The organism is Rhizobium sp. Leaf306 (assembly GCF_001423425.1).
Lineage (GTDB): Bacteria > Pseudomonadota > Alphaproteobacteria > Rhizobiales > Rhizobiaceae > Neorhizobium > Neorhizobium soli.
The window spans coordinates 285817-397189 of the sequence record NZ_LMNX01000001.1; the positions used below are offsets into that span (position 1 = coordinate 285817).

112 protein-coding genes, 1 tRNA gene and 1 pseudogene (1 of these 114 cut by a window edge) are annotated in these 111373 nt (G+C 62.1%); 42 read left to right on the plus strand and 72 right to left on the minus strand.

Translation table 11 applies throughout. The annotated features are described in order from the left end of the window. Positions 1 to 494: the beginning of a bifunctional (p)ppGpp synthetase/guanosine-3',5'-bis(diphosphate) 3'-pyrophosphohydrolase gene (locus ASG19_RS01335; RefSeq protein WP_062453392.1), read on the minus strand. Its footprint begins 1768 nt before the window's first position; 494 of the gene's 2262 nt are visible here — the first part of the coding sequence; the start codon lies at positions 492 to 494; the stop codon falls past the left edge of the window. A gap of 136 nt (positions 495 to 630) precedes the next feature. Next, positions 631 to 1038, minus strand: a complete 408-nt coding sequence (rpoZ, locus tag ASG19_RS01340; RefSeq protein ID WP_062454756.1) for a DNA-directed RNA polymerase subunit omega — start codon at positions 1036 to 1038, stop codon at positions 631 to 633. A 279-nt stretch (positions 1039 to 1317) separates the two neighbouring features. Between rpoZ and ASG19_RS01345 the strand changes: the two genes are divergently transcribed. Continuing rightward, the gene (locus ASG19_RS01345) at positions 1318 to 1896 is read left to right on the plus strand and encodes an NYN domain-containing protein (protein WP_062453393.1); all 579 of its coding nucleotides are present in this window, start codon (positions 1318 to 1320) and stop codon (positions 1894 to 1896) included. Between the two features lie 60 nt (positions 1897 to 1956). Here ASG19_RS01345 and ASG19_RS01350 read toward each other — a convergent pair whose 3' ends face one another. From ASG19_RS01350 to dapA, 3 genes are all read right to left on the minus strand, one after another. Further along, positions 1957 to 2925, minus strand: coding sequence for a YbhN family protein (locus tag ASG19_RS01350; RefSeq protein ID WP_062453394.1), 969 nt, complete (start codon positions 2923 to 2925; stop codon positions 1957 to 1959). 115 nt (positions 2926 to 3040) lie between these two features. After that, a complete protein-coding gene (smpB, locus tag ASG19_RS01355) occupies positions 3041 to 3517 on the minus strand; it encodes an SsrA-binding protein SmpB (protein WP_062453395.1) in 477 nt (158 codons plus the stop codon). Positions 3518 to 3626: 109 nt separating this feature from the next. Then, a complete protein-coding gene (gene dapA, locus ASG19_RS01360) occupies positions 3627 to 4511 on the minus strand; it encodes a 4-hydroxy-tetrahydrodipicolinate synthase (protein WP_062453396.1) in 885 nt (294 codons plus the stop codon). Positions 4512 to 4744: 233 nt separating this feature from the next. Here dapA and ASG19_RS01365 point away from each other — a divergent pair, with 233 nt between their 5' ends. Continuing rightward, a complete protein-coding gene (locus tag ASG19_RS01365; protein ID WP_082476142.1) occupies positions 4745 to 6904 on the plus strand; it encodes a lytic transglycosylase domain-containing protein in 2160 nt (719 codons plus the stop codon). A gap of 90 nt (positions 6905 to 6994) precedes the next feature. Here ASG19_RS01365 and ASG19_RS01370 read toward each other — a convergent pair whose 3' ends face one another. The 6 genes from ASG19_RS01370 to ASG19_RS01395 form a co-directional block, all read right to left on the minus strand. Then, on the minus strand, positions 6995 to 8053 hold the full coding sequence (locus ASG19_RS01370; protein ID WP_062453397.1) for a porin: 1059 nt from the start codon (positions 8051 to 8053) through the stop codon (positions 6995 to 6997). Between the two features lie 339 nt (positions 8054 to 8392). Continuing rightward, positions 8393 to 9445, minus strand: coding sequence for a porin (locus tag ASG19_RS01375; RefSeq protein ID WP_062453398.1), 1053 nt, complete (start codon positions 9443 to 9445; stop codon positions 8393 to 8395). A 418-nt stretch (positions 9446 to 9863) separates the two neighbouring features. Then, positions 9864 to 10931, minus strand: a complete 1068-nt coding sequence (locus ASG19_RS01380) for a porin (RefSeq protein ID WP_062453399.1) — start codon at positions 10929 to 10931, stop codon at positions 9864 to 9866. Positions 10932 to 11290: 359 nt separating this feature from the next. Next, positions 11291 to 11381 (minus strand) — tRNA-Ser (locus ASG19_RS01385). 85 nt (positions 11382 to 11466) lie between these two features. Continuing rightward, positions 11467 to 12264 carry an HpcH/HpaI aldolase/citrate lyase family protein gene (locus ASG19_RS01390; RefSeq protein ID WP_062453400.1) on the minus strand — a complete coding sequence of 266 codons (798 nt, stop codon included), beginning with the start codon at positions 12262 to 12264 and terminating at the stop codon, positions 11467 to 11469. A gap of 29 nt (positions 12265 to 12293) precedes the next feature. Continuing rightward, entirely contained in the window at positions 12294 to 13514 is a 1221-nt protein-coding gene (locus ASG19_RS01395; RefSeq protein ID WP_062453401.1) for an FAD-dependent oxidoreductase, read from the minus strand. A gap of 235 nt (positions 13515 to 13749) precedes the next feature. On the opposite strand from ASG19_RS01395, the gene ASG19_RS01400 reads away from it, so the two are divergent. Both ASG19_RS01400 and ASG19_RS01405 read left to right on the plus strand, forming a co-directional pair. Beyond that, positions 13750 to 14094 (plus strand): hypothetical protein, encoded by a 345-nt coding sequence (locus ASG19_RS01400; RefSeq protein WP_244474013.1) that lies wholly within the window; start codon positions 13750 to 13752, stop codon positions 14092 to 14094. A gap of 121 nt (positions 14095 to 14215) precedes the next feature. Beyond that, complete coding sequence (locus tag ASG19_RS01405; RefSeq protein WP_062453403.1) at positions 14216 to 15325, plus strand: pyridoxal phosphate-dependent aminotransferase; 1110 nt, start codon at positions 14216 to 14218, stop codon at positions 15323 to 15325. A 191-nt stretch (positions 15326 to 15516) separates the two neighbouring features. On the opposite strand, the gene ASG19_RS01410 is transcribed toward ASG19_RS01405, so the two are convergent. After that, on the minus strand, positions 15517 to 15783 hold the full coding sequence (locus ASG19_RS01410) for a sel1 repeat family protein (RefSeq protein WP_062453404.1): 267 nt from the start codon (positions 15781 to 15783) through the stop codon (positions 15517 to 15519). Between the two features lie 521 nt (positions 15784 to 16304). Here ASG19_RS01410 and ASG19_RS01420 point away from each other — a divergent pair. The 4 genes from ASG19_RS01420 (at position 16305) to ASG19_RS01435 (ending at position 19084) form a co-directional block, all read left to right on the plus strand. Then, positions 16305 to 16655: a DUF2147 domain-containing protein gene (locus ASG19_RS01420; protein ID WP_062453406.1), complete on the plus strand. Its 351-nt coding sequence runs from the start codon at positions 16305 to 16307 to the stop codon at positions 16653 to 16655. A gap of 176 nt (positions 16656 to 16831) precedes the next feature. Beyond that, positions 16832 to 18334 (plus strand): AMP nucleosidase, encoded by a 1503-nt coding sequence (amn, locus tag ASG19_RS01425; protein ID WP_062453407.1) that lies wholly within the window; start codon positions 16832 to 16834, stop codon positions 18332 to 18334. A 46-nt stretch (positions 18335 to 18380) separates the two neighbouring features. Next, positions 18381 to 18659, plus strand: coding sequence for a hypothetical protein (locus ASG19_RS01430; RefSeq protein WP_062453408.1), 279 nt, complete (start codon positions 18381 to 18383; stop codon positions 18657 to 18659). An 8-nt stretch (positions 18660 to 18667) separates the two neighbouring features. Then, positions 18668 to 19084, plus strand: coding sequence for a type II toxin-antitoxin system VapC family toxin (locus tag ASG19_RS01435; RefSeq protein ID WP_162237976.1), 417 nt, complete (start codon positions 18668 to 18670; stop codon positions 19082 to 19084). On the opposite strand, the gene ASG19_RS01440 is transcribed toward ASG19_RS01435, so the two are convergent. Beyond that, positions 19085 to 20059 carry a lysylphosphatidylglycerol synthase domain-containing protein gene (locus ASG19_RS01440; RefSeq protein WP_062453410.1) on the minus strand — a complete coding sequence of 325 codons (975 nt, stop codon included), beginning with the start codon at positions 20057 to 20059 and terminating at the stop codon, positions 19085 to 19087. Positions 20060 to 20214: 155 nt separating this feature from the next. Between ASG19_RS01440 and ASG19_RS01445 the strand changes: the two genes are divergently transcribed. Continuing rightward, positions 20215 to 21228, plus strand: a complete 1014-nt coding sequence (locus ASG19_RS01445) for a glycosyltransferase family 2 protein (RefSeq protein ID WP_156466438.1) — start codon at positions 20215 to 20217, stop codon at positions 21226 to 21228. Positions 21229 to 21378: 150 nt separating this feature from the next. Continuing rightward, positions 21379 to 22932, plus strand: a complete 1554-nt coding sequence (locus ASG19_RS01450) for a glycosyltransferase family 39 protein (RefSeq protein ID WP_062453412.1) — start codon at positions 21379 to 21381, stop codon at positions 22930 to 22932. Between the two features lie 2 nt (positions 22933 to 22934). Here the strand turns inward: ASG19_RS01450 and ASG19_RS01455 are convergent, their stop codons facing one another. After that, positions 22935 to 24302, minus strand: coding sequence for an aspartate aminotransferase family protein (locus ASG19_RS01455; protein ID WP_062453413.1), 1368 nt, complete (start codon positions 24300 to 24302; stop codon positions 22935 to 22937). 93 nt (positions 24303 to 24395) lie between these two features. Between ASG19_RS01455 and ASG19_RS01460 the strand changes: the two genes are divergently transcribed. Then, entirely contained in the window at positions 24396 to 25730 is a 1335-nt protein-coding gene (locus ASG19_RS01460) for a glutamine synthetase family protein (protein WP_062453414.1), read from the plus strand. A 150-nt stretch (positions 25731 to 25880) separates the two neighbouring features. After that, positions 25881 to 28127 (plus strand): mechanosensitive ion channel family protein, encoded by a 2247-nt coding sequence (locus tag ASG19_RS01465; RefSeq protein WP_162238114.1) that lies wholly within the window; start codon positions 25881 to 25883, stop codon positions 28125 to 28127. A gap of 29 nt (positions 28128 to 28156) precedes the next feature. Here ASG19_RS01465 and ASG19_RS01470 read toward each other — a convergent pair whose 3' ends face one another. Further along, positions 28157 to 29116, minus strand: a complete 960-nt coding sequence (locus ASG19_RS01470) for a diacylglycerol kinase family protein (protein ID WP_062453416.1) — start codon at positions 29114 to 29116, stop codon at positions 28157 to 28159. Between the two features lie 251 nt (positions 29117 to 29367). Here ASG19_RS01470 and ASG19_RS01475 point away from each other — a divergent pair, with 251 nt between their 5' ends. The 3 genes from ASG19_RS01475 to ASG19_RS01485 all read left to right on the plus strand — a co-directional run bounded on the left by ASG19_RS01475 (position 29368) and on the right by ASG19_RS01485 (position 32271). After that, positions 29368 to 30615 carry an MFS transporter gene (locus ASG19_RS01475; RefSeq protein ID WP_062453417.1) on the plus strand — a complete coding sequence of 416 codons (1248 nt, stop codon included), beginning with the start codon at positions 29368 to 29370 and terminating at the stop codon, positions 30613 to 30615. Between the two features lie 115 nt (positions 30616 to 30730). Beyond that, positions 30731 to 31747 carry a zinc-binding alcohol dehydrogenase family protein gene (locus ASG19_RS01480; protein ID WP_062453418.1) on the plus strand — a complete coding sequence of 339 codons (1017 nt, stop codon included), beginning with the start codon at positions 30731 to 30733 and terminating at the stop codon, positions 31745 to 31747. 107 nt (positions 31748 to 31854) lie between these two features. Next, entirely contained in the window at positions 31855 to 32271 is a 417-nt protein-coding gene (locus ASG19_RS01485; protein ID WP_062453419.1) for a DoxX family protein, read from the plus strand. Positions 32272 to 32364: 93 nt separating this feature from the next. Here the strand turns inward: ASG19_RS01485 and ASG19_RS01490 are convergent, their stop codons facing one another. Further along, positions 32365 to 32982 carry a L,D-transpeptidase gene (locus tag ASG19_RS01490; protein WP_062453420.1) on the minus strand — a complete coding sequence of 206 codons (618 nt, stop codon included), beginning with the start codon at positions 32980 to 32982 and terminating at the stop codon, positions 32365 to 32367. 193 nt (positions 32983 to 33175) lie between these two features. Between ASG19_RS01490 and ASG19_RS01495 the strand changes: the two genes are divergently transcribed. Together ASG19_RS01495 and ASG19_RS01500 are read left to right on the plus strand one after the other, a co-directional pair. Beyond that, complete coding sequence (locus ASG19_RS01495) at positions 33176 to 33373, plus strand: type II toxin-antitoxin system VapB family antitoxin (RefSeq protein ID WP_062453421.1); 198 nt, start codon at positions 33176 to 33178, stop codon at positions 33371 to 33373. Further along, positions 33370 to 33738, plus strand: a complete 369-nt coding sequence (locus ASG19_RS01500; protein WP_062453422.1) for a type II toxin-antitoxin system VapC family toxin — start codon at positions 33370 to 33372, stop codon at positions 33736 to 33738. The genes ASG19_RS01495 and ASG19_RS01500 overlap by 4 nt, the downstream gene beginning before the upstream one ends. A 123-nt stretch (positions 33739 to 33861) precedes the next feature. Here the strand turns inward: ASG19_RS01500 and ASG19_RS01505 are convergent, their stop codons facing one another. Beyond that, entirely contained in the window at positions 33862 to 35538 is a 1677-nt protein-coding gene (locus ASG19_RS01505) for an electron transfer flavoprotein-ubiquinone oxidoreductase (RefSeq protein ID WP_062453423.1), read from the minus strand. A gap of 324 nt (positions 35539 to 35862) precedes the next feature. On the opposite strand from ASG19_RS01505, the gene ASG19_RS01510 reads away from it, so the two are divergent. Continuing rightward, the gene (locus tag ASG19_RS01510) at positions 35863 to 36651 is read left to right on the plus strand and encodes an SDR family oxidoreductase (RefSeq protein ID WP_062453424.1); all 789 of its coding nucleotides are present in this window, start codon (positions 35863 to 35865) and stop codon (positions 36649 to 36651) included. 182 nt (positions 36652 to 36833) lie between these two features. After that, entirely contained in the window at positions 36834 to 37547 is a 714-nt protein-coding gene (locus tag ASG19_RS01515) for a DNA helicase (protein ID WP_062453425.1), read from the plus strand. A 7-nt stretch (positions 37548 to 37554) separates the two neighbouring features. On the opposite strand, the gene blaOXA is transcribed toward ASG19_RS01515, so the two are convergent. Continuing rightward, a complete protein-coding gene (gene blaOXA, locus ASG19_RS01520; RefSeq protein WP_062453426.1) occupies positions 37555 to 38358 on the minus strand; it encodes a class D beta-lactamase in 804 nt (267 codons plus the stop codon). Between the two features lie 153 nt (positions 38359 to 38511). Here blaOXA and ASG19_RS01525 point away from each other — a divergent pair, with 153 nt between their 5' ends. The 5 genes from ASG19_RS01525 to ASG19_RS24575 all read left to right on the plus strand — a co-directional run bounded on the left by ASG19_RS01525 (position 38512) and on the right by ASG19_RS24575 (position 42323). Continuing rightward, positions 38512 to 39381 carry a hypothetical protein gene (locus ASG19_RS01525; RefSeq protein ID WP_156466384.1) on the plus strand — a complete coding sequence of 290 codons (870 nt, stop codon included), beginning with the start codon at positions 38512 to 38514 and terminating at the stop codon, positions 39379 to 39381. A gap of 165 nt (positions 39382 to 39546) precedes the next feature. Next, entirely contained in the window at positions 39547 to 40839 is a 1293-nt protein-coding gene (locus ASG19_RS01530; protein ID WP_062453428.1) for an Hsp70 family protein, read from the plus strand. 76 nt (positions 40840 to 40915) lie between these two features. After that, a complete protein-coding gene (locus tag ASG19_RS01535) occupies positions 40916 to 41812 on the plus strand; it encodes a uracil-DNA glycosylase (RefSeq protein ID WP_062453429.1) in 897 nt (298 codons plus the stop codon). Between the two features lie 171 nt (positions 41813 to 41983). Beyond that, positions 41984 to 42175 (plus strand): hypothetical protein, encoded by a 192-nt coding sequence (locus ASG19_RS01540; protein WP_062453430.1) that lies wholly within the window; start codon positions 41984 to 41986, stop codon positions 42173 to 42175. A gap of 13 nt (positions 42176 to 42188) precedes the next feature. Next, positions 42189 to 42323: a hypothetical protein gene (locus ASG19_RS24575; RefSeq protein WP_256413693.1), complete on the plus strand. Its 135-nt coding sequence runs from the start codon at positions 42189 to 42191 to the stop codon at positions 42321 to 42323. Between the two features lie 84 nt (positions 42324 to 42407). Here the strand turns inward: ASG19_RS24575 and ASG19_RS01545 are convergent, their stop codons facing one another. After that, positions 42408 to 43346, minus strand: a complete 939-nt coding sequence (locus ASG19_RS01545; protein ID WP_062454759.1) for a DMT family transporter — start codon at positions 43344 to 43346, stop codon at positions 42408 to 42410. A gap of 326 nt (positions 43347 to 43672) precedes the next feature. Between ASG19_RS01545 and pepN the strand changes: the two genes are divergently transcribed. From pepN to ASG19_RS24580, 3 genes are all read left to right on the plus strand, one after another. After that, positions 43673 to 46321 carry an aminopeptidase N gene (gene pepN / locus ASG19_RS01550; protein WP_062453431.1) on the plus strand — a complete coding sequence of 883 codons (2649 nt, stop codon included), beginning with the start codon at positions 43673 to 43675 and terminating at the stop codon, positions 46319 to 46321. A 283-nt stretch (positions 46322 to 46604) separates the two neighbouring features. After that, positions 46605 to 48959: a PAS domain-containing sensor histidine kinase gene (locus tag ASG19_RS01555; RefSeq protein ID WP_244476055.1), complete on the plus strand. Its 2355-nt coding sequence runs from the start codon at positions 46605 to 46607 to the stop codon at positions 48957 to 48959. A 156-nt stretch (positions 48960 to 49115) separates the two neighbouring features. Next, positions 49116 to 49241: a hypothetical protein gene (locus tag ASG19_RS24580; RefSeq protein WP_280136949.1), complete on the plus strand. Its 126-nt coding sequence runs from the start codon at positions 49116 to 49118 to the stop codon at positions 49239 to 49241. A 29-nt stretch (positions 49242 to 49270) separates the two neighbouring features. Here ASG19_RS24580 and ASG19_RS01560 read toward each other — a convergent pair whose 3' ends face one another. From ASG19_RS01560 to ASG19_RS01660, 21 genes are all read right to left on the minus strand, one after another. Then, positions 49271 to 52231 (minus strand): bifunctional [glutamine synthetase] adenylyltransferase/[glutamine synthetase]-adenylyl-L-tyrosine phosphorylase, encoded by a 2961-nt coding sequence (locus ASG19_RS01560; RefSeq protein WP_062453432.1) that lies wholly within the window; start codon positions 52229 to 52231, stop codon positions 49271 to 49273. A gap of 25 nt (positions 52232 to 52256) precedes the next feature. Further along, the gene (locus ASG19_RS01565; protein ID WP_062454764.1) at positions 52257 to 53648 is read right to left on the minus strand and encodes an ATP-binding protein; all 1392 of its coding nucleotides are present in this window, start codon (positions 53646 to 53648) and stop codon (positions 52257 to 52259) included. A gap of 39 nt (positions 53649 to 53687) precedes the next feature. Beyond that, positions 53688 to 54446: a response regulator transcription factor gene (locus tag ASG19_RS01570; protein WP_274604797.1), complete on the minus strand. Its 759-nt coding sequence runs from the start codon at positions 54444 to 54446 to the stop codon at positions 53688 to 53690. 100 nt (positions 54447 to 54546) lie between these two features. Next, positions 54547 to 56142, minus strand: a complete 1596-nt coding sequence (locus ASG19_RS01575; protein ID WP_062454766.1) for a Do family serine endopeptidase — start codon at positions 56140 to 56142, stop codon at positions 54547 to 54549. A gap of 158 nt (positions 56143 to 56300) precedes the next feature. Further along, positions 56301 to 56762, minus strand: a complete 462-nt coding sequence (locus ASG19_RS01580) for a cytochrome c-type biogenesis protein (RefSeq protein ID WP_244476056.1) — start codon at positions 56760 to 56762, stop codon at positions 56301 to 56303. 161 nt (positions 56763 to 56923) lie between these two features. Further along, positions 56924 to 58918 carry a heme lyase CcmF/NrfE family subunit gene (locus ASG19_RS01585; protein WP_062453434.1) on the minus strand — a complete coding sequence of 665 codons (1995 nt, stop codon included), beginning with the start codon at positions 58916 to 58918 and terminating at the stop codon, positions 56924 to 56926. Beyond that, positions 58915 to 59466: a cytochrome c maturation protein CcmE gene (gene ccmE / locus ASG19_RS01590; protein WP_062453435.1), complete on the minus strand. Its 552-nt coding sequence runs from the start codon at positions 59464 to 59466 to the stop codon at positions 58915 to 58917. The genes ASG19_RS01585 and ccmE overlap by 4 nt, the downstream gene beginning before the upstream one ends. Further along, positions 59463 to 60659 (minus strand): c-type cytochrome biogenesis protein CcmI, encoded by a 1197-nt coding sequence (gene ccmI / locus ASG19_RS01595; protein WP_062453436.1) that lies wholly within the window; start codon positions 60657 to 60659, stop codon positions 59463 to 59465. The genes ccmE and ccmI overlap by 4 nt, the downstream gene beginning before the upstream one ends. Positions 60660 to 60838: 179 nt before the next feature. Further along, positions 60839 to 61270, minus strand: a complete 432-nt coding sequence (locus ASG19_RS01600) for a hypothetical protein (protein ID WP_062454768.1) — start codon at positions 61268 to 61270, stop codon at positions 60839 to 60841. A gap of 281 nt (positions 61271 to 61551) precedes the next feature. Beyond that, positions 61552 to 62976: a HAMP domain-containing sensor histidine kinase gene (locus tag ASG19_RS01605; protein WP_062453437.1), complete on the minus strand. Its 1425-nt coding sequence runs from the start codon at positions 62974 to 62976 to the stop codon at positions 61552 to 61554. Then, positions 62966 to 63637: a response regulator transcription factor gene (locus tag ASG19_RS01610; protein ID WP_062453438.1), complete on the minus strand. Its 672-nt coding sequence runs from the start codon at positions 63635 to 63637 to the stop codon at positions 62966 to 62968. The genes ASG19_RS01605 and ASG19_RS01610 overlap by 11 nt, the downstream gene beginning before the upstream one ends. 72 nt (positions 63638 to 63709) lie before the next feature. Continuing rightward, positions 63710 to 63973, minus strand: coding sequence for a hypothetical protein (locus tag ASG19_RS01615; RefSeq protein ID WP_062453439.1), 264 nt, complete (start codon positions 63971 to 63973; stop codon positions 63710 to 63712). A gap of 160 nt (positions 63974 to 64133) precedes the next feature. After that, positions 64134 to 64355 (minus strand): hypothetical protein, encoded by a 222-nt coding sequence (locus tag ASG19_RS01620; RefSeq protein ID WP_062453440.1) that lies wholly within the window; start codon positions 64353 to 64355, stop codon positions 64134 to 64136. Between the two features lie 64 nt (positions 64356 to 64419). Next, complete coding sequence (locus tag ASG19_RS01625) at positions 64420 to 68217, minus strand: glycoside hydrolase/phage tail family protein (protein ID WP_062453441.1); 3798 nt, start codon at positions 68215 to 68217, stop codon at positions 64420 to 64422. An 87-nt stretch (positions 68218 to 68304) separates the two neighbouring features. Continuing rightward, positions 68305 to 68769, minus strand: a complete 465-nt coding sequence (locus ASG19_RS01630) for an NlpC/P60 family protein (RefSeq protein WP_062453442.1) — start codon at positions 68767 to 68769, stop codon at positions 68305 to 68307. Then, complete coding sequence (locus ASG19_RS01635; RefSeq protein WP_062453443.1) at positions 68766 to 69641, minus strand: DUF2163 domain-containing protein; 876 nt, start codon at positions 69639 to 69641, stop codon at positions 68766 to 68768. The genes ASG19_RS01630 and ASG19_RS01635 overlap by 4 nt, the downstream gene beginning before the upstream one ends. After that, complete coding sequence (locus tag ASG19_RS01640) at positions 69638 to 70276, minus strand: DUF2460 domain-containing protein (protein ID WP_062453444.1); 639 nt, start codon at positions 70274 to 70276, stop codon at positions 69638 to 69640. Before ASG19_RS01640 ends, ASG19_RS01635 begins: the two co-directional genes overlap by 4 nt. A gap of 9 nt (positions 70277 to 70285) precedes the next feature. Then, on the minus strand, positions 70286 to 70822 hold the full coding sequence (locus tag ASG19_RS01645; protein ID WP_062453445.1) for a phage tail tape measure protein: 537 nt from the start codon (positions 70820 to 70822) through the stop codon (positions 70286 to 70288). A gap of 47 nt (positions 70823 to 70869) precedes the next feature. Then, a complete protein-coding gene (locus ASG19_RS01650; protein WP_348271488.1) occupies positions 70870 to 71091 on the minus strand; it encodes a rcc01693 family protein in 222 nt (73 codons plus the stop codon). After that, positions 71088 to 71432: a gene transfer agent family protein gene (locus ASG19_RS01655; RefSeq protein ID WP_082476236.1), complete on the minus strand. Its 345-nt coding sequence runs from the start codon at positions 71430 to 71432 to the stop codon at positions 71088 to 71090. The genes ASG19_RS01650 and ASG19_RS01655 overlap by 4 nt, the downstream gene beginning before the upstream one ends. A gap of 26 nt (positions 71433 to 71458) precedes the next feature. Then, positions 71459 to 71866: a phage major tail protein, TP901-1 family gene (locus tag ASG19_RS01660; protein WP_062453448.1), complete on the minus strand. Its 408-nt coding sequence runs from the start codon at positions 71864 to 71866 to the stop codon at positions 71459 to 71461. Between the two features lie 110 nt (positions 71867 to 71976). Between ASG19_RS01660 and ASG19_RS01665 the strand changes: the two genes are divergently transcribed. Further along, a complete protein-coding gene (locus ASG19_RS01665; protein WP_062453449.1) occupies positions 71977 to 73203 on the plus strand; it encodes an MFS transporter in 1227 nt (408 codons plus the stop codon). Here ASG19_RS01665 and ASG19_RS01670 read toward each other — a convergent pair. From ASG19_RS01670 to ASG19_RS01715, 10 genes are all read right to left on the minus strand, one after another. Then, positions 73182 to 73583, minus strand: coding sequence for a DUF3168 domain-containing protein (locus tag ASG19_RS01670; protein ID WP_062453450.1), 402 nt, complete (start codon positions 73581 to 73583; stop codon positions 73182 to 73184). The genes ASG19_RS01665 and ASG19_RS01670 overlap by 22 nt on opposite strands. Next, a complete protein-coding gene (locus ASG19_RS01675) occupies positions 73580 to 73915 on the minus strand; it encodes a phage head closure protein (protein WP_062453451.1) in 336 nt (111 codons plus the stop codon). The genes ASG19_RS01670 and ASG19_RS01675 overlap by 4 nt, the downstream gene beginning before the upstream one ends. Next, complete coding sequence (locus ASG19_RS01680; protein ID WP_062453452.1) at positions 73912 to 74481, minus strand: head-tail connector protein; 570 nt, start codon at positions 74479 to 74481, stop codon at positions 73912 to 73914. Before ASG19_RS01680 ends, ASG19_RS01675 begins: the two co-directional genes overlap by 4 nt. Positions 74482 to 74600: 119 nt before the next feature. Continuing rightward, positions 74601 to 75887 carry a phage major capsid protein gene (locus ASG19_RS01685; protein WP_062454770.1) on the minus strand — a complete coding sequence of 429 codons (1287 nt, stop codon included), beginning with the start codon at positions 75885 to 75887 and terminating at the stop codon, positions 74601 to 74603. Positions 75888 to 75906: 19 nt separating this feature from the next. Continuing rightward, entirely contained in the window at positions 75907 to 76500 is a 594-nt protein-coding gene (locus ASG19_RS01690) for an HK97 family phage prohead protease (RefSeq protein ID WP_062453453.1), read from the minus strand. 77 nt (positions 76501 to 76577) lie between these two features. Further along, positions 76578 to 76904, minus strand: a complete 327-nt coding sequence (locus ASG19_RS01695) for a DUF6107 family protein (RefSeq protein WP_062453454.1) — start codon at positions 76902 to 76904, stop codon at positions 76578 to 76580. A 181-nt stretch (positions 76905 to 77085) separates the two neighbouring features. After that, positions 77086 to 77394 carry a type II toxin-antitoxin system RelE/ParE family toxin gene (locus ASG19_RS01700; RefSeq protein ID WP_062453455.1) on the minus strand — a complete coding sequence of 103 codons (309 nt, stop codon included), beginning with the start codon at positions 77392 to 77394 and terminating at the stop codon, positions 77086 to 77088. Beyond that, positions 77394 to 77669, minus strand: a complete 276-nt coding sequence (locus ASG19_RS01705; RefSeq protein WP_062453456.1) for a ribbon-helix-helix protein, CopG family — start codon at positions 77667 to 77669, stop codon at positions 77394 to 77396. Before ASG19_RS01705 ends, ASG19_RS01700 begins: the two co-directional genes overlap by 1 nt. Before the next feature lie 60 nt (positions 77670 to 77729). After that, the gene (locus tag ASG19_RS01710; protein WP_062453457.1) at positions 77730 to 78899 is read right to left on the minus strand and encodes a phage portal protein; all 1170 of its coding nucleotides are present in this window, start codon (positions 78897 to 78899) and stop codon (positions 77730 to 77732) included. Positions 78900 to 78945: 46 nt separating this feature from the next. After that, positions 78946 to 79581, minus strand: coding sequence for a hypothetical protein (locus ASG19_RS01715; protein ID WP_062453458.1), 636 nt, complete (start codon positions 79579 to 79581; stop codon positions 78946 to 78948). A 91-nt stretch (positions 79582 to 79672) separates the two neighbouring features. On the opposite strand from ASG19_RS01715, the gene ASG19_RS01720 reads away from it, so the two are divergent. After that, positions 79673 to 79873, plus strand: a complete 201-nt coding sequence (locus ASG19_RS01720; protein WP_062453459.1) for a hypothetical protein — start codon at positions 79673 to 79675, stop codon at positions 79871 to 79873. 109 nt (positions 79874 to 79982) lie between these two features. Here the strand turns inward: ASG19_RS01720 and ASG19_RS01725 are convergent, their stop codons facing one another. The 4 genes from ASG19_RS01725 to ASG19_RS01740 all read right to left on the minus strand — a co-directional run bounded on the left by ASG19_RS01725 (position 79983) and on the right by ASG19_RS01740 (position 85261). Next, entirely contained in the window at positions 79983 to 81320 is a 1338-nt protein-coding gene (locus ASG19_RS01725) for a terminase family protein (RefSeq protein WP_244476058.1), read from the minus strand. An 88-nt stretch (positions 81321 to 81408) separates the two neighbouring features. Then, on the minus strand, positions 81409 to 82047 hold the full coding sequence (locus tag ASG19_RS01730) for a hypothetical protein (RefSeq protein WP_062453460.1): 639 nt from the start codon (positions 82045 to 82047) through the stop codon (positions 81409 to 81411). A gap of 248 nt (positions 82048 to 82295) precedes the next feature. Then, the gene (locus tag ASG19_RS01735; protein ID WP_062453461.1) at positions 82296 to 83756 is read right to left on the minus strand and encodes a protein adenylyltransferase SelO; all 1461 of its coding nucleotides are present in this window, start codon (positions 83754 to 83756) and stop codon (positions 82296 to 82298) included. Between the two features lie 107 nt (positions 83757 to 83863). Then, positions 83864 to 85261: an MFS transporter gene (locus ASG19_RS01740; RefSeq protein ID WP_156466385.1), complete on the minus strand. Its 1398-nt coding sequence runs from the start codon at positions 85259 to 85261 to the stop codon at positions 83864 to 83866. Between the two features lie 181 nt (positions 85262 to 85442). Between ASG19_RS01740 and ASG19_RS01745 the strand changes: the two genes are divergently transcribed. Together ASG19_RS01745 and ASG19_RS01750 are read left to right on the plus strand one after the other, a co-directional pair. After that, the gene (locus ASG19_RS01745) at positions 85443 to 86072 is read left to right on the plus strand and encodes an outer membrane protein (RefSeq protein WP_062453463.1); all 630 of its coding nucleotides are present in this window, start codon (positions 85443 to 85445) and stop codon (positions 86070 to 86072) included. Positions 86073 to 86340: 268 nt separating this feature from the next. Next, a complete protein-coding gene (locus ASG19_RS01750; RefSeq protein WP_082476146.1) occupies positions 86341 to 88260 on the plus strand; it encodes a diguanylate cyclase in 1920 nt (639 codons plus the stop codon). Positions 88261 to 88284: 24 nt separating this feature from the next. Here ASG19_RS01750 and ASG19_RS01755 read toward each other — a convergent pair whose 3' ends face one another. From ASG19_RS01755 to ASG19_RS01795, 9 genes are all read right to left on the minus strand, one after another. Beyond that, a complete protein-coding gene (locus ASG19_RS01755; protein WP_062453465.1) occupies positions 88285 to 89511 on the minus strand; it encodes a nickel/cobalt efflux transporter in 1227 nt (408 codons plus the stop codon). A 26-nt stretch (positions 89512 to 89537) separates the two neighbouring features. Continuing rightward, on the minus strand, positions 89538 to 89819 hold the full coding sequence (locus ASG19_RS01760) for a metal-sensing transcriptional repressor (protein ID WP_062453466.1): 282 nt from the start codon (positions 89817 to 89819) through the stop codon (positions 89538 to 89540). Positions 89820 to 89932: 113 nt separating this feature from the next. Further along, entirely contained in the window at positions 89933 to 90133 is a 201-nt protein-coding gene (locus ASG19_RS01765; RefSeq protein ID WP_062453467.1) for a hypothetical protein, read from the minus strand. Between the two features lie 402 nt (positions 90134 to 90535). Continuing rightward, positions 90536 to 90871, minus strand: coding sequence for a hypothetical protein (locus tag ASG19_RS01770; RefSeq protein ID WP_062453468.1), 336 nt, complete (start codon positions 90869 to 90871; stop codon positions 90536 to 90538). 88 nt (positions 90872 to 90959) lie between these two features. Beyond that, the gene (locus ASG19_RS01775; RefSeq protein ID WP_062453469.1) at positions 90960 to 91157 is read right to left on the minus strand and encodes a hypothetical protein; all 198 of its coding nucleotides are present in this window, start codon (positions 91155 to 91157) and stop codon (positions 90960 to 90962) included. An 84-nt stretch (positions 91158 to 91241) separates the two neighbouring features. Then, on the minus strand, positions 91242 to 92207 hold the full coding sequence (locus tag ASG19_RS01780; RefSeq protein WP_062453470.1) for a magnesium and cobalt transport protein CorA: 966 nt from the start codon (positions 92205 to 92207) through the stop codon (positions 91242 to 91244). A 44-nt stretch (positions 92208 to 92251) separates the two neighbouring features. Beyond that, entirely contained in the window at positions 92252 to 92452 is a 201-nt protein-coding gene (locus ASG19_RS01785) for a heavy-metal-associated domain-containing protein (RefSeq protein WP_062453471.1), read from the minus strand. Positions 92453 to 92467: 15 nt separating this feature from the next. Then, a complete protein-coding gene (gene cueR, locus ASG19_RS01790; protein ID WP_062453472.1) occupies positions 92468 to 92878 on the minus strand; it encodes a Cu(I)-responsive transcriptional regulator in 411 nt (136 codons plus the stop codon). Further along, positions 92875 to 95349, minus strand: coding sequence for a heavy metal translocating P-type ATPase (locus ASG19_RS01795; RefSeq protein ID WP_062453473.1), 2475 nt, complete (start codon positions 95347 to 95349; stop codon positions 92875 to 92877). The genes cueR and ASG19_RS01795 overlap by 4 nt, the downstream gene beginning before the upstream one ends. Before the next feature lie 135 nt (positions 95350 to 95484). Here ASG19_RS01795 and ASG19_RS01800 point away from each other — a divergent pair, with 135 nt between their 5' ends. From ASG19_RS01800 to ASG19_RS24365, 3 genes are read left to right on the plus strand one after another with little or no spacing between them, the layout of a single operon-like run. Beyond that, positions 95485 to 95820: a hypothetical protein gene (locus tag ASG19_RS01800; RefSeq protein ID WP_062453474.1), complete on the plus strand. Its 336-nt coding sequence runs from the start codon at positions 95485 to 95487 to the stop codon at positions 95818 to 95820. After that, positions 95801 to 96091 (plus strand): hypothetical protein, encoded by a 291-nt coding sequence (locus ASG19_RS24360; protein WP_244476059.1) that lies wholly within the window; start codon positions 95801 to 95803, stop codon positions 96089 to 96091. Before ASG19_RS01800 ends, ASG19_RS24360 begins: the two co-directional genes overlap by 20 nt. Before the next feature lie 53 nt (positions 96092 to 96144). Beyond that, positions 96145 to 96615, plus strand: a complete 471-nt coding sequence (locus tag ASG19_RS24365) for a hypothetical protein (protein WP_244476060.1) — start codon at positions 96145 to 96147, stop codon at positions 96613 to 96615. 82 nt (positions 96616 to 96697) lie between these two features. Here the strand turns inward: ASG19_RS24365 and ASG19_RS01810 are convergent, their stop codons facing one another. After that, on the minus strand, positions 96698 to 97165 hold the full coding sequence (locus ASG19_RS01810) for a YcgN family cysteine cluster protein (RefSeq protein WP_062454773.1): 468 nt from the start codon (positions 97163 to 97165) through the stop codon (positions 96698 to 96700). A 171-nt stretch (positions 97166 to 97336) separates the two neighbouring features. Between ASG19_RS01810 and ASG19_RS01815 the strand changes: the two are divergent. Further along, positions 97337 to 99505: pseudogene (locus tag ASG19_RS01815) on the plus strand (transglycosylase domain-containing protein); the annotation flags it as partial. Between the two features lie 227 nt (positions 99506 to 99732). Here the strand turns inward: ASG19_RS01815 and ASG19_RS01820 are convergent. Further along, positions 99733 to 100053: a HigA family addiction module antitoxin gene (locus tag ASG19_RS01820; protein WP_062453475.1), complete on the minus strand. Its 321-nt coding sequence runs from the start codon at positions 100051 to 100053 to the stop codon at positions 99733 to 99735. Between the two features lie 196 nt (positions 100054 to 100249). On the opposite strand from ASG19_RS01820, the gene ASG19_RS01825 reads away from it, so the two are divergent. Both ASG19_RS01825 and ASG19_RS01830 read left to right on the plus strand, forming a co-directional pair. Then, a complete protein-coding gene (locus ASG19_RS01825) occupies positions 100250 to 100834 on the plus strand; it encodes a DUF1214 domain-containing protein (RefSeq protein ID WP_062453476.1) in 585 nt (194 codons plus the stop codon). Then, complete coding sequence (locus tag ASG19_RS01830; RefSeq protein WP_062454775.1) at positions 100831 to 101412, plus strand: DUF1254 domain-containing protein; 582 nt, start codon at positions 100831 to 100833, stop codon at positions 101410 to 101412. Before ASG19_RS01825 ends, ASG19_RS01830 begins: the two co-directional genes overlap by 4 nt. 17 nt (positions 101413 to 101429) lie before the next feature. On the opposite strand, the gene ASG19_RS23765 is transcribed toward ASG19_RS01830, so the two are convergent. After that, positions 101430 to 101603 carry a hypothetical protein gene (locus ASG19_RS23765; RefSeq protein ID WP_156461810.1) on the minus strand — a complete coding sequence of 58 codons (174 nt, stop codon included), beginning with the start codon at positions 101601 to 101603 and terminating at the stop codon, positions 101430 to 101432. 655 nt (positions 101604 to 102258) lie between these two features. Between ASG19_RS23765 and ASG19_RS01835 the strand changes: the two genes are divergently transcribed. After that, positions 102259 to 103350, plus strand: a complete 1092-nt coding sequence (locus ASG19_RS01835) for a DUF2336 domain-containing protein (RefSeq protein ID WP_082476150.1) — start codon at positions 102259 to 102261, stop codon at positions 103348 to 103350. A 3-nt stretch (positions 103351 to 103353) separates the two neighbouring features. On the opposite strand, the gene ASG19_RS01840 is transcribed toward ASG19_RS01835, so the two are convergent. After that, entirely contained in the window at positions 103354 to 103704 is a 351-nt protein-coding gene (locus ASG19_RS01840; protein ID WP_062453477.1) for a DUF1491 family protein, read from the minus strand. A 146-nt stretch (positions 103705 to 103850) separates the two neighbouring features. Here ASG19_RS01840 and ASG19_RS24165 point away from each other — a divergent pair, with 146 nt between their 5' ends. Continuing rightward, positions 103851 to 104012: a Thivi_2564 family membrane protein gene (locus ASG19_RS24165; protein ID WP_092662461.1), complete on the plus strand. Its 162-nt coding sequence runs from the start codon at positions 103851 to 103853 to the stop codon at positions 104010 to 104012. 31 nt (positions 104013 to 104043) lie between these two features. Here ASG19_RS24165 and ASG19_RS01845 read toward each other — a convergent pair whose 3' ends face one another. Both ASG19_RS01845 and ASG19_RS01850 read right to left on the minus strand, forming a co-directional pair. Next, complete coding sequence (locus ASG19_RS01845; protein WP_062453478.1) at positions 104044 to 105225, minus strand: peptidoglycan-binding protein; 1182 nt, start codon at positions 105223 to 105225, stop codon at positions 104044 to 104046. Next, complete coding sequence (locus ASG19_RS01850; protein WP_244476061.1) at positions 105197 to 106783, minus strand: HAMP domain-containing sensor histidine kinase; 1587 nt, start codon at positions 106781 to 106783, stop codon at positions 105197 to 105199. The genes ASG19_RS01845 and ASG19_RS01850 overlap by 29 nt, the downstream gene beginning before the upstream one ends. A 477-nt stretch (positions 106784 to 107260) precedes the next feature. On the opposite strand from ASG19_RS01850, the gene ASG19_RS01855 reads away from it, so the two are divergent. The 3 genes from ASG19_RS01855 (at position 107261) to ASG19_RS01865 (ending at position 109454) form a co-directional block, all read left to right on the plus strand. After that, positions 107261 to 107698 (plus strand): DUF5330 domain-containing protein, encoded by a 438-nt coding sequence (locus tag ASG19_RS01855; protein ID WP_062453479.1) that lies wholly within the window; start codon positions 107261 to 107263, stop codon positions 107696 to 107698. 182 nt (positions 107699 to 107880) lie between these two features. After that, complete coding sequence (locus ASG19_RS01860) at positions 107881 to 108303, plus strand: SufE family protein (RefSeq protein ID WP_062453480.1); 423 nt, start codon at positions 107881 to 107883, stop codon at positions 108301 to 108303. 134 nt (positions 108304 to 108437) lie between these two features. Beyond that, entirely contained in the window at positions 108438 to 109454 is a 1017-nt protein-coding gene (locus tag ASG19_RS01865) for an acyltransferase (protein WP_062453481.1), read from the plus strand. A 5-nt stretch (positions 109455 to 109459) separates the two neighbouring features. Here ASG19_RS01865 and ASG19_RS01870 read toward each other — a convergent pair whose 3' ends face one another. The 3 genes from ASG19_RS01870 to ASG19_RS01880 form a co-directional block, all read right to left on the minus strand. Beyond that, complete coding sequence (locus ASG19_RS01870) at positions 109460 to 110227, minus strand: DUF6456 domain-containing protein (protein ID WP_062453482.1); 768 nt, start codon at positions 110225 to 110227, stop codon at positions 109460 to 109462. 22 nt (positions 110228 to 110249) lie between these two features. Continuing rightward, positions 110250 to 110690 (minus strand): helix-turn-helix domain-containing protein, encoded by a 441-nt coding sequence (locus ASG19_RS24370; RefSeq protein ID WP_082476152.1) that lies wholly within the window; start codon positions 110688 to 110690, stop codon positions 110250 to 110252. A 223-nt stretch (positions 110691 to 110913) separates the two neighbouring features. Beyond that, positions 110914 to 111345 carry a MucR family transcriptional regulator gene (locus ASG19_RS01880; RefSeq protein WP_062453483.1) on the minus strand — a complete coding sequence of 144 codons (432 nt, stop codon included), beginning with the start codon at positions 111343 to 111345 and terminating at the stop codon, positions 110914 to 110916. Between the last annotated feature and the right edge of the window lie 28 nt (positions 111346 to 111373).

A 111373-nucleotide genomic window follows, 5' to 3' on the forward strand; every position in this document is an offset into this window, starting at 1 on the left:
ATATCCATCGTCTCTTCGGAAATGCGGGCCTTCTGCTCGGCCTTCATATGGTCGAGCGTGCGCATGTTGTGCAGCCGGTCGGCAAGCTTGACCAGCAGCACGCGCACGTCGTCTGAGATCGCCAGCAGCAGCTTGCGCAGGTTTTCGGCCTGCTTGGCCTTTTTCGATACGAGATCGAGACGCTTGAGCTTGGTCAGGCCTTCGACGAGACGACCGATATCCTCGCCGAACAGCTCGTCGATCTCGGCGCGGGTCGCTGTCGTATCCTCAATCGTATCGTGCAGCAACGCGACGGCGATCGTCGACTCGTCGAGATGCATGTCGGTGAGGATGGCAGCCACTTCGAGCGGATGCGAGATATAGGGATCGCCAGAGGCGCGTTTTTGCTGGCCATGCTTTTGCATGGCGTAGACATAGGCCTTGTTGAGAAGAGCTTCGTTGGCCTCGGGCTTGTACTTCTGTACCCGCTCAACAAGCTCGTACTGCCTCATCATCCCGTGAAATGCCCTCGATACCGGGTCCAACAAAATAAAAATGGCGCGCCAACCATCAGATCAGCGCGGCCATCATAGATATCAAGACAGATTAGGGCGAGAGAATGAACGGTCCCTTGCCCAAACAATGCATCAATCAGTAATCGTCGCTCTTTTCCGGCGGCACGAGGCCTTCGATACCAGCGAGAAGGTCTTCTTCCGACATCTGGTCGAAATTGACGGTTTCCGCGGCGCCGTCTTCCTCGTCGTTGCCAGAGGCTGTCGACGTGCTGCCGGCAGCAATCAGGGTTGCCGGATCGGGCTCGGGCTCGTCGATCTCGACATGCTTCTGCAGCGAATGGATCAGGTCTTCCTTCAGGTCGTCGGGAGACAGCGTTTCGTCGGCGATTTCGCGCAGTGCGACGACCGGGTTCTTGTCATTGTCGCGATCGATGGTGATCGCTGCGCCCTGCGAGATCTGGCGGGCACGGTGGCTGGCGAGAAGCACCAGCTCAAAACGATTATCGACTTTGTCAATGCAATCTTCTACTGTGACACGGGCCATTGCCTGTCCTTTGCGGTCGTTATTTTCGGAATTGCTACGCCCGATACAGCCATTGCCGGCGAAATTCAAGTTTATTCATGCCGACTGCCGCATGCCGCCGACCGTGGTGGCGATGACTCTGGCCAGATTCAACGAAAGGTTGCTTGGATAAAAGCGAATCCTACCATAAATGACATTTATATGATTAGCTGGTAATTTAACCGATAAATACCTAAGCGATCGGCTCAACTTTTCATTTGACGGGTCCTTGGTCAAGCAGCTTGAAGGGGATGGAGACATATGTTTGACCCAAGAGAGAAGATAGCTCTCTTTATCGACGGTGCTAATCTTTACGCGGCCTCGAAAAGCCTTGGTTTCGATATTGATTACCGTAAGCTTCTGAAGGCTTTTCAGAAGCGCGGCTATCTGTTGCGTGCCTATTACTATACGGCGCTGATCGAGGATCAGGAATATTCGTCGATCAGGCCGCTGATCGACTGGCTGGATTACAACGGCTACAAGGTTGTGACAAAGCCCGCCAAGGAATTCACGGATTCGCTTGGCCGCCGCAAAATCAAGGGCAACATGGATATCGAGCTCGCGATCGATGCGATGGAACAGGCCGAGACCGTTGATCATCTCGTGCTATTTTCGGGCGATGGCGACTTCACCAATCTTGTCGAAGCGCTGCAGCGCCGCGGTCGCAAGGTCTCGGTCGTTTCGACGATGCAGACGCAGCCGCCGATGATCGCCGACGACCTGCGCCGGCAGGCCGATCATTTCATCGATCTGATGACACTGAAAGCCGAAGTGGGCCGCGATCCATCGGAACGCGCACCACGGCCGACGGAGCCTGCTCCCGAACCGGCCGAAGGCTGAGATCATCCCTGGAATGAGAAAGGCGCCGTTCGACGGCGCCTTTTTTGTTGGGGAAAACGACTAGGCCGAATGCGGCTCCGGCGTCACCGAAGATGACGCCCCCTGCCCGGCGCTGCGCTTTCGTGCACGAAACACGCCCTCGACGATCAGGGCCAGGGGAAGCCCGATAAAGAACGGAATGAAGAAGTAGATGACTCGGAACGCGACAAGCGAACCAATCGACGCCTGGTCGCCCATTACATGACGAACCGTTGCCTCGAGGACTCCGAGGCCACCGGGCGCATGGGTAATGAGGATTGCAAGATTGGCGAGCACGAACGCGGTCGCGGCCTTCAGGTAGCTGACATCGGCGCTCGCTGCCATGACTTCGCGCAGACAGGCGGATACGAGCGCGAAATTGACCGTGCCGATCACCACCTGTGCGATGGCGATCCTGAGCGTCGGCATCTCAAAGCTCCAGGAGCGGATCTTCAAAGGCGAGCGCACCGTTGCCGCGAGGATGAGATATACACCCGTCACGGCGAGGCAGGCAAAACCGATCCCCATGACCATCGCCTCCGACAGCCGCAGGACTGTTGCGGCATCCTTCGGATTGATGATCATCACGATACCCGACAGAACGGCCATGCCGATGCCGACAGTGACACCGGAAAACAGAACGATCTTGGCAACGTCCTCGGTGCTCATGCCCCAGTGATGATAGTAGCGATAGCGCAGCGCGCCGCTGCTGAGACCCGACAGGCCGACACTCTGGCCGATCGACAGGGCGATGAAGGAGGCAAGGCCGATCTTGGGATAGGAGAGGTCGTTCTTCACATAGCGCACGCCGGCCCAATCGAAGCCGGACAGGCAGACATAGGATCCGGCGGCAAACAGACCCGCCATGACGAGATTATAGGTCGGGATATCCCGGACGGACTGGACAATGTCGCTGAGCGAGTATTCGCGGAACGTATGGTACAGAAGGTAGCCGGCGGCGCCGAAGCCGATGACAATCGTGATGTAGGTAAAGATCTGCTTCTTCGTCATCGCCCACTTGCCCCAAAATAACGAGCTGAAACGGGCGATGTGTGGTTTTGTTCCGCAGTGAGGGTTCTCCAGCTCGCTCGAGCACGCGCTTAACGCGACGCCCGACCGGTCAGCCTCAGCCGGCCTTGAAAAGCCGCGACTTCTCGCGGTTCCAGTCGCGTTCCTTCTCGGTCTCGCGCTTGTCGTGCAGCTTCTTGCCCTTGGCGAGCGCCAGTTCGAGTTTCGCGCGACCCTTTTCATTGAAGTAGATCTTCAACGGCACCAGCGTCATGCCTTCGCGGTTGATTCCGACACGCAGGCGGGAGATCTCGCGCTTCGACAAAAGCAGCTTCCGGCGACGGCGCGGCTCGTGGTTGAAGCGGTTGGCCTGCAGATATTCCGGAAGATGGCTGTTGATCAGCCAGATTTCATTGCCTTCGTCTGAGGCGTAGGACTCGGCGATATTTGCCTTGCCGTCACGCAGCGACTTAACCTCGGTGCCGGTCAGCATGATGCCGGCTTCGTAGGTATCGAGGATCTCGTAATTGAAACGGGCCTTGCGGTTTTCCGCGACAATCTTGTTCACCGTGCGCTGGCTGCCTTTGGGGGCCATTGAAATCTTCCGTCGCCCTTCATCTGAAACACAATCCCCGCCCATGGGCGATGAGCGGGGTTCGATTTCTATGTAATGCGCCAGGCAGCAAAAGTGAAGCGCTGCGGATTCAGTTCAGGATACCCGCATGACGCAGTGCTGCATCAATGGCAGCTTCCGTCGCCGGTTCCAGCGTCGACATCAGTGGAGAGCGGACGGCGCGGTTCAGACCGCGGACCTTGTAAAGCCCGTATTTCGAACCGCAGACGCCGGGCTCCATGAAGATCGCCTTGTGGAGCGGCATCAGGCGATCCTGATACTCGAGTGCCTTGGCATAATCGCCGGCAAGCGTGGCGGCCTGGAACTCGGCACAAAGCCGCGGCGCGACATTGGCCGTCACCGAAATGCAGCCAACGCCACCATGGGCGTTGAAGCCAAGTGCCGTCGCATCCTCGCCGGACAGCTGCACAAATTCCGACCCGCAGGTGATGCGCTGTTCGGAGACGCGCTCGATCTTGCCGGTCGCATCCTTGACGCCGACGATGTTCTTGTAGGCCTTGGTAAGGAAACCCATCGTTTCCGGGGTCATGTCGATGACCGACCGGCCGGGAATGTTGTAGATGATGATCGGCAGATCCGTGGCTTCGGCGACCGCGGAAAAATGCGCGATCAGGCCCTTCTGGGTTGGCTTGTTGTAATAGGGTGTGACCACCAGAAGCGCATCGGCGCCCGCGGTCTGCGCATGCTGGGCAAGCTCGATCGCTTCGCGGGTGTTGTTGGACCCGGCGCCGGCGATGACAGGGACGCGGCCGCGGGCGGCTTCGACGCACAGTTCAACGACCCGCTTGTGTTCGTCGTGCGAGAGCGTCGGAGATTCGCCGGTCGTGCCGACCGGGACCAGACCGGAACTGCCTTCCGAGATCGTCCACTCCACATGCGCGGCGAAAGCATCCTCGTCCACCGCGCCGTCGGTGGTGAAGGGGGTGACGAGAGCGGGGATCGATCCCTTGAACATGCAAAACTCCCAAAGGCCGAAGGGCATGGTACAATCCATGCTTCGGCCGTAATCCGCGACTATAAGGCTGGGCACCATAAATCGGCGACCGGGCGGCGACAAGCGGAAGTACATGGGTTTTCAGCGTAAATCCCACTTAAGAATTCGCGCGATCGTGACCGCTGTGGTAAGGTTTTGTTAAGCTTGTCAGCAGCTAATAAGGGGTCTGAAACATCGTTGTCGCGAGTTGCCGGATGAGCAAACCCGTTGTAATCCTCAAGACGCTCTGGGCAGCGCTGTCAATCAGCGTCGCGGTCCTGCCGGCTTACGCTGCACCTCCAGGTTCCAATGCAGGCGTCGCACCGCTCCCATTCGTGAGGCCGGACGCTCCCGCTGCAATCCAGGGCTTCACCACCGTTCCGACGCCCGTCCCTGCGCCACCGACAACACCACCGGCCACTCCGGCGTTGGTTCCCGTGCCTGACATTACCGGCGCAATCCCCAGGATGAACCGGCCGCTTGCGACGCCCGCTCCCGCCCCTGCTCTCAAGGCCGGTCTCGATGCACTCTCCGACAACGATGCCTCACAGGCGATCGCCATGCGCGACAGCCTGCCGGAAGGCTCGCTCGACGAAAAGATCCTGACCTGGGCGATTGCCACCTCGGGCGCCCGCGGTATTCCTTCGAGCGAAATTGCCGCTGCGCAGCGCAGGCTCGTCGGATGGCCGGGGCTTTCCACCCTGCGGGCGCAGTCCGAACGCGCGCTCTACCGCGAAAACCCGACGCCGGCCCAGGTGCTTGCCGCTTTCGGCACGACGAAACCGGAAACGCCGGAAGGTGCCGTCATTCTATCGAGGGCGTTGGTGGCAAGCGGCAAACATGCCGATGCCGGGCGCATCCTGAAAAACATCTGGGCATCCGAGCCGCTGGACAAGCCGATGGAAGACCGGATCCTTGCCGAGTTTTCTGCGCTTCTTTCGCCTGCGGATCACCGGGCGCGGATGGATTACCTGATGTACCGCAGCCGCGGCGCGCAGGCGAAGCGCTTTGCCGAGCTCGGCGGTTCGCAATCGCTCTACAAGGCGTGGAACGCCGTCATCGTCAACGCAAAGACGGCAGGACCGGCGATCGAGGCAATTGACCGTTCGCTGGCAAGCGATCCGGCTACCCTTTTCGTGCGGATCGAATATCTGCGCCGCCAGGACAAGTACCAGGAGGCCGCAGCGCTTCTCGCAAAGGCTCCGCGCGAAGCGGGCCGCCTGATCAACACCAGCGAATGGTGGAACGAGCAGCGAATCGTTGCCCGCGGGCTCGCCGATCTCGGCGATCTCAGGCTGGCCTACCGGACGGTGTCCAACCCGATGGCAGCGCTCTCCACCGACAAGGTGGATGCGGAGTTTCATGCGGGCTGGTACGCGCTGCGGGCGCTGAACGATCCGGCCACAGCCGAAAAGCATTTCTCGAGGATTCTCGCTGCCTCGAGCCGTCCGCTCTCCGCATCGCGCGCGCTCTACTGGCTCGGACGCGCCGCGGAGGCTGGCGGACCGGGTTCCTCATCGGAATTCTACAGCCACGCTGCCAGGTTCCCCGGCACATTCTATGGCCAGCTCGCCGCCGCAAGGCTGGGCACGCGGACGCTCGATGTCAGTTATCCGACACCATCGGCAGCCGACCGGCAGATGTTCGAAAACCGCGAGGCCGTTCGGGCTATCGCAAGACTGGACGCCGCCGGCCACGATCGCCGGTCGGCAGCGCTTTACAAGGCCCTCGGCGAAGAGCTGACGAGCCCTGGTGAACTCGCGCTGCTTTCGTCACGCGCCGAAGCGCAGGGTGACCATGCGCTGTCGCTCTCGATCGGCAAGAGTGCCTTTTCACGCGGCATCGACGTTGCAGCGCTTGCCTATCCACTGGGCGTCATTCCAACGGCTGCCAATATCGAGGGGTCCGGCAAGGCGCTTGCCTACGCGATCGCCCGGCAGGAAAGCGCGTTCAATCCGACAGCCGTGTCACCGGCCAACGCCCGCGGGCTGCTGCAAATCCTGCCGACGACCGCCCAGGGCGTGGCGAGGCGCCACGGGCTGGCGTTCAAGGCCGACCGATTGACCAGCGATGCCGGCTATAACGCGACGCTCGGTGCCCATTATCTGGGAGAGCAGATCGAGACGTTCGGCGGCTCCTACATCATGACATTCATCGCCTACAATGCGGGGCCGAAACGGGTGAACGAGTGGATTGCCCGCTATGGCGATCCTCGCGGCAAGCCGATCGATGAAGTCGTCGACTGGATCGAGCGCATCCCCTTCCCCGAAACGCGCAACTATGTGCAGCGGGTAATGGAGAACTACCAGGTCTACAAGGTCAGGCTCGGACAGACGTCGGATATCGTGACAGACCTGCGGTTGGGGCGCCGATAATCTTATCTTGCAGCGCCTGGTTCATCTGATCACACCTCAGAATGCAAAAAGGCCCGGCAATGCCGGGCCTTTCGGGTTTGATCGCAGAAATTAGAATGTGCGCTGGAAGCGCAAGAGACCCGACCATGCTTCGTCGTCGAGCGTGGCGTTGTTCCACTTGGTGTAGGCAATTTCCGGCTGGATCAGGAAGCCCTGGATCGGCGTCCACTGCAGGTTGGCGACAGCCGAAAGGACGTCGCTATCAGAGTAGGAAACCTGCATGTTGGCAGCAAGGTCTTCGTTGAACTCGTAACCGGCACCACCCCAGACGGCCCAATCACCCCAGCCGAAGCCATCAATGATTTCAGGTGCATAGGAGTTGAAGCTATCGCCGTCGCTGTTCCAGCCACCCATCAGGAAGGCGGTGAAAGCGCCGAACTTGCCGCCGACACGTGCCTTGACGGCACCTTCTTCAGCCGATTCGTCGTAACCACCGGTTACGCCGACCATGAAATTGCCTGTGTCGTATTTCAGACCAGCGGCAACATTCGGCCAGTCGCTGGCGCCACCGGCGGTGTCGTTGTCGTTCTGGCCGTCGTCTTCGAGAGCGGCGAATGCCGAGAAGCCGTTGCCACCCTTGTAGGTGTAGGCAACCATGTTGACTTCGCTCGGGCCGTAATTGATGACGTCGTCGCTGTCGACGTTACCGGCGTAATCGATGAAGGATTCATAGAGCGAATCCTGCAGGCCGACCGCAAAGCCGCCGAGTTCGATCGTCGCAACCATCAGGCGCGTACGGGTATTTTCTTCGTAGCCGTAAGACGGGTTATGCGGATCGTAGTCGAAGCGCGCCGTGAGGTTGGTCTTCAGCGTGCCCATTTCGGTGTCCGAAGCGGTGCTGAGATAGAGCTCTGCGCGGCTGTTGGTGTAGAGACCATCGGCATCCGGGCTGTAAGCGCTGCCATAAGCGGCATCAAAACGGACGCGACCGCCGACCTTGAGGCAGGTTTCGGTGCCTGGAATGTAGAAGTAGCCGGTGCCGAACGCGTCGCAGACGCGGACGTATTCCATGGGTTCCGGTTCGGCGGCGACGATGGCGTCGGCGGCCTGAGCGCCGGAGACTGCTGCGAGGGCAGCAGCGGAGCCAAGAAGAAGGCTCTTAATGTTCATTTTGTAATCTCCAAACAAACGCAGATGAAACAATGCATGTCGTAAAACAAGGTCGTCCATGGAAGCAGGAATCACCCCGAGTCGCGTGGTCGGCTGCCGAGACGCTAGTCGTCGATCAACTTTGCGGCAACGAAATCGGCACTGTTGTGTCCATTAGCGCCTCAATCGAACCGGTCGGTGTTGCAAGCATTCATCAGTTTGTTCGTGTGTTCTAAATCGCTGAAGAGCGGACGATGCTGCGTTGCAGCGAATCATCAAGCGACCGCCCGAATCAAACGCCGAAACGCAAAAGGCCCGGCAGAAGCTGGGCCTTTCGTAAAACCAAATCCTTTTAAAGGATCAGAACGTGCGCTGAAGGCGAACCATACCAGCGAACTGGTCTTCGTCGATTGCATCCCAGCTCGTGTAGGAGATTTCTGGCTGGATCAGGAGGCCGGAAACCGGGGTCCACTGAACGTTACCAGTTGCTGCGAAGGTTTCGTTGTCCGTGTAGGAAAGCTGTACGTTTGCAGCAACCTTGTCGGTGAACTTGTAGCCTGCGCCACCCCAAACAGCCCAGTCACCCCAGCTCGTGCCGACGCTGTCGCCAGGCGCGTACTTGTTGGTGGTGTCGCCGTCTGTGTTCCAGCCACCGAGAAGGAAGGCCGAGAATGCGCCGAAGGTGCCGGAGATGCGCGCCTTGATTGCGCCTTCTTCCTGCGACTCGTCGTAACCACCGACGAGCGAAGCAGCGAACGTGCCGCTGTCGTACTTGATACCGGCAACTGCATCCGGCCAATCGCTTGCGCCGCCTGGGATGTCGTTGTCGTTGGTGCCGTCGTCTTCGAGCGAGACTACAGCCTTGAAGCCGTTGCCACCGTCAAAGGTGTAGGTAACCTGGTTCAGTTCGAACGGGCCGTAGGAGATCACGTCATCGTTGATGACGTCGCCAGCGTAGCCGGAGAACGACGAATACTGCGAGTCAGCAAGACCAACCAGGAAGCCACCCCAAGTGATGTTGGCTTCGATCAGACGCGTGCGCGTGTTTTCTTCGAAACCAGCGGCCGAGTTGTGCGGGTTGTAGTCGAAACGAGCGACGATACGGGTCTTCAGTGCACCCCATTCGGTGTCGGAAGCTGTGTCGAGCGAGATGTGCGCGCGGCTGTTGGTGTACAGGCCATCGCTGTTTGGCGTGTAGGCATCAGCATAGCCTGCGTCGAAACGAACGTAACCACCGATCTTGAGGCAGGTTTCCGTGCCTGGGATGTAGAAGTAACCCGTGCCGAAAGCGTCGCAAACGCGAACGTATTCCATTGGCTCCGGCTCAGCAGCGACGATAGCGTCAGCGGCCTGGGCACCGGTAACTGCTGCGAGAGCTGCAGCGGAGCCGAGAAGAAGGCTCTTGATGTTCATATTTGACCTCCAGTCAAAGTTTCAAAAGGGGTGAGTAGCTTGCTGGAGCCAGCACATCTGCCCCTCCCCGCGACTCAAGAAACGGCGACGAACCGACGCGCTTCATGTCCCGAAGCTACGAGACCTTCCCAATTGTGACAAGTAAATCACAAGCTTCGATGCGCGTTTTTGGTGTTTATTTGCAAAAGTGTTGCAACGTTTCATCGCATTGGTTTCGAGCGTTAACCAACACTTAATAAACGGGCCGGGAATCGGCGATCCGCGACGCGTCGAGGAACTGGTGACCACCTCAGTCGCGGGAGAGAATCACCAGACGGCCGCGACCGATCGCGACAGAAACAGCCGGCAGTTTCATTGCCCAAACGACAAAAGGCCCGGCGTGAGCCGGGCCTTCCGTGAAACAATCCTTGGGTAAGGATTAGAACGTGCGCTGAAGGCGAACCATACCGGTCCACTGATCGTCGTCCATCTGCGCGTTGTCGACGCTCGTGTACGAAACTTCTGGCTGGATCAGGAGGCCCGAAACTGGGGTCCACTTGACGTTTGCCGTAGCAGCAAGAACTTCGGAGTCGGTGTAACCAACCTGTACGTTAGCAGCAACCTTGTCGGTGAACTTGTAGCCAGCGCCACCCCAAACAGCCCAGTCACCCCAACCAACGACTGCGTCGCCGTAGTTCGTGCCTGGTGCGTACTTGTTGGTGCCGTCGCCGTCCGAGTTCCAGCCGCCCATGAGGAAGGCCGAGAATGCGCCGAACTTGCCGGAGATACGGCCCTTTACAGCGCCTTCTTCCTGCGATTCGTCGTAACCGCCGACGAGCGAAGCAGCGAACGTGCCGTTGTCGTACTTAGCGCCGAGAACTGCATCCGGCCAGTCGCTTGCGCCGCCTGGGATGTCGTTGTCGTTGGTGCCGTCGTCTTCAAGCGAAGCAACAACCTTGAAGCCGTTGCCAGCGTCGAAGGTGTAGGAAACCTGGTTGAGTTCGAAAGGACCGTAGGAGATCACGTCATCGTTGATGACGTCGCCAGCGTAACCCGAGAACTGCGAGTACTGCGAGTCAGCGAGACCGACCAGGAAGCCGCCCCAGGTGATGTAAGCCTGGTTCAGACGTGTACGAGTGTTTTCTTCGTAGCCGAACTGCGGATGATGTGGGTTGTAGTCGAAACGAGCTACGATCTTGGTCTTCAGAGCGCCCCATTCGGTGTCCGAAGCGGTGTCGAGCGAGATGTGAGCGCGAGTGTTGGTGTACGAACCTTCGCGGTCGAGGCGGTATGCGTCGTTGTACTTAGCGTCGAAACGAACGTAACCACCAACCTTGAGGCAGGTTTCCGTGCCCGGGATGTAGAAGTAACCTGTGCCGAAAGCGTCGCAAACGCGAACGTATTCCATTGGCTCCGGCTCAGCAGCGACGATCGCGTCAGCAGCCTGGGCGCCGGAAACTGCTGCGAGAGCTGCAGCGGAGCCGAGAAGAAGGCTCTTGATGTTCATATTTGACCTCCAGTCAAAGTTTCATATGGGGATGGGTCTTTTGCTAAAGGCCAGCGTTCCCTGCCCGTCCCCGGGACTTTGAAAACGGACGAACCACCGCCGCGCTTCCGTGGTTCAAATTACAAATGCAGGCCGCGCATGCAATCGCGAACTGGCCATCCGCACCTTCTACCCACCTGCTTCACAAACCCGTGTTGCCGAAAGAGCACAAAAGCACCTCGGGCGACCGTTAAAAGTTTACACATCGTTAAGAAACACATTGGAAAGCAGCCACTTAGGCTTCGCGCAAGGTTCAGCGAACTACGCGCGCAACAGCGATTCTAGGATCGCAAATCGATTGGGATTTTGAAGTTTGGGAATGGCGGAGAGGATGGGATTCGAACCCACGATACGGTTTTGCCGTATACTCCCTTAGCAGGGGAGCGCCTTCGACCACTCGGCCACCTCTCCGGTCCGGCCTGATTATTTCGGAACGTTGCCGATTGCAAGGTCTTTCGCAGGCCGATCCCGATTCGAGACCGGAATAGGCGTGGAATCAGTAGCTGGCAGGCCCTGCTCCGCCCGAACCGCGTCCATAGCGACCGGCGAGCGTCTTCAGCGCATTGGAATAGAGAGCGACATCGGCACCGACGGCCACGAACGTAGCGCCGAGATCGAGATAGCGGCGGTTGAGTTCTTCGTCGAAGGTCAAGATGCCGGCCGGTTTGCCGGCGGCGACGATTCGGCGAATCGCGTTCTCGATCACGTCCTGCACTTGCTGTGCACCGATCTGGCCGCGAAAACCCATGTCGGCGGAGAGATCGGCCGGGCCGATGAAGATTCCGTCGACGCCTTCGACCTCCGCGATTCGCTCGATATCATCGATCGCCGCCATGGTTTCGACCTGCACCAGAAGGCAGATCTCGTCTGCAGCCGTGTCTGTATAGTCTGCGATCGCGTTGAAGGCGGACGCGCGGGCAACGGCTGCACCCACGCCGCGCTTCCCCTCCGGCGGATAGCGGACGGCATCAACCAGTGCTTTCGCCTGTTCGGCCGAATCGACCATCGGCACCAGAAGCGTGCGGGCGCCGATGTCGAGCAGTTGCTTGATCATCCAGGTCTCGCCCATCGGCGGGCGAACGACGGCTTCCGATGAGGAGGAAGACAGGGCCTGCAGCTGCGCCATGATGCTGCGAAGATCGTTGGGCCCGTGTTCGCCGTCGATGACCAGCCAGTCGAAACCCGCATGGCCGGCAATTTCCGCCGGCAGCGGCTCGGCCATGTTGAGCCAGAGGCCGATCTGCGGCAGGCCGGCTTGCAAACGAGCCTTGAAGGCGTTTTTCGGTGCCGGCATGGTATCTCCTTCTAAAAATGCTGTCTTTGTTACGCGAGCAACTGCTTGAGGTCGGTCGCCGGATCGGCGATCAGCGCCTTGTCTGCCGTCAGGCCGTTGTCCAGCAGCTTCTTGCCGGTCACATAGGCCTTGGCGTCGTTGATCGCATCCACGGCGATCAGGCGGCCCTCGCGGAAATACCAGATCGAGACGCTGCCTTCCCGGCTGCCCGGCCGCATCACTGTCTCGTCGTAGCCGAGGTTGAACCCGGCGATCTGCAGCTTCACGTCATACTGGTCGGACCAGAACCACGGCTTTGCCTCGTAGGGCTCGGCTGACCCGGTCAGGATCGCGGCAACCGATTCGGCCTGGTCGACTGCGTTCTGCACCGACTCGAGACGGATGTTGTTGCCCTTCCAGGGCAGCATGGCGCAATCGCCCATGGCAAAGATTGCCGGATCGGACGTGCGAGCATAGTCGTCGACGAGGATGCCATTGCCAACGTCGAGGCCGCATTGCTGGGCCAGCCGGTCGTTCGGCGTGACGCCGATACCGACGATGACGAAATCGATATCGATGACCGTGCCATCGGACAACTCGGCCCCGCGAACCCGGCCGTCCTCGCCGATCAAGCGGGTAAGGCCTGTCTTTTCCCGGATGACGACACCGTGCTCGGCATGAATGGCCCGCATCACGTCGGCGGTTTCCTTCGACGCGACTCGCTGGAGAATGCGGTCAGCCATCTCGATGAGCGTCACTTCAAGCCCGAGATGGCGGGCGACGGCTGCGGCTTCGAGGCCGATATAGCCACCGCCGATGATCAGAAGCCGGCGACCTGCCTTCATCTCTTCGGCGAGGAGATCGGCGTTGCGCTTGTCACGGACGGTAAAGACACCCGTGAGATCACCGCCGATGCTGGCTGGAAGGGTGCGCGGCGTCGAGCCGGTGGTCAGCGCCAGATGTTCATATTCGAGGACAGACCCGTCCTGCATTCGGATCGTCTTTGCATCCCGGTCGATTTCTTCGACAAAGGTCGAGAGCCGGAGCTCGACATCGTGTTCCGCAAACCAGGTTTCCGGGCGAAACGTCAGACGGTCGAAACTCATCTCGCCCATCAGGTACTTCTTGGACAGTGGCGGCCGCTGATAGGGAATGACATCTTCGGAGCCAATCATCGTGATCGGCCGCTCATCCTTCAGCGCTCTCAGCTTGGCGGCGAGCGCGAACCCGGCCTGCCCTGCCCCGACGATCACCAATCTACCTGCTGCCACGCCCTGCTCCCATCGCGAAAAACTCGCGGCTGAAGGGGTAGCGCCGCCCCGGCGACCCGTCAACAGCCCGATTTCGGCACACTAACGGTGCAACTTGCGCAACGCGTGATCATGACGCGACGAAAACGCGCAGATCAGCGGCATTTTACCCATCTGTTTCAGAATGATTCATAAAAAGAGGAATAAAGTCATAGTCGAGGACGAGAACGAGGGAGGCGATCTGCCGGGTACGATGATGAAGGATACCGCACACGACCATGCTCACACGGGCGATCGGGCATTTGAAAAGTTCACGATAGACCGGCCTGGCCGGATCATCTTTGTCGGACACCATCTCTCGACCAATACCGCCTTCCGCTGCCTGATCCGGACCATCTCTCTCTATGGCGCCGAATTGGACGTCAGTCCCAGCCTGCCGGTACCGGCCAACTTCTTCCTGGAAATCCTCGGCATTCACGACGAAATCGGCTGCACCGTGATGCGCCGCGAAGAGGAGAAGGTCACGGTCGCCTTCAACATGCTGATCGATGCGGAATTCCTGCATCACGTCATCCGGCTTTCGTTCGAAACGAGCCACTAAGCCGGGTCGTCGTCAGGGGCATAGTTTTGCTTCATGCGCGCCATCAGCGGCCTTGTCCGCCCTTGCACGCCGTTCAAAGCCCCCTATTGTGTGCGGACTTTTTGAACCGGATCCTGATATCATGTCTTCATTCTCGCGCTTCACGCCGCTCATTGGCGCTCTTCCCGCGACCGTTCCCTTTGTCGGCCCCGAGGCCATTGAGCGCGCCAGAGGGCTTGCCGTGCAAGCCCGAATTGGCGCCAACGAGAACGGGTTCGGCCCTGCCCCGTCAGTCATCGAAGCCATGAAGTCCGCCGCCGCAGACAGCTGGAAATATTCGGACCCGGAGAATTACCAGCTGAAGCAGGCGCTTGCCGCGCATCTTGGCTGCAGCGCCGAAAACATTGCGATCGGCGAAGGCGTGGACGGTCTGCTCGGCCAGATCGTGCGAATGGTGATCGAGCCCGGAATGCCTGTCGTCTCCTCCTACGGCGCCTATCCAACCTTCAACTTCCACGTCGCCGGCCATGGCGGCACGCTGGTAACGGCGCCCTATCGCGACGATCGCGAAGATCTCGACGCCCTGATGGATACGGTCATCCGCGAAAACGCGCCGCTGGTCTATTTCGCCAATCCCGACAATCCGATGGGCAGCTGGAACGATGCCGAAAAGATCGTGTCCTTCGCGCGGGGCCTGCCGGAAAGCTGCCTGATGGTGCTGGACGAGGCCTATTGCGAAACGGCGCCCGATGGCGCAACGCCGAAGCTTTCGGCATTGATCGACCTGCCGAACATCATCCGCACCCGGACCTTCTCCAAGGCCTACGGTCTGGCGGGCGCGCGGGTCGGCTACACCATCTCGACGCCCGACAACGCCACCGCGTTCGACAAGATCCGCAACCATTTCGGCATGAACCGGGTCGGCGTGGCAGCAGCACTGGCGGCACTGAAAGACCAGGAGTATCTGGCCGAGGTGATCGACAAGATCAAAGCGTCTCGCGACCGGATCTCGGCGATCGCCCGGGCCAACGGGCTCGAGCCGCTGCCATCGGCGACCAATTTCGTGGCGATCGACTGCGGCCGCGATGGTACCCATGCGCGGGCGATCGTCGACGGTCTGATGGAGCACGGCGTCTTCATTCGTATGCCGGGCGTGGCACCTCTCAACCGCTGCATCCGCATCAGCGCAGGACCGGAGCAGGATATGGCATTGCTGGAAGAGGCGTTGCCGAAAGTTCTGAAGGGTCTCTAGAACAGAAAAAGACCGCGCCGGCCTTGTTTCTGCCGGTCGCGGTCTTTTGATCTTCAGCGGCTGCGGTTTGTTGCCGGGAACAGCTCCGGTTCGCGCCGCGTCTCCATCCGTTTTCTCTCTGGTAGGCCCGTGTTCTTGATCGCCGGCCTTCTTGTGGGCCGGTCGCATGATTGCGTGGGCGCTTCACGTCGTTAGTGGATGGTCATCCATTCGCGGGCTGCGCGCAGGGCTTCTGCCAGCTGCATCTTGCTCATCGTCGCGGCGAGATCGGCGCGCAATTCGGCGGCGCGGTCGCAGCCCTTGATCGCGGCGATGTTGAGCCACTTGTGGGCAGAGACCAGATCGACCGGGCAACCCCGGCCGGTCGCATACATCAGACCCATGTCGCAGAGAACGTCTGCGCGAGCCTCGCCACCCATGGTGGCCATTTCGGAAGCATTCATTTCAAAGCGTGCCATCGGTTCGTATCCCTGTTTCGAGAACGTTGTTCTTGTCGTCTGCCCTGTTTTCCGTCGGGACCGTCGCTGTCTTGTGCAGCTTGTTATCGGCCCTTCCGGGTGGCGGTTTGTGCCGCTCTTTGATGATTTGAGTATCGGCCAAAGCTTGCAAAAAGCGCCTAAAAAGCATGATTAATTTGCTGAAAACAAAGTACAAACGCTTGGTAAACTTGGTTTTTTGTTAAACATCAGGGGCCTTGGCTATTAAGGGTTTTGCGGACATTTTTACGAAAAATTCAGATCTGGATTTCAACCCTTTCTTCACCACGAATTCGGGTCGCGTTTTCATCGCGTCGAAATAAACGCGCGTCGCTCGGCAAAAACGGCGGCAGATATCGGCTGATATTCCGCCCCATGCGCAGGCTCAGGATATTTACCTTTACGTGTGCGTAAGCTAGATTTTCCGCTGTTCGCGCGAGGAGGTGCGAACGCTCAGACATATGACCGGTGCGGAAGCGCCGGCTCCGGGAGGGAAAACCATCATGAAACGCATATCGATACTTGCAGCCGCCGTTTCGCTTGCCGTATTCGGCATTGCTGGCACCAGCCATGCGGCGGAAGCGATCGAGGGGAACTGGAAGACCGCGAGCGGCGAGACGGCCGAGATCGGCAAATGCGGCGGCGCCTTCTGCGTGACGCTGAAGACCGGCAAGCATGCGGGACGGCAGATCGGCAAGCTTTCGCCCAAGGGCAGCGACTATACCGGCGAGATCACCGATCCCGAGGCGGACAAGACCTATAGCGGCTCCGGCTCGGTCAGCGGCAATTCGCTCAAGATGAAGGGCTGCGTGATGAAGATCCTGTGCAAGTCGCAGACCTGGACTCGTCTCTGACGCTATCGTCGCGAAAGCAGCAGCAGCGTCTGCCCCAGCGATCCCGTCATTCACCTCGATATCGGTGGGCCGGGATCGCAGTCTTAACTTCGCAGTCGCATCGCGCCGGCGCGTTTCAGGCTGTTATCCTCGGCAGGTGTCGTTTGATTGTCGAAAACTTCCCATTATAATAGCGCATGAACACACGAATCTCTTCACTCCCCGCCCTTGCTTTCATCAGCCCGAGCCCTGTCGCGGCGCAGGCTTTCGACAATGCGGAAGCAGCCGTCGACGCGCTGACAGCGCTTTACGAGCGCAACACGTCCTTCCTGATCGATGCCTTCGGCGCACTTGCGAAGGGTGCGGCCGTGACTGGTCGATACCGCGCCTGCTATCCGCAGGTGATGATCGAGACCACGTCGTTCGGCCATGCGGATTCGCGTCTCTCCTATGGCCACGTGACGTCCCCCGGCGTCTACACGACAACGGTGACCCGGCCGAAACTGTTTCGCCATTACCTGATCGAGCAGCTGGATCTGCTCATTCGCAACCACGGCGTTCCCGTGATCGTGTCGGAATCGACGACACCGATCCCGCTGCATTTTGCATTCGGCGAAGGCGCGCATATCGAGTCGTCCGTCAGCAACGCGATGGCCGACATCCCGATGCGCGACCTGTTCGACACGCCGGATCTCAACAATACCGACGACCTCATCGCCAATGGCGAATACGAGGCCCCGTTCGGCGAGCCTGCGCCGCTTGCGCCGTTTACTGCGCAGCGCATCGATTATTCGCTGGCAAGGCTCAGCCATTATACCGCGACCGGGGCAGAGCATTTCCAGAATTACGTGCTGTTCACGAACTACCAGTTCTACATCGACGAGTTCGCCGCTTGGGCGCGTAAGCTGATGGCGGAAGGTGGCGACGGGTATACGGAGTTCGTGGAGCCGGGCAACATCCTCACCACCGCCGGCAACGACCGGCCGGAGAACCCGGGCACGATCCGGATGCCGCAGATGCCGGCCTATCACCTCAAGAAGGGCGATCATTCCGGCATTACTCTCGTGAATATCGGCGTCGGGCCTTCCAACGCCAAGACGATCACCGACCATGTCGCCGTGCTGCGTCCGCATGCGTGGCTGATGGTGGGACACTGCGCGGGCCTTCGGAACAGCCAGCGCCTTGGTGATTACGTGCTTGCCCACGCCTATGTCCGCGAAGACCATGTGCTCGATGACGACCTGCCCGTCTGGATCCCGATCCCGGCGCTTGCCGAAGTGCAGCAGGCGCTGGAAAGCGCCGTCGAGGAAGTGACCGGTTACGAGGGTTTCGAGCTGAAGCGGATCATGCGCACCGGCACAGTGGCGACGATCGACAACCGCAACTGGGAACTGCGCGACCAGCGCGGGCCGGTAAAGCGGCTTTCGCAGTCGAGAGCGATCGCGCTCGACATGGAATCGGCAACGATTGCCGCAAACGGCTTCCGGTTCCGTGTGCCCTATGGAACGCTGCTCTGCGTCTCCGACCGGCCGCTGCATGGCGAACTGAAGCTGCCCGGCATGGCGACGGCGTTCTACCGGACCCAGGTCAGCCAGCATCTGCAGATCGGCATCCGTGCCGTGCAGAAACTGGCGGCGATGCCCACTGAGACGCTGCATTCGCGCAAGCTTCGAAGCTTTTACGAGACGGCTTTCCAGTGACAGAGGGTCAAATCGCGTATACACTTTTGCGTGCATGGAGGCTGCAATGCGCGCGACATCGACAGTCAACGATGACCTACTGATTGAGGCGAAGGAAATCATCGGCCTGCCCGAAACGGCAACCGTCGAGGACGTGCTTCGCCACTTCGTGGAAGGTGAGCGGAGGCAGCGTGCCCTGAACGCGCTGGAGGGCACGGGATGGGACGGGCCCCGCCACAGCCGTCCAACATTTGAGACGCTGGCGGAAGAATTCCGCAGGCTGACGGCAGACCGTGACCACACACTATCGGAAGTGCTGCAGCGCGAGGGGCGCAACGAGCGATGACCCTTTACGTGGTCGATGCGAGCGTTGTCGTCAAATGGGTCGTCGAAGAACCCGGCACTCCGCAGGCGATGACCCTTTTGAACCGACACGAGTTGGCGGCGCCCGATCTCATCCTGGCGGAGTGCGCCAACATTTTCTGGAAAAAGGTGCGGCGCCGGGAGTTGTCACTGCCGGAGGCAAGGTTTGCCGCTCTGATGATCGAGGGATCGGATCTCCAGCTTCGGGAGATGCTGCCGATCTGGCTGGCGGCCATAGAGCTTGCCGCGCGGATAGACCATCCCGCCTACGATTGCCTGTATCTGGCCCTTGCCCAACGTGAAGGGCTGCAATTCGTGACGGCCGATGAAAGCCTTGTGCGCAAGCTGGGTCAGAGTACCGATCGGGCGGTAAGGAAGCTAGCTGTTCCTCTTTCGTCTTTCGCCTGATCAATCCCCCCTCTTCGGCCGTGCCGCCAAAAGCGACAATGCGGTGCCGACGAGTGACGAGACGATGACGAGGATGTGGGTGTTGACCGCAGCCTTGCCGAGTTCCTCCAATGCCATCCCACCCGCATCCGCTCCGAAGGCTAGCGCGCCGGCGGTAATGCCGGCGGGATAGGTGCCGACGCCGGCGGGTGCGTGGACGGGCAGTACCGAGGACAATTCACCACCGAGCGCGCCGCCGAAACCCGGGCCGACCGAGAGCCCGCCGAGCAGGCCGAGGACCCAGGCGAGAACCGCGATCTTTGTGAACCAATTGACCAGTGTTGCGCCCCAGGCCCGAGCAAAGGCGTTTGCATCGAGCGGCAGACCGGCCTTGATCTCGTCAAGCAGCGTCTTCCCCTTCGCCGGCAGCAGCTTTTCCGCGAGCTTGAAGGCATGTCCGCGCAAGGCGAAGGCGAGTGCCGGCAGGATGAGAAACGATGCCCACAGCGCCCAGCCCCAGAGTGCACCCGTCGCGCCACCTGTCTGCAGCACGAGCCCGATGCCGGCGGCGGCCAGCAGGGCGTGCAGATCGAACAGCCGCATGACGAGAAGTGCTGCCGTTGCGCGGGTGAGAGAAACGCCGAACTCGCGCCGCATCAGAAGCGGGAAGCTTGCTTCGCCCGAGCGGAAGGGCAGCATGATGTTGAGAAGGTTGTGGACCTGCACGAGCCGCAGCAACGTGCCGAAGCGGCCGCCGGTTTCGTGCGGGAAATAATCGTAGATCCGCCAGGTGCGCAGCACATAGGTCGCAAGCAATAACGCGAGCGCTAAAGCAGCCGTTTCCCACCCGGCGGCGCTCCATAATGAAACGACCCTGCCCCAGCCCCAGACATAGTGGATGAAGGCGGCGTAGAGGGCCACGATCGCAACTGTGCCAAGCGTCATGGCGTGGCGAATTATCCACGGTCTGCGGCTGGAAACCGGAGAATTCTTCATATATCAGGGGGCCCAATACGAGGTTTCGGGTCAAGCATTAAGACCAAGGCGCAGAGACTGCGGCCGCCATGACGGCGGATCGTCACGCCCGAGGTTTCCCGAGTTTCTAGGAGAAACACAAGGTGCGTACAACAGCAAGTTCGGCGGCCGGCACGATCGATGGCACGATCGGCACCGTTTCACCGGTCGAACTCTCCCTCGTCGTGCCGCTCTTCAACGAAGAGGAAAGCGTCGGTCCGCTGATCGAGCGGATCTGCGCCGCCATGGCCACCTATCCCTCGGCATGGGAACTGATCCTGGTCGACGACGGAAGCACCGACGCGACGATCGCCAATGCGAAGCTTTCGCTGTCGCGTTCGGGTCTCATCCTGCGGATCATCGAGCTGCAGCGCAATTTCGGCCAGACGGCGGCCATGCAGGCCGGTATTACCGAAGCGCGCGGCCGGCTGATCGCGACGCTCGACGGCGACCTGCAGAACGACCCCAAAGACATTCCTTCGATGGTCGCCGAACTCGAGCGACGCGAACTCGACCTCCTGGTCGGCTGGCGCAAGAACCGCCAGGACGGGCTGTTCCTGCGCAAGGTGCCTTCCTTTATCGCCAACCGGCTGATCGGCCGCATCACCGGCGTCCGCCTGCATGACTACGGCTGCTCGCTGAAGATCTATCGCTCGGCGGTCATCAAGCAGGTCCAGTTGATGGGCGAGATGCACCGCTTTATCCCGGCCTGGGTTGCGGGCGTCGTGCCGAGCTCGCGGATCGGCGAAATGCCTGTCACCCATCACGCCCGCCAGCACGGCGTTTCGAAATACGGGATCTCGCGCACCTTCCGCGTCATTCTCGATCTTCTGTCGGTGATGTTCTTCATGCGCTTCAAGGCGCGGCCGGGGCATTTCTTTGGATCGCTCGGCCTTGGCCTCGGTGCGCTTTCGGCTCTGATCCTGTTTTACCTGTTCATCGACAAGTTCATTCTGGGCAACGATATCGGGACACGTCCGCTCTTCATGATCGGGGTGATGCTGTTCCTGTCCTCGGTGCAGATGATCACCACCGGCATCCTCGCCGAAATGATCGCCCGCATCTATTACCGTGACGGCGCGTCGCTCTCCTATATCGTCAGGGCAGTCCACGAGGGTGTCGACTCGAGTGACGCTACGCCGCAGCCGTGACACACTCAGCGATATTCTGAAAAAACACGTCAAAAGGGCCGCCGGCACGCTGGCTTGCCGCTTGATCTGCGGGCACGGCATGATACGCCAGACAGACATTCGCGCCTGAATTGTTCAGTCTTCGTCACCGGCGGACGTGGAGAAAACCTTTTGCATAGCCTTGAGGGTTCACATTTCTCCACTGTCAGGGTCTCCGCGGACCGGCTTTCCCGCGGCCGCACGTTTTTCACGGTCCTGGCGGTCTATTTTCTGGTCAATATGGGGGTGCGTGTGGTTCTTCCGCATGCGCTGGAGCTTGACGAAGGCGAACAGGCCTATCTGTCGCAATGGCTGCTGGCCGGATACGGCACCCAGCCGCCGATCTACAACTGGCTGCAATACCTCGCGGTTCATCTCTTTGGCATGTCGATGCCGACTTTGTCGGGACTGAAGAACATGCTTCTGTTCGGTGCCTACGGCTTCTATTTCCTCGCTGCCCGACAGGTCTTGAAGGACAAGCGCCTCGCGGTGGTGGCGGTGCTCGGTCTTTTGACCATCCCGCAGGTCTCGTTCGAGGCGCAACGGGACCTCAGCCATACCGTGGCGGCGATCTTCGGCAGTTCGCTCTTCCTGTTTGCGCTGTTCAGGCTCTTATCCGTTCCGACGCTTGCCTCGTTCCTTCTGTTCGGGCTCGCCACGGGAATCGGGGGAATGACCAAGTACAACTTTGTCCTTCTTCCGCTCTGCGCGATGCTTGCAGTGCTGATGGTAAGCCGGTTTCGAGACCGGGTGCTGGACTGGCGCATCCTTTTGAGCGGCCTGGTGGCGCTGCTTGTAGTTGCCCCGCATGCCGTCTGGCTGCTCGACAATTTCGAGGCGGCCAGCAGCCGGTCGGTGGACAAACTCATCAGCGCTGACGCCGGTACGCTCGCAGCGATCTCCCGCGGACTGCGATCTCTGCTCCTGTCATCGACCGGGTTCATGGCCCTCACCGCAGCGGTGTTCGCCATCTCGCTGCGTGAAAAGCTTTCGACGGTCATGAGGGCCGACGACGACTGGAGCCGGCTTGCCGGTCGCATCCTGGCATTCGTGATGGCCGTCCTTTTGGGCATGGTCCTGTTCGGCGGCGTGGATGACGTGCGCGACCGCTGGCTCACGCCGCTGCTGCTGATTCTGCCGCTTTACCTTACGCTGAAGATCGACGCAGCCGGGATCGACATATCGATGCCGCTCAAGCGCCTCTGGGTCACTGCTGCGGCGATCATGGTGATTGTTCCCCTGATCCTGTTTGGAAGAGTGGCGATCGACCCATTCACGGGCAACTACGGTTACGTCAACATTCCCTTCGACAAGTTGGCGAAGCAGATCGAGCCGGAACTCGCAAACGACGGTTCCGACCCGCGCCCGGTGCTGATCATTGCCGCCGATGGGCATCTGGCCGGAAATATGCGTTTCAACCTGCCCGATACGACCGTTGTCGTCTCGCACCAGCCGGCCGGCATGGTGACCACGGCAGTCTCCGCCTACCGCAAGGCAGTCTTTGTCTGGCGCCGCTCGGATGGCACAGTGCCGGACGGGTTTCAAACCGTCTTTGGCCGCTATTTGAAGACGCAGGGGCTCGAAGGGCTTTCGGCTAACCCGGTCATCCTGCGCTTTCCCTACTCCTGGGGACACGAAGGCGACCAGTACCCATTCGCCATGGCAGTTGTCGATCTGCCGGACTGACCCTATTCCGTCACGGTTTCTGCGAGGTGATCCAGAGCCTTTGACAGCGTCTCGACCATTTCGTCGACTTCCCCCCGGGTGATGGTGAAGGCCGGCGATGCCAGCATGCGGTCTGCCGTGGCGCGCATGATCAGCCCGTTTTCGAGGCAGTGGTTGCGCACGAGCGACCCGATATCGTCGGCTTTGGCATAGCGCCGCCGGGTCGCCTTGTCGGCTGCAAGCTGAAGGCCGCCGATCAAGCCTACGCAATCGGCCTGTCCGACGACCGGATGCGCCTCAAGGCTTTTCCAGCCTTTCGCAAAATAGGGTCCGATATCGTCGCGGATCCGTTCGACCAGACCTTCGTCTTCGATGATTCGCAGGTTTTCGAGCGCGGCTGCTGCGGCCACTGGGTGGCCCGAATAGGTATAGCCGTGGAAGAAGTCGCCGACCTCGTTGACCATCACATCCGCGACCCGGTCGGAGACCAGCACGCCGCCGATCGGTAGATAGCCGGAGGACAGGCCTTTCGCGATCGGCGCGAGATCGGGCTCAAAGCCGTAATGCTGGTAGCCGAACCAGGAGCCGAGCCGGCCGAAGCCGCAGATGACTTCATCGGACACGAGCAGAATGTTGCGGGCCTTGCAGATGCGCGAGATCTCCGGCCAGTAGGTATCCGGCGGAATGATCACGCCGCCGGCGCCCTGGATCGGCTCGGCAACGAAGGCGGCAACCTTGTCTTCGCCCAGTTCATCAATCTTGGCTTCAAGCTCGCGCGCTGCTTGCAGGCCGAATTCCTCCGGCGAAAGATCGCCACCCTCGGCATACCAGTAGGGCTGGCCGATATGGTGGATGCCGTCGATCGGCAGGTTGCCCTGTTCATGCATCAGCTTCATGCCACCCAGCGAGGCGCCGGCGACCGTCGAGCCGTGGTAGCCGTTGCGCCGCGCGATCACGAGCGTCTTTTCCGGCATGCCGAGCGCCTTCCAGTAGACGCGGGCCATGCGGAACCAGGTGTCGGTGGCCTCTGATCCGGAATTGGTGAAGAACACGCGGTTCATATGCGGCCCCGCATGCGACGCGATCTTCTGGGCAAGCAGAATGGCGGGCGGCGTCGTGGTGCCGAAGAAGCTGTTGTAATAGGGCAATTCCTGCATCTGACGGTAGGCAGCGTCCGCGATGGACTTTCGGCCATAGCCGACGTTGACGCACCAGAGGCCCGCAAAGCCGTCGAGATACTTCTTGCCGGTCGAATCCCAGATATGGCGCCCCTCGGCCCGCTCGATGATGCGGGTGCCCTTGGCGTTCAGCTCTTTCATGTCCGAAAACGGATGAATGTGGTGAGCGGCATCGATCGCGGCGAGATTGGAGATCGTCGGCTTCTCGTTCATGCGGTTTCCCTCAGGGCTTAGACGCGGCTCAGATTGTGCGACCAATTCTTATCGGCTACCAACGAGGCAGCGCAACCATCGAGATGATGCCTCATGACCGAGACCGCAGCCGAGCCCCATATCGAAATCATGCTGGTCGGCATGAACGGCGACCTGCGCGGTAAACGCATTCCGATGACGGCCGAAAAGAAGATCTGGGACGGAACGGTACGGCTGCCCTCCTCCACCCAGTCGCTCGATATCTGGGGCTGCGACAATGACGAGCTGACCGGGCTTTCGATCTCGATCGGCGATCCCGATGGGCTCTGCATTCCCGACCGCCGCACCCTTGCGCCGATGCCCTGGGGGCCGCCGGGCTCGAAGCAGGTGCTTGCGACCATGCACGAGATGGACGGGCAGCCGAGTTTCATGGATCCGCGTGCGATTCTGGCCAACCTGCTGCAGCGCTTTGCCAAGCTCGGCCTGACACCGGTCGTGGCGACGGAGCTCGAATTTTACGTGGTCGAAGATGACTGGCGCGAGACCGGACGTCCGCGGCCGCCGGCAAAACTTGCCTATCGCGGCGAGCCGAACGGGTTCCAGCTCTACGACATGACGGCAGTCGATGCGCTCGACGGCTATCTGCAGACCGTGCGGACATGGGCGCATGCCCAGGACCTTCCTGCGGATGCGACGACGGCCGAATTCGGCCCAGGTCAGTTCGAGATCAATCTTCTGCACCGGGCGGATGCATTGGCTGCGGCCGACGACTGCATCTGCCTGAAACGCATCGTCGAACAGGCAGCCAGAAAGCACGGATTGAAATCCACCTGCATGGCAAAGCCCTATTCGGATCATGCCGGTTCCGGCCTGCATGTGCATGCCAGCATCATCGATTCCGACGGCAACAACATTCTCGACGCCAAGGGCGGCGATCCTGCAAAACTTCGATCCGTCACCGCCGGCATGCTCAACACAATGCGTGATGCGCAGCTGGTTTTCGCGCCCTATGCAAATTCCTACAGGCGTTTTCAGCCCGATTCGTTTGCGCCCGTCGATATCGACTGGGGCTTCGGCCATCGCGGAACGGCAGTCCGCATTCCGGACGCGAACGGTCCTGCCGCCCGCATCGAGCACCGCGTCGCCGGTGCCGACGCCAATCCATACCTGCTGCTGACCGCCATTCTCGGCGGCATGCTCCTAGGGCTCGAAGCGGATCTCGATCCCGGTCCGGCAACGGAGCCCGGCAAAAAACCCCCAGCTTACGCGAAACGCCTCACCCATGATTTCCTCACCGCGGTCGAGGATTTTGCTGCCTCGCCTTTCATCCGGGACGTGTTCGGAAAGCGATACCAGACGCTCTTCGGCGACACGAAGCGCAAGGAGGCGATCACCTTCCTGCGGACCGTCAGCGACTTCGACTACCAGACCTATCTGCCTCGAATCTAGGATCCAGCATCCATCGGCGGGCGGCTGGCGGAACGACGATCTTCGCCATATGATGGGAACCTGCCTGCGAGCCTGCAGGGGTTGCAAAAGGACGTCAGGCGCCACGCGCGGCGCGGACGGGCAAGGGCCGCTTGGCCGATGGAGACGCTGATGCCGTTCTGCCGAGCTGCCGCAGCAGCCTTTCTCGGCCTTCTCCTGACCGCATCTCCGATGTGGTCGCAGGACGCGCCGCTGACCGTCGTCCTCAAGCCCGGTCAGACCGCCGCCGACGTGCAGCAGGTGCTGGATCTTGCGGCCCGCACGGGCCGACCGCTGACGGTGCAGGTGGAGACCGCGACCACAACCACCGGCGCCGCTGCACACCCCGCGACCTCCGCATCGGACACGACCTCTGGCACTGCCACCGCAACCAGCGCCGACACGATGCAGATGACGCCGGAAATGGAAGCGGCCAACATGGGCATGGCCAGCTGGGAACGGTTCTCGGATGCCTCGTCCCACGGGTTCACGACGGCGATTGCGGGGCTGCAGGCCCTGTCCACCATGGTGGGCATGACGACCACGCATCTGGATGCCGAGGGCATTGCGAACGGCCGGATCGCGATGGTGGCGCTGCTTTCGCTTTTGGCGGGCGGCGCCGCGGCGCTCAGCGTGCGGCTCCTGTTTGCGCAGTTGCTGCGACACAGCCATTTGCGGGCCCGTCACATCGCCGGCAAGTTCCGCCGCTTCTTCAAGCGCCTGGTCGGCGATCTGCTGTCGATCGCGATTTTTCTCGGTGTCGCCCGGTGGGTCCTGCTGACGATGCTCGCGGATACCACGGCTGCCTTCCAGGTCTGCCAGGCCGCCATTGCCTTCGCCCTGATCCTGCTTGTCTACATGGCGGTGGGACGGTTTCTGTTTCGGCCCGATGAGAGCGGCGAAACACTGTTCGCGATCAGCAATCCGCAATGGCATTTCCATATGCTCACCGCCTATGGCGTGATCACCGCCCTGTTTGGTGAGACCATGCGGCTGTGGAACTGGCTGGGCCTGGACCGGGCCTCACTCGACGGGTGGTTCTTGATCGGCGGCACCCTGCTGACGCTGCTCAAGCTAACCTGGTTCTGGGGCGGCCGCGCCGGCATCCGCGCTGCGTTCAAAGGCTCAAGCCCGGGCCCCGTCCGGCGCGTCATCGGCAACCTGCTTCCGGATTTCTATGTCGTTTCGGCCATCTTCATCTGGTTCTTCGGGTCGGTCATCATCGGCTCGCCGGACAGTGCCCGCTGGAGTTTCGCGGCCGGCTCGACTCAGGTCATCCTGCTGCTCCTCCCGGTGTTCGCACTCGGAGCCCACCACGTGGTGGACGAGTTCGCGCGGCACTGGGAAACCACCCACGGGGCGGGCCTATGGTCTTCCGTACTCGCCAGCCTTCGCGTGGTTTGCTCGGGCGCTGTGTGGATCGGCGGCCTCCACCTGATCACCGCGCTCTGGTGGCCGCTGATGACCAGCGGCGGCGACATCGCAACCGGCTGGATCCTCTGGCTGGAGCGGCTGAGCTTTGCCGTGGTCGCAAGCTGGGCCGTCTACACGCTGGTGTGGAAATACGCCGAGACGATCGCCCCACCGCAGACCGTGATGCTGCCCGGCCAGGAAGACGAGCAAGCGGACAAGAAGCAGACAAGCCGTCTGACGACGGCGTTGCCGGTGATCCGCAACCTGGTTCTCGGTGCGGTTCTCGCGGTCGGCTCGCTGATCGTCCTCAGTTCGCTTGGCATCAACGTGGCGCCGCTGCTGGCCGGGTTCGGAGTGCTCGGGCTTGCGCTTTCGTTCGGGTCTCAGGCGCTGGTGAAGGACGTCGTTTCCGGCATCTTCTTTATTGTCGACGATGCCTTCCGGATTGGCGAGTACATCGATACGGGCAAGCTGCAGGGGACCGTGGAGCAGATCACCGTGCGCTCCGTGCGGCTGCGCCATCACAACGGACCCATCCACACCATTCCCTTCGGGCAGATCAGCTCCGTCACCAATTTCAGCCGCGACTGGGGAACGATCAAGTTCCAGCTCCGCTTCGAGCGCGACAGCGATGCCGAGATCATCCGCCGTGCCGCCAAGAAGGTGGGGCTGGGCATGCTGGAGGATCCGGAATTCGGGCCGCAGTTCCTCATTCCGCTGAAGATGCAGGGTATCCAGGACATCACCGAAACGGCGATGATCGTGCGCTTCAAGTTTACCTGCCTGCCCGGCAATCCGGGCATCCTGAAGCGCGAAGCGATGACGCGGCTGCTGGCTGCCTGCAAGGCCGCCGGCGTGCAGTTCGCATCCAATGCGGTGACGGTGCGCTCGAACGGAGCCAATTCCGTCGATATCGAAGCCGCCGCCGCCGGCACGCCGCCACCGCTGACGTCGATCGCTGTCTGAGCGTTCGACATTGCCGCGTTCAGCGCCGATCAGACCGTAGACGGTTCCGGCGACATATTCGCAGCGGCATTTTCGCGTCCTGCAGCCGTATTCTGTCCGGGAACCAGAACCTTCAGTTCGCCGGCATGGATCTTCAGCGTCACGTCCCGCTTCATCGGCAGGAGTTCGCCATCGATGACACAGCTGACGTCGCGGCGGTGGCGAGGAAAGTGCAGTTCGAGTTCTGTTGCCGTCATCGCCGTGACCGCGGCGTTTTCCTTGAGCTTGCCGCGCAGGATGTCGAAGGTGAGTTTTGCGACCCCGGACGGCTTCATCGGTTCGGCGAGGTAGAACCCAAGATGGCCGCTGGTCAGGTCATCGGCAAACATCAGAGGATCGGTGCCAAACTCGTTGTTTGAGACCGAGATGGCCGACACCTTGCGCGAAGTGCGCTTGCCATCGACGACATATTCCATCTCGAATTCCGGCGGGTTGAACATGACGCCGATCGCAGCTCTTGCGCTTGCCCGCATTTTGCCGAGCCTCGAGGCAAAATTCATCGAGTTGCGGTAGCGCACCATCCGGGCATGCAGGCCTGCCGAAAACTGGTGCACGAAGCTTTTGCCATTGGCGCTGGCGATATCGATCGCTTCGGGCGTACCCTCGGCCAGCGCATCGAGGACTTCCCAGATGTCGAGCGGCAGCTTCAGCGACCGGGCAAACAGGTTCATCGTGCCGGCCGGCACCACGCCGAGAACGATACCGCTTTTCCAGGCAATGCCCGCCGCCGCGGAAATCGTGCCGTCGCCACCGCCGGCGATCAGTCCTTCGACGCCGGGCATCGAGGCTGCCTTTTCCATCGTCTCTACGACCTTGTCGCCGGCAACAACTTCGCACTCGATCTCGTGGCCGGCAGCCCGGAAGGTCTTCAGGGCGTGGTCGCAGTAAGCGTCCATATCCGTGGTTCGGAAAGTCCCGCCATCGCGGTTGAAAACGGCATGTAGTTTCATCGACAAGGGACCAGGTGCTCGAGGGCGGCGGATAACGACAGGGTGGAAAATGGTGAGGCCGCGGCAGATATCAACGGCACCGAATGGCGATTGCACGATTGTGGTACAGTTGGTTTTTGTCAAAAGCCTACCGCGCTGCACAATCACGTGCTAATCTGCCGTCAATTCAACTGCCTCAAAGCCCCATCATTTGCTCCCGGACGCGCTCGCTTCGAGCCGTACCCGTCCGCTTTTTCAACAGATGCGATACCATGACAGACACCGCAGTCCGACACGTGCCCGATGCCAAGGCCAACACCAGACCTGACGACAGCATCCCGAAAACCAGCCTTTCCCCCCTCGCCGTCCTTCTGATCGAATTCGCGCTTGCCGTCGGCGGCTTCGGGATCGGTACCGGCGAGTTCGTCATCATGGGCCTGCTGCCGAATGTGGCGGAGACGTATCAGGTCAGCATCCCAACGGCGGGCTATGTGATCAGCGCCTATGCGCTGGGTGTGGTGATCGGCGCGCCGATCATCGCAATTCTATCGGCCCGGCTGCCGCGCCGCACGCTGCTTCTGGCGCTGATGGGTGTCTTTGCGGTCGGCAACATCCTGTCGGCGATGGCGCCAAGCTTCTGGAGCTTTACCGCGCTGCGCTTCGTCACCGGCCTGCCGCACGGGGCCTATTTCGGGGTCGCCTCGCTGGTGGCCGCCTCCATGGTGCCGCCCAACAAGCGCGCCCGCGCCGTCGGCCGCGTCATGCTGGGTCTGACGATCGCGACGCTGCTCGGGACGCCGCTTGCCACCTTCATGGGCCAGATGCTGTCCTGGCGCTCGGCCTTCTACCTTGTCGGCTTCATCGGTCTCCTGACTGTGGCACTCGTCTGGTTTTTTCAGCCGAGGGACAAGGTGCAGGAAGGCGCCAGCATTCGCCGCGAACTCAGCGCATTCGGCAAGACCCAGGTCTGGCTGACGCTCGGCATTGCCTCGGTCGGTTTCGGCGGCATGTTTTCGGTGTTCAGCTACATCGCCTCCACCACGACGCAAACGGCCGGGCTTCCGGTCACCATGGTGTCGATCGTCATCGCCCTGTTCGGCATCGGCATGAATGTCGGCAATATTGTCGGCTCGAGGCTTGCCGACATTTCGCTGAAGGGTACGATCGGCGGAACGATGGTGTTCTACGTGGCCGTGATGCTGGCCTTTGCGACCTTCGCCCATATCCCTGTTATGCTCTATATCACCGTCTTCCTGGTCGGCTGCGGATTTGCCTGCGGCCCGGCGCTGCAGACGCGGCTGATGGATGTGGCGGCCGACGCCCAGACGCTGGCGGCCGCTTCCAACCATTCGGCCTTCAACATCGCCAACGCACTCGGTGCCTGGCTCGGCGGGCTCGTCATCGCCTGGGGCTGGGGTTTTCAGGCAACCGGTTATGTCGGTGCGGTACTTTCGCTGATCGGGCTCTGCGTCTTCGGCGTGTCGGTCGCTCTGGAACGTGAGGCAAAGCCCTCAGCCTGAGCCAGAAAGTGCCGGCTCGGTAAAGCGTACCGGCGCTCGTCTGCGCCGCCTTGCCGTTGCCGTCGTTACGCGCGATGTATCGTCCTCGATGCCCTGAGCTTGACGAGGAGATTCCATGCGCGCTGTCGGTTTTAGCGAAAACCTGCCGATCACATCCGAAAACGCCCTTCTCGACATCGAGCTGCCGGAGCCCGAGGCCAAGGGGCGCGACCTGCTGGTCGAGATCAAGGCCGTGTCGGTCAATCCTGTCGATACCAAGCAGCGCCGGTTGCAGAATGTCGAAGCCGGCCAGTACCGCATCCTCGGCTTTGATGCAGCCGGCGTGGTGCAAGCGGTCGGGCCGGATGTGAAACTCTTCAAGCCGGGTGACGAGGTGTTTTACGCGGGCGCGGTCAACCGTCCCGGCACCAATGCGGAACTGCATCTGGTCGACGAGCGGATCGTCGGCAAGAAGCCTTCCAGCCTCTCCTTTGAGGAGAGCGCCGCCCTTCCGTTGACCGCCATCACTGCCTACGAGACGCTGTTTCACCGGATGAAGGTGCAGGACAAGGTGGCGAGCGCGTGGAATGCGGTTCTGGTCATCGGCGGCGCCGGTGGTGTCGGCTCGATCGCCATCCAGTTGCTGCGGGAACTGACCGACGCGACGGTGATCGGCACCGGCTCGCGGCCGGAAACACAGGACTGGATCCGCACGCTCGGCGCTCACCATGTTCTCGACCATTCCAAGCCGCTGGCAAAACAGATCGCCGGGATGGCGATCGGCAACCCCGCATTCGTGTTCTCGACGACGGAAACCTCCGATCACATCAACGACATCCTCGAGATGATCGCGCCGCAGGGGCGACTGGGGCTGATCGACGACCCGAAGGAGCCGATCGATATCCGCCAGTTCAAGCGCAAGGCTTTGTCGATCCATTGGGAGACGATGTTCGTTCGGCCGGTGTTCCAGACCGCCGACATGATCGAACAGTACAAGCTGCTCAATCATGTGTCCGAACTGGTTGATGCCGGCAAGATCCGCACGACGCTGTCCGACGTGATCGGCCCGATCAATGCTGCAAACCTCAAGAAAGCCCACGCCAGGATCGAAAGCGGCACGACGCGAGGCAAGCTGGTTCTGTCCGGCTTCTGACCACGCAGCAACACACACCCCATAGGGTGTATCGATAAAAACTTACACCTTATCACGTTTGCCGTTTGGAGCTATGGTCCAGACGGGTACGCGCAAAGGGGGTTCTTATGGCGACATCGCAATCCAATACATTCGGAAATCCGCTGGATATCGTGACCGGGTCCACATGGTTCGGGTATCTGGCCCGAGCCGTCCTGACGTTCATGTTCTGGGGAAGCGGGCTTTCCAAGCTCATCGATTTTCCGGCCGGCGTCGCGGAGATGACGCAGTTCGGGCTGGAACCGGCATTCGCCTTCAACGTGGCCGTCATCATCACCCAGCTGGTGGGTTCGGCGCTTATCATCCTCAACCGCTGGACCTGGCTCGGTGCCGGCGCGCTCGGCGTGTTCACGGCGCTGACGATTCCGATCGTCCACCATTTCTGGACGATGGAAGAGCCGTTCAAGACGCTCGAGTTCTACGTGGTGATGGAGCATATCACCGTGATCGGCGGCCTGATGGTCGTCGCCTGGAAATCACGCTGAAGGGTGTTCAGGTCCACCCATAACATCCACATGCGAAAAGGCCCGCCGCCACGACAGTGACGGCAGGCTTCTTACGGATGGCTGCGGCTTGGATCAGGCACTCGCCTGGATGACGACGACCTTTGCGCCGACCTGGACGCGCTGGAAAAGATCGATGACGTCGTGGTTCATCATGCGGATGCAACCGCTCGACATCGCGTGACCGATCGAATCCGGCTGGTTGGTGCCGTGGATGCGGAAATGCGTATCGTTGCCGCCGCGGTAAAGATACATCGCACGGGCGCCGAGCGGGTTGTTAGGGCCGCCCGGCATGCCGCCTGCGAGCGCCCGGTAGCGCGGTTCGCGGCGCTGCATGTTGGCCGTCGGCGTCCAGGTCGGCCATTCGGCCTTGCGGCCCACATAGGCGTTTCCGGAGAGTGCAAGACCGGCGCGGCCGACACCGACGCCGTAACGGATCGCCCGGCCGCCGCCGAGGATGTAGTAGGCCCGGCGCGCAGGCGTATCAACGACGACGGTACCCGCTTCGTAGGAGCTGACATAGTCGACTTCGGTCCGACGCAGTTCGGGCCTGATCCGATCGATTGGCACCGGTGACAAGGGGAAAGCCTCGCCTGGAAGCGCCGCATAGTTGCGCTGTTCTGGATAAGTGGAAGCGCAGCCGGCCAGCAGAAGCGGCAAACCGACCAGCAGGCCGCGACGGGAAATCGACATGAATGTGTCCTTGGCGAGTCGAGAAGATGACCAAGAATTACGGATATTATGGTTAATGAAGTGATAAGGCGGGTGCGGATCGAGCGAGTTCCATGGCGTATTTGCACCGACAACACCGTGCACGCCCACAGGCGCACGCGACGTTGTTAAGCGCATCATCTGATGTTATTTTTCATGCGAAGGGAGACTGACCATGCGAACGACGATCACCATCGATGATGAACTGCTTATCGATGCAAAGGAACTGACCGGTCTTCAGGAGACATCGGCGATCGTCAAGAAGGCGCTTACGCTTCTCGTTCAAAACGAAGCTGCACGGCGCCTTGCTCTTCTGGGCGGAACGGAACCAGACTTCAGATCAGCGCCCCGCTGGCGGCCGGACGAGCAGTGATTCTGGTCGATACAGTCATCTGGGCCGACCATCTCGGCAAACCAGACCCGAGGCTGATTGCTCTGCTGGAGAATGGACAGGTCTGCACTCATCCGCATGTGATCGGGGAACTGGCGCTGGGGAACATGCGCCAATACGATGTGATCATCGGCTATCTGCATCGGCTGCCGAAATCCGTAACAGCGTCAGATGCGGAGGTTCTGGCAATGATACGGACACAGAAACTGTCCGGCTCAGGCATCGGCTGTTGTGACGCGCATCTCGTGGCGTCTCTGTTGTTGACGCCGGATCTGTTGCTTTGGACACGGGACAAGCGGCTGAACGCTGTCGCCCACCGGTTCGGCCGTGACTGGACCTCAGTCTGAAACGCTCCCAGCAAACCTGCGCAGCGATTTGCATCCAGGACTGTGCGGAGGCGCCTCTCTAGATCGCTGTGCGTCCAATTGAACGCACAGCGATTGCTCTGGTCTCCCTCGGCACCTTAAGGATCACATATTCTGATAGACCGGCCCCTCGCCACCCTGCGGCGGCACCCACACGATGTTCTGGTTGGGGTCCTTGATGTCGCAGGTCTTGCAGTGGACGCAGTTCTGCGCGTTGATGACGAAGACTTCCTCGCCGTCCTTTTCCACCCATTCATAGACCCCGGCGGGACAGTAGCGGGTCGAAGGGCCGGCGTAGACTTCGAGCTCGGAGCGCTTCTGCAGGTCCATATCCCTCACCTTGAGATGGACCGGCTGGTCTTCCTCGTGGTTGGTGTTCGACAGAAACACTGACGAAAGACGGTCGAAGGTCAGCACGCCATCGGGCTTCGGATAGTCGATCTTCTTGTGCTGTGCCGCCGGCTCCAGGCTTCGCGCATCGGTCTTGCCGTGCTTCAGCGTGCCGAAGAACGAGAAGCCGAACAGCTGGTTGGTCCACATGTCGAGACCGCCGAGCGCGACGCCGAGACCGGTTCCGAGCTTCGACCAGAGCGGCTTGACGTTGCGCACGCGCCTGAGATCGGTGCCGATCGCCGTCTGGCGCCATTCGTTCTCGATCTCGACCGGCTCGTCATTGGCGCGGCCGGCAGCGATGGCGGCGGCCAGCTTGTCGGCGGCGAGCATGCCGGAGATGACCGCGTTGTGCGAACCCTTGATGCGGGGCACGTTGACGAAGCCGGCGGAACAGCCGATCAGCGCGCCGCCCGGGAAGGACAGTTTCGGCACCGACTGGTAGCCGCCCTCGGTGATCGCACGCGCGCCATAGGACAGGCGCTTGCCGCCCTCGAACGTGCCCCGGATGGCAGGATGCGTCTTGAACCGCTGGAATTCCTCGAACGGGTAGAGATAGGGGTTCTTGTAGTTGAGGTGGACGACGAAGCCGACTGCGACCGTGTTATCCTCCAGGTGGTAGAGGAAGGAACCGCCGCCGGTCTTCATGCCGAGCGGCCAGCCGAACGAGTGCTGCACGAGGCCCTGTCTGTGGTTCTCCGGCTTGACCTGCCACAGTTCCTTGATGCCGATGCCGTATTTCTGCGGCTCGCGATCCTTGGCAAGATCGAATTTCGCGATCAGCTGCTTGGCAAGCGAGCCACGCACACCTTCGCCGATCAGCGTGTACTTGCCGAGCAATTCCATGCCGCGGGTATAGGCCGGACCCGGTTCGCCGTTCTTCTCGATGCCCATGTCGCCGGTCGCGACGCCGATCACGGCGCCCTGGTCATTGTAGAGCACCTCGGCGGCCGCAAAACCGGGATAGATCTCGACGCCCAGCGCTTCGGCCTTTTCGGCAAGCCAGCGACAGACGTTGCCGAGCGAGACGATGTAATTGCCGTGATTGTTCATGAGCGGCGGCAGGGCGAAGTTCGGCAGGCGGATCGAGCCGGCAGGACCGAGCAGCAGGAACTGGTCGTCGGTCACTTCGGTCTTGAAGGGATGGCCCTCATCCTCCCGCCAGCCGGGCAGAAGCGCATCGATGCCCGACGGATCGACCACGGCGCCTGAAAGAATATGCGCACCGACTTCGGCGCCTTTTTCCAGAACGACCACCGTCAGATCCGGATTGACCTGCTTCAACCGGATCGCGGCCGACAGGCCGGCGGGGCCGGCGCCGACGATCACGACGTCGAACTCCATGCTTTCACGTTCGGGAAGCGGGTTGGCGGAAAGGTCTTGGGCGTCCATTTCAAACTCCGATGCCGGCCCCTCGCCGGCGCAGTAGGTCTGTTTCTGTCTTGTCAAAAGCGATCCCGCTTGTCGAGGCGCGAAAACGCCTTCCAGCGTGTCAATCGCGCACAGGGCGCTTCCGTTTGCTCAACTTACGTTGACGTGCACGTAAAATAAGGGTTCTGGCCGCAAAGGCAAGTTCTGCCTTCACCCAAGTTCCGGCTTTCACCATTGTTATACCAAAGCTATAAAGCCCCGGCATTCAAATGACCGGTCCCGCGTCGCAACCTGTCGTCGCGCCCGAAGGCCCGTCATGAACCTCGTGCAGAGAAGGAAAGCTTCATGGATCTCGGTATTGCCGGCAAACGCGCGCTCGTACTCGCCTCCTCCCGCGGCCTTGGGCTGGGGATAGCCAAGGCTCTGGCGGCGGAAGGTGCAAACGTCCTTCTGGTCGGTCGGTCGGGCGATCAGCTCGCCGAAAACTGCAAGGCGATCAATGCGCTCGGCAAAGGCAAGGCAGACTGGGTCCGGGGCGACCTCGGCGAAGAGAATTTCGTCGCTTCGATGGTGACGGCCGTTGAGGAAAAGCTCGGCGGCATCGACATTCTCGTCAACAATACCGGCGGTCCAACGCCCGGCACGACTGAGGATATGAGCGCCGACAAGCTCGACACGTTCTTCCAGTCCATGGTGCTGCGCGTCATCACGCTCACCAACACGTTGCTGCCGCAGATGAAGGCGCAAGGTTGGGGTCGCGTGCTGACGGTTGCCTCCTCCGGCGTGGTTGAGCCCATCGCCAACCTCGCGCTGTCGAATACGCTGCGTGGCGCGCTGGTCGGCTGGAACAAGACACTTGCGACCGAAGTAGCAGGCTCCGGCATCACCGCGAACATGCTGCTGCCTGGCCGCATCCTCACCGACCGGATCGAGGAGCTTGATACGGCCAATGCGAAGAAGCAGGGCAAGACGATGGACGAAGTCCGTGCCGCATCCGTAAAGACGATCCCCGCCGGCCGGCTCGGCACGGTCGAGGAATTCGGCGCTGCCGGTGCCTTCCTCTGCTCGGAGGCCGCAAGCTACATCACCGGATCGATGCTGCGCGTCGATGGCGGCGCCGCCCGCTCGTTCTAACCTGACGAGACCACTTTGAAGACGACACGGATCGCGCTAGACTTTGATTCTGGCGCGGTCCACGCCTCCCCCCTCCGACCGGGAAAGTAAACCTCATACCGGACCTCTGATCATCGAACCGACTGTTCGAGCATCCGCACAAGGAGGGATTGCGAAACACGCTCGCAATAGGAGGTTTGACCATGAAAACGACAGTTCCGATCTATGAGCTTAAACGCAAGGCGAAGCTTCTCGCCCGGCAGACATCCACTCCCCTTCACGCCGCGCTCGACCGCATCGCCATCGAGCAAGGGTACCGGAGCTGGAGCCTGCTATCGGCCAAACATGCCGAAACATCGCCCGCCGAAATCTTGTACCGAAGCCTGAAACAGGGCGACATGCTGCTGGTCGGTGCAAGGCCGCGACAGGGCAAGACGCTGATGGCGCTCAGTCTTGCCATCGAGGCCATGAAAGCCGGCAATAGCGCCTTTTTCTTCAGCCTCGATTATACGCCTGCCGACATTCTCGGGCGCTTTCGCGCGCTTGAGGTCGAGCCTCAGCGCTTCGGGGACATGTTTGCCTTCGACTGCTCCGATGCGATCAATGCAGGTTACATGATCGAGGCGCTGGAAACCGCTGCAGCCGGTACGCTGGTCGTGGTGGACTATCTTCAACTGCTCGACCAGCGCCGCGAAAACCCGCCGCTGGCCGACCAAGTTTCCACACTCGAGTCTTTCGCCCGTAAGCGCGGTCTGATCATCGTCTTCGTGTCGCAGATCGACCGCGCTTACGACGCGGCCGCGAAGCCCCTCCCCGACATCGCGGATGTCAGGCTTCCCAACCCGCTCGACCTGTCCAAGTTCAGCCGGACCTGCTTCCTTCAGGGCGGCAGCGTAGCGTTCCGGCCGAACGGGTAAGCCACGGTCAAAGATCGGCGGCAAGCTTCGGCAGATCGGCGATCAGGCTGTCACGCACAACATAGCTGATCGGCGTGTCGGGATAGCGCTTCACGTCGACCAGCAACCTTGCAAAGATCACGCGGCGGTCGTTCTGCTCGGCCCAGCCGACGAACCAGCCGATCGGGCGGGAATAGTCCGGCTTGCCGTCCTTGCCGCGCATCCAGCCGGCGCCGGTCTTGCCCTGCACGTCCCAGCCGTCAGCAGCTGCAAAATGCGGCAGGATGGCCTGTGTCATGTCGGAAGAATTTTCCGAGATCGGCAGCTTGCCGGTGAGGAAGCGGCGGATGAACGCCACCTGCTGGTCCGGCGAGATCTTCAGCGACGACATCAGCCAGGCTTCCGTCAGACCGTCCGTGCCCGCGGGTCCGCCTGAGACATCGCGGTTGCCATAACCGAAGTTTTTCACATAGGCCGCGAAACGCTCTTTGCCGAGCTTGCGCGTGATCTCCTGCGAATACCAGACGATCGAATCGCGTTCCCAGATAGTCGGGTCGACATCCTTTTGCTCACGCTCAGAGCGGTTGAATTTTGCCTGGTATTTCCACTGCGGCGTCGTCTCGTCGGTGAGGATGCCGGCGTCATAGCCCATCATTGCGAGTGGCAGCTTGAAGGTGGATTGCGGATAGAAAGCCTGATCGCAGGCGCCTTCCCGGTGCACTTGTTCACCTGTCTTTTCCTCGATCACGACCGTGCAGGCGATGGGCTCGGCAGCATGGGAGGCCACGCCGGAAAACAAGCACGCAACCGTGATCAACGAGAGAAACTTCATTTTCTTCAACACTCTAGCAGTCCTCCTTGTGCGACGCCGGGAAGATCCTCCATGAATGTGTAAACATTGAGTTAACTTGTCATGCCGGTTTTGACCCCTCATCAAGGCGACGCTGTTACAGGCCGAGCTTGATTAGAACCCAAGGGGCATACCGTGTTAATTGACAGCCTTTTCAAAGGCGGATCGAGTTCATCCTCGCCGAGCCAGACGTCCAGTTCCAGCACTCAACCGGCAAGCACCACATCCGGCAATTCGTCCACAGCCAAGCCTGCCAGCAACGAGCCGGTTTCCGCCGAACCGGTGAAAAGCGACGAGCCCGACACGCAGGTCGACAACAGCGATGACGGGATCTACGGCCCGACACCGGTCGCTTCTAACGACGATCCCGCGACGTCCGAGCCGACAGCGGCCGACAACGACGAAGCGGACGGTCGCGTAGAAAAGGAAGACGCGGCCGGGACACCGGTATGGACTGCGCCGGAGACAGCGGAAACCGATCAGGCCGAACCAAGCGACGTTGAGGCTGGAGAAGCAGGAAGCACCGACAGCACCTCCACAGTAACGGACGACGATGCGGCGGCTGAGACGGGTTCGACCGACATGGCTGGCGCTTCGCCATCGAGCAGCGCAAGTTCCGCCACCGCGCCTGGCCCCTCGTCGGCGGGCCCCGTCCAGGCTGGCACGGCATCCACGGCACCGGCGACTGGCGCAAGTGTGGGAACGACCGCGTCGGCTTCCAACGCTCCTACAACGGCGTCGACCTCTGTCTCGAAAACAGCCTCTGCCGATCACGTCGCCAACTTCCTTGACCAGATCGCAAGGATTCAGACGCGTTTCGGAACGACCGGCTCCGACGAGGAACAGCAGGTCCGCGAACGGGCTTCGGAAGTCGTCCAGAGCCTGATGGTCAGCCAGTTGCTGGACAATATCGTCTCCAAGCCGAGCCAGACGATTGGCACCCTGTTCGGCTCCCGAGACGAGGCCGACACGCTGGAAACGGAGAAAATCTACAGCGCGGCATAAACGCTATCGGCATGGGGTTCAGTCCCTTTCCGCTCTTGCCTTCGCCCGCACCTTGTGCCATCACGCGCCCTCTTGAAAAACGGGGCGCGTTTTCGCGTTCTGTTGCCCTCGGAGGCGGCGCTTCCGGTTCATCATTTTCGACGTAGATTTTTAAGGAGCACGGCCATGGCACGGGCGCTCGGGCTTGATTTCGGCACGACCAATACGGTTCTGGCATTGGCGGACAGCGGCGCCACCACGCATTCGCTGGAGTTTTCCAGCAGCGCCGGCACCACGGATTCGATGCGCACGGCGCTGTCCTTCATGAAGGATGCGAAGCTTGGCGCGCAGGCGCTGAAGATCGAGGCCGGTCAGGCCGCCATCCGCCAGTTCATCGACAATCCCGGTGATGTCCGCTTCCTGCAGTCGATCAAGACCTTTGCTGCAAGCCCCCTGTTTCAGGGTACGCTGGTGTTTGCCCGCCGGCACATGTTCGAAGACCTGATGGAAATCTTTCTGAAGCGGCTGCAGGCCTATGCAGAAGGCAACTGGCCGGGCGAAGTCTCGCGTCTCGTCGCAGGACGTCCGGTGCATTTTGCCGGCGCCAGCCCGGATGAGAAACTTGCCACCGATCGCTACAACGAAGCGCTGACGCGGCTGGGCTTTCCGGAAATCCACTATGTCTACGAGCCTGTCGCAGCCGCCTATTACTTCGCGCAGAGCCTGAAGAGCGATGCCACCGTTCTGGTGGCCGACTTTGGCGGCGGCACGACGGACTACTCGCTCATCCGCTTCGAGCGTGTCGCCGGCAAGCTCGTCGCAACTCCGATCGGCCATTCCGGCGTCGGCATCGCCGGCGATCACTTCGACGCGCGGATGGTGGAGCATCTGGTGGCGCCAGAGATTGGCAAGGGCACGCATTTCAAGAGCTTCGACAAGCTTCTCGAAGTGCCCTCCAGCTATTATGCGAATTTCTCGCGCTGGAACCAGTTGTCTATCTTCAAGACGACCCGCGAGTTCACGGATCTGAAATCGCTGGTGCGCTCGGCAACCGATCCCGACAAGCTGGAACTGTTTATCGATCTCGTCGATCACGACGAAGGCTATCCGCTCTATCAGTCGATCTCGGCCACCAAGATGGCGCTTTCTGCGTCCGACGAGGCGGAGTTCAATTTCTCGCCGCTCGGCCGGGGTGGCAAGAAGATGGTGAAGCGGACCGATTTCGAAACCTGGATCGCCGACGACCTCGCCCGGATCGAAGGTGCGCTGGACGACGTGCTGACCAAGACAAACACGGCACCTGATGAGGTCGACAAGGTGTTCTTGACCGGTGGGACATCCTTCGTGCCGGCGGTGCGGCAGATCTTTAACCGGCGCTTCGATGCCGGCAAGATCGAGAGCGGCGGCGAACTGTTGTCGATCGCCCACGGTCTGGCCCTGATCGGCGAAAGCGGCGATGTGGAGCAGTGGGCGGCGTAAGCACTCCGCGAGGTTCTCCACAGCCGCGGACGGAATCCCATTCCAACCCGAGCCCGACATGCTATAGGGTGCGCATATGAGCCCCACCGCCTCCGAACTCGATCCTGCCGAACTTGCAGCGCTGCTGCATTTCTATGCGGATTCGGGTGTCGACTGGCTGGTCGAGGACGCACCGGTTGATCGCTTCGCGCAGTTTGCCGAGCAGAAGGCAGCGAAGTCGCAAGGGCGAGCGGCACCGAACGTGTCGTCACCGCCGCAGGGCGAGCGTGAGGCCTATGCTGTCGGTGGCGATACACCACAGCCGCAGCGTCCCGCGCCACCAGCTCCGCGTCTTACCCCCTCCTCCATGCAGCAGGTCGCCATTCCCGATGGCGGCGCGGTCAATGCCGCGCGTCTTGCGGCAGACGGTGCCGGCACGCTTTCCGAACTGAAGACGGCGCTGGAAACCTTCGGCGGCTGCAACCTGAAACACGGCGCCCGCTCAACGGTGTTCATGACCGGCGATCCGCAATCGCGCATCATGGTGATCGGCCCGATGCCAAATGCCGAAGATGATCGCGACGGCACACCGTTTTCCGGGCGGCAAGGCCAATTGCTGGACCGGATGCTGTCGGCGATCGGCCTGTCGCGCGAGACGGTGCTGCTCACCAACATCATCCCCTGGCGTCCGCCGGGAAGCCGGATGCCGTCCGACGCCGAACTTGAAATCTGCAGACCGTTCCTCGACCGGCAGATCGCGCTTGCCGAGCCACGCCATCTGCTGCTGCTCGGCAACTTTCCCGCGCGTCTGTTCCTCGGCGATACCGGCACGATCCATTCGATGCGCGGCGAATGGCGCGACGTCACGGCAGCGGGACTTGCGGTTTCCGCGCTCGCGACGCTTCACCCGCAGGATCTGCTTGCGGCACCGGCGAACAAGGCTCTCGCCTGGCAGGATATGTTGCTGTTCAAAAGCCGCATTTCCGGGACTTGAATGCCCAGAATCTAGGCAGCGGACCGACGATTCGCGTTAATATTACCAATTTGTGAATATCGTTATGCGTGCGCTGCATGTCAGCGCCGCGTTTGCCGCCATTGTTGAATCAATGCTGCGCTGCAATATATCATCCTGTCTTGGGAGGACACGGTTTAAGGAACCAAGGCAATGACCACACGCTTTCGTCCGATCCATTCGGGCTTTGAAACCCTCCGCGTTGCCGGCCTCGCGCCGCGCTCGTCGAACGGGTACCACCATTTCGGATCTGCCACGCACGAGCAGATCACGTCGCGCTCGATGAGCCGTCCGGTCGGGATCACCCGTCCGTCCGCCGTCTTCGCAGACTTTCGTGAACGCTGAGGGTATGACGACAATGAAAACCGTTCTGCACCCGATCCGTACGATCCGCGACAGCATTCTCCAGATCAGCTGCGCGGTATCTGCATCCGTCGAGTTTTCCCGTTCAGCGGTAAAGCGCTCCGACGCGGAAACTGCAATTCCGCTGTAAAGCGTCATCCACGTTGGATTGAACTGTCGAGGGCTGCGTCACGCGGCCCTTTTGCATTTGGGGCCATGTTCCTGCAGCACGGATTCAGTTGGCGGTGCTTGACGCCCGGCGTGCCGCCTTGCGCTCGAGACCCAGCCGATGCTCGCGGTAGATGATGAAGATACCGGCGGAAACCGTAATCGCGGTACCGATCAGCGTCGTTGCCGTCGGCACGTCCGCAAACAGCAGATATGACACGGCAATGCCCAGAATGATCGACGTATAGTCGAAGGGTGCGACTGTCGAGACATCGGCAAATCGATAGCTTTCGGTCAAGAAGATCTGCGCTACGCCACCGCATAGCCCGGCCGCGATCAGAAGCAGAAAACTGCTCCAGGGCAGCGACACCCAGCCTAACGGCAGGCTGGCCAGCGACAGAAGCGCGCCGGTCAACGAAAAATACAGCACGATCGTCGCCGTCTTTTCGGTCTGCACCAGCTGGCGCACCTGCACCATGGCAAGACCGGCCAGCACGGCGGCACAGAGAACCGCGATCGCCCCGAGCGCCTGTTCGGAGGCAAACCCGCCGTCGCGGAGCAGTGTCAGCTTTGGCCAGGAGACGACGAGAACGCCAACGATTCCGATCAACACCGCCGTCCAGCGATAGACGCGCACTGTTTCCTTGAGGATGAGCGCTGCAAACACGACGGCCATCAGCGGTCCCGCGTAGCCGATGGCGATCGCTTCTGGCAGCGGCAGGTGGATCAGGCCGTAAAAGCCGAAGGCCATCGACATGATGCCCAGCACACCGCGCTTGAAATGTCCAAAAATGCTCGACGTGTGGAATGCCGGCCATAACTGTCCGAGAACCGACAGGTAGAGCATGATCGGCACGATCCCGAAAGCGGAGCGGTAAAAGGTGATCTGCCCTGCAGGGATCCCCGTTCCGGCGGACTTGATGCAGACCTGCATGGCCACGAAGATGACGACGGAGATGACCTTGAAAAGAATGCCCCGCAAGGGGTTCTGCGCGTCGGCCACCATCATGCACTCTGCAAAAATCACGGTGACGGGACCGTAATCGCAGCACCACCAAAGAAAAGGATTCGAATACAAATCACAATAACCACATTTCCCGGGGCCGCGACAGGAAATTGACAAAGCACAATCACGAAGCATGATGGCAAGTCAGCTTCCGCGAGGCTGCTCAAGACTGGAACAAAATCGCGTTATCTTAAAGGTGGCTTCAACAATCGTTTAGTATTGCGTGCAATGATCCGCGGCGGCGATGGGGATTGTCGAAAGCTCAATGCGCGCAACCGCGCAGATCCTCGACGCGTTCAATTTGAAGAGCCGGTTCAGGAAAAGTCATGCGAACAGATACGGGCCAGATCGTACATCTGGCAGATTACCGCCCCACTGATTTCGTTCTGGAACGTGTCGACCTCACCTTCGAGCTCGACCCGACGAACACGAAAGTGGATGCCCGGCTGATCTTCCATCGCCGCGAAGGCGTGGATCCGTCCGCTCCTCTGGTGCTCGATGGCGACGAGCTTGCTCTCTCCGGCCTGCTGTTTGACCAAAAGGACGTGCCGGCCAGTCAGTACGATGCCACGCCGGAAAGCCTCATCATCCGTGATCTGCCGGCCGAGGCGCCGTTCGAGATCACCATCACGACCCATATCAATCCGGAAGCCAATACGCAGCTGATGGGGCTTTACCGCACCAACGGCATCTATTGCACGCAGTGCGAGGCCGAAGGCTTCCGCCGGATCACATACTTCCCTGACCGTCCCGACGTTCTGGCGCCCTACACGATCACCATCATCGGTGACAAGGCCGCCAACCCGGTCATGCTGTCGAACGGCAATTTCCTGGGCGGTGCCGGATATGACGAAGGCCGCGCCTTTGCCGCCTGGTTCGATCCGCATCCGAAGCCATCCTACCTGTTTGCTCTCGTCGCCGGCGATCTTGCGGTCGTCGAAGACACGTTCGTGACGATGTCCGATCGTGAAGTGACGCTGAAGATCTTTGTCGAGCACGGCAACGAGTCGCGCACCGCCTATGCCATGGACGCTCTGAAGCGTTCGATGAAGTGGGACGAGGAGCGGTTCGGCCGCGAATACGATCTCGATATCTTCATGATCGTCGCCGTCTCCGACTTCAACATGGGCGCCATGGAGAACAAGGGGCTCAACGTCTTCAACGACAAGTACGTGCTGGCCGATCCAGAGACTGCAACGGATCAGGACTACGCCAATATCGAGGCGATCATCGCCCACGAATACTTCCACAACTGGACCGGCAACCGCATTACCTGCCGCGACTGGTTCCAGCTGTGCCTGAAGGAAGGCCTCACGGTCTATCGCGACCACGAATTCTCGGCCGACCAGCGCTCGCGTCCGGTCAAGCGCATCGCCGAAGTGCGCCATCTGCGCTCGGACCAGTTCCCGGAGGATGGCGGCCCGCTCGCCCACCCGGTGCGCCCGACGACCTATCGCGAGATCAACAATTTCTACACGACGACGGTCTACCAGAAGGGCTCCGAAGTCACCGGCATGATCGCTACGCTGCTCGGCATGGACGATTTCAAGGCCGGCATGGATCTCTATTTCGAACGGCATGACGGCCAGGCCGTCACCGTCGAGGACTATGTGAAATGCTTCGAGGACGTGAGCGGCCGCGATCTCGCCCAGTTCTCGCTCTGGTATTCGCAGGCCGGCACGCCGCTCGTCAACGTCTCGACCGAATACGACCAGGCATCCGCCACGTTCAAGCTGTCGCTCGAACAGATGGTGCCAGCAACGCCGGGCCAGCCGGACAAGCAGCCGATGCACATTCCGTTGTCCTTCGCGCTGATCCTCGACAATGGCACCATTGCCGACGCGACATCCGTCAAGGGCGGTGAAGTGACCGGTGACGTGCTGCATCTGACCGATCGCCGCCAGGCCTTCACCTTCACCGGAATCGCGTCGCGGCCGGTCCTGTCGCTCAACCGTTCGTTCTCGGCGCCGGTCAACATCGCCTTTACCCAGACGCCGGCCGATCTTGCGCATATCGCGCGTCACGACACGGATCTGTTTTCACGCTGGCAGTCCCTGACGGATCTCGCCATCCCCAACCTCACCAAGGCGGCCCGCGACGCGCGGGAAGGTCATGAGGTCACCTGCGACCCGGCGCTGATTGCGGCACTTCTGGAAGCGGCCGGCGACGACACGCTGGAGCCGGCCTTCCGCGCGCAGGTTCTGGCACTTCCGAGCGAAGCCGACATCGGTCGCGAGCTTGGTGGCAACAACGATCCGGAAGCCATTCACACGGGCCGCAATGCGGTCTTGAAGCTCATTGCAGATGCTGGCGAAGACCTGTTCAAGCGTCTGTTCAGTGACATGAAGGCAGATAGTGCCTATTCGCCGGATGCCGAAAGCGCCGGCAGGCGGGCTCTCAAGGCTGCGGCACTGACCTACCTCGCCTATGCCGAGAACAGCCCGCAGCGCGCGGCCGAAGCCTTCGGTGCAGCCGACAACATGACGGAACTGTCGCAGGCGCTCACCCTGCTTGCCCATCGCTTCCCGGAAGCGTCGGAAACAACAGGTGCGCTCGCAAGCTTCCTGACACGGTTCGGCGAAAACCCGCTCGTCATCGACAAGTGGTTCTCGCTGCAGGCGACCATGCCCGGCGAAGATGCACTGGCGCGGGTCAAAGCGTTGATCGACCATCCGCGCTACAATGCCGGCAATCCGAACCGTGTTCGCGCACTGGTCGGCATGTATGCCTTCTCGAACCCGACCGGCTTCAACCGTCGCGACGGCGAAGGCTACCGGTTCCTGGCCGGACAGATCCTCGAGATCGATCCGAAGAACCCGCAACTGGCCGCCCGCATCCTCACCTCGATGCGCTCATGGCGCTCGCTGGAGCCGACCCGCGCCGACCAGGCCCGCGACGCTTTGATGACGATCGAACGCAGCCCGTCCCTTTCGACTGACGTGCGCGACATCGTTGAGCGTATGCTGAAGGGCTGAGACAATCTTCGTGCAAAATGACATCCGCGTCGGCTGCCTGCCGGCGCGGATATTTTTTGCGCCGATTTGGCACATTTTGGTACATCTTGCTTGACGGGGCTTGATAACTCGCATCCTGAAAAGCGTTACCCAGACACCTGATTTGGGGGGCCTCTTAGGCGTAAATGCGTCGACTATCATATGGTTAACGAAATGTTACCAACCCTCTGGACACAGAGAATCACTCTGTGATTCATTAGGTCAGATTCGAGCGGCGGCGCAGCGAATCACGACGAGGGATCGGATGACGATGATATCGGGCGTGCAGCGGGAAACCGAGGCCGGGGGATGGTTGCGCTTCAAGTTTCCAGGCTTCAGCAGCCTTGGACGGACGGCTCCGGAGGAAGCTCAGCTTTCCGTCCGGCCGATCGCACAGCAGACGCCGCGCGTCGAGCTGGTGCTGAAGCGTTCCATTCCAATTCTGATCCTTATCTTTCTTGCCGTCGTTGCCGCATCGCGCATTATGGGGATCGTGGGCGAGCATGGCCGGATGGAAGATGCCGCGCGCCAGTCCGCGTCGCTGATGTCCGCGACCGCATCCGCCGCTTTCTCCGGTCAGGAATCGCTGTTTGCTGCAGCCGACCGCCAGACTGCCCAAGCGCGTCTCTCGACATTCCTCGGCCAGGACAAGCTGGAGCGCGGCGCTGTCGTGCTCTTTACCGATACCACCGGCCGGATCTTCGGCGGCATCGGCGATGCCGGCAGCTATCTCGGCAAGCGTCTTTCCTCGGTTCTTCCCGAAACCGCAGCCATGCGCCGCGTCGGCGGGTCGGGCACGGTCATCGAGACCTTTTTCGGTGATGTCCCCTACTATGCGTCGATCAAGCCAATCGGCAACGACGGTGCGCTGATCGTAGCGGCCCATTCGCTGGAGACGACGAACGAATTCGTACGTGGCGAAGTCTCGCTCAGCGTCACGATCTTTGCCGGCATTTCGGCCATCCTGCTCGTCATCCTCTATGCCTATTACGCTCAGGTGAAGCGCGCCCGCGACGCCGACGAGACGTTCGTGCAATCGAACCTGCGCATCGAGACGGCGCTGTCGCGCGGTCGCTGCGGCCTGTGGGATTTCGACGTTACTAACCGGCGCCTGTTCTGGTCGGGCTCGATGTACGAGATGCTCGGCTTCCCCCCGGTTGGCAACGTCGTGTCCTTTACCGATGCGGCGCGGATGATGCACCCGACCGATGGCAATCTTTACGCTCTCGCCCGCGCCATCAGCCGCGGCAATGCCAAGCAGGTGGACCAAGTCTTCCGCATGCGCCACGCCGCCGGCCACTATGTGTGGATGCGCGCCCGCGCCCAGGTCGTGCGGATGGCAAACGGTCGCACCCATGTGATCGGCATCGCCATGGATGTGACCGAGCAGCACCGGCTTGCCGAACGCTATGCAGAAGCCGACCAGCGCCTTGCAGACGCCATCGAGTGCACGTCGGAAGCCTTCGTTCTCTGGGACAAGAACGACCGCCTGGTGATGTGCAATACCCATTTCCAGCAGGCCCACGGTCTTCCGGACTCAGTCCTCGTTCCCGGCACCGAACGCAGCACCGTGCTTGGCGCCTCTGCCCGTCCGGTGATCGAACGCCGTGTCGCCGATCCCGATCGCAGCGGCCTGTCGCGCACCACCGAAGTGCAGCTTGCCGATGAACGCTGGCTGCAGATCAACGAACGCCGCACCCGCGATGGCGGCACGGTTTCCGTCGGCACCGACATCACCCTGCTCAAGCGTCACCAGGAACGTCTGCGCGATTCCGAGCGCCGCCTGATGGCGACGATCGGCGATCTCTCCGCCTCGCAGAAGAAGCTCGAGCGCCAGAAGGAAGAGCTTTCGACCGCCAATGCCAATTACCAGGCGGAAAAGGAACGCGCCGAGGCCGCCAACAAGGCGAAGTCGGAATTCCTTGCCAACATGTCCCACGAACTCAGAACGCCGCTCAACGCCATCCTCGGCTTTTCCGAAATCCTGGTGAACGGCATGTTCGGCCCGCTCGGATCCGCCAAATACAGCGAATACTCCCGCGATATCCACGACAGCGGCAAGCATCTCCTCAACGTCATCAACGATATCCTCGACATGTCGAAGATCGAGGCCGGCCACATGCTGATCCAATCGGAGCCCGTCAACCTGACGCCGCTGATCGAGGAAAGCCTGAGGCTGACTGCCGTGGTGGCACAGGAAAAGCAGATCGCCATCCGCCAGTGCCTGTCGCCTTCCCTCGACATGATCGGCGATCGCCGGGCGCTGAAACAGGTGATGCTGAACCTTCTCTCCAACGCGGTGAAATTCACCGACGAAGGCGGCCGCATCGAACTGCGCGCAAAGCCGATCAGCGGCGGCATCGTGCTGACCATCGCCGACACCGGCATCGGCATCCCCAAGGCATCGCTGTCGAAGATCGGCCAGCCCTTCGAACAGGTGCAGAGCCAGTATGCCAAGAGCAAAGGCGGCTCCGGCCTCGGCCTCGCCATCTCCCGCTCACTGATCGCGCTCCACGGCGGCACGATGCGGATCCGGTCCGTCATGGGCAAGGGAACCGTGGTGTCGATCCACATCCCTCAAAGCGATGTGGTCCAGTTTACGGCAAAGAAGGTGGCTTGAGGAACACCACACGATCAATCCCAGATTGCAATTGACTTGCCCATACACATTTGCCGCCTTCTCATCTGTTGAAGGAGATCACCTGTAAGCCGCGCTGCAGACGCCCGTATTCCCAAGCTCTGCGAAATTGCTGACGACACGCGGGCAGCGCTTGCGATGATCAACGTCAAGCTGGATTCGAAGCCGGATCAGGGTTGGATCATCAATCTCATCTGTGTGATCTTCGGGCTGGTGCTGGCAGCAATCGCTGCGACAGCCGGTATCTTCACTCTGATCCGATGATCATCTCGGTCAGAACCGGCAGATGGAGCTCAGGCTCTCACGACTTTCTCGAAAACCTTCCGGACCGCTTTCGATAAACGCTTTACCTCTCCCTCGAGCGTTGCCAGATCAGGACAGTCTCCCGCCCGGCAGATGCGTTCGACAAGACCGGATGGCGCGTCCTTGGGTTCGAACGGGCCGTCGACGCAGAGCCTGATGATCTGCGACAGCTCGCTGAACAATCGGAGTGCCTCAAGGCATGTATCGAGATCGCCCGTCGTCATCAGTTCGTCGCCGAGGCGCTTCAGCAATTCTTCGGTGGTCGAGCCGTAAGTCGGGACGCTGATGCCCTTCACTGGTGCGACGAGGCGCAGGTACTGGGCGAGGAATTCGATGTCGATCAGCCCACCCGGAATCAGCTTGAAATCCCAGATATCGCGCGGCGGCTTTTCCTTGCCGATCAGGACCCGCATCTCGGAGACATCCTTGGCGGTCTTGCCGATATCGGGCCGTGCCGACAGGACGTCGTCGATCACGTCCCTCACCTCGTCCTGAAGGCTTGCGTCACCGCAGACGAGCCGCGCCCGCGTCAGCGCCATATGCTCCCAGGTCCAGGCTTCCTCGCGCTGATATTTGCCGAAGGCACCGATGCGGGTGGCGACCGGGCCCTTGTTGCCGGAGGGCCGCAGCCGCAAATCCACCTCGAAGATCACGCCTTCCGCCATCGGCGCCGAAAGTGCTGCGACCAGCCGCTGGGTCAAGCGCGTGAAATAGCGTTGCGCATCGAGCGGCCTTGGGCCGTCGCTTTCCGCGACCGCGCTGTCATAGTCGTAGAGGAGGATGAGATCGACATCGGAGCCGGCGGTCAGCTCGAACGAACCGAGCTTGCCCATGCCGAGCACGGCCAGCCGACCGCCCGGATAGGCGCCATGCGCCGCCTCGATTTCGGACGTCACGGCAATCAGAGCCGCCTCGATCAGGAGATCGGCGAGATGAGTAAAGGCGCGACCCGCCTCCTCTCCGGAAATCGACCCGGTCAGCAGCCGGATCCCGATCAGGAACCGGTGCTCGGCGGCAAAGATCCGCAACCGGTCCAGCCGGTCCTCGTAGTGGCGCGAGCTTGCCAGAAACGCCGTCAGCCGCGAGGCGAGAAAGTCGCGGGTGGGGATCTCCGCCATCAGCCCGGGATCCAGCATGCCGTCGAACACATGCGGTTTGGAGGCGACGATATCGGCGAGCCGCGGCGCAGAGGCCATGATCGTCACGATCAGCGAGAGAAGGAGCGGATTGTTGCCGATCAGCGAGAACAGCTGAATGCCGGCCGGCAGACCTTTGAGAAAACTGTCGAACCGCAAAAGGGCCTCGTCGGCCCGACGGCTTTCGCCGATCGCCTTCAGCAGCGCCGGCATCATCTCCGTCAGCCGCTCGCGCGCTTCCGATGACTGCGTCGCCCGGTAGCGACCGGAATGCCATGTCCGGATCACCCGGCTCATGTCGGCCGGACGCTCGAAACCGAGCCGGCCGAGCGTCTCCAAGGTATCGGGATCGTCCTTCTGGCCGGTGAAGACGAGATTGCCTTCGTAATTTCCGCCCTGCGAAGAAAGCTTTTCCTCTTGCTCGAACAACCGGGAATATCGCTTCTCGACGGTCCTCAGAATGGCTTCGAGCCGCGTCGAAAATGCCGCAACGCTGTCGAAACCCAGCATGAAGGCAATGCGCTTCAGCTCCGCCTCGGTCGTCGGCAGCCGGTGCGTCTGTTCGTCATGCACCATCTGGATGCGGTGCTCCACATCGCGCAGGAACCAGTAGGCATCGGTCAGCGCCGCCGCTATCTCCGGCCTGATCCATTTCGCCTCGGCCAGCGCCTTGAGCGCCGCTTCTGTCTCTCTCGTACGCAGGGCCGGCATACGGCCGCCGGCGATCAGCTGCTGGGTCTGCGCAAAGAACTCGATCTCGCGAATGCCGCCGCGGCCGAGCTTGATGTCATGGCCTTTGACGGCGATCGCACCATGGCCCTTGTGCACATGGATCTGCCGCTTGATCGAGTGGATATCGGCAATCGCCGCATAGTCGAGATATTTGCGAAACACGAACGGCGTCAGCAGCTTCAGAAAGCCCTCGCCCGCCACGATATCGCCCGCTACGGGCCGGGCCTTGATAAAGGCTGCCCGTTCCCAGTTCTGGCCCCTGCCCTCGTAATAGATCAGCGCCGCATCCATCGACACGGCAAGCGGCGTCGAGCCCGGATCGGGCCTCAGCCGCAGATCGGTGCGGAACACATAGCCGTCTGCCGTGCGCTCCTGCAGAATGCGGATCAACCGCCGCATCATCCGCCCATAGGTTTCCGATGCATCGAGCGGGTCAGCAAGAATGCCGGCCTCCGGATCGTAGAACACGACGATGTCGATATCGGAAGAGTAGTTCAGCTCGCGGCCACCCAGCTTGCCCATGCCGAGCACGATCAGGCCCGACCCGCGGCTCGGCTCCGCTGGATCGACGAGCCGGAGCTTGCCACTCTCATGGGCTGCCAGAAGCAGATGATCGATCGCCGCCGCCGTAGAAGCCTGCGCAAACTCGCTCAGCCAGCGCGTCGTATCCCGTGCCGAGAAGATGCGGGCAAGATCTGCGAGCGCCAGCAGAAAGCCGAACGCGCGTTTGGCACTGCGCAGCGCCGTCATCACCTCGTTCTCGGACGGGATCCTTGCATCCACCGGTCGCCAGGCGTCTCGCGCTGCGTCAACCAGCGCGGCCAGCGCATCCTCGACCTGCCCGTCGATCGCACCGGCCAGAAGCTTAGGCCTGATCGAAGCCACATCGCGGAGAAACGGTGACAGCGAGAACGCTGCGACAAAAAAGGCCTTGAGCGGACCATCGCCCTTGACGAGCTCAGCCACGAAAGGCTCGGTCCTGCCGATCTCCCTCAACAGGGAAAGCGAAAGCTTGGCCTCCGCCTGGTTCAGCGGCCGGATCACACCAGCCGCTACGTCGTCGAGCCGGTTTCCGGTCTCCATTCTTTTCCTCCCGCGTTCCGCCAGCCTAGCCCTTCACCGCCGGAAACACCATCGTCACCGTCAGGCCGGGAGCCTCAGCGCTGGCCTCGTCGGTCGCGGAAAGCTCCAGCCTGCCGCCATGCAGCCCCATCACCGCCTCGACCAGAGACAGGCCAAGACCGGTTCCAGGCTTGGAACGACTGGCATCCAGCCGGAAGAACCGCTTCGTCACCTCTTCGCGCTTGTCGGCTGGCACGCCCGGCCCGTTGTCGCACACGGAAAGCCGAATGAGCCCCGCCGCCGACGAGAGCTTCACCCGGATTTCGGGAACACCGCCGCCTTCAGCGGCGTATTTGATCGCATTGTCCAGCAGGTTGAAGATCGCCTGGCCGATCAGTTCGCGGTTGCCGTTCACGGAAAGGCCGGGCTCGATCTCGGTCACCAGCGCCAGTCCAACCTCGTCGGCCACCGGTTCGTAAAGCTCGGCACAGTCCGCAGAGGCGGCAGAGAGATCGACATCAGACATTTCCGCCGCCATCGAACCCGCCTCGACCCGCGAGATCATCAACAGCGCGTTGAAGGTCCGGATCAGCTGGTCGCTTTCGCCGATGATCCCTTCCAGCGCATGACGACGTACGTCCTCGCGGTCTTCGGAAAGCGCATCGGCCGCCTTGTTGCGCAGCCGTGTCAGCGGCGTCTTCAGATCGTGGGCGATGTTATCGGAAACCTGCCGCAGTCCCTCGTTGAGTTTCTCGATGCGGCCGAGCATGGCGTTGAGCGATTCCGACAGCCTGTCGAACTCGTCGCCGGAGCGGCCAACCGGCAGCCGCTGCGACAGGTCGCCCGCCATGATCTTCTGGCTTGCGGCCGACATCCGGTCGATGCGTTTGAGCGCATTGCGGCCGATGCCGAACCAGATCACGAGAGCACCGAGCCCCATGATCGCCAGCGCCACCATCAGCGCCTGGCGCACGATATAGCGGAAACGGCTGGGATCTCCGAGATCGCGGCCGATCATGATCCTGAGCCCGTTGTCGAAGCGCAAGACGTTGGCGATCGCAAGATGCCGCCGCGCGCCCTGGTTCTCGGAGTATGGGGTGTAGCCGAACGGCATGTCCGTCCAGCCTTCCTTGTCGAGAACGCCCGGCTGCACCGACGCGACATTGCCGGCCAGAATATCGCCGCTCGGGCCCGCAATCACATAGAGATTGGCACCCGGCTGGCGGGCGCGACGCTCCATGATGCGCAGCAGAAGGTTGATCCCGCCGCGATCATAGGCGCGCTGAATGTCCTGGATTTCCTCCTGGATCGTCTGGCGCGTCTGCTGCACCAGCGTCTTTTCGGAAAGCGCGGTGACATAGAACACCAGGAATGCGGCGCAGAGCGCGAACAGCAGGATGTAGAGTGCCGAAAGCCTGACCGCCGTGGAGCGGAACATCAGCCTTGCGCGGTTGACGATACGGGCAAACACGAAGGCTTACCCCTCGTCCTTGATCATGTAGCCGGCGCCACGAATGGTCTTCAGCAGCGGCTTGTCGAAATCCTTCTCGATCTTCGAGCGCAGCCGCGACACATGCACGTCGATCACATTGGTCTGCGGGTCGAAGTGGTAGTCCCAGACGTTTTCGAGAAGCATCGTGCGGGTCACCACCTGTCCGGCATTCTTCATCAGGTATTCGAGAAGACGGAATTCGCGCGGCTGCAACAGGATCTCCTTGCCGGCGCGCTTCACCTCGTGCGACAGCCGGTCGAGTTCCAGATCGCCGACCCGGTAGGCCATGTCCTGTTCCGGCGTGCCCTTGCGCCGGCCGAGAACCTCGACACGCGCCAGAAGCTCTGAGAATGCATAGGGTTTTGGCAGATAGTCGTCGCCGCCGGCACGCAGTCCGGTCACCCGGTCGTCCACCTGGCCAAGTGCGGAAAGGATCAGCACCGGCGCATTGACGCCGCGCTTGCGCAGTTCCGAAATCACCGACAGACCATCGCGCCGCGGCAGCATGCGGTCGATCACCATCACGTCGTAGGAATTCTCGGTTCCCATGAACAGGCCGCTTTCGCCGTCGCTTGCATGGTCGGCAACAATCCCTGCCTCGCGAAAGGCCTTCGTCATGTAGGCCGCAGCCTCGAGATCGTCTTCAATCACCAGAATCTTCATGTGCGGGACAATAGCGTCGCTTGCGATTTTTGCACCAGCGGAATCATCGGCACTTCCGGAATGTGGGATTATCGTCTGCATCTTGAAACTCCATGAACGGTGAAGGGCGCCGACCGTTGCCGGTGGCGCCCTTCATGAGGTCGTCTGGGAGGACCAACCTATTGGGAACCGGAGGCTTTAATCAGCCTTCGTCGATCGGCAGCGCCACGAAGCGGCTGGTACCGTCGGCCTCGACCTGGAACAGCGCACGGGTGCGGCCGTCCTTGCGGGCCTGTTCAATCACCTTGCCGATGTCATCGGCGGTAGCGACCTTGCGGTTGTTCACCGACAAGATCTTCTCGCCGTTCTTCAGACCACGGGCCGCTGCTTCGCTGTCCGGATCGACTTCGGTCACGGCAAGGCCGGAACCGTCTTCGGCGGGAGCAACGGTGATGCCGAGCGAGGCGAGCACCTTGCTGGTCGAGGGAACCGGCGCATCCGGCTGCTTCGGTTCGGCCGAAGCCGCCTCGTCGCTTGCCATGTTGCCGAGCGTCACGGTGACGTCTTGCATCTTGCCTTCGCGCCACAGATCGATCTTCACCTTGGCGTCAGGGCCAAAGCCTGCGATGCGGCGCGACAGTTCGCGGGCATCCTTGATTGCCTGACCGTTGACGGCGGTGATGATGTCACCTTCCTTGATGCCTGCCTTCTGGCCTGGCGAGCCTTCCTGCGGAGCAACGACAAGCGCACCGGCCGCTTCCTTGAGGCCAAGCGAGTCCGCGATATCCTGCGTCACCGGCTGGATCTGCACGCCGAGCCAGCCGCGCGCAACCTTGCCGTCCTTCATCAGGTCGTTGATCACGTCCTTGGCGGTGGAGGCCGGGATCGCGAAGGCGATGCCGACATTGCCGCCCGACGGCGAGAAGATCGCGGTGTTGATGCCGACAACCTGGCCGGAAAGGTCAAAGGTCGGGCCGCCGGAATTGCCGCGGTTCACGGCCGCATCCACCTGGATGTAGTCGTCGTAAGGACCGGAGCCGATGTCGCGGCCACGGGCCGAAACGATGCCGGCAGTCACGGTGCCGCCAAGGCCGAACGGGTTGCCGACCGCCACGACCCAGTCGCCGACGCGGGTCTTGGTGTCGTCGGCAAAGGACACGTAGGTGAACTTGCGGCTGGTGGCATCGACCTTCAGCAGCGCCAGATCGGTGCGGCTGTCGCGGCCGACCAGCTTGGCTTCGAGCTCGGTGCCGTCGTTGAGGACGACCGTATAGGCCTGACCGTCCGAAACGACGTGGTTGTTGGTGACAACGTAGCCGTCTTCGGAGATGAAGAAGCCGGAGCCCTGTGCGGTCGGACGCAGGTGATGCGGACGGTTCGCGCCCGGGCCACCACGCTCGGCGCGGTCACGCGGACCGGCACCGGGGCCGCCGTTCGGGCCGCCGGGAGCATCGGGGCCGCCCTGACCGCCGAATTCCTTGAAGAAGCGCTTCAGCGGATGGTCGTCGGGCAGCTGGTCAAAGCCGCGACCGCCGAAGTTGAAGGAAAAGTTGTTGCCGCCTTCATCGGCAGTCTCCTGCGGCTCGTCCGACTGAACGCGAACGGACACGACGGCGGGCGATACGGCGGAGACCACGTCGGCAAAGCTCGGCGCCTGGGGCGCGGTCACGCTGACGGGGGCCGCGAAGGATGCGGTCACCTGGGCCGGAATGCCGGTCGACAGCATGACGGCCGCAAGGCCGGCTACGGTGGAAGTCTTGAGAACCGTCTTCAGGGAGGGACGTTTAATGGTGCGCATCTGAGCTACCTTCTTCTTCTCGTCAGTCTTGGTGTTGCCGGAGGTCCGGCGGCGGTGGTTGAGAAGAGATATAGGAGCCTGCACCTTAACTGCACGTGTCGGCGGCATGAATTGTTGGTAATGTTCGAAATTCTTGCAGCCTTGAGAAACGGCAGGCCTTACCGCTTCAACAGCTCGTCGATCCGCTTCTTTTCGGCATCTGTCAGAGCCGCGATGGAGCGTGTGTTTGGCCGTGTGCGGATAAAAACGAACAGCGCGACGATCCCGATCACCAGCGCCCCGATCGGCAGCGCCCAGAGAATGATCGTCCTTGCGCTCACACGCGGATTGAGCAGCACGAACTCGCCGTAGCGGGAAACGACATAATCGATCACCTGCCCGTCCGTATCCCCATCCGTCAACCGCTCGCGCACCAGCACGCGAAGATCACGCGCCAACTCCGCATTGCTGTCGTCGATCGACTGGTTCTGACAGACCATGCAGCGCAACTGCGTGGAAATCTGCCGCGCCCGCTGTTCCAGCGCCGGATCCTTGAGGATCTCATCCGGATTGACGGCGAAGGCGGGAAGCGGTGCGAGTAGCAGGAAGAGCGCAAGCAGAGCCTGGCATGATCTGCGCAAACCCCATCCTCCCCTCATTCCTGTGCTCGTCACAGGAACCCAGCCACGGCGCGTCCGCGCTGTGAAAGAACCCGCTGTTTCAATTGCGTCTTTTGCGCCCAGAGACCCGGGCGCGCTGGATTGCGGTGACAAGCACAGGAATGAGGGAAGCCGCAAATGTTTCATTCCGCCGGCTCCAGCCCACCCTTCGGCGTCACCACCTTCGGCCGCTTGGCCGGCGCGCCGACCCTCAGCCTGCGATCGGACAGCGACACGAACCCGCCCATCATCATGATCAGACATCCGCCCCAGATGCACAGGATGAACGGCTTCCACCAGATCCGCACGACAATCCCGCCGCTATCCATGGGGTCGCCGAGCGACACATAGAGCTGGCTCAAACCGAAGGTGAGGATCCCTGCTTCCGTCGTCGGCATGCGCCGCGCCGTATAGAGCCGCTTCGAAGACCAGACGTCGGCAACAGCAGCGCCGCCCTTGCGCGCCGTGAAATGCCCGCGGCTTTCGGTGTAGTTCGGCCCGACGGCATCGCGGAACCCGTCGAAGGTCAGCGAATAGCCACCGGCCTCGGCCGTCTGGCCCTGCTTCATCTCAACCACCGTTTCGGTGCCGAATGTCGTTGCCGCAAAAATCCCGAGCACGGTGACGCCCATCCCGAAATGCGCGAGTGCCGTTCCGAACGCCGAACGCGGCAGGCCCCTCACGCGTCGAAGGCCTGTCGCGAAGCCGACCTTGCCGAAATTGCCGCGATACCAGAGATCGGCGATCGCGCCGAACATGCCCCAGAAACCGAGCGCCAGCCCGAAGATCGACAGGACCGGCCCTCCGCCCTGGAAATACGCGAAGGCGAGACCGGCCGCGAGCGACAGTCCGGCAAACACGTAGAGCCGCTGCAGAGCGCCCAGCAGATCTCCGCGCTTCCAGGCCAGCACCGGGCCGAACGGCACGGCGATCAGAAGCGGCAGCATCAGTAACCCGAAGGTCATGTTGAAGAAAGGTGCGCCGACGGAGATCTTTTCGCCGGTCAGCGTCTCCAGCACCAGCGGGTAGAGCGTGCCGGTCAGAACAGTGGCAGTTGCCACGGTCAGGATCAGGTTGTTCAGCACCAGCGCGCCCTCGCGCGAGATCGGCGCAAACAGTCCGCCCGCCTTCAGGCTCGGCGCCCGCCAGGCAAACAGCGAAAACGCGCCGCCGATGAAGACGGCGAGGATGCAGAGAATGAAGATGCCGCGGGTCGGGTCGGATGCAAACGAATGCACCGAGGTCAGCACGCCCGACCGCACCAGGAAGGTTCCAAGCAGCGACAGCGAAAAGGTCATGATCGCCAGAAGCACCGTCCAGATCTTCAGCGCCTCACGCTTTTCCATCACCAGTGCCGAATGCAGCATTGCGGTGCCCGCAAGCCACGGCATGAAGGAAGCGTTCTCGACCGGATCCCAGAACCACCAGCCGCCCCAGCCGAGTTCGTAATAGGCCCAGTAGGAGCCCATCGCGATGCCTGCCGTGAGGAATGTCCAGGCCGCCAGCGTCCACGGCCGCACCCAGCGCGCCCAGGCGGCATCGATGCGCCCTTCGATCAGCGCCGCGACGGCAAACGAGAAGCAGACGGAAAAGCCGACATAGCCGAGGTAGAGCAGCGGCGGATGGATGGCGAGGCCGAGATCCTGCAGAACCGGGTTGAGGTCCTGCCCTTCCGCAGGTGCGGGGTCGAGCCTCAGAAACGGGTTGGACGAGAGCAGGATGAACAATAGGAAGGCCGAGGAGATCCAGGCCTGCACAGCCAGAACATTGGCTTTCAGCGTATCCGGCAGATTGCCGCCGAACACCGCAACCAGCGCCGAAAACAAAGCGAGGATCAGCAGCCACAGCAGCATCGACCCTTCGTGATTGCCCCAGACGCCGGAGAATTTGTAGAGCATCGGCATCATCGAATGGGAGTTTTCCCAGACGTTCTTGACCGAAAAATCCGAGACCATATAGGCCCAGGTCAGTGCCGCAAACGAGATGACCACCAGAGCGAACAGCGTCAGCGACCCGGTCGTTGCCAGCGCCATCATCGCGGGGTCGCGACGCCTGGCACCGATCATCGGCAGGGTGGACACGATCAGCGCGGTGGCAAGCGCCAGAACCAGCGCGTAATGGCCGATCTCGACGATCATTGTCTGGTCACTCCCTCGCCGGACGTTCCCGGCATCTGCAGCATCACCTGCGGCTTGCCGTCGATTTTGGCTTCAGGCTGAGCCGCATCCTTTTTCGGCGCCATGCCCTTGCCGGTCCCGTCTTCCCAGACACCGTCCTTCTTCAGACGGTCGGCCACTTCCTTCGGCATGTAGTTCTCGTCATGCTTGGCCAGCACGCTGTCGGCGGTAAACCGGGTGCCGCCGTCGAACACGCCTTCGGTCACCACGCCCTGCCCCTCGCGAAACAGGTCGGGCAGAATGCCGGTATAGCTGACATCGACCTTGCCATTACCATCAGTCACGGTAAAGCTCACCGTCGATCCCTGGCCGCGCTTGACCGATCCCTCTTCCACCAGCCCGCCGAGCCGGATGCGCGTTCCCGGCTGGATATCGGTCTTGGCCAGATCGCCCGGCATGAAGAAATACGCGACCGACTGCGAGAAGGCGAACATGACCAGCAGCACTGCGATCGTGACGAAGCTCATGCCGCCCAGAATCACCGCCATGCGTTTCTGCTTGCGTGTCATGGTCTTGCTCCTCCCGGCGCCGGCGATGCATCCGCATCGAGCCCGATATCCTTGCCAAGCGCCAGCAGACGCTTGCCATCATTGCCGTCAGGCGGAAACTGCGCCAGTCCGGTCGAAAGTGCGTCGCGGGCCTTCGCCTCGTCGCCCAGCACCGCATAGGAGCGCACCAGCCGCAGCCAGCCCTCGATATTGTCGGGCTCGTCCTTGAGCTTTGCGGCGAGACTGTCGACCATGCCGGCAATCATCACTTTATGATCACCCTGCGACAAGTCCTGCGCTGCCGCAACATCTTCCTGTGTCGGTCCTCCGAGCGAAGGGGCCGCAGGCTTTGCCGCCAAAGGCGTCCCGCCGTTCTTGACGATATGTTCGTCGAGCAGACCCTTCCACGGCGCATCGGCAGGGGTTGCGCTCGCAAGCTCCTCGAAGGCCGCGCGTGCCTCGTCCTTCCTCCCGCCCTGCTCAAGCCCGAGTGCTGCATAAAAGCGCGAGCGCGGGTCAGCCGGATCGAGTTTCACCGCCTGCTCGAATGCCTGGCGCGCCGCTTCGGTGACGATCCCGTCATTGGCAACGACCAGCGTTTCGCCAAGGCCCGAATAGCGGGCATTGCTCGGACCGATGAACCGGATCGCATTGCGATAGGCAAGTTCGGCGTCACCAGCCCGGTCCAACCGCAGATAGATCGGCGCCAGAATATCCCAGCCCGCACCATCGGTCGGATTTTCGGCCAGGTGCCGCTCCACCTTGGTGACGAGCAGCGCGATATTGTTGCCGGGGTTTTCAAGACGCGCCTGTAACGGCTGGTCCGGGATGCCGGGATTTCCGAGGCTCAAGTAAAGACAGAGCCCCAACGCCGGCGGCACGACGGTGACGAGTGCCGTGGCGATCCGGTGCTTTCTGTTGGCGAAGCCGCCGGTATTGTCCTGATCGTTTTCGGCCGCAGCGGCAATCAGCCGGCGTCCAACCTCGGCGCGGGCGTTCTCCGCCTCCTCAGTGCTGATCAACCCGCCTTCGCGGTCGCGGTCGATTTCCCGCAGCTGGTCGCGATAGACTTCGACCTCTCCGGCCCTCGTGGAATTGCTCCGACGAGCATTCGATACGCCGGAAGCAGCCGCCGAAGCGCTGCGCGCAAACGGCAGGAGAAGGGCCACTGCGACGGCAGCCGTCAGCAGCGCGAGAACGATCCACAAATACATCATCGCCCATTACCGCAATCGGTGACGCTTTCCAATGGCCGGCCAGTGGTCTAGCGCGCGTTGACGCGAATTTGACGGGTATTGGCGCAGCCGGCAAGCGTTCCCTTAGCAGCAAAGATCGAGACCGCCCCCGGCAGCATCGGCAACGTTTTTTTAGTTTCCGCGTCTTATCGGGATTGTCAGGTCAACGGCGTCCATGTGCCGCTGGCGTTGCGGCAGGCTGCCCCCCGCGACATCAGTTCCTTGCCGGCGGCCGTGACGGTGTGGCGATACTGGCGGCAGTTCTGCGAGCCGACCTGGAACGGCGCGTTGGCGATCACTTCGCCGCTCGCATCGTCACCCTTCCACTTGATCGTCTGGCCGACGGCACTGCCTTCAAGCGCGCGGTATTCCGCCTCAAGCGCCCGCGTCCGATCGCTGCTGGAGAGCTCGGCGCCGGTCCGCCCGACGATCCCGCCCTGCAGCGCCGTGATATAGGCAGCCGAACTTGACGGCCGTTGCGACAGCAGGCCTTTCGGGGCACCCGCCGCGGTGGAACTGGTGTTGCACCCTGCCAGCAGGCCGGCAATCGTCATGAATGTTGCTGCAGTGAGGAGATGTGACAACCGCATCGTGTCGGGAACCGCGCTCGTTTCGTTTTCGGGATCGGAACCGGCATCATTCGGTTTCCGGCTTGGCGCCATTATGACGCTATTGGGTCGGAACTGAAATGCTGCGATTGTCGCCTCTCCTTTTTGTGCGCAGTTCTTGTTGTCGCCGTATCGTCACGGCATGATGTTGCATTGGCTGTAGACAAGATATAGCAGGCGATCCGTCCGTCCAGAACCGTCGGAAGCAAGTGCGGCGTCGTTGCCCATCGGCCACAGTTTTCTTCCCTCAACCGGCCTTGTGCTCAGCCGGCGACTTCCTTGATCATGCCCGGCAGCAGCAACTGGGTCCGAAGGCCACCGCGCACCCCGCGCGTCATCTCCAGCTCGCCCTGATATTCGCTGACGATCTCGCTTACAATCGACAGTCCCAGCCCGGCGCCCGGCTTGCTCTCGTCCAGCCGCCTGCCGCGCTTGACCGCTTCGGTGATCTGGTCGGGATTGAGACCCGGCCCGTCGTCTTCGACGGCCATCTCGATCCAGGGACGCTTGGCCGCCTCTCCTTCTGCCTTTTCCGGTGGCGCTGTTGCAAGCGCTGCCGTCACCCAGACGCCGGTGCGACAGAACCGTGCGGAGTTTTCCAACAGGTTTCCGATCGTCTCCTCGACATCCTGCTGCTCCAGCGCAAGCGCTGCGCCCGGCGGATAGACGGAAAGGTGGAATTCCTTGTCGGGGTTGAGGCGGCGCATCACGCGCACCAGCCGCTCCAGCACCGGCTCGATATCCGTGCGCGCCAGAAGCGAGTTGCGCTGTGCCGCGATCCGGGCGCGATTCAGATAGGATTGCACCTGCGCCTGCATCGTCTCGGCCTGCGAGCGGACGAGATCGGACTGGACCTTGTCGAGCATGCGCGATTCGTTGAGCAGAACCGCGATCGGCGTCTTCAGCGAATGCGCGAGATTGCCGACCTGCATGCGGGCCCGCTCGACGATGCGGCGGTTGCTTTCGATCAAAGCATTGATGTCGTTTGCCAAAGGCATGATTTCACGCGGAAATTCTCCCTCCAGATGCTCCGCCTCACTGCGCCTCACCCGCTCCAGCGAGCGGCGCGCCGCATCAAGCGGCTGCAATCCGTAGAGGATGGCGAGGCCATTGACGATCAGGCTGCCGATCCCGAACACGCCGAGCGCGATATAGAGGCTGCGCGAAAAGCTGCGGATATCGTCTTCCACGGCATCGAGATTGCCCGAGACGCGAAACCGCGCCGCGCGTCCCTCGCCATCCAGAACCACTTCGGTTTCCGCGACCAGGACGTGGTTCCCGAAAGCGTCGCGGGTCGGATAGAAACGCTCGTAGCGATTGTTGAACGGCGCCTGCAGGATCGACGGCACCGTGATGTTGGAGGTCCCGAGCGACGAGGACGAGATCGCCGTCGCGGCAAACGTGCCGAGCGGTTCGATGATCCAGTACCATCCGGTCTCCGGCTGCGAGAAACGCAGGTCGCCCAGTTGGGGGTTGCCGATCAGCTTGTTGTCCTCGCCGATCGTCACGGAATTGATGACGTTATAGAGCTGCGCTCGCAAAAGGTCGGTAAACGAGCGTTCGGCGGACTGGCGGTAGAGCTGCGAAATGACGATCGAGATCACCACCAGCGCCACGGCAGACCAGGTGGTCGCGAGAAGCAGAACGCGAGCGGTGAGCGAGCGAGGCCCTATCCGCTTAATGCGCATCGTTGGGCGCTTGCATGCGGTAGCCGAGGCCCCGCACGGTTTCGATCAGGTCGACGCCGATCTTCTTGCGCAGGCGCCCGACAAACACTTCGATCGTGTTGGAATCGCGATCGAAATCCTGGTCGTACATGTGTTCCACAAGCTCGGTGCGCGACACGACCTGGCCCATGTGATGCATCAGGTAGGAGAGAAGCCGGAACTCGTGCGAGGTCAGCTTCAGCTGGATACCATCGACGCTTGCCTTCGATGCCTTGGTATCGAGACGAACCGGACCGCAGATGATCTCGGACGACGAATGCCCCGCAGCACGCCGGATAAGCGCACGCACGCGCGCAAGCACTTCTTCCACGTGGAAGGGTTTTGCCACATAATCGTCGGCGCCGGCATCGATACCCGACACCTTGTCGCTCCACCGGTCACGCGCCGTCAGCATCAGCACCGGCATGCCCTTGCCCGCCTCACGCCACTTCTCGACAACGGTGATGCCGTCCATCTGCGGCAGTCCGATGTCGAGGATCACGGCGTCGTAGGGCTCGGTCTCGCCGAGATAGTGCCCTTCTTCGCCGTCGAAGGCCTGATCGACCACATAGCCGGATTCCTTCAACGCGTCGGAAAGCTGGCGGTTGAGGTTGACGTCGTCTTCGACCACGAGAATACGCATGAAACTGTCCTGAAAATCACTGCGGGCCCCGCCGCGGTATGAAGCTTACAAGCCGGTTTACAGGCAACCGGCCTACATGGGAACCCGGACCGTCACCTTGCGCGGACGTTCGCCATTGCCCTGCACCAGGACGGTGACAATGCAGGTCTGTCCGTCCGAGGATGGCTGGGCGGACAAAAGCTGACCTCCCGTGTCGCGCAAGACCTTGTTTGCCGCCGTGCCGCAGTCGCCTGCAACCAGGATCAGATAGTCGCGCGCCGGCGCTTTTGCCGGCACAAAGGCCGCCAATCCCGCTATTGTCGCGGCGATGATCGCAATGATCGGCAGTCGCGCCATGGCTTTCGGTTTCCACTCACAAGACGACAGGTGTCACGCCCCGGGATCACGGTCTTGAATCACGTCCCCGAAATCATGTCCAAAGCATTCGATGGAGTATGTATCCAAACCCAACTGAATGGCAAATGAATGGTCTGTAATGCTGACCCTCGTGGCGCCGTCATCCCTTCCCCGTCGGATGGATCGGCGCGCTCGCGACGATCCGCCCGTAGAGCGCCAGCAACCCGCCGAAAGCACCGGCAAAGGTGACCAGAATGTCGGCAAGCTCTCCTTGCGCATCAGCGTTAATCTCCACTCCCGCCACATGCGCAAGCGGGGCGGCAACGGCAATCAGCGCGCCCCAGATCGTCTTCGATTGATACCAAGCTTTTGTCCCGTCCATAGCTGTCTCCCATCACGATATTGTCAGAAATCGGCACACAAAAATCGGCACTCAAACTCGGCTGTCAAAACTGGATCGTTGCAAGCGCCGCAATGCCGAACGGTACGGCCTGCCCCATCTGCCGGATACGAAGCGTCAGGCTAGGCTGCTGGGAGCCGAAGTCGGCAAGCTCGTCACTCGCCGGATAGAGGAAAACCGGAGCCTCGACATCCACCCGCCGCACCACGACGCCACTGGCCCCGAGGATCTCGACGCGGTAGCCTTCGTCCTGCTCGTCTCGCGGAATATCGCGCCCGTCCCAGCCGTCGGCATCGACGCGCCCGCGCCGGATCCAGCGGAACTGGGCAGCGCCATCGGCCAACCGGACGCCGCGGATATGCACCGGCGAAAGCGGCGTCTGCGCCCTTTCTCCACCGGCAAACACATGCGGTCCGGATCGGCCTCCGACGGCGCCCAGGCTTTCGGCCAGGAAATTCAACCTCCGTCCCTGCTCGTCACCGGTCAGCCCGAGCGGCTTCACGGCATCGTCCAGCACCACGCAGGCCGCACCGACAGCGCTCCCGGCCGCCATCGCATCCTCGGTTCCCGCCAGTCCCCGCAGCAATCCAGACAGCCGCCATCGCCCCGCCGCGATCTCCTGCGCCTTGGCAAACCCGACGATTTCCCAGATGCCGTTTGACGCGCGGATGGCTAGCCGGTTGTCGCCGCTCAACACCGCCAGCGTCTGCGCCGACGAGAGACCGCCGAAATAAAGCTCGAGATCGAGCACCTTTGAGCGGTCGAACCGCGCCGTCACACCGGGGTCGAGCGCCGAGACAAGCACCCCGAGCCGCGCCGGGCGGTCGAGCGTCACCCGCCTGCGATATCCATCTGTTGTCACTGAGGACGAAACCGCGATCCGTGTCCAGGGCCTGCAAAACACCGCGACCACCGCAAACCCCGCCTCATCAGACGAGGTCAGCCGCGGCAGGTCGAGGAAATGCACGACCGGCGCAAACGCGTCGCTCGCCCAGCGGCCGCTGTCACGCCGCGTCGTGACAGCATCATACCGCCCAGGTGGAAGCGGCGCATGGCTCTGCGCCTCGATCCGTCGCACCGCCCCGTCCTCGACCCGCTGGACGACGAACATGCCGTCGGGACCGTCCGTCAGATGCACCGCATCGCCGGGCTCGAGCGCCAAATCCTGCGGCGGCAGCGTGAAGGAGATCGAGCGCCGTGCCACGCGCTGCGCCCGCAGCACCGATTCCACCGCTCCCAACGCCGTCTCCTCGCCAAGCGTCGCCGGCAGGTCGTAGCTTGCCACACGCTCGCTTTCGGCCGTAGCGCGGCGCGACCTTGCGCTCGCCTGCTCATAGTCCAGAACCGGATTGTAGAAGCCCAGCACCGCTTCCGCCGGAAAATCGCTGTCGTGTCCCCGGCTTTCCGACCACAGCGGTTCGCCCTCCACCTCCGCCACAATCCCGATCTCGCGTGCGGCAAGGCTCGCACCCTGCCGTGAGCGGAACCGCAACAGCCCCGCATCCTCGCTGACGTCGATCTGGAACACACTCAACAGAGGCTCCAGCAGCAAGCGCGCCGACGTGACGTCGGCCTGCACATAGCCGGTCAGATCGCCGGTCACCCCGGACACGTCGAAATCGTCAAAACCGTGATCGGTCAGGATCGCCGCGATCGCGTCGGCAAGCGTCGTTCCGCCCAGCCTGCCGTTCAGCCAATGCCCCGTGCGCCAGTTCTCGCCGTCGCTCCAGATCGTCAGGTCGTCGGGAAAGGCCGGAGACGGCCGCGCATCCCATGTCCAGACGAACACATGATCCGGATCGACCATGCCGGCGGGTGCCGCCTCGCCCTGCCACCAGCCATGATGCGCTTCGAGAAACCGTCGCTGCTGGCTGTCGGATCGCCCGCCGGACGAGAAATACGGCAGGCTGCTTTCCACCGATTTCGGATCGACAAACACATTCGGCTGGTTGGCGCCCTTGTCGACAGCCGGGCAACCCAGTTCGGTAAACCAGATCGGCTTCATCCCCGGCAACCAGGCTGTCGACGCCGCACTCTCCACGCCGCCCACCCGGTTATAGTGACGGTTGTCCCACCACCCCTGGAGATCCTTGGCGCGAAACACCCAGGGCTTACCCGCCAGCCCGTCGCTGATCGGTGAGCGCAGTCGGTTCGCCCGGTCGGCCTCGCTTGCGTAATACCAGTCGAACCCTTCGCCCGCCGCAATCTGCGCCGCCATCGCCGCCCGGTCGTCGCAGGACCGGAACCCATCCGGATTTGCCGCTGCCAGATCCTCGTCGCGCCAGTCGGAGAGCGGCATGTAATTGTCGATCCCGACCGCATCGATATGAGGCGACGCCCAGAGCGGATCGAGATGGAACAGCACGTCGCCTGTGCCATCCTGCGGGTGGTAGCCGAAATACTCGCTCCAGTCGGCGCCATAGGTCAGCGCCGTCGCCGGTCCGACAAGCGCCCGCACATCCGATGCAAGGGTCACCAGCGCCTCGACGAACGGAAACTTGCCGGTCTCATCGCGGATCTGCGTCAGCCCCCTCAGTTCCGACCCGATCACAAGTCCGTCGACGCCACCGGCCGAGACGGCGAGCCCCGCATAATGCAGCACCATCCGCCGATAGCCGTCCGCCCCACTGGCAAAGGCCTCGACCTGCGTCCTCGCAAGCGCTGTCCTGTCGGCACTTCCCGCCAGTCCCGGGGCCGGATGACAGGTGATCCGCCCGCGCCAGGGGTAGCTAGCCTGTTCCGTCTGACCATAGGGATCGGCCAAGCCATTGCCCGGCGCGATGTCCATCATCACGAACGGATAGAGAAACACCTTCAGCCCGCGCGCCTTGAGATCAGTGATCGCCGCCAGCACGCTCGCATCCCCAGGCGTGCCGCCATAGGCAGGGCCGCCTCCCGACGAACTGACGCGGTGCGCCGCGCTCCTGACCACGCCTGCAACCGACCATACGGTGCTTTCGTCGCGCCGTGTCTCGACCTCGACACCCGGCAGAATGCGGCATTGCCCCGCGCGCAGATCCGTCCCGAACCAGGCAACGACCAGCGCAACACTCTCGATATTGGGGCAGAGCGCCTGCAATTCGTCGAGCGATGCCTGCCAGTCGGTCGTTGCCACCATCGTGTTGCGGTTGAGGATGCGTGCGCTGCCTTCCGCCGTCTTCTCGGTCACCTGAACCGTGTGATAGCCATGCTCGGTGGCGCCGGGAATGATCGTCACCGCCCGGATCTGCCGCTCCAGCGTCCCGACCGGCCGCACCACCTCGAACTGCAGCAGCGGAATGCGGTTGCCAAACGCTTCCAGCGGCAACCGGTCGAACACGACATAGGCAAGCCCACGATAGGCCGGCGCCTTGCCTTCGCCCTGCTTCGCCTCGATCAGCGGATCCGGCAACTGCATCTCGTCGCCCACATGCTCGCGCATCTCGATCGCCGTCAGGTCCATTTCCTGACCATCGGCCCACACCCGCCGCACGCAGGCGATCGGCCCCTCGCAGAGCCCGACGGCGAAGTTGGCGAAATACTGAAACGTTTCCGTCTGAGACCCGCCCGTCGCCTTGGCGCCGGTCCGCTCCCGCGTCGCCTCCTCCTCGAACCGCGTCGCCCAGATCAGCGTGCCCCCGATCCTCGCGGTCCCATAAACCCGGCTGACCGGCGCCCCTTCGTCCGCCCCCGGAATGCGCGCCGTCGCAAGTCTTGCTCCCGAGACGGTCGAGGAACCGCCGAGCAACGCCCGATCAACAACGCTCCCCGCCAACGCCCCCGCCGCCCGCCCAAGGATCGCCCCGACAGGACCGAACACCCCACCAAGTGCCGCACCCGCCGCCTGAAACAGGATCGTCGCCATGGAATCCCCTCACGCCGACCCAGTCGTGAACTGGATGCGCGCTAAAATTGTCAAGTTATTGGATTGTGGGAGGGAGGTGGCTGCCGCTCACTTGCTCGCCGGCGACTGCCCCTCATCCCTTGCCGTCGGAAACCGGTGCACGGCAGCGATTTTGCGGCGCCAGGAGGGCACGAGAACCGAGCGCGTCACCGCCATCTGCTCGTAGGCATGAATGAAATGGGACGGCCCGGCCAGAATGCCCGCATGCTTCACCATCGTGTCCGGTCGCCAACGAAACAGCAGCAGATCGCCCGGCTGCATCTGCCCGACGCCAAGTGCTGGTCCGAACAACCGGATGCCAGCCACCAGCAGCCTGTCCTCGCCGCCCCGTTCCGCCCAGTCGGGCGCATAGGGCGCCACCGGTTCCGGCTCTTCGCCATAAAGCTCCCGCCAGATGCCGCGGATCAGGCCGATGCAATCGCAGCCGATGCCGCGCGTTGCCCCCTGATGCCGATAGGGCGTGCCGATCCAGGTCTCAGCCACCGCGACGATCCGCTCTCCGGCGGCACTCATTCGAACAGCGCTCCGCCATCATGCAGCCGCTCGCCATCCACATAGGAATAGGCAAAATCGGAGCCCGGCACATGCGGAAAGCCGCGGAAATTGAGAAGGTTCGCAAACCTCCCCCGGCACGTCGAAACCGTCTTGTCGCAACCGGCCGTCAGCGTCACCGCCTGCCCGGGAACGACCGCCTGCTCCAGCGGCAACCAGAATGTCAGCCCCGCCTTGCCGTCGGCGCGTCGCTCGTGAACCTCGATATCCACCTGCGCCCCGCCCGCAAATTGTGCGACGCCACGGCCGAAAAATCCTTCCGCAAAACCGGACAGACCCGACACGACGATGCGGCTTTTATCGATCACCGCATCCACCACGCCATTCCCGCGCCAGGCCGAGAGGTCGACCCGGCAGCTGTTATCACCAAGGCTCGCGTCGCAGCGCCTGCCATAGACCCGCCCCTGTGGCTGGCCCAGCCGATGCGCAAGGCTGCGCAGCTCTGCCTTGAAGGCGCCGCCCGATCTGGAAACTTCGCCGATCTCGCGGATATTCAGCAGCATATGCTGAGCCGAATCCGCCCAGTTGACCACGAACAGCTCAACCCGCGCGCCGTCATAGCGCCCGCTTGCGAGATCCGCCTCGTCGATCGCAGCGCTCGAGAGGCCGCCTTCCACCTCTTCCGCGCTGGCGGCCATGCCCAGCGCCTGTTCCGCCTCGCTTGCCGCAAAACCGCTCGCCGCCAGAAACGTCGTCTCCGCGAAGACGAGATCGCGATCATGCTCGGTAAACCCAAGCACCACCGCGTCACGTCGCGTCACCCGCCAGCAATAGCAGATCGTGGTCGCCTCGCCGATCAGATGGGCGGCAAGACCCGCCGGGATCGCCCTCATGCCAGCACCTCCGTCAATGGAATGGCCGGGATCCGCCCGGCATCGAAATGCGCCAGATTGATCTCGATCCGGTCCGTATCGAAGCGCACGGCCACGTCGAATTCGAACCCGGCCCGCACGATCTGGCCGGCCGCCGGCACCTGCCCTGCCGCAAACGTGACGGTGCCGGTCGTCGTATCGACACTGAACGAGCTCGCTGCCTTCGCCACGCCACCGACCGACACGACCACCGTTCCCGCCACCGGCTTGGTGATCCGTCGCTCCCAGCCGCCAGCCGCATCCGCATAGGTTTTCGTCAGGGGAAACGCAGAGGTCGCCCCATCGCCGACCCCGATCTGCTGATCGCTCGCCGAGATCGCCTGGCCCGGACCGCAGGATTTCCAGTCGACGGGATCGCGAAACCGAAACCCGTAGAGCTGGCCGCCGCGTGCCTCGAAGAATTTCAGAACCGCATAGAGATCGGCAACCGATTTCACCCCGGATCCGGCCTCATAGCTTCGCCGCGAATCCCGCCAGCGCTGGTTGCGGCTTTCGCGGCCATTGGACAGGTTGACGATATCGGTCCGGCGCACAGGCCCGCCGGAGGCGCCAAGCGCCACCCGCAGGGGAAAGCGCACTTCATGAAATCCGCTCATCGATGCCCCTCACAATCCTCTGTTTCCGCGCGAAACGCTGCGTGCCAGCATGGCCGAAATCTGGCCCTCGCTTTTGCGAAAACTCGCCGCATCGGTCGCCGTCACGTTGAACACCACCTGCGCTCCCCCGCCGCCGCCAGCTGACGCCACGCCGAGCGCCCCATCCGCGCCGCGCCGAAGCGGCAGGATCGCCTCGGCCCCCGCCTCGCCCATCAGCCCGGTCCCGCCGCCCATCGGAAAGAAAGTCGGCGCCCGTACGACGCCACCATCGGCAAACGGAGTCACCGAACCGATCAGCCCGCTCACCGCATTGCCCAGCAGACTTTCCAGCGGCTTCAGCCCTGCTGACAGCGAAATATCCGCCAGCCGGTTGCCGAGGCCTTTCAGCACGTCGTCCAGCCCCTTGCCACTCGTCGTCGCCGTGCTCAGCGCACTGGCCAAAGCCCGGCCGAACCGGTCCGAACGCGCCTCAAGATCCGCCATCACGCCGGACAAGGCTTCAGCCCCCGTCACGGCCGCACCGAACGTCTCATCATCTGGATCCATGGCCTCAACTCCTGTTCAGAATTTCGCCGATCCGCCGGCTTGCACCGTCACGCTCCATCCGGAAAAGCCCGCATCAGCGTCTCCAGCCCGGCACGCTCGATCGACGTCGCGCGTTTCACCAGACCACCGGTCGCGGCAAACAGCTCCCGTGGCGTCAGCGCCCAGAATTGCGGTGCGGGAAGCCGCAGCAGGCAGAGACCGGCATGCATTGCCGCATCCCATGGAAAAGGCTCAAACCTCTGCGCCTTCCCGCCCGCTGCGGCTATCAGGGGTTTGCGGGGGATGTCCCCTCATCCGTGCCGAATGCAGCACTCAGCAACTCGCCAACGATCCGCGCGCAGGAGAGTATCCCGCCATCGACGCTCATCGCCGCCGCCTCGTCGTCGGTAATCAGGTTGCCGCCGCCGCGAAGGCCCGCCCCGATGATGCGGATCATGTCGGCTGCCTTCATCCGGCCGGAGGAAAACCGTCCCGCGAGCTCCGTCAGATCGCTCGCCGCAAAGGCCGTTTCCAGTTCTGCTAGCGCGCCGAGCGTCAGACACAGGATGCGCCGCTCGCCGTCCATTTCGGCCTCCACCTCGCCGCGTCGGCGGTTGGCCCGTCCATGCATGCCCATGAAATCCCCCTTTCATGCTCCTACAATGCTGTGAAACTCACGACGCCGGCGGATTCGAGCGCAATCTCGAACCGGATTTCGCCATTGTGCTCGCCGGAATATTCGAGCGCCGTCACCTGGAACGCACCCGCCAGTGTCGCGAAACTGGGGATGATGATCTGCCAGGACAGGATCGTGCCGGCAAAGAACGTGCTGCGCACCAGCGCGTCGCTCGTGCCGTCCTTGAAGATCCCCGAACCGCTCAGCGATGCCCGCTGCACCCCCGCCCCGCCCAGAAGTTCGCGCCAGCGCCCGCTGCTTTCGGCATCGGTAATGTCGACCGTTTCGGCGTTGAAGGCGATCCGCCGGGAGCGCAGTCCCGCCACGGTCAGAAACGTTCCGCTATTGTCCACCTTCAGGAGAAGGTCCTTGCCCTTCTGTGCCACCATGTCCCGATCCTTTTCCAACCGCTTTGAAGTATTGATGCTTTCGGGTTGCGTGCCGACCTGCTACAGCCGCGGGACACATTTCCTCGCCCGCTCCCCATCGCGATATCGCATTGACCAAGTCCCCCCTCTGGTCTGCCCGGACCATTGGCGTTCTCGCCATCACGCAACTCATCGGCTGGGGCACCACGTTCGAAAGCCTCGGCGTTCTCGGTCGCTCCATCGCGCCCGATCTCGGCCTTGCCAACGAAATGGTGTTTGCCGGACTGTCGGTGATGATGCTCGCCAGCGCGTTTTGTGGTCCGCTCGTGGGACGGCTGCTCGGGCGCCATGGGGCAGCAAAGGTTCTGGCCGCCGGTTCCGTATTCTTCTGCGTCGGGTTGCTCGTGCTGTCGCTTGCGAACGGCCTGCCGCTCTATGCGGTCGCCTGGATCCTGCTCGGTGCCGGCGGCGCCTTCTGCCTGTCAGCGCCGGCCTATGCCGCGGTGGTCGAGCGTGAAGGCACGAAGGGTCGTCGCAGCATCACCATCCTGATGCTGTTTACGGGCCTCTCCGCCACCATCTTCTGGCCGCTGCTCAGTCTCGGCAACGATCTCATCGGCTGGCGCACCACGCTGATGGTCTGCGCGTTCCTGCATCTGTTCGTCTGCGTGCCGCTCTATCTCTTCGCGCTGCCGAAGCCGATCGCCTGGGATACGGCCGATGCCGGCGTCGATGCGCCGCCGGTCGCCTTTACCGCCCGGCAAGGCAAGCTCGCCTTCCTTCTGGTCGCCACCGCCACCACCATTGCCTCCTTCGCATCCTACGGCGTGTCGCCGTCGCTTCTGGAACTGTTGCGGCAATCCGGTGCGACGCCTGAATTCGCCCTGCAGCTTGCCGCAGCGCGTGGCGTCATCGGCATTTCGGCGCGTGCCTTCGATATGCTGCTCGGCAAGCGCGGCAATCCGTTCATCACGGCAGTGACCGGCAATAGCTTCATGATCCTCGGCTTTCTCAGCCTCATCGTCCTGCCGTCGTCGACGGCAACGCTCTGGATTTTCATCGGGCTTTACGGCATCGGCTCGGCAGTCCTGCAGGTCGCAAAGGCGCTGCTGCCGCTCGCCCTGTTTTCACCGCGCGACTACGGCCGCCAGGCCGCACGGCTGTCCATGCCGCAGAACCTTGCCAATGCGCTCGCTCCCGTCGTGTTCACAGCACTTCTCGATCGTTCGGGCGCGCTGACGGTTCTCGTCGTCACCGTTCTTCTGGCCGGCTCGGCCCTCACCGGCATCCTCTTCCTCATGCATCTCGTGCGGCAGAGTAACCGGCTTGCGGCATCTCACTCGGTCACCGCACGGTAACGCAGCTCGACCTGAAGATACCGCGTGTTCGGCTCGCGTCTGGTGCGCGATCCCGTCCGCAACAGGCTCACCAGCACAAACCCTTCCAGCGTCAGCGCCGCATCGTGCAGCAGCGTATCCACCCGGCTTGCGATCTCCTGCGCCTGCCTTCGCCCTTCTGCCTGCGACCACACCGTGATCGTCAGGCTATGCGCCTCGCCCGGTTCCGTACCGGTCGAATAATCGCGCGTCTCCCACTCTCCGAAGGCGATCGCCGGCAGCTTCGACTTCGGCATCAGCCGGTCGTGGACACCGCCCTGGCCGACCAGCGCCGTCAATGCGGCGTCGCCGGTCAGCCGCGCATGAACCGCCTTCATCAACGCGTTGGAGGCTGATGTCATGGTGCCTGCTCCTCGCACTGGCAGACCAGATAGCGACCGGTCTCGTCAGGGTCGCGCACCAGTTTCAGCAGGAAGATCCGCGCGCCCTTGGTCAGCCTCTGGCCGGCTGCGACATCGCTTCGAAACCGGATCCAGATCCGGTGACTGACCGTGCCGACTTCCGCGCTTGCCGCTTCCGTCACCACGAACGAGACCGGCTCGATCTTCGCCCAAACGGCCGCCACCGATTGCCAGGTCACACTCGCACCACCCTGACCGTCGGATACGGTAACCGGCGCTTCCAGCTCCAGCCGGGCAGTCATCTGGCCCGGATCGAGAAACACCACCATCACAGCCTCCGCATGCGAAAGGGCGCGATCAGCCGCTCGTAGCCATCGGGAATCCCGGCGGGCTGCTGGTCGGGCGACAGCACGCCGCGGAAGGCGAACATATGGCCGATATGGATCAGCATCGCCCGCTTCAGCGTATCCGGCACATCGGTCCCGGCCTCGCCACAGCCGGCAATAAAATCGATCTCGATCCCGTTCAGCACCTGGCCGGGAGCGATCGTCGAGCGCAGCCACAGTCGCGCTGGTCGCCCCTTGCCGTCGAGCAGATGGTCTTCAAGCGACACATGAACCGCAGTGCCTGCAGCGTCGTAAACCGTAACAGTCTGAATCGCTTGCACCGGAGACTTGAGGATGCGGATCACGCCGTCGCCCGGCCAGCGGTCGAGATAGAGACGCCACGTCTGCGCCATCAGGCAGAGGCCCGTCTCGCGCTCCAGATGCTCGCGTGCGGTGGAAATCAGCGATCCGATCAGCGCGTCCTCATCGGCGCCGTCAAGGCGCAGATGCGCCTTCGCCTCGGCAAGCGTCAGCGGTTCCGCCAGGGGCGGATTGGTCTGGGCATAGGTCATGGGGATCCTCGTCGAAGATGATATCCGGCCCTGCCCCACCCTCTCCCCGCCGCTGCGGGAAGACGGTGGGGATGGCCGGATGACGGGCAGTTCCGGCAAGCGTCGGTGCGCTTGGCCGATCAGCTCACGGCGAACCGCACCAGCTTGATCGCCTCGAAATTCTGCACCCCGCCGCCGACCCGCTTGGTGGTGTAGAACAGCACATAGGGCTTGGCGGAATACGGATCGCGCAGGATGCGCACACCCGCCCGATCGACCACGAGATAGCCCGACCGGAAGTCTCCGAACGCAAGCGAGGTCGAGCTTGCGGCAATGTCGGGCATTTCCTCGGCTTCTGCGATCGGAAAGCCCATCAGCGAGGCTGGCTGCCCCGCACTTGCCGGCGGCCGCCACAGGTAGTTGCCGTCGACATCCTTGAACTTGCGGATATCGGCCTGCACCTTGCGGTTCATCATGAACGTGCCGTTCTGGCGGTGACCGGCCTTGAGCGCGTAGATCACCTCGATCAGCGTGTCGGAGGGATTGGTCGCCTTCCAGCCGCCGGCAACACCGGTTGCGATATAGCCGAGACTGCCCCAGGCCCAGCTCGCATCGGCAACAGCCGTATAGGCGAGAAAACCCTTCGGCTTGTTTGTCCCGTCACCGCGCACGAAGGCATCGCCCTCCTGCTCGGCAAAGACGATATCCACCTCGCCGGCAATCCAGGCCTCCATGTCGACAGCCGCGTCGTCGAGCAGCGCCTGCGTGGCGGCCGGCATGGCGTAGAGTTCCATCGTCGGGAAGGCGAGTTCGGCCAGAAGCGGAGTGTTGGTCTGCGGCCGCGCCGCCGTTTCCGCCACCCAGCCGGTGGTCAGCCCCGTCGTCGAGAACGGTTTCTTCAGAACCGAGGTCGAGACGGTGCGCACGGTCGACAGCGCCCGCATTGGCGATACGACGGACACGCGGCGGCCGATTTCCGTGTCGGTCTCCGGCGGCACCAGATAGCCGCCATCGGCGCCGACCCCGACTGAGAACGCCTTCGCCTCCAGCTCGCGCAGCCCTGAATCCTCGCCGCGACGGATATAGGCGTCGAACCCCGCCTTGTGCTCCATCGCTTCGGGCGAAAGATCGCCGCTCTGGCCATAGCCACCCCGGCCACCGAGCGGCGGTCGCGCCTTCTTCAGCGCCAGCTGGTCCAGCACCCGCTTCTGGTCGTCCATGGCCCGGTTGATGCGGTCCACCTTGTCGCGGGTCACCACGTCGGCGGTCAGCTTCTGCTCGATCTCGCCGATTCTTCGGTCGTTGACGTCCTTGAACGCCTCGAACGCTTCCATGAATTCATCGAGCGCGGCCGTCACCGTTTCCGGCACGGCTTTCACTTCCGGCGCCACGGCGGCATTTCCAGTTACATGTCCCTGTCCCGTCATCATGTCCTGTCCTTCTCTGTTAAGCCTTGTTCTGCCTGAACGACGATCTCCACATCATCTTCGCCGCCCGCCGCATCTGGCGAACGAGCTCCGTCTCGCGGTCGCGGAAGAACCGCTGATGCTTGACGTCGGAAACCCTGGCCGATGGCAGCATCGGAAAGGTCACGACGGAGATTTCCCAAAGATCCGCCTCGAGAATGCGCCGCACCCCCGTCTTGGCGTCGGTGCGCGCCCGAACGGTTCGAAAGCCGATCGAGAGCCCGTCCAGCGCACCGGATTTCATCAGCGCCAGCACTTCCCGCGATCGGGCGACGCCGGGCGACAGCACGCCCTCGACGAACAGGCCGCGACCATCCTCGCGGATCGTCTTCCAGGCGCCGATCGGCTCATTCGGGTCGTGCTGGTAAAGCATGCGCACCCCCGGCGCGCCGCGTTCGACAAGCGAGGAGAGAAACGCCCCCCGTTCGATCCGGTCGCGACCGAGATCGACCTCGCCGAACACGCTGGCATAACCGGAAAACGTGCCGTCGCCGGCAATGCCGGCCAGTTCCAGATTGGCGAATTTGCGCACATTCGGGCGCATGGGCGGGCATTGCCCGCGGTCAGCGTGCATCGGAATCTCCTGCAATGTCATTGAACCTGTCGAACCCATCCGCCCAAGGCGGAAGGAGGTTCGTCGTCGGGAGCGCCTTACTCCCTGCGTCGCCCGTATCGCTCGGCCAAGCGCGACAGCGCGCCCAGCACCCACCAAGCCGAAAGGCTGGCGGCAGCCGATCCCGCCAGCAAGGTCTCCGGCTCGGGAAGTTCACCGCTGATCCCCAACCGTGCCATCAGCCACAGACCGGCCGGCCCGCCGAAGATCAGCCCGCAGGCCACGCCGGTCAGAAACCGGCTCGCCGCCTCGTGCCCGCTTTTCGGCAGGAGATAGACCAGCGAAACGCCCGCACCCGCCACCGCACCTGCGGTCCGCGCAGCCCACACGCCAAGCGTTCCCGGATCATGCCCAAGGTCAGCCATCGTTAAACTTTCTCGGTTATGTTGAGAGTGTCAGCCGGAAAGCGGATCTCCATCCGCAACCGCCAAGGCCTCGCGCACGTGTTCACGCGCCACATGAGGCCGGCCGCTTTTTATCAACCCCCTGAATCGCTTGAGAGACAGCGTTGACGAGTTGAGTCAGGGGTTTGAGAAGTTGAGCCTCTCAGTTTCCGTCGTCTGCCGGTGCGTCCGCTAAAAGACCGGGCGGCAGCTGACGGCCGTGTCGAATGTGGGAAACGGAGACGATCCCCTTCTCCATCCTGTAGTCGATGACATACTCGCCGGACACGAAACGGCGCCGGCCTTCCAGCGCCTCAATCGGGCTCCCGGCTTGCGGATAGTCCAGCAAGAGCCGCATCGATCCCCTCAACTGCCGCAGCACCGCTTCGGCGGCGCGCGGATTGAAACGCTCCAGATACCGCTGCTCGCTTCTCAGAAAGAGCGCCGCATCCTTGGAGAGCCTGATCCGCATCAGGCGGCGTCGCTCTTCTTCTCGTCGAGCACCTCCGCGAAGAACTCCTCCGCATCGACGAATTCGCCGCGCGCAATTTGTTCCTCGCCCTTGCGGATCTGCAGGATGTCATTCCCCTCCGCCATCAGATAATATTTCAACGCCCGGACAATCACCCAGCTTCTGCTGCGATCGGATGTCTCGGCGATCTTCTCGATATCGTCGAGAATGTCCTGCGGCACGCGCAAGGTGATCGGGTCCGAGAGAACGGGCTTTTCGGATTTGGCGTCTGCCATGACGATCTCCATCTGTAATACACCGTATTACAAATTACACCCTGTGCCGCGATCGCGCAATCACGCCGAATAACCCACCGCCTCGCGCTTTTCGTCCTCCGTCAGGAAGCCTGCAGCACCGATCCGCGCCCACAGCGCCTCACGCTCGGCCGAGAGACCTGCCACCCGGTCGAGATCCGGTTCCAGCCGCAACCCCTCCCCGAAAGCGTCCGAAAGCCACGCGGAAAAGCTAGCCGCCGTGCGGGCAATCAGCGGCAGCACCGTGAGCCGGTAGAAGGCGCGGTTCGCCTCCTGGTAATTGGCATAGGTGTTGTCGCCGGGGATGCCGATCAGCATCGGCGGCACGCCGAGCGCCAGCGCAATGTCGCGGGCAGCACCGTTCTTTGCCTCGATGAAATCCATGTCCTTCGGCGAAAGCCCCATCGCCTTCCAGTCCAGCCCGCCTTCCAGAAGCAGCGGCCGGCCGGCATTGACCGCACCCGAATAGCCCGCCTCCAGTTCGTCCTTCAGCCGCTGATACTGATCCGCGGAAAGATTGCCGCCATCCTTCGGCTGGTAGACCAGCGCGCCGGACGGTCTTGCGGAATTGTCGAGCAGCGCCTTGTTCCAGCCCGCCGCCGCATTGGAAAGGTCAAGCGCCGCACCTGCCGCCACCAGCGGCGACAGGCCGCAATGGTCGTCGAGCGGATGAAACAGCTTCAGGTGCAGCAGCCCCGGCCCGTCACGATCGACGGCAAGCCGCCGTGTCACCTGCCCGGCGCGATAATCATAGGCCGCAATCCAGCCGTCGCGCCCCTCGACGACGCTCACCCGGTCCGGCCGCAGCAAATGCAGTTCCCGCAGGTCGCCGCCAAGCGCCAGCGGCTCCACATAGGCATTGCCGGACAAAAGCAGATGCCCGTACAGCGCCTCGAAGAAATCCGGCCCGCTCTGGCGGCCGTTCGGACGTGCCAGAAGCGCCAGCGCCGGATGATCGGCTGCCTCGCTCGTCCCCCGATAGGCGAGCCACGGCACGGCGGCGGCAGCTTCGGCCACCATCCGCATGGCCCGATAGGCGATCGGGTTCTTCATGAACCCGGCCTTTGCCAGAGCCGCATAGGACCGCCCGGACCAGTGCGCCGCGCCATCGCCAGATACGATCGCAAAGCCCGACGATAGCCCCGACGTCGCCTTGGTTTCCTGAGGCGGCGCGATGCGGGAAAGCCCAGGAAGCCGGAATGGAAATCTCATCGTTTCATCCTTCACTCGATCCGGGATCAATTCCCTCTGAAGACGTTCAGGCCGCCATCGCCGCATCGTCCCGCAGCGCTGCCGCGAACGCTTTCGCGTACCCCGCCACCTGCGCCGCCCGGTCATTGCCATTGATGATTTTTCGCGCTCCGACCCAGTCCGATTTCCCAGGGCCGAAATAATCGCCGAGCTTGCGGCCGGTGAAACTGCCGGCCCGCATGCCCTCGATCAGGATTTTTACTGCCACATCCATCTCCATGGCGCGATGAGGTGCCGTGACCAGATCGATCCCTGTCAGCGCCGACATTTTCTGGTAGTTGCGCCTGTGGGTCAGTTGCACGAGCCCGCGCCCCAGCCAGGTGCGGCCATCGGCATCGTAACGCCAGTACGGCGTCTTCACCGTCCGCAGCCGGCCGGCGCTGTAAGCGCTTTCCAGCCGCACCACCGCAAGCTGATCGGTCTTGGCCAGCGTTTCGCGCACCGGCTGCATCGTCGCTGCCGTCTCGTGAAACGCGGTCGCCAGCGCATAGGCAAGCGCCGCGGGGCCTTCGATGGGGTTGCGCGCCTCCCATGCCTCCAAAACAGCAGCCAACCCGGCCACCTGACCACTTGCCAACCGCCCGCTGAACGGGTTCCTGCGCACGTGATCGAAGAAAAAACTGCGCTCGTATCCCATGTTAATCCTACCCCTTTACCGCGTTCGAAGGTTTCAATCGGTTTAGAAAAAACTAAATCGTTTTAGTCTGTTAGTGACGATTTACTTCGGAGTAAGGATGTGGAACCAATCCAACCATGCGACGTTCATAGGGGCGCACCACCATGATGGTGCAGCGCACAATCCGGAGATCATGATGATGCAGCAGACCGCCCAGACAGCCGCCACGAAATCGGTGCCGCAGCACGTCCTAGAGCGCATGGAATCCGAATGGAAGCAGATGCGCGACAGCGCTCCGGCTGTGCCGGCTAAAAGCTGAATTGCAACTTTTGGCAGTAGCCAACTGTCAGATATAGAACGCTTGAGCGGCCCTGTCCGGGCCGCTTTTCGTTGCGCGGTTCACCAGAAGCGCCACACCGGGCCTAGGCTCAAATCCCCCTGACGCGCGGCTCGCCCTGGCCGTCCAAAACAAGCGCCGTCAGCGCCCAGACCAGCGCATCCAGCCGGTCCGGCGAGCGTCCCGATGACAGTCCGTTGGGACCGAAATCGCACATCTGGTCCTCCAGCTCCGCAAACCGTCCCGCATGCACCACCCGTCCCTGCTCGTAGAGGGCTGCGACCGGTTCTGCGCGGGCAAACTTTCCGCGGGATGCATGCACCACCGTCACCGGCAGGTTGGCGTCGATGCTTTTGAGCATCGCCGGCACCATGTCGCCGCCCTGGTTGCCCTCAGCCACGACCCGGTCGGCCGAAAACCGCGCATAGGCCTTCACCACGGCCTTGGCCCAGCCGCCCGGCGTATGGCCGGTCACCGAACAGTCGGCCAGCACCACCGCCCGGCCAGGCGAACCTTCGCTTGCCTCGACACCCGCCACGACAATGCCGCAGCAGGAGTTCTCGCCCGATCCCGAGGGCGGATCGACCGCCACCACGATGCGCCGCAAAACCCCAGTAAACCGCGTCACGCAGGCTTCGAGGTCGGCACGCTTCCACAGCGCATCGTCGCGATCCTCGATCAACTCGCCGCCGAGTTCCTGGCGCCCGAGCCGCGTGCCGCCATAGCGTCGCTCCAGCGCCGCGATAAAGCCCGGCGCCAGATTGCCGGCGTTACCGGCGGTGGAAATCTTGATCAGCCGCGTGCCAGGGTCGGCGATCAGCTGCTTCAGCACCGGCACCGGTCGCGGCGTCGTCGTCACCAGCTGGCGCGGATCGCGTCCCAGCCGCAGGCCAAACTGCAGCATGTCGAACGTTTCCTGCCCATGCTTCCATTTGCCGATCTCATCGCACCAGGCGTAGTGAAACTGCGGCCCGCGCAGCGCTTCCGGATCTTCGGAGGAAAAGATCTGCGCCACCGTGCCGTTCGGCCAGACCAGCCGTTTGCGTGAAATCTCGAATTCCGGCCAGTGCCGTGCCGCAATCCGGCAGATGCCGGAGACACCATCCACCATCACCTCGCGGGCATCGCCCAGCGTTTCCGCCACGAGCGCGATGCGAAGATCGGACCGCTCTCCAGCCGCACACGCCAGCGCATGCACCCATTCGGCGCCCGCCCGCGTCTTGCCGGATCCGCGCCCGCCCATGATCAGCCACGTCCGCCAGTCGCCCTCTGGCGGCCTCTGTCCGGGAAGCGCCGTAAACGCCCAATCCCGGTCGAGACCGGCCACAAACCCGTCAAACGCGTTCTCTCCCGGACCAGGCTCGTCACAGCTCTCCGCCGGCACCGAGTCCGGAGCGCGGGGCACGCCCATCGCACCGGCCAAAACCATTCCGGCCTCCAGATCCCGTGCACTCTTCTCCCTGACATCAGCGATGCCAGACATGCTCGCCCTGAATGACCCGGATGCGTTCACTGCCTCACCCGTGATCTTCTCTGCGGCCCGCCGCATCTTGCGCTGGCTGGGTTCCTCCGGCTGGAAGCCTTTGCGCCACCCATCCCGGTGGGCCATCGCGTTTCCAGGCTTCGAAATACCCAAAGGCTGTTTCATTGGCGCGATCCTCGATCATCCGGACGAAGCGGGCCTTCGCCTCTTCGTATCCGCCGGCATCGGCCAGCCGGTCGGCCTCCACCTGCCGGTCGCGGGACAGCTGACGCTGCAGCGCATCGACCTTTTCCAGCGTGCGCATGATCAGGCTCATCGCATCGGTCGCCGCCTTCACATCGGCTCGCGCCAGTTTCTGCGCCGCCTCGTTGCCGTCAGCTGACACCGCGTCGTCGGCCTCGCTGGACAACAGCCCGGACGCCGCTTCCCGCATCTTGCGGAACGTGGCGAACTGCTGGCGCATCTCCGCCGTCATCTCGTTCAGAAGCTGCCGCAGTTCATCTGCGGGCTTCAGCTCGGTTTCCGCAGACTTGATCTCCAGCAGAACGTTTCGAACCGTCTCTTCCAGTTCGGCATCCTGCGTCACGTCGTCATCCGCGTCGTAAAGCGGTTCGTCCGTCCACAGGCCGAACAGGTCTGGATCAAGACCGGCGAGAGTATCGGAACGGTTCATGGCAGATCTCCACAGCCGAAAACCCGCCGCGCCGGCTTGCCGTCGCACGTTCGGTTTCGATATCGATGTCCTGGAAAAAAAGAGGGCCCGGAGGTCAATCCGAGCCCTGACTGGAAGCCTTGCGGCGGTCGGGGCGTGAAGCCTCTCCCGACGCAACTCTTCGACTATGCCTAAACACTACCCGACAACCGTCACGCCGTCAAGGATTAAATTCCTATCTCGAAAATTTTACCAGAGCAGCTTCTCGCTCACGTCCCGCAGAAGGTGCGCGCAACCTTCTGTTCCGCCGTCGGCGCAATCGCGTAGTCGGCAAATTCCGGCCGCTCTTCGAACGGTTTTTCGAGCGCCTCCACCAGCTTTTCAAAGAAGCTGAAATCACCGTAATTGGCAGCCGCGATGGCTTCCTCGATCCGGTGGTTGCGGGCGATCAGCCACGGATTGACGCCGCGCATCTCTGTTGCCACGTCCGCCGGGCTGCGGCCTTCCTCGGCCAGGCGCTCGTTCCATTTCGGCAACCATTCCCGCAGCTTGGCCGGATCCGCGAAACAGGCGAGCAGGTCGTCGTCGTGTCCTTCCGCGGCGTTGCAGAGCGCTCGGAACGTCCGCGTGAAATCCGCTTCGTTTTCCTCCATCGCAGAAAGCAGTCCCTGCACGAGATCGCCATCACCGTCGCGCGCGGTGACCAGACCGAGCTTTGCGCGGAACACCTCGATCCAGTGCGCCTGGAACGTGTCGCCGAATGCCTTCAGGACAGAATTGGCGGCTCCCACCGCCTTTTCTTCGTCGGCATCGATCAGCGGCACCAGCGCCTCGGCAAGCCTTGCGATGTTCCACTGGCCGATGCCCGGCTGGTTGCGATAGGCGTAGCGTCCCTGCCGATCAATCGAGGAAAACACCTTCATCGGGTTGTATTCGTCGAGAAAGGCGCAAGGACCGAAATCGATCGTCTCGCCTGAAATCGTCATGTTGTCGGTGTTCATCACACCATGGATGAAACCGACGCCGAGCCAGCGGGCAATCAGCACCGCCTGCCGGTCCGCCACGGCCTGCAACAGCGCCAGATACGGGTTCTGCGCCCCCATCAGGTCAGGGTAATGCCGCTCGATCACGTAGTTCGCCAGCGTCCGCACGCCCTCGGTATCGCCGCGGGCGGCAAAGAACTGGAACGTGCCCACTCGCACATGGCTTGCCGCGACCCGCACGAACACTGCGCCCTGCTGCTCCTGCTCGCGCTGAACGAGCTCACCGGTCGAAACCGCCGCCAGGGCCCGCGTCGCCGGTATGCCCAGCGCATGCATGGCCTCGGACACGACATATTCGCGGATGACCGGCCCAAGCGCTGCCCGCCCGTCACCACGGCGCGAAAACGGCGTCGGCCCCGCGCCCTTCCACTGGATGTCGCGGCGCTGTCCGGCACGGTCCATGACCTCGCCGATCAGGATCGCCCGCCCATCGCCGAGCTGCGGTACAAAATTGCCGAACTGGTGCCCAGCATAGGCCATGGCGAGAGGCGATGCCCCCTGCGGCACGACATTGCCGGAAAGCACGGATGCCAGACGATCAGGATCCGAAAGATCCGCCTCGACGCCCAGTTCCGCTGCCAGCTTCTGGTTGAACCTCAGAAGCTTCGGCCCCTCCACCGGCTCCGGGTAGACGGAAGCGAAGAACCGATCCGGCAGGCGGGCATAGGAATTGTCGAACTGGAACACGGGATCTCTCCTTCGGCCCTTTCAGGGGCTTGGTCTCGGGTATGTGCTTGAGTCTGGTCTGTGGCGTATCCCCAATATGGGGTCTCGCGCCTGCGGAACAAGCAAGATCAGCCCTTATTGCCCGCCTTCAACCGCACCCCGAACCCGAGCAGAAACGTCACCAGCGCCGCGGCTGCGGACGTCCCGTAAAGCCAGTAGGCGACCTGCCCGGGATCGCCTTGCGACAACTGCCGTGTCAGCCCGGTCGCTGCCGCGATCATGCCGGCAAGCGCCGATCCGACGGCGTAGCCGGCCGTCGACATGGTCGGCAAAAGCGCGCTAGCCCGGTCACGCTCCTCGTCGCCGGCGGCCTCCATCGAGGCCTGGTTGATCGCCGCCCACGACAGACCGAAACCGGTGCCGATCGCCATCTGGCTCAGGACCACGAGCAGGATCTCCCGGACGTCGATCGATATCGCGATCATCAGGAAGCCCGCGAGCTGGAACAGCGGCCCGGCCCGCATCGCAAAGTGTCGTCCCTTCAGAGACTTGATCCGGCTGGAGGCCATCGCGACCGCGCTCCAGGTCAGTGCCATCGCCACCACGATATAGCCGACCGCCGCCGGTCCGATGCCCCAGACGTCGCGGATGATCAGAGCGAGATAGGTGGCACCAGACGCATGGCCCGCCGACATCAGGAACAGCATCCAGAACCCGTGGCCAAGCACCGATCCCAGCCTGAAAGCGCCAGCCGGAAACAACCGCGGCCCGAGCTTTCCATCCGTCGTCACGGTCAGCGACAGCGCCAGTGATCCCAGCACCAGACAGGCGACCTGCCAGCCGATCACCCCCGTTGCGGACGACAGTGCGAAAATGAAGGACGCAGTCACGCAGAGCGCTACGGCCAGAGGCGCAAACGCGGCCTTTGCCGCGCTGCCGGTCTCGGGCGTCGTCAACAGCGTGAAAAGACCAAGCAGGATGAGAAACGGCGTCACCGCCAGAAACGCGGCATGCCACGAAAACGCCTCTGCGAGCAGCCCCCCGATCAGCGGCCCGAGCAGAGCCGCGACCGCCCAGACGGTTGCCTCCACCGCAAATACCTTCGCCGTCACCGCGGACGAGAAATTGGCCGGGATGAGGCTGTAGCAGATTGCCACGATCAGACCGTCGGCAATCCCCTGCAACAGTCTGCCCGCAACGATAAAGAAAAAGCTCGGTGCCAGAACCGCCATCAGACCGCCCAGCGAAAACAGCGCCATGGACCAGAACAGGCTGGATTTCACACCCAACCGATCGCGGAGATAGGCAGCACTGGTGCCGCCGGCGATCGAACCGATGAAATAGAGGCTGTAGACCCAGCTGAACCAGTCGCGCCCGCCAAGTTCGGCGGCGGCCAGCGGCATGGCGGCAACAATCGCGAACTGGTTGAAGGCATGCAACCCGATCCCGGCGGAAATCAGCCCCAGCATCAGGCCGTTCCGGCCGGACAAAAGCGTTTTCCATCCGGTGTCTGTTCTTGTCAGCACGGCATGCTCCTCGGTTCATCCGCAAGGCTTTCCCGACCGCAGCAGTGGCGGCGCAAAGTCCCCCGGTCAACGGTCAAGGATCGATTTTGGCGCGCGTGACATTTTAGCTACAGCTTTCCAAGCCGAACGCACTACATTGATCCTCATAACAAGCAGTCGTTGAAAACACGGAGAAATCATCATGAGGAACACACTCGTTCTCGCCGCAGCTCTTGCAGCCGGCCTCTCGTCCGCAGCTCTCGCCGCCGATGCGGTTGAGACCATTCCGAGCGCGCCAGTCGCCTACGAAACAGCTCCGGCATTTTCCTGGTCCGGTCCTTACCTCGGTATCCACGGCGGATACGGCTGGGGCGATGCTGATATCGAAGGCGCTGGTTCCCAGAACTTCGACGGCGCCCGCATGGGTGGCTTCGTCGGCTACAACTGGCAGTTCTCCAACGGTTTCGTTGCCGGTGTTGAAGGCGACGTCAACTACGACTGGAACAACGACGATGTCGCCGCTGGCGTCGATGCCGAAAGCGGCTTCTCCGGTTCGGCCCGTGCGCGTCTCGGTTACGCCATGGACCGCACCCTGATCTACGCAGCAGGCGGCTGGACAGCCACCAATGTTGAAGTCGACACGCCGGTTGGCGACGACGACGACACGCTGCACGGCTGGACCATCGGCGCTGGCGTCGATCACGCATTCACCGACAACCTGTTCGGCCGCGTCGAGTATCGCTACAACGACTACGGCAACGGCAACCTCGCCGGCGCTGATGTCGACTTCAACCAGCACGTCGTGCAGGTTGGCCTCGGCGTGAAGTTCTGATCGCGTCAAGCATCTGATTGTATAAGGAGAAGGCTGCCGCTCGCGCGGTGGCCTTTTTCTTTGGAACTTGCTCTTCAGGGATTTCGACCACTGTCCCGGCCATCATCACGGCAGGATTAGGCTCCCGTTGCGAGAGGTTCGCTTAACTTTACTGTATTAGACGGGACTTGTCGGCTCTTTGCCCGTGGTCCTGCCAATGACGTCGTGCGCGACGTAAATCAGCCGGGTTGCAGTTTCGTGTTTTGACTATTTTCGGAAGTTTCTGCGCATGCCGTTTTCCCCATCGTCTCGCGGGGCAGACCCCGAGAACCGCAAAGGGCTAGGCCGCCGCACCAGACACGGCCTTGGCCCAGCTCTGGCGACACCTGCGGCGGTATTGGGCTTCGGTGCGTTTCTGGCACTTTTCGGCTGGGCGGAATATTCCAACTGGAAGACACAGGTCGCACGGGTCGAAGCGGCACTGGAACAGACGGCCGAAGCAATTACCCAGCATGCCGACGACGTGGTGGAAATGTCGCGGCTGCCGCTCGCAAGCCTGATCTCCAAGATCGAGGAGAAAGACGGCGAGGCCGATCTCGCCCAGGCGATCGACGCGCTGATGAAGCGCCAGCTCAGTGCGTCGCCCACACTCGATACGCTCTCCTATCTCAATGCCGATGGCCAGATGGTTGCGACCTCGTCGGCAACACGCCCCGCCGGGGTCTCCTACCAGGACCGCGACTATTTCAAGTTCCACAAGGCCAGCCCCTTCCCGCTCCCGGTCCTTGGCAAGCCCATCCTCAGCCGGCTGACCCAGACCTGGGTCCTGCCGATCTCGCAGAAGGTGATTTTGCCGGACGGCACGTTCGGCGGGGTTGTGGTCTCCACCATCAAGGTCAACCATTTCGTCAATTTCTTCAGCCGCTACGATATCGGGTCCGACGCCTCCTTCCTGCTCGTTCGCGGAGATGGCGTGGTTCTCGCCCGCGCGCCCATGGCCGACAGCATTCTCGGCCAGGACATGTCCAAGAGCGACCTGTTTGCCCATGTCCGCCAGACCCGCGTCGGCGCCTTTCATTACCAGTCACCGATCGACCAGACGGCGCGGGCGGGTGGCTTTCACCAGAGCCAGCTGACCGGCCTGGTGGCGCTCGCGGCCGCATCGGAATGGCAGGTGCTGATCTCCTGGGCGTCGACCGCGAGGACGCGCTGGATCTATGCGGCGATCCTTCTCATCGCGGCCGGGTTCGCCACGGTCTACTGGCGCCGCCAGATGCAATTGCGCCAGGAGCGCGAAGCGCTGGTCGCCGCGCGCGAAGCGGAGTTCCGCCTGCTCGCTGAATCCTCCAGCGACCTCATCACCCGGTTCGATGAACACGGCATCCGCGAATATGTCTCGCCCTCCTCGATCGGCATCCTCGGGCTCGAGCCAGAGGACCTGATCGGCCGCAGCATCTTTGCCGGCATGGCCGAAGATACCGAATTCCTGGTGCGCCAGGCAACGGAGCGTCTCGGCAGCGGGCCTGGTCATGAGAAATTCCTGATTCGCCACGTCAAGCCCGACGGCGAGGAAGTATGGCTGGAAACGGCGATGAGCCGTCTGCCGGCTTCGCATCCGGCCCAGGCGCCGCGGGTGGTTGCGATCACCCGCGATGTCAGCCGCCACAAGCGCGCACAGGATGAGCTCGATCTTCTTGCCAATACCGACGACCTGACACGGCTTGCCAACCGGCGTTTCTTCAACGCCCGGTTCGAGGCGATGGTCACTGCGGCGAACCGTTCGATGACGCCGCTGTCGCTGCTGATGATCGACGCCGACCGTTTCAAGCTTTTCAACGACACCTATGGCCACGCGGCCGGTGACGAATGCCTGCGCGCGATCGCACAGGTGGTACGGTCAACCGTCATCCGCCCCGGCGATGTCTGCGCCCGCTATGGTGGCGAGGAAGTGGCGGTGCTGCTCGCCGCAACCGACGCGAAGGCCGCGCATGCCATCGCCGAAAGCATCCGCGTGGGCGTCGAAGAGATCGGCTTGGAACACGGCAGAAACCCACCCTCCAACCGCGCCACGATCAGCGTCGGCCTCGCCACGCTCATCCCCGGCCAGGACCTCGTTACAACCTCGCAAGCCCTCTTCAAGCGCGCCGACGAAGCCCTCTACAACGCCAAGGCTGCAGGCCGAAACCGGGTGGAGACGGCGGGGAGCTAAGCCCCGCCCAATCCGCGACGCCCCTTACGCCGGCAGTCCCTGCCAGCCGTGGATGCCGACATAGAGGCCGACGGCGATGATGAGGAGGCTGGAGACATAAGGCGCGCGACGGGCAACTGTCGAAAACCAGCTCCAGCGCGACGTGGCGTGACGCACGCTCAGCGCAGCAACGGCCCCGACGGTCACCAGCGTGATTGCAAGGCCGATGGAAAAGCACATGACCAGCACGAAGCCGAGCGTGAACTCCTTGAGCTGCAGGCAGAGAAGCAGAACCGTGATGGCGGCTGGGCACGGGATGAGACCTCCGGTCAGACCGAACAGAACGATCTGCCATGTGGTCACCTTGCGGTCGGCGAACCGGCGACGAATGTCGTTGGCATGCGCCATTTCATGGGCATCCTGATACCCGTCCGTCGCCACGTCTAGCCCCTGCATCTCGGCGTGGTCATGGTCGTGGCCTTCCGTGAAGGACAGGTCGTAGTCATGGGTATGGTTGCCGTGGCCAAGGCTCAGGCTTGCGACGAACGCATGCGGCTCGGGAATGTCCGTGGTCGACTGCAGATATCCGCCCTGATCGGCAAAGACGAAGGCCTGCCGCGATCCATCCGGGCGCTGTGTCGTGACGACGACATCGGACGCCGTCCAGCCGTGGCCGCGCTCGGAGCGAAAACGCCAGACAGGCGCAACGCCGTCTTCGAAGATTTCGAGCGTGACGATGCCGTGCCCGGTATCGACCCGCGTGATGTCACCGTGGCCTGCGGCATGCCCCTGCGCTGAACCGTGGTCATGTGCGCCGTGATGGGCGCCGTGATGGCCGTCGTGGCCATGGCCACCGTGGTGGCCGTGATGACCGTCATGCCCATGCGAGCCATCATGCCCGTGGGCGGCAGCGGCCTTTCCCATCTGCTGATCCTGCCATGTTCGCCACAGCATCCAGAGTGCGATCGCAATGATGACCGCCGCGGAAACAAGCTGGAAATAGGGTTCGGAAGCTTCGGCATCCATGCCCTGCCAGAGATACATGCCCGCAAAGGCGATGCCCCAGACGACGATCGTGTGCGAGATCGTCGCGGCAAGACCGAGCAGCACCGCCTGCGTGACCGTCCCCCTCACCGCAACGATAAAGGCTGCCATCATCGTCTTCGAATGGCCCGGCTCCAAGCCGTGCAAGGCCCCAAGCAGGATGGCGCTTGGAACAAACAGCCAGGCATGGGCAGATCCCTGCTGCAGGAGGTCGGCAAAATCAGGCATGGAAATATCTCACGGGTATTTAGGTCTCAAAGGTATTTGGTGATCGACTTGAACTCGTCGATGGAGTGGCGCTTCTCCCGATCGAGCGCGCCGATCGTGTCTTCGAGACAGTGGTCCAGATGGTCCTGGATCAGGGTGCGCTTGGCATTGGTGATCGCCTTTTCCACCGCATGCAGCTGCTGGGCGATGTCGAGACACGGCCTGCCGCCCTCGATCATGGCGATCACACTTTTGAGATGTCCCTCAGCCCGTTTCAGCCGCTTGACGATTTCGGGATGACTTTCGTGGACGTGATCGTGTTCTGTCATGCGATAATCCTATCCCCCTGGAGGGGATAAGGCAAGTATCTTCAGAACTGCTTTCATACGAGTTCCTCCAGCTCTCTGGGTGGAGGCTGCGAGCGTTGTGCCGTTAGCCTGGCTTACGACCGCCGGGCTTCCAGACGTCTTTTGTCACGCTGGATATATTCGAAACCCATCTCTGTCAGTCGGAACTGGCGTTTCTGGAACTCGCCGCGGATGGTGATGAAGCCCTGCTCTTCGGCTTCGCTCAGCGTCTTCAAGCTGGTGCCCTTGGGCGGAGACTGCCATTCGAGGCCGTTGGCGCTGTGAAGCAATACCATGATCTTGATGATTGTCGTGTCTCCCGGCCAATGCGTTCAGGCCAGACGAATAGCTTTTCGCACGATCCCCTGCAATGACCGATGTTCATGCAGGAATGTCGGGCCCGTGTTGCCAAATTTGCAATGGACTTGACGGCTGCGGTCTGCCAAAAGCGCGAAAGGACGCGACTGCCGTTATCTTTAGAACGGGGTCGGGTGGCCGATTGACGTCACGTCGCTGCCGCGAGATCACGCTGGCCGTCCTTTTGATTTCCCAGTTTTCCCAGCATTCAATCTACGACCTTGGTTGTGACTGCGAACCTTTTGTCATGAAAAAAGGTCCTGCGGCTTTCACCGAGGACCTCTGATCAGGCTCGATCAGACGGGGGTAAGACCCGTCCAACCGCTTCCGTCATTGTTTAATCAGCAACCGGTACCCTGGGCAGTTTCGCCCGTCAGGTTCGGCAGGTTGCCGGAGTTTGCAGCATCGCCTGGCTCACCGCCCGGTGCGCAGCCTGCGCGGCTACCGTAGGCGCCGGTCGAACCGACTGCCGAGCCCGGGGTAACGCTGCCTGTCGAATAGGGGTCTACAGTACCCGATGCGGCTGGCTTCGGCGGGATGTTGCCGCCGGCACCGCTCATGTTCTGCTGGACGTCCGCGCGGTTGGCCGAACCGTTCATGTCATAGCTCGTCTGCGCAAATGCTGCAGAGGATAGGCCAAACGAAAGTGCGGCAACAACTGTCAATGTCTTGATCATTTCTGAATTCCTTTTCGTATCCCTACAGGGTGTTAACCGGCCGGGCACAAATTGGTTTCATCTCAAATTCCCGTGAGGAACCGCGCTTTTATGGAACCCGTTTGTCGATGAGCGACTGCGCATTGCGCGCTTCGCGTCGCAGCCAGCGCCGGTTGGCGACCTCGGGCAGATCGTGCGCTTTGGGAATGCGCTTGGTCTTCCAGCGGCGCAGGATCAAAAATCCGAGCGTGCCAATACCGGCAAGCAAGACAACGGCCAGCAGGATCATCGGGGTCTGGTCGACCATGGCGGGGTTCTCCGTAGCAAGGGTTTCATCTTTCTGACCGAACCAACTCGACGCCGGCTCGAGAGTTCCCTTGCTTGGTTGCAACTACAACCAGCCGGACTTCCGGAACCGGTAGAAAAGGATGCTGCAGAGAAGGACGATCGCAACCAGCACGGCGGGATAGCCGTATTCGGTCTTCAATTCCGGCATGTTCTCGAAATTCATGCCGTAGATGCCGGCGATGGCCGTCGGCACCGCAAGAATGGCGGCCCAGGCAGCCAGCTGCCTGGTGATGACGCCCTGGCGCTGCTGTTCCAGAAGGTTCGAGGCTTCAAAGACCGAGGTGATGACTTCGCGAAGTCCGCCCACCATGCCTTCGACCCTTCGGATATGATCGAGCACGTCACGGAAGAACGGCTTGGCGTCCCGGTCGAGGCAGGGAAGGTCGAGATTGACGAGCTTGCCCGCCACTTCCGACATCGGGCCCAGGATTCGCCCGAACAGGATCAGCTGACGGCGCAGGCGGAAGAGACGGCGGATCTGCTCGCGTTCGAGAAAGTTCGCGAGCATCTTCTGCTCCATTTCCAGCACCTTGTCCTCGATCGTTTGCACCAGCGGCAGATAGCCGTCGGCGATGAAATCGATGATCCCGTGCAGGACGTAGTCAGGCCCCTTGGAGAGAAGCTGCGGCGAGGCTTCGAGCTGTGCCCGGATGGCGGCATGGTTGCGGGCCGAGCCGTGCCGGACGGTGATGATGTGGCGCCTTCCGACGAAGATCGCCGTCTCGCCATACTTGAATTTCTCGCCTTCCAGATGGGCGGTCTTTGCCACCACGAACAGCTGTTCGCCATAGGCTTCCACCTTGGGCACCTGATGGGCGTTGATGGCGTCTTCGACCGCAAGAGGGTGCAGCTCATAGGTTTCGGCCAGCGCATGCAGCTCGTCCGGTGACGGCTCGTGCAGGCCGATCCAGACGAAATCCTGACCGGACAGTCTCGGCGCCGGCCCATCGACAGGCACCGCCTCGGCACGTTTTCCGTTGCGGTACACATAGGAGGCGACAACTGTCATGGTATGCTCTGCGATGGAGTATGGTCTGCGATGCCGATAACGTACTAGGCCTTGGCCCGTTCCGGCGAATAACCCGCGTCACGGATCGCTTGCGCGGCCTTTGCCTCGTCGCCACCCACCATCACCGTATGCGTGACAAGATCGATCGACACGGGTGCATCCGGCAGCGCTTCGGCGAGAGCGTTTCGCAGGGTCTTCTCGCAGTGGCCGCAGGTCATGTCCGGCACGGTGAAGATCACGGTCATCTCAGGTCTCCTTCTTCAATCTGTATGCGCCGGTGACGCGGAACCGGCAAGGTCGTCAAGGATCGGGCAGTCGGGACGGTCGTTTCCACCGCAGCAATGGGCAAGGTGCTTCAAGGTCTTGACCATGCCCTGCATCTCCGCGATGCGCCGCTCCAGATCGTCGATATGGGTGGTGGCGATGTCCTTGACGGCGGCGCTCTCGCGGCTGCGGTCCTGCCACAGTTTCAAGAGCGCCTGCGTTTCCTCCAGCGAAAAACCCAGCGAGCGGGCGCGCTTGATGAAGCGCAGCACATGCACCTGATCGCCGCCATAGGTCCGGTAATTGTTGCCGGTGCGGGCGGCCGGCGTAATCAGGCCGATCTCCTCGTAATAGCGGATCATCTTGGCCGAAACGCCGGATGCCTGTGCGGCCTCGCCGATATTCACGCTTTCTCTCCCAGTGCGACGGTTTTCAATCGCAGCGCATTGCCAAGCACGAACGTGCTCGACAGCGCCATGGCGGCAGCGCCCAGCATCGGCGAAAGCGTCAATCCGAGCAAGGGATAGAACAGACCGGCGGCAAGCGGGATCAGCGCCACGTTATAACCGAATGCCCAGAACAGGTTCTGTCTGATATTGCGCATCGTCTCGCGGCTGATGGCGATGGCGCTGACGACGCCGGTGAGATCGCCGCCGACCAGCACCACATCGGCGCTCTCGATCGCCACATCCGTGCCCGTGCCGATGGCAATGCCGACATCCGCATGCGCCAGCGCCGGCGCATCGTTGATGCCGTCGCCGACAAAGGCGATCCGGCGTGCCCGGGGTGAAGTCGCCTGTGGCGAGGACACGGCGGCGGAACCGCTCCCCTTCCGCAGGTCATCCAGCGCATTCACCTTGCCCTCGGGCAGAACCTCGGCAACGACCGTCTCGATCCCCACCTTGGCTGCAATCGCTTGTGCCGTGCGACGGTTGTCGCCGGTCACCATGGCAACCTCGATGCCCATCGCCCGCAGCGCCTTGATGGCCTGAACGCTCGACGGCTTCAGCGGATCGGCAACGGCAATCACCGCCGCCAGACGACCGTCTATCGCGGTATAGAGCGGCGACTTGCCCTCGCCGGCCAACCGGGCGGCCGTCTGTTCCAGTGGTGCGACCGAAATGGCGAGCTTGTCCATGAACCTGTCGGCGCCGACCGAAACGTCCCGGCCATCGACGCGGGCACTGATGCCGTAGCCGGTGACGGAGCGGAAATCCTCGGTCTCGGCCAAGACCAGACCCTTCGCCTCCGCCGCCTTGACGATCGCATCCGCAATCGGGTGTTCGGAGCGACGCTCGACGGCTGCGGTGAGGCGCAGAACCTCGTCTTCCGAAAACCCGTCCACAACATCCAGATCCGTCAGTTGCGGCCGTCCCATCGTCATAGTGCCCGTCTTGTCGAACACGACGAGATCCACATCCGACAGCGCCTGCAGCGCATCGCCCTTGCGGAAGAGCACGCCGAGCTCTGCGGCCCTGCCCGCGCCGACGACGATCGAGACCGGGACGGCGAGACCCATGGCGCAGGGGCAGGCAATGATCAGCACCGCCACCGCGGCCACCAGCGCATGCGACAGCCGCGGCTCCGGTCCGACCAGGAACCAGACAACAAATGTAACGATCGCCAGAAGCATCACGGCCGGCACGAACCACGCAGTCACCTTGTCCACCAGCGTCTGGATCGGCAGTTTGGCGCCCTGCGCCTGTTCCACCAGCCGGATGATGCCGGCAAGCGCCGTATCGCGGCCGACCTTTTCGGCGCGGAAACGGAAGGAGCCGGTGCGGTTGACCGTTCCGGCGGTGACGGACGCGCCCGCCATCTTCTCGACCGGCAGCGGCTCACCTGTGATCATCGATTCATCAACATTCGATTGCCCGTCGATCACGGTGCCATCGACCGGCAGACGTTCGCCGGGACGGATGACGACGATATCGCCGACCACGACCTCGGACGAGGGAATATCGACGACCGCCCCGCTCCGTTCGACCCGCGCGGTTTTCGCCTGCAGACCGGCCAGTTTCTCGATTGCCTCGCCGGTGCGGCCTGTGGCACGCGCCTCCAGCAGGCGGCCGAACAGGATCAGCGTCACGATGACGGCGGCGGCTTCATAATAGACAAAGCGCGCGCTTTCCGGCAGCAGGCCGGGTGCGAAGGTCGCAAACACCGAATAGCCATAGGCGGCAAGAACGCCCACCGCGACCAGCGAATTCATCTCCGGATGGCCCCGCAACAGGGCCGGCAGACCAAGCTTCAGGAACCGCAGACCCGGCCCGAAAATCACCACCGTTGCCAGCACGAAGTAGAGGTAGTGGAGGTTCTGCGTGTCGACGACTCCCATCAGCCAGTGATGGAACGGCGCATAGACGTGGCCCGTCATCTCCAGCACGAACAGCGGCAATGTCAGCACCGCCGCAATGGCGAGATCACGCTTCAGGACACCCGCTTCACCGCCATGCATATGGGCATGGTCGTGGGCGGCGTTTTCATGCGTTGGATGCGGATGCTCGGCTTGGGAATGGGCGGCCCCGGTATGATCAGCATGGGTATGATCAGCCTGCGCGCTCGTCTCCGCATGCTTCAACGCCGGGTGATGATCAGAGCCCGCGTCAAAACCCGCTTCCCGCAGCGCAAGATCCATCGCGCCGTCGGGGATCTCGTAGCCCATCTTGCGGACAGCCGCTTCCAGCGTCTCCGGATCAAACCCCGCGCCCGTCTCGACCGTGAGCTTCTTCGTTGCAAAGTTGACAGCGCTTTTCTCGACGCCCGCCACTTTTGCAGCCGCGGTTTCCACCCGGCGCACGCAGGAGGCACAGGTCATGCCCTCGACGGGCACGGTGATCGGTTCGGAGCGATGGATGGGGCGAATAATCTGGTTCATGGGTCGCGATCCTCTTCGCATCACCATGTAGGGCTTCCCATCATGGGAAGGTCAAGGGCCAGCCGGGTATTTAGCTCTGGCGGATGCTTGTACCGTATCCGGGATACGCCTATTCTACGATGAAGGGAGTTCGCTATGCCGGTGCGCGACAGAATGAAGCGATATCGCGAAAGCGGAGGTGCAGCGCATCTTGTCCGGGTCGAAGTGCTGGTCCCAGCGTCGCAACGGCAGGATATACTTTCAAGCGCTGCAGCGATGCGTGATGCGCACCGAGATAAAAGAGGCAGGATACAGGCGCTCTGCGATCAGGCCGTCACGCTTTACCGGTTGCGCATCCTCGACAACATCGACCTCGACCGGTTGCACACCCTCACGGACCGAGCCCGTGTCATTGCCAACGCCTTGATGGAACGCGGCGACGCCCGCGCCTTTGCCCTCGGGCGAAAGCTAAATGCTGAACTGGACGAGTGACATCCTGCAGAAAGCCATCCTCGCGGTCATTGCCGGCAATCGATCCGAAACCAGCTATCTGGCCGGTGGCCTGCTGCTTAACCGCGACTGGCCGCGTCAGTCGGACGACATCGACATCTTCAACGATACGGACGAGGAAATCGGCGAAATCGCCACGCGCGACATCGAGGCGCTGCGGTGCCATGGCTTCCATGTGGCAATCGACGTGTTCATCTATGGCTGCGTCGAGGCAACCGTCAGCCGTGCCGGCGAGGCAACCCTGATCCAGTAGATGAGCGAGACGCGACAGCGCTTTTTCCCCTTGTGGACGACCCCGAATGGGGGATGCGACTGCATCAGGCCGATCTTGCCGTTAACAAGGTTCTAGCGGCCTCCACCCGACGCAAGGCCCGCGATTACGTGGATCTCATTCTGATCGCTGAACGCTTCTGCGCGCTCGGTCCGCTCGTCATGGCAGCAGCGGGAAAACCGCCACACTATTCGCCGGTTCGCATCACGGACGAGATCCGCCACAAGGGATTGTCGGTTGCTTCGACCGACTACCAGTCCGTCAAGGGAATCTCCGGCGCTCTTGGCGCCGACGTTATTCGCGAACTCCTGCAACACGCCATTGATAGAGCCGAGATCTATGTCCGCAGCGCACCGGCCGATCTTGTCGGGCTGCTGGCGGTCGACGCGGACGGGACTCCGGTGGAAGTGGGTGGGGATCGCCCCTACACGATCCGAAAGGCAACGACGGAACCCGAAATTCCGCCAGGTTTTCCGGGCGAGGACTTTCCCTGGCGAAAGACCTGATCAACGCATCTGCCGCCCGGTGCATTCTGTCCCGACCACAAAAGAACCAGTTGCGCTTGGGGAGATCCCGAGGCTCTCCTACCTAGCCCCGCCGTGCGTCGCCGACATGCAGGGGCCAGTCGATCAGATAGTCCTCGAAATCCTCGACATCGACCTCTTCTTCGCTGATCGTGCGGCCGCGGGCCGAGATGCCGGCCTGGTGGACCGTTTCCGGATCGCCTGAGAGCAGCGGGTGCCACCAGTAGAGATCGTGGCCGTCGCGCACCAGGCGGTAGCCGCAGGTCGGCGGCAGCCAGGGGATTTCGTCCACTTGGGCCGGCGTCAGCTGGATGCATTCCGGAACGGTCGCCTGGCGGTTGGGATAGTCCTTGCACTGGCAGCTCGTGCCGTCGAGAAGCCGGCAGGCAACCGAGGTGAAAGCCACCTCGCCCGTGTCGTAATCCTCGAGCTTGTTGAGACAGCAGAGCCCGCAGCCATCGCACAGGCTTTCCCACTCCTGCTGGGACAGATCCTCAAGCGTCTTGGTTTTCCAGAATGCGTCTTCCATCATCATATCTGTCGCGGATGGGGACCAATTTTCCCCTGCCGCCTTTACCCTGTTGCGGATTCTCTATCGCGCATAAACCTTTTGTCAGCTAATGCTGAATAACGGTGAGACGCTCATGCCTTTGATCCCTCCGGGGGGTCGGCGTCAAGCGTTTCTCATCGGGCGATGGGGGAAATGGGGCAGGAACTTCCAGTGCAGGACCATCCGAAATCACCGGTTAAGCAAGAGCGCTCCGGCTCCTCGCGCAAGAAGCGCCACATCCTACTGCGGATCGACAGCTGGATCGATTCCACTGTCTGGAACCTCGGTTTCCGGGCCGGCGAAGTCTGGGAAGAGATCACCATCTTCTTCCGGCGGTTCCGCGTTACAGGCTTGAAAAAGCTTGGTTTCGAGCTTGCCGGCGAGGCTATGACGCTCGGCACGGTCGGTTGCGTTGCGCTTCTGGCGCTTGCCCAGCCAGCCTTTGAAGAAACCAAGGAAGACTGGCGCAACCGGGGCGATTTCGCCGTCACCTTTCTTGATCGCTACGGCAACGTCATCGGCCATCGCGGCATCATCCATGAAGGCTCGGTTCCGATCGAGCAACTGCCCGACCACCTGATCAAGGCGGTGCTGGCGACCGAGGACCGCCGCTTCTTCGATCACTACGGGATCGACTTCATCGGCCTCGGCCGCGCGCTTTCCGAAAACGCCAAGGCCGGCGGCGTCGTCCAGGGCGGATCGACGCTCACCCAGCAGCTGGCGAAGAACCTGTTCCTCACCAACGAACGGTCGATCGAACGCAAGATCAAGGAGGCGTTTCTGGCCATGTGGCTGGAGGCGAACCTTTCGAAGAAAGAGATCCTGTCGCTCTATCTTGACCGCGCCTATATGGGCGGCGGCACGTTCGGGGCAGCCGCGGCAAGCCAGTTCTATTTCGGCAAGAACATCACCGAAGTCAGCCTCGCGGAAAGCGCGATGCTGGCCGGCCTGTTCAAGGCACCGGCGAAATATGCGCCGCATGTGAATCTGCCGGCTGCGCGCGCCCGCGCCAACGACGTTCTGTCCAACCTTGTACAGTCAGGCCTGATGTCGGAGGGCCAGGTGATCGCAGCCCGCCGCACGCCGGCAACCGCGATCGACCGCGCCGAGGTCAAGTCGCCAGACTATTTCCTCGACTGGGCCTTCGACGAGGTGCAGCGGCTGGCCAAGGCCGGCAAGATCCGCGAGCATTCGATGGTGGTCAGGACCACGATCGACATGGGCCTGCAGCAGGCAGCCGATGCCGCGATGGAAACCAGCCTTCGCGAATACGGCGACAGCTTCAAGGTGAAGCAGGGCGCCATGGTGATGATCGAAAACGGCGGCGGCGTGCGCGCCATGGTCGGCGGCCGCGACTATGGCGAGAGCCAGTTCAACCGTGCCACCAAGGCGCTGAGACAACCGGGCTCGTCATTCAAGCTCTATACCTACTCCGCCGCGATGGAGCACGGATACAAGCCGGAGTCGGTGATCTCCGACGCTCCGATCACCTGGCGGGGCTGGTCGCCGCAGAATTACGGTCGCTCCTACAAGGGCAAGGTGACCCTGATGAGCGCCATGCAGCAATCGCTCAATACGGTGCCTGTCCGGCTTGCCAAGGATGTGCTCGGCACCGACGTCATCGTCAACACCGCAAAGGCTTTTGGTGTCGAGACGCCGCTCAGAAGCGACAAGACGATCCCGCTCGGAACGTCCGAGGTAACGGTACTCGACCAGGCCACCGCCTATGCGGTGATGCCGGCCGGCGGCGTGCAATCGCATCGCCACGGGATCGAGCAGGTTCTGGGCTACGGCGGCAACATTCTCTACGATTTCGGCCGCGACGAGGCGCCGGCGAAGCGGGTTCTGTCCGAACAGGCGACCTCATCGATGAACCGCATCCTGACGACGATCCCCTATCAGGGCACGGCGCGACGCGCGGCACTCGATGGCGGCATCGTCACCGGCGGCAAGACCGGCACTTCGCAGAGCTATCGCGACGCCTGGTTTATCGGCTTTACCGGCAATTACACGACGGCGGTGTGGTTCGGAAACGACGACTTCACCTCGATGAACAACATGACCGGCGGCTCGCTTCCGGCGATGACCTTCAAGGTGCTGATGGACTACGCCCATCAGGGGATCGAGCTGAAACCAATTCCCGGCATCGAAAACCCACTGCCGAACGGCGACCACAAGAGCGACAAGAAGAGCCAGGAAATTGCGAAAGCGATGGAAGGCGAGAACGCCCTGCCGCCGCTGCAGAGACCGCGCTCGCTTTCGGCCGAAGCCACCAGAACGCTCAAGCAGATCGGCAAGGCGCTGTCCGAGGCTCCACCGCTTACAGCGGGCGGCCCCAAGGTCGCCGATGCCGGCAAGCCAGCTGTCGACGGACAGGCAACCTCTGTTCAGGGTGACAAGGTCCAGGGCGCCGCTACCCAAAGCGACAAGGCGTCGGTGCCGGAAGCCGGTCCCGTGACGGGCTCGATATCGACCCGGCATCAGCCGAAACAGTCGACGGCAAAGGTGACGCCGATCAATCTGGAAGTGCGGCGCTAGGTGGGTTGGCCTCAGACAGCGCGCGGGGTGATCCGCTCGAGATCATCTCCGAGTTCGCGGCGGCGGCGAAGAAGCTCGTAATCAGCCTGCAGGCCGAGAAAGACGCCTTCCGACATGCCGAAATAGCGTGCCAGACGGAGATCCGTATCGGCTGTGATCGCGCGCTTGCCAAGCACGATCTCGTTGATGCGCCGGGGTGGAACGCCGACGGCACAGGCAAGCCCGTTCTGGCTAAGCTGCATCGGCTTTAAGAAATCCTCCAGAAGAATCTCGCCGGGATGCGGGTTCGGCAGCCATTCAGCATCAGCCTTGGTAATTGACGATTTCGACATGCTCGGGCCTCCATCAGTTCAGACGAAATCTATTCACTATTTCCGTTCGATGGGGATCGTTACTTCCATCTCGACACTGCAGGCCGGGCCGGATCGATCGGCATAGATTTCAATATGCCGCGCGAGGCCCTTCCCCCTTCCCGCCAAACAATGCTAACCCTTCGCGAACGCTCCAAAAAGACACAAAGCCAATCCCGTGTTCCGTATTCCCTTCCTCATCGCCGTTGCACTTGCCATCGCATTCGGCGGCGGGATCTGGTCGACCCGGCTGGCGCTTGATGCGACGACCGGGTTCGGGGTGCTCCGGATCGGGCCTTGGGAGGCGTTTCCGCAGGCGCAGACGGCCGATGCAGACCCTTATGCCAAATCGCACCGGGCCAATGCCGGCAAGCTTCTCTATGCCAGCGCCGAGGGCCTGACCTTTACCGCGACGACCGACATGAGCGGCGAGCGGCTTGTGGCAAGCTGCTCCTACAGGATCCGGGGTCACACGCCGCAGGCACGGTTCTGGACGCTGTTTGCGCAGGCGCCCGGGGCTGCTGCACCCTCGCTGTCGTCGGATTTGCCGCAGGCGCTCAATTCGCGCATCACGCTGCGCCAGCCGAATGGCGAGTTCGAAATCACCGCATCGCCGACGGCCAAGTCCGGCAACTGGCTTGCTCTCACACAAAGCGGGGACTTCAGGCTCGTCCTCACCCTGTTCGACACGCCGACCGCGGGCAGTTCCGGACTGATCGACCTTGCCATGCCGCTCATTGAAAAGATCGGATGCGGCCCATGATCCGGCGGTTTTTCACAGGTCTGGCATTTGCTGTCGCGGCGGGACTGGTCGGGGCAGCACTGCTGCATTTGATCATCGTGCTCGCACTGCCGCATTTTTCGGAAAACGATGCCTATACGCGGGTGCTGAAGGAAGGCGAAACGCAACGGTTCTATCGACTGACAGAAGCGGCGGACCGGGCTGGTCTTTCCAAGGACGATCCCTTCGTGGAGACCGCGGTCTGCGGTTTTGACGTATCGGAAGGCCCGGTCAGGCTGACGGCTGAAAATACCGGCCTGCCGTTCTGGTCGCTCGGCATCTATGACGGGGCGTCCAACGAGGTGTTCAGCATCAACGACCGAACGTCGCCGGGCGGCATGCTGGATGTGGTGATCGCGACGCCGACGCAGATGACGATGCTGCGCAAAAGCCTGCCCACCGGGATCAGCCAGTCGATCCTTGTCGAGAGCCAGTCGGGCGAAGGCTATGCAGTGCTGCGGGCGCTGACGCCGCAGGCGAGTTTTTCTGAGGCAGCCACACAGTTTCTGAAGGACGCGGATTGTGGCGCGTTCCAGTGGCGCGGCAGAAGCCGCTTCTAGGTCCGTTTCGTACCGGCCTACTCGGCGCGGACGGCGTGGTTTTCGGCCTTGCGGTCCATCCGGTCGTCGAAACGCTCGTAGCGCACGCCGGTAAACAGCACCACTTCGCCGGGATCGGCTTCGCCGATGCGGATCTGCGGCTTGCGGCCATGCTGGTCACGCCATTTGTTCAGTATCACGATCTCTGCCATGCTCGTCTCCGTGACTTTACGAATTCGAGACGGATGAAGACGAAGATATCTCACCCTGCCCTTTCGGGGCTGACGCGACCTGCCTGATACGGCAGGAACATCCGCGTCCTTCTCGTCAGAGCGCCCAATCGCGGCGCAGCGACATTACCTTAGAAAAGCGACCTCACGGTCGTTATGCGAGCCTTCGGGCCATCTACCCAGTCTTACGGGCTTTCAGGGTGCCCCGACGCTTATAAAACCGGATGCTACGGCCCGGTTACAGACCAATACAGCCAGACGTGGATTAACAGTGAGTTAATTCTAATATGGCAGTTGATATCGACGTATGCTGGTATCAGGCTGATGAACGCCAAAACGGCATCTTTGTTCACCGCGTCATTCAAACTTCACAGTCTTCGAACGGCACGATTTTGTCGTTTTCGAACGGTCATCGGTGCGCCAAAACGAGCCGCTTTCACTGACCGTTAACCCTCAAAGCGTTAGCATCTGGTAAACCAAGGCGAAACCGACGGGCGCGGCGCGGGAGACAGCTGCATCCGGCGGAATATGCTCCGGGGAGTTCCCCAGGCACAGGTAGACGAGATGCACCGGGGCGCGTGTTTACCCCGGCGGCATCACGCGTTTCGGACATGTATTGCGTAGATGAGAGTTGCCCGTGACCAACGAGTTTCGAGACCTTGAGAGGCCACAAGCCATGCGAAAAAAGGATGTGGTGTTGATGGCCACCGTCACGAGCTTCGAAAGCCTGTCGCGTCCTTCCCGCTCCGAACTGAGACAGTTCGCCGAGCTGTTCGCACCGCTGTTTGCCGCCTCTTCGGAAGAAGCCCGCCGCGATGCGGTGGCAGCCCTTTCGCAATCACCCGCCATTCCGCCGGCCGTCGCCTTTTTCATCGGAAGCCAGCCGATCGCGGTCGCCGCACCATTCCTGATTGCCTCGCCCTGCCTTTCCAACGATGCGCTGATCACCATCGCCCGCAGCCAGGGCGTCAACCACGCCCGCGCGATCGCCAAGCGCGAAAGCCTGTCGCCGATCGTCATCGATGCGCTGGTCGGCATGCGCTATGATACGATCGCAAGGCCGATCACCGAACGGCGCGAGCTGCCTACTGCCGCGATCGAGGCCATGTCGACCGTTGTCGAACCCCCGGCAGACACGCCGGTCGAGACCGCAAAGGCCGAAGACGACTTCCTGCTGCCCGAGGAAGCCCGGGCTGCGCGCGAAGAGGAGCTGCGCCGCCGCATCAAGCTTCTGGCCGGCCATATGGAACGCCAGAGCGACGACCGGCAGGGTCTGCGGCAGCTCAGCGAAACGCATGCCGCCCTTCTGGTCCGATTTGCCCGTGCCCGCGAGGCGACGCTGTTTGCCGGCGTTCTGGCAGACGCGCTGTCGGCCAGCCGCTGGCTCGCACAACGGATCATGCTCGATATCTCCGGCCAGCAGCTGGCGACGACGCTCAAGGGTCTGTTCATGGACGAAGCGGAAGCCGTCTTCGTCCTGGAAAGGTTCTACGGTCACCTCGCACACGAACAGCTTGACGGTGCAAGCCGGGCGACGGCCATGTGGCTGGTTCTCGATATCGACGATTGCGGACGAAGGCTCGAAGCCTGGCGCCGGGCTGACGGCTACACCTATGCGGAGCGACCGGTTGCGCAACCCGTCGAGGCCCCTGCCCCCCACGCGACCGAAGAGGCCGAGCGGCCATTCCGTACATCGGCCAGCATGAGACGAGCCGGCCGCGGCCGGTAAGGCCTACCGAGCATCGGCGTTGACGACCTCGATCAGGTCGCCGATCTCGTCCACCTCGATCTCGACCACCCAGAGATCCGGATCGAAGCGCTTTTCGCGATCGATCGTCTCGCGCACCGTATCGGGCTCTGCCCGCACCAGACGCCGTTCGAACTTGCGTCCGCCATCGTCCTCGTCGTCAAAGAAGTTTTGCGGTGCCGGCGCATAAAGCGTTTCGGTGCCATCGCGAAAGCGTTGGCGGATGAAGATGGCACCAGCCTCCTCGGCACCCTTTTTCTCAACCGCTGCGTAGTCGCCCATGGCAAAGACGCGGCGGGTCAGGGCGGAGACAAATATGTGGGTTTTAAGGCGCATTACAGCGTCATAGCGGCTGCGGACGGCATCGTTAAGCGAAAATAATCAAAAGAAAGTGAGGGTAAAGGCTTGGCAACCCTTTCCTTTTGGCACCGCTGTCATATTTCCCACCCCACTACCGCATTTTTGCCAAAAAGGAGTGGGCCTTGAGCGTTCTTATCAGCATTCTGATCACCTTCCTCGTGATCGTCCTCGTACTTTATCTTGTCGCGCGCCTGCCGCTCGAAGCACGGATCAAGCAGATCATCCAGGTTATCGTACTGATCATCGGCATCATCGCGCTGCTGAAGTATCTGGCCGTGTTCTAACAACCGACCCGGCGCGCTTGCGGCTTCAGGCTTAGAGCGCGCCGATCGCCTTCAGTTTCTTCAAAACCGCTTCGCTTGGTTCACCGGTCTCCGGCAAGCGGTAATGCTTTTCGAAACGGCGTATCGCCGCCTTCGTCTGTGCACCGGCAACCCCATCCACTTCGACATCCGAATAGGCAATGTTCTGCAGCCCGCGCTGGATCTGCAGCACGAGCTTCGGCGCCGGGATATCCGCCGTCATGACGGCGTTCGACTTCGCGACCGCGGGCGACGGACGCAATCCGCCAGTCGGAATATCCGCGGGCGGGATGCGGATCTGGCCCGACCGCGAACCTGCGGTTTCGGACGAGCGGATCGCCGCCGCCACCGGGTCTTCACTCTTCAGACTGATATTTTCGGCCGGCCGGTTCGCAGGCACGGTCTTCGGCTGCGCCATCGGCTTTGGCTGCACGCGGGCCGTCTCGTCAGCCGCGGGTTTTGCAACGACCGATGGCTGGGGTACGGGGACATGCACGGCAGCGCTCGAGGGCGAGCCGGTCGAGGGCTTGCGTTCCGCCTTCAGCGCCGCCAGCAGATCGCTGCCGGCCTCGCCGGATTGCGCCAGCCCCATGCGCTGCTGATACAGCACGATGGCCGACTGGGTGCGCGGACCGGTAACGCCGTCATCGGCCCCGTCATAGAGACCGCGCTTCGTCAGCTCACGCTGGATTTCGGCAACCAGCTCACGATCCTCGTCGGAACCGGGGACCGGCGGTGCTGCGGTGATGAGCGTCGTGATCGGATCGACAGCGGGAGCCTGCATGGGTGCCGGCATTGGAGCCGGTTGGACAGTGGTCTGCTCGGCAGGCTGTTCGACCGGTTCGATGACGGGCTTGGCATCGCCGGACCGTTCGATGCGGAACGTGGTGACGTCTTCTGCCGGCATGCGCTTGTAGGGCCGGTAGCCGGCGATGGCGTTCGGGTCTTTCGGATCGCGTGTGGCAAGGAAGGGCGACGGATGTCCGCCCGGCTGATACCAGAGCGCATTGGCGGCGACGAAACTGAACAGAACGACAAAGCCTGCCGCGCCCAACACAGGACGCGGATGGCGTGTCAGGACGCCGCCCACGACGCCACCAACAAGCCCCCCCGTCGCGGTCACCGCGCGAAGGGCAAGCGCCGGCCGTTTTGCCGGTTTGCGCCTCTCAGGCGATTTTCGCTTTCGCGGGGCCATCGGTAAAATCCTCTTCGTCCATCATGGTCGTAAGTATTTCGGGGGCGATGTGGGCTTGCTGCTTATTCGTGCCTGGCTTGTTGGATATCATGAGGCGCGGCGGAAATTCCACCCTCTCCTCACCGTCATCCACGGCTGCGCCTTCGATGCCGGACCCATCGGCTGGCAGGGCGATCGTGACGACGGTCCCCTCGCCGAGACGGCTTTCGATCGTGAAGCGGCCGCCGTGCAGGGCGATCAGGCCCTTGACCAGCGACAGGCCGAGGCCCGTGCCTTCATACTGGCGGCTCAAATCGTTTTCGATCTGCGTAAACGGCTGGCCAATCGTCGCTAGCTTGTCTGCGGCAATGCCGATACCGGTATCGCTGACCGTGATCACCAGCTTGCCGGCCACAACGGTGGCATCGATCGAGACGACGCCGCCAGCCGGCGTGAACTTGATGGCGTTGCCGGCAAGGTTGATCAGGACCTGCTGCAGCGCGCGACGGTCGGCCACCACTTCGGCAAGGTTGCGGTTGGTGCGGGCTGTCAGCGTGACGCCCTTTTCGCGAGCCGAGTGATCGAGCATCGCACGGCAGGCTTCGACCGCTTCGCTGATATGGAAGGGTTCGGCGAGCAGCTCGTAACGGCCGGCCTCGATCTTCGACATGTCGAGCATGGTGGTGACGACCGACAGGAGGTGGCCGCCCGACTGGCGGATGAGGCCGACATATTCACGCTGGCGGTCATTGGCGAGCTTGCCGAAATATTCGCCGGCCAGAACATCGGAAAAGCCGAGGATCGCATTGAGCGGGGTGCGCAGCTCGTGGCTGACGGCGGCGAGGAAGCGCGACTTCGCCTCATGGGCCGACTGCGCCTCGATCGTGCGATTTTCGGCTTCGACCCGCAGGCGCTCTTCGGCACTGCGATCGAGCGCCTGGACGAAGATCTGGATAAGTTCGCCTTCGCCGTCGCGGATGGCCGACATGTCGAACGACATATGCAGGAACTGCCGGCCGCCGACGGCGCTGAAGGGACGTTCGACACGGATGTCGACGATTGCGTTGCGGCCACCCTGGCGCAGCGTATCGACGGCCTGAAGAAGCGCCAGACGATCGGACACATGGACGATTTCGGCCAGCATTTCGCCAAGGCCGGCTTTCAGCTTGTCCGGGAATGCGGCGTGGTCGCGACCGCCGAGCTTGACCACCCGTCCCTGCGGATCGACGATGAGGGCGAGGCCGGGGCAGGCATGAAAGGCGATATCATCGATGGCTGGCGCGTTGGCGACCGGCCGGACGACATTGCGGGGCCATGCAAAGGCAAGCGCTGCGAGAATCAGGAAGAGCGCCGAAACGACGGTTGCGCCAAGCGGCAGAGCCAGTGCCGGCTTCATAAAGACGGAGAGAAGAGCCGGCACGGCAACGAAGGCGACGCCACCGCAAAAGGCAAGCCGGCGCAGCGACGCGACGGCCGCGGCAGAGACGGTTTCGCCCTCGCCGATGCGTCGCAGCCAACGGGATGCAGCCCCGTCAACCAGCAGAACCGCCCTCTCGGCAATGTCACTCAATACGCGCACGCAAAACCTACTCAGTCTCATATTCGAGGCTTCACAATAGGGCTCGTGCGCTTAAGGAAACTATAAAGACAGGCTTCCGCAGCCCCGTCCAGGGCCCCGTTTTCCGGCTTTGGCACACATCCACGGCTTGTTTTCTGATTGTGGTTAACAGGGCGTAAGCGTCGGAATTGGTTTGATTTTTCCTGATACATTAACCATTGGGGCAGATCCGCAGACCGACAACCCTTGGCGCGTGGGCGGGCCGCCCCATTTATGCTTAATCCGGTTTGTTAAAATTGTCCGGAAGCATCCGTCCACCCCGCCGCCCGAGCAAGGAAAGGTCGCATTTTAATCGAATTTGCCGAAAACCCGAGCGAACCCGTCAAAGCGATGTTCGCTCCCCGCGGCTAGATTGACGCCAAGACCGGAACAGGCAAGCCAGACGACTGGAGCTTAGCCGGCACGCCCGAAAACGGGCAAAACAGGTGGACCAAGACGATGTGGTTTCTGATCAAGGGAAGTGTGTTCTTCGCAGCCGTGCTGGTGGTGCTGTCCTATTTCAGTGCCGAACCGGCCTCCGATGACGCCAACATTTCGCCGCTCCAGGTGGCCGATGCGGTGTCTGCCGCAAGCGGCGCCTATCAGTATATCAGTGCGATCTGCAGCGAACGTCCCGAAGTCTGCGAAAAGGGCGCAGACACGCTTGCCGTGCTTGGTGTCCGCGCCAAGGAAGGCGCCCGTGTCGCCTACGAGCTTCTCGACAAGCAGTTCGGCGACGGCCAGCCGAAGCTTGCCATGAAGGCCGACCCAGAAGCCACCCCGATGCCATCAGGTTCGCTTTCCGACATCAGCATCGAGACCCCCCGCGGCGAGCAGGTTGCGACCGGCACGATCCCCCGCAACATTCCGGTGCCGATCAAGCGCCCGACGCTCTGACCGCTTCTCCAACGAATTTCAAAGCTTGCACCGGGTCTCGTGCCACGGTTCCCGGTGCCGGACTGCCGCAACTCTCATCAGCCTGTTGCTGACGCCGTGAGGACCAGCATCCTCACGGCGATTTTTTTGCTTTAATCGAGGCTGTGACCGCCTATATGAAGGCGCAAACGGGACCGCACGCCATGGCCAGCATCGAACAGATCATCGACGATTTTGCCTATCTCGAAGAGTGGGAGGATCGCTATCGCTATGTGATCGAGCTCGGCAAGGCCATGCCCGACCTTTCCGACGACAAGAAGACTGCGGAAAACAAGGTACAGGGCTGCGCCAGCCAGGTCTGGGTCGTCAGCCACGGCAGCGATGACAGCGCCGACCCCGTGATGACGTTCGAGGGCGACAGCGATGCGCATATCGTGCGCGGGCTCGTCGCAATCGTGCTGTCGGTCTATTCCGGCAAGCATGCGTCTGAAATCGCCTCCACGGATGCGATCGAGGTGTTCGACAAGATTGGCCTTGTGGAGCATCTTTCGGCACAGCGCGCGAATGGCCTGCGCTCGATGGTCAAGCGCATCCGTCAGGAAGCGGTGATCATGCAGGCCGCCTGATCAAGACACGGATTTCCGGTATTAACCCTGTCGCGCGATAGTAGTCCCGCTCACCCGGACGTGAAGGACTGCCGACCCTCGTTGTTATACTGATGCTCTACTCGCTTGTTTAAAAGCAACCACAGGGCAGCAGGATGCAGGACAAGGCAAACCGTATCGCATACCTGGACGGATGGCGCGGCATCGCGATCCTGTTCGTGATCGCCGACCATTTCTCAGGCGGGCTTCTGCCCTTCGGTTCACTCGGCGTCGAACTCTTCTTCGTCTTGAGCGGACGGCTGATGGCCGATATTCTGCTCGTCCGCAAGACCGACATTCCGACCTTCTTCCAGCGTCGGTTCTCCCGCATCTATCCGGCGCTCCTGGTGTTTGCCACGGCGATGCTCGCCGTCTCCGTCGTCGGCGGGCTTGCTGGCGCGCCGCCGCATCTCCTGCTGGAGCCCTCCGCCTATCTCGCGGCGATCACCTTCACCACGAACTATTACGAGGCCTGGACCCACACGTCGTCGGTGCTGGGGCATGTCTGGTCGCTGTCGGTCGAGGAACACAGTTATGTTCTGCTCGCCCTTCTCGTCGTCGTCGTCATCCGCAATGCGAGGGCTGCGGCTTTCGTCAGCCTGGCAATTGCCATCGCCGCAATGGCAAACGGTGCGATCCGCACCAGTCTTGCCGAACCGGGCGCCATGAGCGTGTACTGGCTGAGCGATGTGCGGATGGCCTCGATCTTTGCATCGGTGGCGCTGTTCGTGCTCATCGACAAGGTTCGCGTCCCGGCTGCAGCTCCCATTGTCGCCGCGATCCTGGGTCTGTCGCTGTGGATCCTGCCGGCGCCGGATATGGCCCGCTATACGGTCGGGACGCTGCTTCTCGCCTTTGCCATCAACACGATCGATTTGGCGCCAAAGGCAGCGCTCGGCGCCCTGTCGTTCCAGCCGCTCGCCATGATCGGCATCTGGTCCTATTCGCTCTATCTGTGGAAGCAGCCCTTTTACAAGGTGGCAGAGATCGCTCCCTGGTGGGCGACGCCTATCCTTGTCGCCGCGATGTTTGTGGCAACGCTTGTGAGCTTCTACGGGGTGGAGCAGCCGGCCCGGAGATACATCAACGGCCTGAACCTGTTTCGCAGGCGCCAGGCCATAGCTGCGGTCTGACGTCGTCAGAGGATCGGCCGGTAATCATCTGCTCCCCAACTGTGGCTGCGGCGGCGGGGATCGGGCCGCGGCGGATCGTAGTGCCGGCTGAGTGCGAGAAGCGCGGTGCGCAGCATCAGCTTTGCCGAGCGTGCCGGCCATTGCCGCTCCCGTTCGACCAGTTCCAGCCCTTTCGAAAAGCAGCAGACGTCGACGGCGACGCCCGACAGTTCCGGTCCCATCGCCTCCACAGCCGCACCAAACCGGCGTCGTGCGTCGATGGCGCTGCCGGCCACATCCGCCTGTCCGCCGCGGCCGCCATCGGCACGGCTGGACAGGCGCGGCTCCCACGAGGCGGTGATCTTCGGCTGCAACTGGCCGCGGGTGAAATCGGCAAGCAGCCGCTCGCCCGCCTCGACGGCGGCTGATGGCAGGAAGGCCGACCCGTCCCTGTCCTTCAGCCTTGCGACAGTGCCGAGCGGCGATTCGGCGAGATTGCGGCGGACCGTCTGGCGTGTGCCCTCCACCACCAGCCCGACCTGTTCGATCTCGCCATGCTGAGCGGCAAACCCCTCCTCCTCCCGCTCCACCATCACCCGGCGCAGATAGGACATGGCCTCAGCCGACGCCGAAAGCCGGCCATCCTGCTGGACAGCAAGGCCGAGCGACACGGCCTGGTGCACGAGGTCGCGACCATGCGCCGTCTCGACATCCGAGATCGCGCCGTCGTTTTTCAAAAGCTGGCGCAGCAAGCGCACAAGACGCAGACGCTCTTTGCTCTTTTCATCCTTCATCGACCCGTCTCCTCTTTCAGCCTCAGCCCTCATCCGCTTCACCGAAGACGGAGGTGACCATCCGTTCGACGGCGGAAACGAAATCGTCAAAGGCCGGGTTGTCGCGACGGTCCTCGACCAGATGGCAGGCATGGGCGACGGTCGAGCGCTCCCGGCCGAAGCTTGCGGCGATGTCATCGACCGAGATCGACAGCGCCACGTGGCAGACATACATGGCGATCTGGCGGGAGTGGGCGGCAAGCCTTCGGCGGTCGCGCCGGACCATGACCCGGTCTCCGAAGAGGAACACCATTTCCGAGACTAGCTGAAACACGATCAGGCATGTGGGTTTCGGCTTTCGACCGATTCGAAGCGTTACCCCGGAAGGCGTGGATGCGCCGGCGGCCATCCGTGCGGTGGAACGGCCGGAAACGCTGAGGCTGGGCGAAACGGGTATTGCCCCGGCGGACGGTTCGGCAGGCATGACAGCTCCTCCACTTCTAGGAATTAATTCACATACGGTAGCGGAGGAAGAGACGGATGGAAATACGAAATGCACCCTAGCGGTCGCCATCCGAGCTAAGCATCAGGAATCTAATTATGATTTTTTTCCTATCTCTAGACAACAAAAACCGGGCATGCGCCCGGTTCTCTTGATCGGCAGTGTTACTGCTGCCGTCTGTTAAAGGCCGTCTGTTAAAGGCTGATCAAGCCTTGGCGCGCTTGCGGCGCTGGCCGAGGCCCATTTCCTTTGCAAGACGCGAGCGGGCTTCCGCATAGGCGGGAGCGACCATCGGATAGTCGGACGGCAGGCCCCACTTTTCGCGGTATTCTTCCGGCGTCATGTTGTAATGGGTCATGAGGTGTCGCTTCAGCGACTTGAACTTCATGCCGTCTTCCAGGCAGATCAGGTAATCGTCCTCGATGGACTTCTTGATCGGGACCGGCGGCTTCGGCTTTTCAACCACGGCCACGACGGGCGTCGGCGATGCCGTGCCACTCAGTGCCGTATGAACGTCGGCAATCAGTCCTGAAAGGTCGCCGACCGGAACGACGTGGTTGCTCACATAGGCAGCCACGATATCTGCTGTCAGTTCCACCAGCAGGTCCGGGCCTTTGCCCAATGCGATTTCTGTCATTTTCGTCTCCTGTTCGTAATTCGCGGAC

Excerpts from the sequence above, each read along its gene's own strand:
- ASG19_RS24360 (WP_244476059.1), top strand. The coding sequence starts at position 95,801 with ATGCTGAACTGGACGAGTGACATCCTGCAGAAAGCCATCCTCGCGGTC.
- ASG19_RS01515 (WP_062453425.1), top strand. The coding sequence starts at position 36,834 with ATGAAAACGACAGTTCCGATCTATGAGCTTAAACGCAAGGCGAAGCTT.
- ASG19_RS01680 (WP_062453452.1), bottom strand. The coding sequence starts at position 74,481 with ATGACCTATGCCCAGACCAATCCGCCCCTGGCGGAACCGCTGACGCTT.
- ASG19_RS01860 (WP_062453480.1), top strand. The coding sequence starts at position 107,881 with ATGGCCAGCATCGAACAGATCATCGACGATTTTGCCTATCTCGAAGAG.
- ASG19_RS24580 (WP_280136949.1), top strand. The coding sequence starts at position 49,116 with ATGATCAACGTCAAGCTGGATTCGAAGCCGGATCAGGGTTGGATCATC.
- ASG19_RS01555 (WP_244476055.1), top strand. The coding sequence starts at position 46,605 with ATGACGATGATATCGGGCGTGCAGCGGGAAACCGAGGCCGGGGGATGG.
- ASG19_RS01880 (WP_062453483.1), bottom strand. The coding sequence starts at position 111,345 with ATGACAGAAATCGCATTGGGCAAAGGCCCGGACCTGCTGGTGGAACTG.
- ASG19_RS01865 (WP_062453481.1), top strand. The coding sequence starts at position 108,438 with ATGCAGGACAAGGCAAACCGTATCGCATACCTGGACGGATGGCGCGGC.
- ASG19_RS01545 (WP_062454759.1), bottom strand. The coding sequence starts at position 43,346 with ATGGTGGCCGACGCGCAGAACCCCTTGCGGGGCATTCTTTTCAAGGTC.
- ASG19_RS01410 (WP_062453404.1), bottom strand. The coding sequence starts at position 15,783 with ATGGCACGCTTTGAAATGAATGCTTCCGAAATGGCCACCATGGGTGGC.
- ASG19_RS01570 (WP_274604797.1), bottom strand. The coding sequence starts at position 54,446 with ATGCAGACGATAATCCCACATTCCGGAAGTGCCGATGATTCCGCTGGT.
- ASG19_RS01870 (WP_062453482.1), bottom strand. The coding sequence starts at position 110,227 with ATGAAGGATGAAAAGAGCAAAGAGCGTCTGCGTCTTGTGCGCTTGCTG.
- ASG19_RS01750 (WP_082476146.1), top strand. The coding sequence starts at position 86,341 with ATGCCGTTTTCCCCATCGTCTCGCGGGGCAGACCCCGAGAACCGCAAA.
- ASG19_RS01420 (WP_062453406.1), top strand. The coding sequence starts at position 16,305 with ATGAAACGCATATCGATACTTGCAGCCGCCGTTTCGCTTGCCGTATTC.
- ASG19_RS01380 (WP_062453399.1), bottom strand. The coding sequence starts at position 10,931 with ATGAACATCAAGAGCCTTCTTCTCGGCTCCGCTGCAGCTCTCGCAGCA.
- ASG19_RS01455 (WP_062453413.1), bottom strand. The coding sequence starts at position 24,302 with ATGAACGAGAAGCCGACGATCTCCAATCTCGCCGCGATCGATGCCGCT.
- ASG19_RS01475 (WP_062453417.1), top strand. The coding sequence starts at position 29,368 with ATGACAGACACCGCAGTCCGACACGTGCCCGATGCCAAGGCCAACACC.
- ASG19_RS01560 (WP_062453432.1), bottom strand. The coding sequence starts at position 52,231 with ATGGAGACCGGAAACCGGCTCGACGACGTAGCGGCTGGTGTGATCCGG.
- ASG19_RS01640 (WP_062453444.1), bottom strand. The coding sequence starts at position 70,276 with ATGAGCGGATTTCATGAAGTGCGCTTTCCCCTGCGGGTGGCGCTTGGC.
- ASG19_RS01610 (WP_062453438.1), bottom strand. The coding sequence starts at position 63,637 with ATGCGTATTCTCGTGGTCGAAGACGACGTCAACCTCAACCGCCAGCTT.
- ASG19_RS01645 (WP_062453445.1), bottom strand. The coding sequence starts at position 70,822 with ATGGATCCAGATGATGAGACGTTCGGTGCGGCCGTGACGGGGGCTGAA.
- ASG19_RS01430 (WP_062453408.1), top strand. The coding sequence starts at position 18,381 with ATGCGCGCGACATCGACAGTCAACGATGACCTACTGATTGAGGCGAAG.
- ASG19_RS01535 (WP_062453429.1), top strand. The coding sequence starts at position 40,916 with ATGAGCCCCACCGCCTCCGAACTCGATCCTGCCGAACTTGCAGCGCTG.
- ASG19_RS01605 (WP_062453437.1), bottom strand. The coding sequence starts at position 62,976 with ATGCGCATTAAGCGGATAGGGCCTCGCTCGCTCACCGCTCGCGTTCTG.
- amn (WP_062453407.1), top strand. The coding sequence starts at position 16,832 with ATGAACACACGAATCTCTTCACTCCCCGCCCTTGCTTTCATCAGCCCG.
- ASG19_RS01615 (WP_062453439.1), bottom strand. The coding sequence starts at position 63,973 with ATGGCGCGACTGCCGATCATTGCGATCATCGCCGCGACAATAGCGGGA.
- ASG19_RS01810 (WP_062454773.1), bottom strand. The coding sequence starts at position 97,165 with ATGATGGAAGACGCATTCTGGAAAACCAAGACGCTTGAGGATCTGTCC.
- ASG19_RS01660 (WP_062453448.1), bottom strand. The coding sequence starts at position 71,866 with ATGGTGGCACAGAAGGGCAAGGACCTTCTCCTGAAGGTGGACAATAGC.
- ASG19_RS01495 (WP_062453421.1), top strand. The coding sequence starts at position 33,176 with ATGCGAACGACGATCACCATCGATGATGAACTGCTTATCGATGCAAAG.
- ASG19_RS01765 (WP_062453467.1), bottom strand. The coding sequence starts at position 90,133 with ATGGTATTGCTTCACAGCGCCAACGGCCTCGAATGGCAGTCTCCGCCC.
- ASG19_RS01685 (WP_062454770.1), bottom strand. The coding sequence starts at position 75,887 with ATGACGGGACAGGGACATGTAACTGGAAATGCCGCCGTGGCGCCGGAA.
- ASG19_RS01460 (WP_062453414.1), top strand. The coding sequence starts at position 24,396 with ATGACCGAGACCGCAGCCGAGCCCCATATCGAAATCATGCTGGTCGGC.
- ASG19_RS01725 (WP_244476058.1), bottom strand. The coding sequence starts at position 81,320 with ATGGTTTTGGCCGGTGCGATGGGCGTGCCCCGCGCTCCGGACTCGGTG.
- ASG19_RS01830 (WP_062454775.1), top strand. The coding sequence starts at position 100,831 with ATGATCCGGCGGTTTTTCACAGGTCTGGCATTTGCTGTCGCGGCGGGA.
- ASG19_RS01780 (WP_062453470.1), bottom strand. The coding sequence starts at position 92,207 with ATGACAGTTGTCGCCTCCTATGTGTACCGCAACGGAAAACGTGCCGAG.
- ASG19_RS24575 (WP_256413693.1), top strand. The coding sequence starts at position 42,189 with ATGAAAACCGTTCTGCACCCGATCCGTACGATCCGCGACAGCATTCTC.
- ASG19_RS01820 (WP_062453475.1), bottom strand. The coding sequence starts at position 100,053 with ATGTCGAAATCGTCAATTACCAAGGCTGATGCTGAATGGCTGCCGAAC.
- ASG19_RS01800 (WP_062453474.1), top strand. The coding sequence starts at position 95,485 with ATGCCGGTGCGCGACAGAATGAAGCGATATCGCGAAAGCGGAGGTGCA.
- ASG19_RS01350 (WP_062453394.1), bottom strand. The coding sequence starts at position 2,925 with ATGACGAAGAAGCAGATCTTTACCTACATCACGATTGTCATCGGCTTC.
- ASG19_RS01375 (WP_062453398.1), bottom strand. The coding sequence starts at position 9,445 with ATGAACATCAAGAGCCTTCTTCTCGGCTCCGCTGCAGCTCTCGCAGCA.
- ASG19_RS01565 (WP_062454764.1), bottom strand. The coding sequence starts at position 53,648 with ATGTTCCGCTCCACGGCGGTCAGGCTTTCGGCACTCTACATCCTGCTG.
- ASG19_RS01695 (WP_062453454.1), bottom strand. The coding sequence starts at position 76,904 with ATGGCTGACCTTGGGCATGATCCGGGAACGCTTGGCGTGTGGGCTGCG.
- ASG19_RS01635 (WP_062453443.1), bottom strand. The coding sequence starts at position 69,641 with ATGAGGGCGATCCCGGCGGGTCTTGCCGCCCATCTGATCGGCGAGGCG.
- ASG19_RS01465 (WP_162238114.1), top strand. The coding sequence starts at position 25,881 with ATGCCGTTCTGCCGAGCTGCCGCAGCAGCCTTTCTCGGCCTTCTCCTG.
- ASG19_RS01855 (WP_062453479.1), top strand. The coding sequence starts at position 107,261 with ATGTGGTTTCTGATCAAGGGAAGTGTGTTCTTCGCAGCCGTGCTGGTG.
- ccmI (WP_062453436.1), bottom strand. The coding sequence starts at position 60,659 with ATGTATTTGTGGATCGTTCTCGCGCTGCTGACGGCTGCCGTCGCAGTG.
- ASG19_RS01760 (WP_062453466.1), bottom strand. The coding sequence starts at position 89,819 with ATGACAGAACACGATCACGTCCACGAAAGTCATCCCGAAATCGTCAAG.
- ASG19_RS01840 (WP_062453477.1), bottom strand. The coding sequence starts at position 103,704 with ATGCGCCTTAAAACCCACATATTTGTCTCCGCCCTGACCCGCCGCGTC.
- blaOXA (WP_062453426.1), bottom strand. The coding sequence starts at position 38,358 with ATGAAGTTTCTCTCGTTGATCACGGTTGCGTGCTTGTTTTCCGGCGTG.
- ASG19_RS01620 (WP_062453440.1), bottom strand. The coding sequence starts at position 64,355 with ATGGACGGGACAAAAGCTTGGTATCAATCGAAGACGATCTGGGGCGCG.
- ASG19_RS01485 (WP_062453419.1), top strand. The coding sequence starts at position 31,855 with ATGGCGACATCGCAATCCAATACATTCGGAAATCCGCTGGATATCGTG.
- ASG19_RS01745 (WP_062453463.1), top strand. The coding sequence starts at position 85,443 with ATGAGGAACACACTCGTTCTCGCCGCAGCTCTTGCAGCCGGCCTCTCG.
- rpoZ (WP_062454756.1), bottom strand. The coding sequence starts at position 1,038 with ATGGCCCGTGTCACAGTAGAAGATTGCATTGACAAAGTCGATAATCGT.
- ASG19_RS01365 (WP_082476142.1), top strand. The coding sequence starts at position 4,745 with ATGAGCAAACCCGTTGTAATCCTCAAGACGCTCTGGGCAGCGCTGTCA.
- ASG19_RS01345 (WP_062453393.1), top strand. The coding sequence starts at position 1,318 with ATGTTTGACCCAAGAGAGAAGATAGCTCTCTTTATCGACGGTGCTAAT.
- ASG19_RS01440 (WP_062453410.1), bottom strand. The coding sequence starts at position 20,059 with ATGAAGAATTCTCCGGTTTCCAGCCGCAGACCGTGGATAATTCGCCAC.
- pepN (WP_062453431.1), top strand. The coding sequence starts at position 43,673 with ATGCGAACAGATACGGGCCAGATCGTACATCTGGCAGATTACCGCCCC.
- ASG19_RS01510 (WP_062453424.1), top strand. The coding sequence starts at position 35,863 with ATGGATCTCGGTATTGCCGGCAAACGCGCGCTCGTACTCGCCTCCTCC.
- ASG19_RS01600 (WP_062454768.1), bottom strand. The coding sequence starts at position 61,270 with ATGCGGTTGTCACATCTCCTCACTGCAGCAACATTCATGACGATTGCC.
- ASG19_RS01655 (WP_082476236.1), bottom strand. The coding sequence starts at position 71,432 with ATGCATGGACGGGCCAACCGCCGACGCGGCGAGGTGGAGGCCGAAATG.
- ASG19_RS24370 (WP_082476152.1), bottom strand. The coding sequence starts at position 110,690 with ATGCCTGCCGAACCGTCCGCCGGGGCAATACCCGTTTCGCCCAGCCTC.
- ASG19_RS24365 (WP_244476060.1), top strand. The coding sequence starts at position 96,145 with ATGCGACTGCATCAGGCCGATCTTGCCGTTAACAAGGTTCTAGCGGCC.
- ASG19_RS01730 (WP_062453460.1), bottom strand. The coding sequence starts at position 82,047 with ATGAACCGTTCCGATACTCTCGCCGGTCTTGATCCAGACCTGTTCGGC.
- ASG19_RS01705 (WP_062453456.1), bottom strand. The coding sequence starts at position 77,669 with ATGGCAGACGCCAAATCCGAAAAGCCCGTTCTCTCGGACCCGATCACC.
- ASG19_RS01480 (WP_062453418.1), top strand. The coding sequence starts at position 30,731 with ATGCGCGCTGTCGGTTTTAGCGAAAACCTGCCGATCACATCCGAAAAC.
- ASG19_RS01625 (WP_062453441.1), bottom strand. The coding sequence starts at position 68,217 with ATGGCGACGATCCTGTTTCAGGCGGCGGGTGCGGCACTTGGTGGGGTG.
- ASG19_RS01490 (WP_062453420.1), bottom strand. The coding sequence starts at position 32,982 with ATGTCGATTTCCCGTCGCGGCCTGCTGGTCGGTTTGCCGCTTCTGCTG.
- ASG19_RS01775 (WP_062453469.1), bottom strand. The coding sequence starts at position 91,157 with ATGGTCGACCAGACCCCGATGATCCTGCTGGCCGTTGTCTTGCTTGCC.
- ASG19_RS01630 (WP_062453442.1), bottom strand. The coding sequence starts at position 68,769 with ATGAGTGCCGCCGGAGAGCGGATCGTCGCGGTGGCTGAGACCTGGATC.
- ASG19_RS01670 (WP_062453450.1), bottom strand. The coding sequence starts at position 73,583 with ATGACATCAGCCTCCAACGCGTTGATGAAGGCGGTTCATGCGCGGCTG.
- ASG19_RS23765 (WP_156461810.1), bottom strand. The coding sequence starts at position 101,603 with ATGGCAGAGATCGTGATACTGAACAAATGGCGTGACCAGCATGGCCGC.
- ASG19_RS01370 (WP_062453397.1), bottom strand. The coding sequence starts at position 8,053 with ATGAACATTAAGAGCCTTCTTCTTGGCTCCGCTGCTGCCCTCGCAGCA.
- ASG19_RS01720 (WP_062453459.1), top strand. The coding sequence starts at position 79,673 with ATGTGGAACCAATCCAACCATGCGACGTTCATAGGGGCGCACCACCAT.
- ASG19_RS01575 (WP_062454766.1), bottom strand. The coding sequence starts at position 56,142 with ATGCGCACCATTAAACGTCCCTCCCTGAAGACGGTTCTCAAGACTTCC.
- ASG19_RS01540 (WP_062453430.1), top strand. The coding sequence starts at position 41,984 with ATGACCACACGCTTTCGTCCGATCCATTCGGGCTTTGAAACCCTCCGC.
- ASG19_RS01405 (WP_062453403.1), top strand. The coding sequence starts at position 14,216 with ATGTCTTCATTCTCGCGCTTCACGCCGCTCATTGGCGCTCTTCCCGCG.
- ASG19_RS01770 (WP_062453468.1), bottom strand. The coding sequence starts at position 90,871 with ATGATCAAGACATTGACAGTTGTTGCCGCACTTTCGTTTGGCCTATCC.
- ASG19_RS01470 (WP_062453416.1), bottom strand. The coding sequence starts at position 29,116 with ATGAAACTACATGCCGTTTTCAACCGCGATGGCGGGACTTTCCGAACC.
- ASG19_RS01755 (WP_062453465.1), bottom strand. The coding sequence starts at position 89,511 with ATGCCTGATTTTGCCGACCTCCTGCAGCAGGGATCTGCCCATGCCTGG.
- ASG19_RS01400 (WP_244474013.1), top strand. The coding sequence starts at position 13,750 with ATGAAGGATACCGCACACGACCATGCTCACACGGGCGATCGGGCATTT.
- ASG19_RS01505 (WP_062453423.1), bottom strand. The coding sequence starts at position 35,538 with ATGGACGCCCAAGACCTTTCCGCCAACCCGCTTCCCGAACGTGAAAGC.
- ASG19_RS01390 (WP_062453400.1), bottom strand. The coding sequence starts at position 12,264 with ATGCCGGCACCGAAAAACGCCTTCAAGGCTCGTTTGCAAGCCGGCCTG.
- ASG19_RS01700 (WP_062453455.1), bottom strand. The coding sequence starts at position 77,394 with ATGCGGATCAGGCTCTCCAAGGATGCGGCGCTCTTTCTGAGAAGCGAG.
- smpB (WP_062453395.1), bottom strand. The coding sequence starts at position 3,517 with ATGGCCCCCAAAGGCAGCCAGCGCACGGTGAACAAGATTGTCGCGGAA.
- ASG19_RS01785 (WP_062453471.1), bottom strand. The coding sequence starts at position 92,452 with ATGACCGTGATCTTCACCGTGCCGGACATGACCTGCGGCCACTGCGAG.
- ASG19_RS01845 (WP_062453478.1), bottom strand. The coding sequence starts at position 105,225 with ATGGCCCCGCGAAAGCGAAAATCGCCTGAGAGGCGCAAACCGGCAAAA.
- ASG19_RS01710 (WP_062453457.1), bottom strand. The coding sequence starts at position 78,899 with ATGAGATTTCCATTCCGGCTTCCTGGGCTTTCCCGCATCGCGCCGCCT.
- ASG19_RS01585 (WP_062453434.1), bottom strand. The coding sequence starts at position 58,918 with ATGATCGTCGAGATCGGCCATTACGCGCTGGTTCTGGCGCTTGCCACC.
- ccmE (WP_062453435.1), bottom strand. The coding sequence starts at position 59,466 with ATGACACGCAAGCAGAAACGCATGGCGGTGATTCTGGGCGGCATGAGC.
- ASG19_RS01795 (WP_062453473.1), bottom strand. The coding sequence starts at position 95,349 with ATGAACCAGATTATTCGCCCCATCCATCGCTCCGAACCGATCACCGTG.
- dapA (WP_062453396.1), bottom strand. The coding sequence starts at position 4,511 with ATGTTCAAGGGATCGATCCCCGCTCTCGTCACCCCCTTCACCACCGAC.
- ASG19_RS01530 (WP_062453428.1), top strand. The coding sequence starts at position 39,547 with ATGGCACGGGCGCTCGGGCTTGATTTCGGCACGACCAATACGGTTCTG.
- ASG19_RS01690 (WP_062453453.1), bottom strand. The coding sequence starts at position 76,500 with ATGCACGCTGACCGCGGGCAATGCCCGCCCATGCGCCCGAATGTGCGC.